This window comes from Agromyces sp. GXS1127, from assembly GCF_050565425.1.
GTDB lineage: Bacteria > Actinomycetota > Actinomycetes > Actinomycetales > Microbacteriaceae > Agromyces.
In genome coordinates this window covers 1-97158 of the sequence record NZ_JBOCIG010000008.1, presented here as the reverse complement: position 1 = coordinate 97158, position 97158 = coordinate 1, and the positions used below count along the sequence as shown (strand labels likewise).

The following is a 97158-nucleotide window of genomic DNA, read 5'->3' as shown; positions in this document are numbered from 1 at the left end:
CGACCGGCGCACGACGGTCGCACTCGGCGACCGCGACGACCGGGTCGTGCGGGTGTCGTCGACGTTCTCGCCCGAGACGATCGAGGTGCGCCTCGACGAGCTCACGCCCGACGCCGTGAGCGGATGGGCCGCCTATCCCCTCGGCGTGGTCTGGGCGCTCGGCGAGTTCGGCGCCGACCTCGCGCACGTGCGCGGCGTCGACCTGCACATCTCCTCCGACGTCCCGGTCGGAGCCGGCCTGTCGTCATCGGCCGCGATCGAGTGCGCCGTCGCGCTCGCGCTCGACGAGCACTGGGGGCTCGGCTTCGACCGCCCGACGCTCGCGAAGATCGGTCGACTCGCCGAGAACCGCGTCGTCGGTGCGCCGACGGGCATCATGGACCAGTCCGCGTCGCTCCTCGGCGAGGCCGACTCCGGGGTGTTCCTCGACTGCCGCAGCCTCGACGCCGACGTGATCCCGCTCGGCTTCGCCGAGGCCGGCCTGTCGCTCCTCGTGATCGACACGCGCGTGTCGCACGCGCACGCGACCGGCGGCTACGCCGCGCGACGCGCGTCGTGCGAGGCGGGCGCCGCCGCGCTCGGTGCGGAGTCGCTCCGCGAGGTGCGCGTCGACGACCTCGACCGGGCGCGCGACCTGCTCGACGACGAGACGTTCCGCCGGGTGCGGCACGTCGTGACCGAGGACCAGCGCGTGCTCGACACCGTCCGCACGCTCCGCGAGCACGGCCCGGGCGCGATCGGGCCGCTGCTCGATGCGTCGCACGTCTCGATGCGCGACGACTTCGAGATCTCGGTGCCCGAGCTGGACCTCGCGGTCGAGACCGCGCAGGCGATCGGCGCGATCGGCGCCCGGATGACGGGCGGCGGCTTCGGCGGCGCGGCGATCGCGCTCGTGATCGACGACCTCGTGCCCGTCGTCAGGCGCAAGGTGGTCGAGGCGTTCGCCGACCACGGCTACCGCGAGCCGGGCGTGTTCACGGTGCACGCCGCGCAGGGTGCGCGACGCGACGCCTGAGCTTCGGGTCCAGGCGAGCGGCTCAGCCGGCGCTCACACGCGCGCGACCGGCTCGACCGGCGTCGGCGTGCCGCCCGTGATCCGCACGAGCTCGTCGAACGTCGTCGGGAACACCGTCCGGGCGTGCCCCGCCGCCGCCCAGACCTCGTCGTAGCCGGCGAGGTCGACATCCACGAACGTGCGCACCGGTGCGGGGTGTCCGACGGGTGCGACCCCGCCGATGACCTGACCGGTCGCGGCCTTCACGACCTCCTTCGATGCGCGGCCGATGGTGCCGCCGAGCCGGGCGCCGAGCCACTCGGTGTCGACCCGATGCGCGCCCGACGTCAGGACGAGGATCGGCTCGTCGTCGAGCGTGAACACGAGCGAGTTCGCGATCTGGCCCACCTCGATGCCGAGCGCGTCGGCGGCGAGCTTCGCGGTCGTGACGGCGTCGTCGAACCACACGATGCGCGGGTCGACGCCGTCGGCGGCGAGCGCGGCGGTCACGCGGTCGACGGCGGCGTGCGAGGGGGCTGCGGTCGGCTCCGAGGTCATGCCTTCGATCCTAGGAGCGGATGCCGCGGCATCCGCCGCCGGAGCGGCCCGCCCGCGCCCCGCCCGTTCACCGCCCTGCCGTAGGGTTCGAGCGTGACCTCCTCCCCAGCGCCGCACGATCGCCTCGCCCGACGCCTCGGACTCCGCGGCGCGGTGGCGATCGGGCTCGCCGCGATGATCGGTGCGGGGGTGTTCGCGGTGTGGGCCCCCGCCGCGCAGGCCGCCGGCGCCTGGCTGCTCGCGGGCCTCGCGATCGCCGCGCTCGTGGCCTTCGCGAACGCCGGGTCGACCGCGCAGCTCGCGGTCCGATACCCCGAGTCCGGCGGCGCCTACCGCTACGGGCGGGAGCGGCTCGGCGCCTGGCCAGGCTTCCTCGCGGGGTGGGGGTTCGTGATCGGCAAGACGGCGAGCTGCGCGGCGATGGCGCTCACCGCGGCCGCCTACCTCGCGCCGGCGGCGTGGCAGAAGCCGGTCGCGATCGCCGCGGTCGTGGTGCTCGTCGGCGTCAACGTGCTCGGCGTGACCCGCACGGCGCGCGTCGCCTCGATCATCGTGTCGGCGGTGCTCGTCGTGCTCGTCGTGGTCGTCTCGGCCGGGTTCGCGGCGATCGCGGGCGTGGGCTGGGGCGTCGGCGCGACCGGGTCCACGGTCGGGCTGAGCGGGCTCGTCCCGCCGATCGGCCGCCCGCCCGCCGCCGTCGGGGCGCTCACGGGCGCGTACGGCGTGCTGCAGGCCGCGGCACTGATCTTCTTCGCGTTCGCCGGCTACGCGCGCATCGCGACCCTCGGCGAGGAGGTGCGCGAGCCGACGCGGACCATCCCCCGGGCCATCGGCATCGCCTTCGCGATCGTCGTGGTCGTCTACGCGCTCGTCGGCACGGCGGCGGTGGGGGCGCTCGGGAGCGAGGCGCTCGCGGCATCCGTCGCCCCGCTCGTCGACGTGGTCGCGGTGGCCGGATGGCTCTGGGCCGAGCCCGTCGTCCGCATCGCCGCCGGCGTGGCCGCGCTCGGGTCGCTGCTCGCCCTCGTCGCGGGCGTCGGACGCACGAGCCTCGCGATGGCGCGCGACGGCGAGCTGCCCCGGCCCCTGGCCGCGGTGCATCAGCGCTTCGGCGCGCCGCACGTCGCCGAGATCGCGACGGGCGTGGCGGTGATCGTGCTGCTGCTCGTGGCCGACCTGCGCGGCGCGATCGGCTTCTCGTCGTTCGGCGTGCTGCTCTACTACCTCGTCGCGAACGCGTCGGCGATCACGCAGCCCGCGGGCGAGCGGCTGGTGCCGCGGTGGCTCTCGCGGTTCGGGGCGATCGGATGCGTCGTGCTCGTCGTCACGCTTCCGATCCCCTCGATCGTGGCGGGCGTCGCGGTCTTCGCCGTGGGTGCGGCCGTCCGCGGCATCCGTCTCGCCGTCGCCCGACGTTCGGGTCGCCGAAGCCGGGCATAGGCTGGCCGCATGAGCGCCGACCCCTCAGCCCGCATCCTGACCATCGCCGACGTCCCCGCGCCGGAACTCGAGCCGACCGCGTTCGTCGCGCTCGGCGCCGTGATCGTCGGGCAGGTCCGCCTCGCCGCGCAGTCGAGCGTCTGGTACAACGCGGTGCTCCGAGCCGAGGCCGAGCCGATCACCCTCGGCGAGCGCTCCAACCTGCAGGACGGCGTGGTCTGCCACGTCGATGCGGGCTACCCCGTGGTGATCGGCGAGGGCGTCTCGGTCGGGCACCGCGCCGTGCTCCACGGCTGCACCGTCGAGGACGACTGCCTCATCGGGATGGGCGCGACCGTCCTCAACGGCGCCGTGATCGGCCGCGGGTCACTCGTCGCGGCCGGCGCCGTGGTGCTCGAGGGCACCGTCGTGCCGCCCGGTTCGCTGGTCGCCGGCGTGCCCGGCAAGGTCCGTCGCGAGCTCACCGCCGACGAGCAGGCCGGGATCCGCCGCAACGCCGAGGCGTACCTCGCGCACGTCGCGCGGCACACCGCGCCCGTCGACTGAGCCGGCGGCGGCGCCCGACCGCAGCTGCGCGAGGCGGCGCTGCAGACGCCGTACCCGACGCACGACGCCCCGCGCCGGTGCGCCGACCCCCCAGGCCAGGGTGCCCGCGAGGCTGCGGTCGTGCTCGCCGAGCATGCGTCGGCGCTCGAAGGCCGTCCGGAGCGCGCCGCCCGACAGGTTGTGCCGGCGTTCCAGCGGCGGCAGCGGCACGATCTCCCGGGCCTCGACGAGCGCGCCGAGCCTCGCGGCCCAGTCGTCGGCGTCCTCACCGTGGAAGTAGTTGTCGGCGAGCCATCCCGGCTCGGCGAGTCGGAAGCGCCCGTGCGCGAGATCGTCGGTCGAGCCGAAGAGCCCCGCTTCCTCGAACACGGTGTTGATCATCGTCGGCGAGACGCCGAAGTCGTCGAGCAGCAGCGTCGGGATGCCGAGCGCGATCGACTCGAGCGCGGCGGTCGAGCTGACCGTCACGAGCGCGCCCGCGCGTGCGAGGTGCGCGGCCATCGGGCCGTCCTCGACGACGAGGTTGGTCGGGAGCGCCGCGCGTCCGCCGCCATCGCCGCCGCCGTCGCCGCCGCCGCTCGCATCGCCCACGCGCTCGATCAGGTCGGCGTAGTCGTACGCCTCGTCGTGCGTCTGCGCCTCGCCCGCGAGCGCGCGGACCTTCACCACGACGCGACGGCCGGGCTGCCTCCGGGCGAGCTCCGCCAGCGCGGAGAGCACGCGCGTGCGATCGTCGGCTCCGACGGGGACCTTCGCCTGCGCCGCGAAGATCACGTCCGTGCCGCCCGCCCCGGAGGCATCCGTCGCCTCGGCCGGGGTGAGGAACGGCAGCGTCGCCAGCCCGAACCTGCGGTCGATGCCGAGTCCGGCGGCGTTCGCCGAGAACTCGCGCACCTCGCGGCGGCTGTGCAGCACGATGAGGTCGGTCTGCTCGCGGTAGATCACGGCCTTCGGCACGGCCGGGATCGTGAGGCCCGGGAAGCCGCTGACGAGGACCGGGCGGTTGCGGCGTCGCAGCAGGCGCGGCGCGATGACCCGCACGAACGGCCCGCGGAGCGCGAGGAGCACCGCGTGCGGATCGAAGTCGTCGAGTTCGTCGTCGAGGCCAGGAGCTCCCGGCCGCCCGTCGAGCGGCACGAACCGCACGTCGGTCGGCGCGAAGCGCGTCCCGTCGAGCGCGTGCTCGAGCTGGCGCGCACTCGGCTGCACCGGCGAGCCGACGACGACGAGTCGCGACTCCCACTGGCCGGGCAGCGTCGAGGCGAGCGCCGCCCCCCACTTCACGTAGGAATCGGAGTCGCCGACGACGAGCAGGCGCTGCGCCGCGACATCCGTCACCGCCCCGCCCCGCCCATGGGCATCCGTCACGCGAGCACCCGGCGGAGCTTGGCCTTCGGGGCCTCCTCGCCCGGGTAGACCCGCTTGACGCCGTCGCCGAGCGCCTCGCCGATGATGCGGATGTCGCGCACGAGGTGCTCGAGGCCCTGCGGCTCGAGCGAGGCCGAGTGGTCGGAGCCCCACATCGTGCGGTCGAGCGTGATGTGCCGCTCGACGGCGACCGCGCCGAGCGCGACCGCCGCGATCGAGATCTGCAGGCCGCGCTCGTGGCCGGAATAGCCGACGGGCACGCCCGGGTAGCGCCGCTTCAGCGCGGGGATCATGAGGAGGTTCGCCTCGTCGGCCGGCATCGGGTAGCTCGAGGTGGCGTGCAAGATCACGAGGCGCTCGGTGCCGAGCACGGTGACCGCGCGGTCGATCTCCTCGAGCGTCGACATGCCGGTCGAGAGGATGACGGGCTTGCCCGTGTCGCGGACGGCCTCGAGGAGCTCGAGGTCGGTCACCGACGCCGAGGCGATCTTGTGCGCCACGACGCCGTAGGACTCGAGGTCGGCGACCGCGGGCGCGTCCCACGGCGAAGCGAACCAGTCGAGGCCGTGCAGGGAGGCGTGCCGGGCGACCTCGGCGTACTCGTCGCGACCGAACTCGACGCGGTGGCGGTACTCGAGGTACGTCATCGTGCCCCACGGCGTCTCACGCGGCGTGAGCTTCATGTGCTCGGGCGTGGAGATGTCGGGCGTGCGCTTCTGGAACTTCACGGCCTGCGCGCCGGCGTTCGCGGCGACCTCGATGAGGCGCTTGGCGATCTCGACGTCGCCGTTGTGGTTCAGGCCGATCTCGGCGATGACGTAGACGGGGTCGTACTCGCCGATGGCGGCGTGGCCGATGCGCACGGACATGGTGTCTCGCTTTCGTGGGGGGGTCAGGTCGCGGAGGACGCCGCGGCGATGGCCTCGCGCTGCTCGCGAGTCGGGTGGGCGGGGTCGAGTTCGCGCGACTCGCGCACGAGGTCGGATGCCGCGGAGCCGAGCTTCGCCTCGCGCGCGGCGAGCACGAGCTCGGCGAGCTCGCGCACCGCGCCGTGGCCGCCGTGCCGCTCGAGCACGTGGCGCGCACGCTCGAGCGCGTCGGGTGCCGCGTCGGGCACCGCGAGCGGCCAGCCGACGAGGTCGAGCGCGGGGATGTCGCCGCGGTCGTTGCCGAGGTAGGCGATCCGGTCGAGGCGGATGCCGCGTGCGGCCGCCCACTCGCGCAGCGCCGCGCCCTTGTCGGCGAGCCCCTGGATGACGTCGACGCCGAGCTTCTCGGCCCGGCGGCTCACCACCGGGTTCGCCTCGGCCGAGAGGATCAGCACGGGGATGCCGGCGTCGCGCAGCCGCGCCACGCCGTGCCCGTCGGCGCGGCTCACGCGCACGGACTCGCGGCCGAGCTCGTCGACCGCGGCGGTGTCGTCGGTGTGGACGCCGTCGAAGTCCGTCACGACCGCGTCGACGTCGACGAACGGATGGCGCGGGTCGGCCACCCACGCCACGCCCTCGCGCCGCGCGAGCGAGGCGGCGATGCCGCCCGCGAGCCGACGGTCGACGCGCGGGGCGAGCGCCCGCGCCCGGGCCAGGTCGGCGGCGTCGTCGATCTCGATCGCCGTGTCGGCGTGCACGCGCTGGATGCCGATCCGGCCGAAGAAGCGGTGGCGGGCGAGCGCGAACCCGTCGGTGCGCAGCACGTAGAAGGCGCCCGTCTCGAGGAACTCGGGCTCGCGGTCCTGGCGGCGCGGGCGATTCGACGGGTCGTGGTTCACGCCGACCGCGCTCGCGCCGTCGACGTCGTCGGCGCGCTCGCGCCAGAGGAAGCCGTGCGTCGGCGTCGCCGCGAACACCACGTCGCGCTCGCCCTGCTCGACCCGCGCGACGGCGGCGTCGAGGTCGGTCGGGTCGATGAACGGCGAGGTCGCCTGGATGAAGACGGTCACGCCCCCGGGCTCGGGGGCGAGCACCTCGATCGCGTGCAGCAGCGCCGACTCGCTCGACGCGGTCGCGTTCGCGAGTTCGGCCGGGCGCTCGATCACCTCGGCGCCGGCGCCGCGCGCGGCATCCGCGATCTCGTCGTCGTCGGTGGTGACGACCACGCGCCCGATGCGCTCCGCGGCGAGCGCGGCGTGCACGGCCCTGGCGACGAGCGGCACTCCCCCGACGCGTGCCACGTTCTTCCCGGGCAGGCCCCGCGAGCCGCCTCGCGCCGGGATGATCGCGATCGCGCGGGCTCCGCCCGGAGAACCGCCGCCGGTCGCGGCGGGGCCCCCCTTGGGACGGACGGCGCGGTCCCCCGACGTGCCCGCCCTGTCCAGGATCGGTCCCGAACCGGCCGCGCCGGCGGCGGTGGCCCTCGTGGAGTCGCTGCGGCTCATGCCGCGAAGCTAAGCGCGCGACGCGTCCGCGGGGTGCACGCCCGGTGAACGCCGGGCGACGTCCAGACAGACAGCGGATGCCGCGGCATCCGCCCGCCTGCAGTGCAAGATCCGGCAGAATTCTGCCGAACGGCTGGCGGTCGCCGCGCCGGGGCGCATCCATCCGGCGATTCGGCAGAAATCTGCCGAATCATGCTCATCGGATCGTACGATGGATCTCAGGCACAGAGAATCGGCAGATTCCCGCCGGTTCGATTCACGGAGAGGCCCGTTCGATGGACGCACCCACCGAGATCGGCCGCGCGATCCGCACGGCGCGTCGCGCGCACGGTCTCACCCAGCAGCAGCTCGCCGAGCTGGTCGGCACGGCTGAGCGGACCGTGCGGGAGATCGAGAAGGGCACGGGCGCGAGCAGCCTGGACACCGTGGTGGCGGTGGCCGGGGCGGTGGGCGTGGCGATCGGGGTCATTCGGTGACGACCGAGCTCGAAGCCCTGCGGCGGGTCCGATCCGCCGACGTCCTGAAGGCCGGTCGGCTCGCCGCCCGCTTGATGCGGAACACCGGCGGCGGCATCGACTTCCGCTACCTCGACGAGTACCTCGCCTCGGACGATGGCGTGCCGGTCGCGTTCACCCTGCCGCTCGATGACGCGGTCGTGCACGTGCCCGGCGGGGCGCTGCCCGCCTTCTTCGCCGGGCTCCTGCCCGAAGGACATCGGCTCTCGGTGCTGCGACGAGCGACGAAGACGAGTGCCGACGACGAGCTCACCCTGCTGCTGGCGGTCGGCGAGGATGCACCCGGCGACGTGCAGGTCGTTCCGGAAGGGGCGTCGCCGGCTGATCCGCCATCCGTCTTCGACGCCGAGGAGCCGGGGCAGCTCGACTTCGAGTCGCTCATCGACGTGCTCGACCGCCAGGCGATCCCCGGCGTGCAGCGCAAGGCGAGCGCTTCGATGATCAGTACGCCCCTCGCCACGCGATCCGGTCGCTACATCCTCAAGCTGAGCCCGACCGAGTACCCGCATCTCGTCGAGAACGAGGCCGCCCACCTCATCGCCGCGCGCACGATGAAGATCCCGGTCTCGCGGGCCGCGGTCGTGCGCGACCGCGACGATGTCGCGGGCCTGCTCGTCGAGCGCTTCGACCGCGTCGCCGCCGACGACGGCTGGCGACGCCTCGCACTCGAGGACGCCACCCAGGTGCTCGGTCTCCCACCAGCCTCGAAGTACGGGATCGATTCCGAGACGCTCGTCACTGCACTCGCCGGGGTCTGTGCGGCGCCCATGGTGGCGACGAGGAACCTCTACCTGCAGTTCGTCTTCGCCTGGCTCACCGGGAACGGCGACCTCCACGGAAAGAACGTCGCGGTGCTGCGAACGGATGTCGCGGCGCGAGGCTGGGCGATCGCACCGGTCTACGACGTCCCGTGCACGCTGGTCTACGGCGACGACTCGCTCGCGCTGCCCGTCGCCGGTCGCACCCGGAAGCTGCGACACCGGCACTGGCGCGAGTTCGCCGACGCGATCGGCCTGCCCGAGCGGGCGGCCGCGTCGGCCGAGGCCCTGGCACTCCGCGCGGCAACGAAGGTCGATCTGGCGGAGCTGCCCTTCGAGGGCTCGCCGCTCCACCGCGCGGAGCGCGAACTCCGTCTTCGCCGCAGCGAGCTGGAAGGCTAGGGCGGGCTCAGCGCCCGTGCAGCTTGATCTCCGCGGCCTTCACGACGTTGGCGAGGAGCATCGCGCGGGTCATCGGGCCGACGCCGCCGGGGTTCGGCGAGAGGTGGCCGGCGACCTCGGCGACGCCGGGGTCGACGTCGCCCGTGAGCCTTCCCTTGCCGGTCTCCTCGTCGGCGACACGCGTGATGCCCACGTCGAGCACCGCGGCACCGGGCTTGACCCACTCCGGCTTGACCATGTGCGGCACGCCGACGGCCGCGACCACGATGTCGGCGCGGGCGACCTCGGCGGCGAGGTCCTGCGTGCGCGAGTGCGTGAGGGTCACCGTGGCATCCAGGCCCTTGCGGGTGAAGAGCAGGCCGAGCGGACGGCCGACCGTGAGGCCGCGGCCGATCACCGTCACGTGCTGGCCGCGGATCGGCACCTGGTAGCGCTGGAGCATCTCGACGATGCCCGCCGGCGTGCACGGCAGCGGGGAGTGCAGGTCGCCCTCGATGCCGAGCACCAGACGGCCGAGGTTCGTCGGGTGGAGCCCGTCGGCGTCCTTGTCGGGGTCGATGAGCTCGAGCATCGCGTTCTCGTCGTGGCCCGTCGGCAGCGGCAGCTGCACGATGTAGCCGGTCACCTCGCGCGCCGAGTTGAGGTCGCGGATCGCCGCGCGCACGTCGGCGGAGGTCGCCGACGCGGGGAGGTCGACCCGGATGGACTCGATGCCGACCTCGGCGCAGTCCCGGTGCTTGCCGGCGACGTACGAGCGCGAGGCGGGGTCGTCGCCGACGAGCAGGGTGCCGAGGCCCGGCACGATGCCGTTCGCGCGCAGGTCGGTGATGCGCGAGGCGAGCTCGGACTTCACGGCCGATGCGGTCGCGACGCCGTCGAGGGTGATGGCGGTCATGTTCGGTACCTCTTCCGAGCGTGGGCGAGACGAGTTTCGATGCCGGGGCGGTGGGGCGGATGCCACGTCCCGGCGTGTCGCGAGCGGCGTCCTTCGATTCGGGAACGACCGGGTCGGAGGTCCGCGGCAGCCCGCAGCCGGGCTCGGGGGCGGACGACCGCCCGCCCCCGAGCCGAGGGCGCTACTGCTGCAGGCCCGGGTAGAGCGGGAACGCCGCGGTCAGCGCCTCGACGCGCGAGCGGAGGGCCGCGACATCCGGGTTCGCCTGCAGCGCGAGCGCGATGACGTCGGCGACCTCGGTGAACTCGGCGTCGCCGAAGCCGCGGGTCGCGAGTGCGGGCGTGCCGATGCGCAGGCCCGAGGTGACCATCGGCGGGCGCGGGTCGAACGGCACCGCGTTGCGGTTCACGGTGATGCCGACCTCGTGCAGGCGGTCCTCGGCCTGCTGGCCGTCGAGCTCGGAGGTGCGGAGGTCGGCGAGGACGAGGTGCACGTCGGTGCCGCCCGTGAGCACGTCGACGCCCGCAGCGCGCGAGTCGTCGGCGGTCAGGCGCGAGGCGAGGATCCGCGCGCCGCTCAGCGTACGCTGCTGGCGGTCGCGGAACTCCTCGGACGCCGCGATCTTGAACGCGGTCGCCTTCGCGGCGATCACGTGCATGAGCGGACCGCCCTGCTGGCCAGGGAACACGTTCGAGTTGAGCTTCTTCGCCAGCTCCATGTCGCGCGAGAGGATGAAGCCCGAGCGCGGGCCGCCGATCGTCTTGTGCACGGTCGACGACACGACGTCGGCGTGCGGCACGGGGTTCGGGTGCAGGCCCGCGGCGACGAGGCCGGCGAAGTGCGCCATGTCGACCCAGAGCTTCGCGCCGACCTCGTCGGCGATCTGGCGGAACGCGGCGAAGTCGAGCTGGCGCGGGTAGGCCGACCAGCCGGCGATGATGACCTGGGGCTTGTGCTCGATGGCCTTCTCGCGCACCACGTTCATGTCGACCTGGAAGGTCTCGGGATCGACGCCGTACGCGACGGCGTTGTAGAGCTTGCCGGAGAAGTTCAGCTTCATGCCGTGGGTGAGGTGGCCGCCGTGCGCGAGCTCGAGGCCGAGGATGGTGTCGCCCGGCGTCGCGATGGCCGACAGCACGGCCGCGTTCGCCGTCGCGCCGGAGTGGGGCTGCACGTTGGCGTACTCGGCGCCGAACAGGCTCTTCGCGCGCGCGATCGCGAGGTTCTCGGCGACGTCGACGAACTCGCAGCCGCCGTAGTAGCGGCGGCCGGGGTAGCCCTCGGCGTACTTGTTCGTGAGCACCGAGCCCTGGGACTGCAGCACCGAGACGGGCACGAAGTTCTCGCTCGCGATCATCTCGAGCGTCGAGCGCTGGCGGTTCAGCTCGAGCTCGAGGACCTCGGCGATCTCGGGGTCGACCTCGGCGAGGGGCTGGTTGAAGACGGATGCGGCGCCCGCGACGGCGTCGGCGGGGGCGTCGGTGGTGAGTGACTCAGCCAAGGGATGGCTCCTTCGAAGATGACATGCGGACCTGCGGAACTCGCCTCGTGCGCGACTCGCGCCCCGAGGCCTCGCGTACCGGCCCAGGCGTGCGGTCGGTCCGTGCCAGTCGCTCCCCGATGGTCACCCATCTCAACGCCAGTCGCGACGCCGCCAAGCATAGCAACGGATGCCGCGAGCCCACGCCGCGGATGACGTGCTCGGTCGCCCGCCGCTCGGCCGGGCGCGCCGCGGCGATATCGTGTCCCGGTGACCACCGCGCCGACGATCGTCGTCCACTCCGCCCGCATCGTCTCGGGAGGCGACGAGGTCCCCGACGCGTGGGTCCGCTTCGAGGGCGACCGCATCGCGGGGCGCGGACTCGGCGACGCGTGGCGCGATGCGCCCGCCGTGCGGTCGGGCGAGGCCGAGGTGACGGATGCCGCGGGCCGCCGGCTCGCGCCCGGATTCATCGACCTCCACTGCCACGGCGCCGGCGGGGCGGCCTTCGACGACGGCGTCGACGCCATCCGGACGGGCCTCGCGGTGCACCGGGCGCACGGCACGACCCGGAGCGTGTGCTCGCTCGTGACGGCGCCCGTCGACGTGCTCGCGGAGCGGCTCCGCGCGATCGCCTCGGTCGCGGCATCCGACCCGCTCGTGCTGGGCGCCCATCTCGAGGGGCCGTTCCTCGACCAGGAGTTCCGCGGGGCGCACGACCCGTCGATGCTGCGCAGGGCCGACGACGTCGCACTCGATCGGCTGCTGGGGGCCGCCGACGGCGCGCTCCGGCAGATCACGATCGCGCCCGAGCACGAGGGCGCGGCCCGGGCGATCGCCCGCCTCGTCGACGCCGGGGTCGCGGTCGCCGTCGGCCACACCGGCGCCGACTTCGACACGGCGCTGCGCGCCTTCGACGCCGGCGCGTCGATCCTCACGCACGCGTTCAACGGGATGCGGGGCATCCACCATCGCGCACCCGGGCCCGTGGTCGCCGCGATGCGCGCCGACCACGTGACGCTCGAGGTGATCGGCGACGGGGTGCACGTGCACCCGGACGTCGTCCGGCTGGCGTTCTCGGGGGCTCCGGGACGGGTCGCGCTCGTGACCGACGCGATGGCCGCGACGGGGTCGTCGGACGGCACGTATGTGCTCGGCTCGCTCGAGGTCGAGGTGCGCGATGGCGTCGCCCGCCTCGCCGAGGGCGGAGCGATCGCCGGGTCCACGCTCACGCAGGACGAGGCCCTGCGCCGCGCGGTGCTCGATTCGGGCGTCCCGGTGCACGAGGCCGTCGCCGCGTTGACCGTCGCGCCGGCCTCCGCGATCGGCCGGGCGGGCGACCTGGGCCGGCTCGACGTCGGCTTCGCGGCCGATGCGGTGCTGCTCGAGGACGACCTGACGGTCGCGGCGGTGTGGGGCGCGGGCGAGCGCGTCACCTGACGCGCGACACGTCGATCGGCCATCCGCACCGGGCGGAGCGGGGGCCTGTTCCCCTCGCCCCTCGCTCCGTCCCGGTCGCCATGCCGCGCGATCCCCCACGCGGCCCGCTTCGACCAGAGGCACCTCCGGCCCTTCCCCGGTTCGCGGTCCCTCACCATGAGAGACGGTCCGGCGGCCGGATCATGACGCGACTTCGCACGATCCGTCGTCGGGAGCCGCTCGGCGAGGCCTCGTTTCGTCGATCCGCCCGCTCATCTGGTGGAATGAGCGGGACCGCACAGAGACCCGACCGGCGCGGACCGCCGGCACCCGAGGGAACCGCACGTGTTCCGGGCGCGCATGCCCGGACGCGCGCAGCTCGCAGGACGACGAAGGAGGCCCAGGCACGTGACGCCCGCACGCTCAGCGCCCGCCGACGCCGACCTGATCGCGGCGACCCGCAGGGGCGACCGGGCGGCCTACGGCGAACTCTGGCGTCGCCACGAGGCATCCGCCCGCACCGTCGCCCGCTCGCACACGACGCTCGACGCCGACGACCTCGTCGCCGAGGCGTTCACGCGAACCTTCGACGCGATCCGATCGGGCAAGGGACCGACCGGCGCCTTCCGGCCGTACCTGTTCACGACGATCCGCAACACGGCCGCGAGCTGGGGCCGCGCCATCCGCGAGAGCCCGCTCGACCAACTCGATGCGGTCGAGGACCCGGCGACCGGAGACGCGGCCGCGCTCGAGGCGCTCGATCGGACCACGACCGCGAAGGCGTTCCGCGCCCTGCCCGAGCGCTGGCAGGAGGTGCTCTGGTACGCCGAGGTCGAGCGGATGTCCCCGCAGCAGATCGCGCCGCTGCTCGGGATGAGCGCCAACGCGACCGCGGCGCTCGCGTACCGCGCCCGCGAAGGGCTGCGGCAGCAGTGGATCCGCGCGCACCTCGCGGACGCGCACCACGAGCCCGAGTGCGGGTGGACCGTGGATCGGCTCGGCGCCTACATGCGCGGGCGCCTGCGCCGCCGCGACACGGCCAGGGTCGAGGTGCACCTCGACGGGTGCGCGAAGTGCACGGTCGTCGCCGTCGAGGCGCGCGAGGTCGGCATGCGGCTCGCGTTCGTGCTGCTGCCGCTCGCGGCGGGGCCGGCCGCGGCCACCGCCTACTCCGCATGGATCGGCGCGTCGGCGCCCGTCACGACGACCGCCGCCGGCATCGCCGCAGCCGGTGCGGCCGGCCACGGAACCACGGCGTCGGCGGCGGGGTCCACGGCGGTCGGCGCAGGTTCGGCATCGGGCGGGTCGGCGGCGGTCGCCGTCGGCGCAGGCGTCGGCGGGGCCGTGCTCGTCGCCGCCACCGCCGCGGCGCTGCTGGTGCTCCCGCAGGTCGCGCCGACGCCCGCCTCCGAGCCGCGCTCGGCCGCCGTCGCCGCCGAGGCGCCGACCGAACCCGAGACGGCGCCCGTCGAACCGGTCGCGGAGGCGGCACCGGCACCGATGACGGACGACGCACCGGCGATCGATGCTCCCGGGCCCAGCCCGGAGCCCGAGGTCGAGCCGGAGCCCACCCCGGTCGTCGAGCCCGCCCCGGTCGTCGAGCCCGTCCCGGAGCCGGAGCCCGAGCCGTCGCCCGAACCGTCCCCCGCGCCAGAGCCCGAGCCCGCCGCCGAGTTGGAGGTCGTGATCGACGTGCAGGGCTCCGCCCTCACGTTCGAGCTAACGGGTGAGCCGGGCGCCGAAGTCGAGCTGCTCGCCGACGACGAGCCGTTCGCGACGATCGTCCTCGACGAGACGGGCAGCGCGGCCGCCGAGTTCCTCGCGCCCGCGAACCACAAGTGGACGGCGAGCGCGCAGTACGCGTGAGCGGCGCTGCCGGAGGCGGGAGTCGATGCCGGAGTTCGGCGCCTACGCCTCGACGACGCGCGCGCGAGCGCGCTCCGCGCGCGAGGAGCGCACCACGACGAACATCGCGACGACGAGCAGCACGGCGTACGCGACCGGCACTGCGCCGATGCCGACGGCGTCGAACAGCACCGCGCCGACGAGCGCGCCGCCGCCGATGCCGATGTTGAACGCCGTCGTGTAGAGCGCGCTCGCGGCATCCCGCCGGTCGGCCGGCGCGGCCTGGAGCAGGCGCGTCTGGAGCAGCGGCGGGATGGCGCCGAAGGCGAAGCCCCACGCCGTGTACGCGATGATCGCGGGCCAGAGACCGGGCTCGGCGGCGATCACGAGGAGGGCGATCGCGAGGAGCAGCATCGCCCCGACGAGCGCGCGGACGCTGTCGCGCGCGATCGGGCTGCCCGCGACGAGGAGTCCGACGGCACCCGCCAGGCCCGAGGCGAACAGCAGCGGTGCGACCGCTGCGGGTGAGGCGCCGACGACGCCGGTCAGCAACGGCGCCACGTAGGTGAGCGCGGCGTACTGGCCGATCATCACGATCGCGGTGACGATGCTCACGGCGATGACCCCGCGCATGCCTCGTCGTCCTGCGGTCGGGGCGGCGATGCCCACGGCCGACGTCGTCGACGACGGTGCCGCAGCGCCGGCCGCGCCATCCGCCGGGAGCACGAGGCGCACGACCAGCGCGCCGACGAGCGTGAGCAGGGCGACGACGCCGAACGCCCAGCGCCAGCCGACGGCCTGGCCGAGTGCGGTCGCGAGCGGCACGCCCGCGATGAGCGCGAGGGTTCCGCCGCCGAGCACGACCGACACGGCCCGGCCGAGGTGCTGCTCGGCGACGAGGCGGGCGGGGTAGGCGCCGACCAGCGCCCAGAACAGGCCGTGGGCGACGCCGCCCACGATCCGGACCGCGACGAGCTGGCCGTAGTCGGGCACGAGCGCCGAGGCGGCGGTCGAGAGCCCGAGGACGACGAGGACCATCGTGATGAGGGTGCGCCGCGGCATCCGCTTGAGCAGGGCCGTGAGCGGGGTCGAGGTGACCACTACCGTGAAGGCGAACACCGAGACGAGCAGGCCCACGAGCGGGGCACCGACGCCGAGGTCGGCGCTCATCTCGGGCAGCAGCCCGGTCGGCAGCATCTCGATGGTGATGGACAGGAACACGGCCGCGGCGAGCGCGACGAGCGCGCGCCAGGGCATGGTGTCGGTCGCGCCGGCGCGCGACGAGGAGAGGATCGGCATGAGGAAGGTCATCCGACGGCGTTCCCCGCTCGCGGCTGGGCCGGCGGCGGGTCGACTACGCGCTCACGTGCGCGCCCGGGGCCGACGGTGTCCGCACGGCCGCCGACCAGTGTAGCCGCGCGCACCTGCGTATTCGCCGGGCGGTACGCTGTCCCGATGAGCACGGAGGCCGAGCCGCACAGCCCGCACCTGTCCCACTGGGTCGTCACGCTGAGCTGCACCGACGGGCCCGGCATCGTGCATGCGGTGAGCGGCGCGATCGTCGCCGCCCGCGGCAACATCACCGAGAGCCAGCAGTTCGCGAGCCACGACACCGGGCGCTTCTTCATGCGCGTGCAGGTCGAGTCGCCGGCCGACCGCACCGAGTTCGAGGCCGCGCTCGCGCCGGTCATCGAGCGCTGGAGCATGGACCTGCACCTCGACGAGGTCGGGCGTCCGCTCCGCACGCTCGTGCTCGCCTCGACCGCCGGGCACTGCGTCAACGACCTGCTCTTCCGCCAGCGCGGCGGGCAGCTGCCCGTCGAGATCCCGCTCGTGCTCTCCAACCACGGCACGCTCCGCGACCTGGTCGACTTCTACGGCGTGCCGTTCGAGTCGGCGCCGGTGACGTCGCCCGAGACGAAGGCCGAGTTCGAGCGGCGCGTGCTCGAGGCGGTCGACGCGCACGACATCGAGCTCGTCGTGCTGGCCCGCTACATGCAGATCCTCTCCCCCGAGCTGTGCGACGCGCTCGCGGGTCGTTGCATCAACATCCACCACTCGTTCCTGCCGGGCTTCAAGGGTGCGAACCCCTACCGGCAGGCGCACGCGCGCGGCGTGAAGCTCATCGGCGCCACCGCGCACTTCGTCACGAGCGACCTCGACGAGGGGCCGATCATCGAGCAGAACGTGGTCCGGGTCGAGCACTCGCGTTCGGTCGCCGAGCTCGTCGCGATCGGCCAGGACGAGGAGAGCCGCACGCTCTCGCAGGCCGTGAAGTGGTTCGCGGAGCGGCGGGTGCTGCTCGACGGGCAGCGCACGGTCATCTTCCGCTGACGCGGCCACCGGCCGGCGGGGTCAGGCGCCGAACTCGCGCCGCCCGTTGATGACGCCGCTCACCGCGGCGACGACGGCGAAGACCACCGCCACCACGGGCTGGCCCATGATCCACCAGGCGATCGCCGCGGTCGAGAACACCGCGATCTCGACGAGCGCCTTCACGAACGGGTCGACGTGGAAGACCGCCTTCGGCGATCGGAAGAGGCCCCAGAGCAGGATCGCCAGGAGGGGCAGGCCGATGCCGATCAGCAGGCCCGGCCACGGCAGCGCGAACGCGGCGAACCCGAAGATGCCGAGCGTCACGATCGCGAAGATCTCGAGCAGGAAGCGCAGCAGGTCGTTGGCGCCGACCTTCGGGGACGGCTCGGGGGTGGCATCGTTCACGAGGTTCAAGCCTAACCGCGCCCGGTGAACGCCGACGCCGCGGCATCCCTGAGACGGATGCCGCGGCGCGCGGTCGAGCGAGACGCCCGGTGATCTCAGGCGACGGGTGCCGCGTCGCGGCCGGCGCGCACATCGCGCTCGACGTCGGCCGGTGCGTCGGCGGGCGCCTCTGCCGCGGCGAGCTCCTCGTCGGCGTGCGCGGCGTCGGCGTCGGGCTCGGCGCCGCCCGCGGTGCGGAAGTGGCCGATGAGCGAGAGCACGATGCCGGCCGCCGCCCAGGCCGCGAGCACGAGCCACGGGAACGCCATTGGCGCGTCGGGGAAGTACGACAGGTCGCGCAGCAGCGTGCCCGCGGCGCCCGGCGGCATCCACTGGCCGATCGCGCCCCACGGCGTCGGCAGGAACTCGATCGGCACGGTCGCCGCCGAGATGGGGTTGCCGACGAGCACGAACAGCAGGGCGCCGATGCCGATGCCGGCGCGGCCGATGAGCGCGACCAGTCCGGTGATCGGCGCCGCGATGGCCGCCATCGCGAGGGCGATCGCCGACGCGTTCAGCCAGTAGTCGCCCTGAAGGGCGCCGAACCAGCCCTGCAGGATGCCGGCGAGCACGAGCCCGGCCGCGGCCGAGTAGACGACGACGGCGACGACGCGGCGCATGGCGCCGATCACGACGAGCGAGATCGCGATGCCGCCGAGCATGCCGCCGAGCACCAGCGGGAACATCGCGGCGGCGAGGCCCGTGCCGCGCTGGTCGGTGCCGGCGAGCGGCACGACGTCGGTGACCGTCACGGTGACCTGCGGAAGCTCAGGGATCGACGGCGCGGCGGCGGGATCGAGCGGCTGACCGGAGGCCGCCGCCTGCATCGCCGCCTGGACGGCGGCCTGCACGACCTGCTGCAGCCGCTCGGGGAGCGCCGCCTGCACCTGCTCGTCGACGCCGGCCTGGAGCTGCGCGGCGACGCCGTTCAGCAGCTGGGCGACCGCGGGGCTCGCCGCCGTCGCCGTGAGCACCTCGGGCGCGTCGGTCGGTGCGTCGCCGAGGACGATCGCCCCGTAGACCTCGCGCTGCTCGATCGCGGCGACCGCCGCGTCGCGGTCGTCGTACCGCTCGAGCACGACCGCACCGTCGGCCTCGTCGGCGACGCGCTCCTCGACCTGGGTGACGGATGCGTCGGGGCCGACGATGCCGACGGGCAGGTCCTTCGGCTCGGACGTGACCGACGGCCACGCGAACGCCAGCAGGATCACGCCGACGACGAGCGAGAGGACGGCTCCGATGCCGACGGCTCGGCCGACCGGCGTCCGATGCGTGGGGTGGTGGGAGGACATGAGCGGCCTTCTTTCATAAAAAACGAATGCTCGTTCTTTATACTGGACCTGCGACGTAGGATCGTCAAGCGACGGGAGGATGCCGATGCCGAAGGTCAGCGACGAATACCGCGCGGCGCGACGCGAGGAGATCCTCGACGTCGCCCTCCGCTGCTTCGCCGAGCGCGGCTACGCGAAGACCTCGATCGCCGACCTCGTCGAGGCCTCCGGGCTCTCGGCCGGCGCGATCTACGGCAACTTCCCCGACGGCAAGAAGGAGCTCTTCGCCTCGGCGGCCGCCCGCGTGCTCGAGTCGCGTCGGATCGAGCTCGACGCGCGCCGCCGCGACGGCGGTCCGCTCGCCCCGGGCGAGATCATCGCGACCCTGCTCACCGGCATCCGGACGGAGCCGTTCAGCGACGTGCTTCCCCAGCTCTGGGCCGAGGCGATCGTCGATCCGGAGATCCATGGGCTCGTCCAGGTCGTCTTCCTCCGCCTGCGCGGGGCGATCGGCGCGCAGCTCGCCGAGTGGGCGCGCGCGCATCCCGACCGGGTCGGCGGCGACCCGGACGCCTGGGCCGAGCGGGTCGCCCCGGTCGTGCTCAGCGCGGCGCCGGGCTTCATCCTCCAGCGCGCGCTGTTCGACGACTTCGACGAGCAGGCCTACCTCGACGCGCTCGGCGAGGCGCTCGTGCACTGAGCCGCGGCCGGCGGGGCACCGGGACGCGGTCGTGATCCGAGGATGTCGTCACGATCGGCGGGTGCGTGCGCCTCCGGCACCCGCCGATGCTGACGACATCCTCGAAGCGTGACCGGGTCGCCGCGTGGCGCCGACGGCCACGGGGTCAGATGCCCTGCCAGCCGGGCTTGTTCGCCCACGCGTACCGGTAGTACGCGGCGTGCTCGAGTTGCGACGCGGCCGCTTCGTCGACGATGACCGTCGCATGCGGGTGCAGCTGGATCGCCGAACCCGGCTGGCTCGCCGAGACCGGACCCTCGACCGCGGCCGCGAGCGCCTCGCCCTTGGCATCGCCGAAGGCGAGCAGCACGAGGTGCCGCGCCTCGAGGATCGTGCCGATGCCCTGCGTGATGCAGTGCATCGGCACGTCGTGGATCGAGTCGAAGAAGCGCGCGTTGTCGATGCGGGTCTGCTCCGTGAGCGTCTTCACGCGCGTCCGCGAGGCGAGCGACGAGCCGGGCTCGTTGAACCCGATGTGGCCCGTGCGGCCGATGCCGAGGATCTGCAGGTCGACGCCGCCCGCCGCGGCGATGGCCGCGTCGTAGTCCTCCGCGGCCGTCGCGATCGTCGCGGGGTCGCCGTTCGGCACGCGGACGAGCTCCGGCGTGAGGCCGAGCGGTTCCACGACCTCGCGGGTGATCACCTGCCGATAGCCCTCGGGGTGGCCCGCGGGCAGCCCGACGTACTCGTCGAGCGCGAAGCCGCGCACCCGCGAGACGTCGATGCCCTCATCGCCGATGCGCCGCGCGAGCGCCCGGTAGGTCGTGAGCGGGGTGGATCCCGTCGCGAGCCCGAGCACCGCATCCGGCCGCGAACGGACGAGGTCGACGATCGCACCGGCGGCGAGTTCGCCCGCCTCGACGTCGTCGCGAACGATCACGACCTCTGCCATGCGGGCGCCTCCACTTCCTCTCCGATGAGCGCGGCGCCGACGGCGGCCGCGGGGAATCCGCGTGGGATGACCTGGACCCGGCGAGGCAGGTCGAGCGAGTCGAGGAACGCGGAGTCCTCGGCCCAGCCCGCGAGCACGCGGCGCGTCCCCTCGAGCAGCCGATCGCCGAGCGCCGCGAGGCCCCCGCCGATGACGATGTCGTCGACGTCCGTCGTGAGGGCGAGCAGGCGCACCGCGGAGGCGACACCCACGAGGAACCGCTCGCGCACCGCGACGGCGCCGGGCTCACCGGCATCCGCCCGATCGAACAGGTCGATCGCCGGGTACCGGTGCGTGCTCGGCCAGAGCGTCGCGAGCGCCGACCCCGACGCGAACGTCTCGAGGCAGCCCCGCTGGCCGCAGGCGCAGCGGTCGCCGGCGGGATCGACCGGGATGTGCCCGATCTCGCCCGCGACGCCGCGCCCGCCGCGCAGGAGGCGCCCGTCGAGCACGATGCCCGCGGCGAGCCCGGTGCCGAGGTTGAGGTACGCCATCGAGTGGGCCCGGATGCCGTCGGCGACGCCGAGCAGGTGGTGCGCGCCGAGCGCCGCGGCCTTCACGTCGTTCTCGACCCGCACGTCGACGCCGAGCCGGTCCGCGAGCCGCGGTCCGAGGTCGAGCCCCTCGAGCCCGAGGTTCACCGCGTGCGTGACCCGGCCGGTCCCGCTGTCGACCGAGCCCGGAATGCCGATGCCGATCGAGTGGAACGCGTGCGCGTCGACGCCGGCGAGCTCCGACATCCGCTCGACCGTGCGCAGCGCGGTGGCGACCACGGCCTCCGCGCCGAACCCCGTCGGCATGCGCACCTGGTCGCTGAGCTCGCCGTCCTCGCCGATCGCGACGGCCGCGGTCTTCGTGCCGCCGATGTCGATCCCGAGCCTCACGACACCTCCGTCGAGGCGGTCAGCGCGTCCTGGACGAGCTCGGCGAACGTCGCGGCGACGCCGCGGGATGCGCCGAAGGTCGCGATGTCCGCGACGGCCAGGTCGTCGCTCGGCCAGCCCAGGTCGACCGTCACGACGTCGGCGCGGGCCGCGCGCAGGCGGGCGATCGCGTCGACCGCGACGACGTGCCGGTGCAGGTCCTTGCCGACGACGAGCACGGGTCCGGCGAGCGCAGACGGGTCGGGCAGCGGCGTGGCGGCGTCCAGCACGACCTCCGCGGCATCCGTCAGCCAGGCGGGCGCGGGCGCCGCCGGGTCGGGCGCCGACGCGAGCGCGAACGGCCCCCACGGCACGCTGCCGACGGCGATGTTCGCGATCGTCTCCACCCGCACCACGGTGCCGACGGCGCCGGTGGCGCACAACCGGTCGAGCGTTCCCGGGGCGATGTGGAAGGATGCCGCGACGCGGTCGGCGAGCCCTTCGGGCAGGCCGACCGGAAGTCCCGGATCCAGCTGGGGCGCAGCGGATGCGACGGGCTCGCCGGTCGGGCGTGCGTCGGCGGCGAGCGCGCGAACGCGGGCCGCGGCATCCGCCACCCGCTCGGCCGGCAACCGGCCCGACGCGACCGCGTCGGCGACCGCCTGCGCGATCTCCTCCATCTGCTCGCCCGTGTTGTCGGTGCCGATGCACAGCAGGTCGCAGCCGGCGGCGAGCGCGAGCACGGCAGCCTCGGGGATGCCGCGCCCGCCGCTCGCCCCGGCCATGTCGAGGGCGTCGGACACGATGACGCCCTCGAACCCCAGCTCCCCGCGGAGCAGGCCGTGCAGGATGCGGGGAGACAGGGTGGCTGGGTGCTCCGCGTCGAGCTGCGGGAGCAGGATGTGGCTGGTCATGATCGAGCGCGTGCCGGCCGCGATCGCGGCGCGGAACGGTGCGAGCTCGCGCTCGCGCAGCGCCTCGAGCGGCAGGTCGACGACGGGCAGCGCGAGGTGCGAGTCGGTCGCGGTGTCGCCGTGGCCGGGGAAGTGCTTGGCGCTCGCGTCGATGCCGGCCGATTGCACGCCCTCGACCCAGGCCGCCGTGTGGCGCGCCACGAGCCCGGGTTCGGCGCCGAAGCTGCGCACGCCGATGACCGGGTTCGCGGCGTTCGAGTTGATGTCGGCGTCGGGCGCGAACGTCATGGTGCAGCCCACCGCGACGAGCGCCTCGCCCACGGCGCGCCCCACGGCGCGGGTGAGCTCGGGGTCGTCGATCCGGCCGAGCACCGCGTTCCCGGGGTACGGCGCGCCGCGGTCGAAGAACAGGCGCGTGACGTCGCCGCCCTCTTCGTCGATGGCGACGACGGCGAGCGGGTTCGCGGCGCGCAGCTCCGCCGTGAGGCCGGCCAGCTGTGCCGGCGAGACCACGTTCGTGCCGAACACGCACACCCCGCCGAGCCCCTCGCGGAGGAGGTCGAGCAGCCACGCGGGTGCGTCGGGCCCGGCGAAGCCGGGCAGCAGGGTCGTGAGGATGTCGCGGCGCAGGTCCTGCCCCGCGCCGCCGTGGGTCGCCGTGCTCATCCCTTGACCGCTCCGCTCACGAGCCCGCTGGTCATCCGACCCTGCACGAACAGGAAGAACACGATGACCGGGATGGCCATGAGCGTGGACCCGGCCATGATGGCCGCCCAGTTCGTCGTGCCGTTGGCGACGAGGAAGGTGCGCAGCCACACCGGCAGCGTCATCATCTCGGGCCGGGCGTTCAGCACCAGCGCGATGACGAACTCGTTCCACGCCTGGATGAAGCCGAACACGCCGGTGGCGACGAGGCCGGGCGCGAGCAGCGGGAACGTGATCCGCCAGAACGCGCCGGATCGGGAGCATCCGTCGATCATGGCCGCCTCCTCGAGGTCGGCCGGCACGCCGTTCACGAACCCGCGCAGGGTCCAGATCGTGAACGGCAGGACGGTCGCGACGTACACGATCGTGAGGCCGATGAGGGTGTTGAGCAGGTGCCATCCGTCGATGACGCGGAAGATCGAGACGATCATCGCCTCGCCCGGGATCATCTGGATCACGAGGATCATGACGATGAACGCGCGACGGCTCTTGAACCGGAACCGGGTGACCGCGATCGCCGCGAGGAAGGCGAAGATCAGCGCGACGAGCACGGTCGTCAGAGTCACCACGAGCGAGTTCACGGCCGCCGGGGCGAACGGCGTGCGACCTGGATCGAAGAGCACGGTCGCGTAGTTGCGGAGCGTGAAGTTGTCGGGCCAGAAGTGGATCTCGGAGCCGCGGATCTCGTTGTTCGGCTGGAACGACGTGTTCACCATCCAGTAGACGGGGAACGCGAACAGCGCGAACAGGACGACCGACAGGGCGCTCCAGAGCACGGTCGAGAGGCGGGTGCGGCCGCGCCGGCGACCGGGCGCCGGGCGCGCGCTCGAGCCGGTGACGATGGCGGTGGTGGCGCTCACAGCTCCTCCTCCTTGATGGTCTGGCGGACGTAGTAGAGCGAGACGGTCATCAGGATGATCGCCGTGATCACCGCGATCGCGCCGCCCGTGCCGAAGTCGCCGCCGGCGATCGACACCTGGTAGATGTACACGCCCAGCGTGTTGGTGAGGGCCCGGATGCCGCCGATGTCCTGCAGCGCGAAGATCTGCGTGAACACCTTGAGGTCCCAGATGATCTGCAGGATCGTCGTGATGAGGAAGATGGGCTTGAGGTACGGGAAGGTGATGAGGCGGAAGCGCTGGAACGCGCCGGCGCCGTCGAGCTGGGCCGCCTCGAGCACCTCGTCGGGCACCTGGGTGAGGCCGGCGTAGAGCGTGAATGCGACGAACGGCACCGCGCCCCAGACGATGATGATGCCCGCGACGACGAAGAAGCTCAGCGGGTCGAGCAGCCACGGATGCCGATCGAACTGCTCGAGTCCGAACCAGTTCACGAGCACCGAGTTGACGACGCCGTAGTCGGTGTCGAACATCCAGCCCCAGACGATGGTCGCCGAGAGGGGCGGCATCGCCCACGCGAGCAGCATGCCGAGCGAGAGCAGCAGGCGGAAGCCCTTCGGCAGCCGCTGCAGCAGCAGGGCCATGAGTGTGCCGAGGACCATCGTGGTCACGACGCACACGGCGGCGAACACGAGGCTGCGGATGAGGACCTCGTAGAACGTGACGTCCGTGAGCACGTCGACGTAGTTCTCGAACCAGACCCAGGTGGGCGGGGCGCCGAAGACCTGCGCGCGGCCGAACTCCTGCATCGAGGTGACGAGCAGCTGGATGAGCGGCCAGCCGACGATCGCGGCGAGCACGATCGAGGCGGGGACGAGGAGGGCGTAGGGGGTGAGCCCTCCGGCGCGGCGGCTGAAGCGACGGCGCTTCCTGGGCTCGTCGGGTTGCGGCGTGACGATGCGCTCGCCGTCGACCGCGCTGACGGCCGGGGGGAGGCCGGTGTCGGTGGTGGTCATGTGGGGCTCCTGCGTCTGACGGCGAGGTTCGGATGCCGCGGGCGGTGCCCGCTCATGGTTCCGGGCCGGCAGCGTGTGTGGGGCACTGCCGGCCCGGGGCCTGATGGGAGTCGGTGCGACCGCACGTCAAGTGTGCGCGCGGCCGCGCCGCGTGGGAAGGATCAGCCGTTGAGGATGTCCTCGATCTGCTGGTCCGCCTCCTCGGCGAGCTGCGCGACGTCGCCGCCCTGCGCGATGTTGACGAAGAGGTCCTGCAGGATGCCCGCGGCCTCGACGTCGGCCCACTTCGGCGAAGCCGGGGTGAGCTTGGCGTTGCCGGCGGCCGCCGCGATCGCCTGGGCGACCTCGTCGGTGCCGAGCGTGTCGGCGAGCGAGAGCTTCGCCGGGACGAGGCCGTTCTCGCCGTAGATCGTCTGGAACTCGTCCGAGAGGATGATCTTCAGCGCGTCGAGCGCGAGCTCGGGGTGCTGCGAGTTGGCCGAGATGCCGATGTTCGAGCCGCCGGCGAAGACCTGGGCCGCATCGCCGTCAGCGCCCGGGAGGGCGTAGACGCCGAGGTTCTCCTCCTGGTCTGGGCAGCCGGGGGTCTCGGCGTCCTCCGGGGCGAGGATCGACCACTTGACCCAGCTCGGGGCCGACAGCTGCAGCGTGGTGCCGTCGCAGAAGCCGACCTGCGGGTTGGTCTCGTTGCCGTCCTTCGGCGCCAGCGAGGCCTCGGTCATGACCTTCTGGACCTGCTCGAGGCCCTTGATCGACTCGGCGCTCGAGAGCTGCGCGTCCCACGTGTCGCCGTCCGGGACCGCGACCTCGCCGCCGTTCTCCCAGATGTAGGGCAGCGCGTTGTACCAGTCCTGGCCGGGCCACCAGATGCCCGACGTGCCGGGGTTGTCGGTTGCGAGCTGGATGCCCTGGTCGACGTACTCGTCGAGCGTGGTCGGGGCCTCGAGGCCGGATGCCGCGAGCGCGTCCTTCTTGTAGAAGACCAGGCGCGCGCCCGAGTACAGCGGGGCGGCGTAGAACTTCTCGTCGTACGAACCGGCCTCGACGAAGCCGGGGAGGAGGTCGTCGCCGCCGAGCTCGTCGTAGTGGTCGGTGAGGTCCATGAAGGCGCCCGCCGAGGTGAACGCCGACGCCTGCGTGTTGCCGACCTCGACGATGTCGGGGCTGTCCGAGCCGGAGAGGCTCGTGGTCAGGCGGTCGACGAGGCCGTCCCACGACTGCTCCTCGATGACGAGCGTCGAGCCGGGGTGCTCCTCCTCGAAGGTATCGACGAGCAGTTCGCGCGCCGCGTCGGGCGTGTCGGTGCCGACGAGCCAGACGCGGATCTCCGCGTTCTCATCGGAGGCCGCGTCGCCTCCGGTGGTGGCGCACCCGGCGAGGGTCAGCGCAGCCGCGGCGCCGAGCGCCACGATGCCGAGGTTCCTCATTGCGTGGTTTCCTTTCGTAGGGCGAAGGTGGGAGCGGGGGTGCTGCCACCCGTGGTGCAGGGGGTGGGGTCTAGGAGACCCCGAGTTGGCCGGAGAGGACCATGACGGCCGCCCCGCGCAGGACGATGTCCTGCCCGTGCGCGGTCATCCGGAGCCTCAGTTCCCGGTGGTGTTCCGCCATCGTCCGGTTCCGGACCGTCTCGACGGCCGCCTCGAGCAGCGGGCCGTCAAGCAGTTCCGCCGGTCCGCTGAGCACGACCTCGGAGAGGTTCAGCGCACCGACGACGGGGGCGAGCACGATGCCGAGGCGTCGGCCCGCTTCCCGCAGGGTCTCTTCGCGAGCGGATGCCGCGGCATCCGTGTCGCCGAGTCGTTCGAGCTCGGCGGTGAGTCGGGGCACCGCGAGCCAGGCTTCGAGGCAGCCGTGCTTGCCGCACGCGCACCGCGGGCCGCCGTCGGTGCCGACCACGACGTGGCCGATCTCGCCCGCGGCGCTGCCCGCGCCGAGCACGGGGCGGCCGCCGACGATGAGGCCGGCGCCGACGCCGTGGCCGACCTTGACGAGGATGAGGTCGCCGGGCGCGCCGGCGTGCTCCGCGAGCACGGCGACGTTGGCGTCGTTGGCGACGTGCACGGGCAGGTGGAACGCGGCCTGCAGCCGCTCCTGGAGGGGGAGGTCGGTCCAGCCGAGGTTGGGAGCGGAGTGGACGACGCCGTTGGGCTCGACCACACCGGGCGAGCCGACGCCGATGCCGAGCACCGGGGCGGCCGTCAGGGCGAGCAGCCCGTCGAGCAGCTCGGTGACGAGCTCGACCGCGCGCTCCCCCGTCGCGCCGTCGAGCGCGACCTCGGCCCGGGCGACGGTCGCGCCGTCGAGGTCGAGCACGGCGCCGCGGAAGCGCGTGTGCTCGGAGAGGTCGAGGGCGACCACGTGGTGGCCGGTGCGGTCGATGTCGATGAGCGTCGCAGGCTTGCCCGGCCGGGCGTCCTCGCGCTGGCCGAGCTCGACGACGAGGCGCTCGCCGATGAGCTCGGCGACGAGGTCGGAGACGGTGACGCGCGTGAGGCCGGTCTCGCGGGCGACATCCGCCCGGCTCTGCGCACCGAGGCTGTAAAGCGTCTGGAGCACCAGCGAGCGGTTGTGGCTGCGGGCGTGCTCGGGGAGGACCTTGCCCGAGGTGCGGAGCGCGCGGCCCGCGAAGAGCTGGCCTGCAGCCGCGGTGGGCGCCTGCGTCGGGTGGCCCGCCTGGCGCTCGCCGCCGAGTGCGATGCCTGCGGGCGCCTGCCCGGGTGCTGCTTCCGTTGCCGTCACGTTTGTTAGTACACCTTACGAACAAACCCCGCGCAACCCTTGGGAGGATATTCGTTCATGTTCTTTACAAACTCGTGACCTGACGGCCCGGCTCCGGCTCCGGCTCCGGCTCCTCGTGGTCGACGCTCAGCGCCGCGCGACATCCGTCCTGGCGCTGCCCGCCGCAGCCGCGGGCGAGCCGGCGCCCTCGACCGCGCGCGCGTCGCGCCGCCCCCCGATCGCGCGGAGCGCGGCGAGGATCGTGATGAGGTCGACGACCTCCTGCAGGAGCGCGCCGACCGTCGCCGGGATGACCCCGAACGTCGCGACGAGCATGAGCGCGACGCTCACCGCGATGCCGATCCAGATCGACTGGAGCGCGATCCGCACGGTGTCGCGGCCGATCTCGACGGCCTTCGCCGTCCGCGAGATGTCGTCGACGAGGATCACGGCGCTCGCGGACTCGCTCGCCGCCGTCGCGCCGCGCGCGCCCATCGCGATGCCGACGTCGGCCGCGGCGAGCACGGGGGCGTCGTTGACGCCGTCGCCGACCATGATCACCGGGCGCTCGGCGATGCCGGCGACCTCCGAGACCTTGTCGGCGGGCAGGCACTCGGCACGCACCCGTTCGATGCCGAGCTCGGCGGCGATGTGGTCGGCGGTCGCCTGCGCGTCACCCGTGAGCATCATCGTGTGGCGCACGCCGAGTTCGTCGAGGCGGGCGAGCGTCGCTGCGGCATCGTCGCGCAGCTGATCGCGAGCGAGCAGGGCGCCGGCATAGGCGCCGTCGACCGCGACGTACACCGCGAGCTCGCCGGGTGCGATCTCCGTGCGCCGCGCCTGCGGCGCGTGCTCGGCGACGTAGGCGAACTTGCCGACGACGACCTCGCGGCCGCCGATGCGCGCGACGACCCCGTTGGTCGCAGCCTCGCGCGCGGTCGCGGCCTCGTGCAGGCGGATGCCGCGGCCTCGCGCCGCATCGATCATCGACTCCGCGAGCACGTGCGACGAGTACTGCTCGGCGGATGCCACGAGCCCGAGCAGCTCGTCGGCGTCGAAGCCCGCCTCGGGGCGGACGGCCACCAGTTCGGGCGAGCCGTGCGTGAGCGTGCCGGTCTTATCGAAGACCGCGGTGCGGGCACGGGCGAGCTGCTCGAGCACGCCCCCGCCCTTGACGATCACGCCGTTGCGCGCCGCCCGGCTCATGCCGCCGATGAACGCGACCGGCGCAGCGATGAGCAGCGGGCACGGCGTCGCGAGCACGAGCACCTCGGCGAAGCGCACGGGGTCGCCGGAGATCCACCACGCGAACCCCGCGAGCAGCAGCGAGAACACCGTGAACGGCACGGCGTACCGGTCGGCGAGCCGCACGACCGGCGCCTTGCTCGCCGCCGCCTCGGCCACGAGCGCCACGATCTGCTGGTACTGGCTGTCGGCCGCGCGAGCCGTCGCCGTGATCTCGATCGCCGCGGGCCCGTTCACCGAGCCGCTCAGCAGCACGTCACCCGCGTGCTTCTCGACGGGCACGCTCTCACCCGTGATCGACGACTCGTCGACGGATGCCTCGGCGGAGCGCAGCTCCCCGTCGACGGGCACGATCTCGCTCGGGCGCACGAGCAGCACGTCGCCCGGCTCGACCTCGTCGACGGGCACGTCCACGAAGTGGTCGTCGACGACGCGGTGCGCGCGCTGCGGCGCCCGCGTCAGGAGCGCATCGAGTTCGCGCTTCGCGCGGCGGCTCGCGTAGTCCTCGAGCGCCTCGCCGCCCGTGAGCATGAGCACCACGATGAGCGCGGCGACGTACTCCCCCACGGCCACGGTCGCCACGATCGCGGTGACAGCGAGGATGTCGAGCCCCCAGTGCCCGCGCAGGATGTCGCGCACCATCCCGACGGCCTGCCAGGCCGCCACGGCGAGCGCGTAGACGCTGAAGATCCACGCGACGAGCCATCCCTGCCCCGCGAGCGCGAGCACGATCCCGACGGCTCCGATCGCGAGCGTGAGCGCGACGACGGGGTAGCGACGGACGAGACGGATGCCGCGGGCCATTCCCCCATCCTCGCCCACTCCCCCGCCCACGCCGCGACGAAGGTCCGTTGCTGCGGTCGACCGCGATTCCCGCAGCGCCGGAGACGGCGAAGGGCCGGATGCCCCGTGGCATCCGGCCCTTCGAACCGTTCGAGCGAAGCGGGTTACGCGCCGAGGCGTGCCTTGAGGTTCGCGTCGATCGTGTCGAGGAACTGCTCGGTCGTCTGGTACTCCTGCTCGGGTCCGACGAGCAGCGCGAGGTCCTTCGTCATGGCGCCGGACTCGACGGTCTCGATGATGACCTCCTCGAGCGTGTGCGAGAAGTCGATCAGCTCCTGGTTGCCGTCGAGCTTGCCGCGGTGCGCGAGGCCGCGCGTCCAGGCGAAGATCGAGGCGATCGGGTTGGTCGAGGTGGGCTTGCCCTGCTGGTGCTGGCGGTAGTGGCGCGTGACCGTGCCGTGGGCCGCCTCGGCCTCGACGATGCTGCCGTCGGGCGTGGTGAGCACCGAGGTCATGAGGCCGAGCGAGCCGAAGCCCTGCGCGACGGTGTCGGACTGCACGTCGCCGTCGTAGTTCTTGCAGGCCCAGACGTAGCCGCCCTCCCACTTGAGCGACGCCGCGACCATGTCGTCGATGAGGCGGTGCTCGTAGGTGATGCCGGCGGCGTCGAACCTCTCCTTGAACTCGGTGTCGAAGACCTCCTGGAAGATGTCCTTGAAGCGGCCGTCGTAGGCCTTCAGGATCGTGTTCTTCGTGGAGAGGTAGACCGGGTAGTTGCGGTCGAGGCCGTAGTTCAGCGACGCGCGCGCGAAGTCCCGGATCGACGCGTCGAGGTTGTACATGCCCATGGCGATGCCCGAACCGGGCGCCTGGAAGACCTCGAACTGCTGCGGCTCGGAGCCGTCCTGCGGGGTGAAGGTCATCGTGAGCGTGCCGGGGCCCTCGAACTTGAAGTCGGTGGCGCGGTACTGGTCGCCGAACGCGTGGCGGCCGACGATGATCGGCTTGTTCCAGCCGGGCACGAGCCGCGGGATGTTCGAGATGATGATCGGCTCGCGGAAGATGACGCCGCCGAGGATGTTGCGGATGGTGCCGTTGGGCGACCGCCACATCTTCTTCAGGCCGAACTCCTCGACGCGCGCCTCGTCGGGCGTGATCGTCGCGCACTTGACGCCGACGCCGTGCTTCTTGATCGCGTTGGCCGCGTCGACCGTGATCTGGTCGTCGGTCTCGTCGCGCTTCTGGATGGAGAGGTCGTAGTACTCGAGGTTGACGTCGAGGTACGGGTGGATGAGCTGGTCCTTGATGGCCTGCCAGATGATGCGGGTCATCTCGTCGCCGTCGAGTTCGACGACGGTACCTTCGACCTTGATCTTCGACAAGGGGCGGTCTCCTTGGGATCTCGTGGGATTGCTTGGGAAGCGAGGAAGTCTCGGGGGTGTCCGGACACGCCGTCGACCAGCTTACCGCGTCGGCGGAATATCTCGACATCGAGAGATCGACGGCCCCGGAGGGCCCGTCGGCCGGGCGTCGATCCGGCGCGGGCGGTCGTCCCATCCGGTTGCATGGGGGTTACCTGCGCGCCACCGCATGCGGTTAGGCTGCGATGCATGGCTGATCTGCGACTCGAAGAACTGAACGCGACGAACATCGTCGCCGCGAACACCCTGTCGCTGAAGCCCGGCCAGGAGCAGTTCATCGCACCGGTCACCTACGCCGCCGAGGCGTCCGTCGTGAACCCCGCCACCGCGTGGCAGCGCGTCGCGCTCAACGACGACCGGGTCGTCGGGTTCATTCACGGCAACTTCGACCCCGAGAACGAGCACGAGGAGTTCCGGGCCTGCATCTGGCGCATCAACGTCGACGCCGAGGCGCAGGGCAAGGGCGTCGGCCGGTTCCTTGCGCACGCCCTCGCCGAGGAGGCGAAGCGCCGCGGGTTCGACCGCATCACCGTGCTGTGGGAGCCGGGCGAGGGCGGCCCCGGCGAGTTCTTCCACCGCATCGGCTTCCGCGACATCGGCGAGACCCAGTACGGCGACGTCATCGGCGCGCTCCAGCTCGCCGGCTGAGCGGCTGCGCACCGACCGACCCGGCGAAGGGCAGGGACGACGGATGCCGCGGCACGGCGAGGGCTTCGTCGAGGCCGTGCTCGCGGTGGTCGCCGACATCCCGCCCGGCCGGGTCATGACGTACGGCGACGTCGCCGCGACGCTCGGCTCGCGCGGAGCGCGCGCCGTCGGCCAGGTCATGGCCCGCTACGGCGGCGACGTGCCGTGGTGGCGCGTCATCCGCGCGGGCGGGCGCCCGCCGGCCGGGCACGCCGAACGCGCGCGCGAGCACTACCTGGCAGAGGGCACGCCGATCCGGTCCGTCGACGACGAGGACGGCTACCGGATCGACCTCGCGGCGTGCCGCTGGCGCGACTGAGCCCGCGTCAGACGTCGGCCGGCGAGCCGACGACGCCAGGTGCGACGGAGCCCGCCGGGTCCGGCGCGGCCGCGGCATCCGGTGCCTCGATGCCCGGCTCGGCCGCGACGAGCAGGCCCGCACCGGAACCCGGGAGCTCGACGGGGGGCCCGAGGTGCGCCGGCATCCGGATCGTGATCGTGGTGCCCGCGCCGCGCGGGCTGTCGAGCTCGACTGCGCCCCCGACCGCGTCGATGCGGTCGACGATGCCGAGCATGCCCGTGCCGCGGTCGAGCGAGGCGCCGCCGATGCCGTTGTCGCGGATCGTGAGCACCAGTTCGTCGCCCTCGACGTACGCGCGCACCCAGGCCCGCGTCGCCTGCGAGTGCTTCGCGACGTTGGCGAGCGACTCGGCGACCGCGAAGTACGCGGTCGACTCGATGAGCTCGGCGAGGCGTCCCTCCGGCTGCACCGCGATGTCGACGGGCACGGGGCACCTCCCGGCGATCTCGGGGAGCGCCAGCGCGAGGCCGCCCTGCGAGAGCAGGGTCGGGTGGATGCCGTGCGCGAGTTCGCGCAGCTCCTTGAGCCCCTGGTTCAACGTCGCGATCGACTGCTCGAGTTCGGCGGCCAGCGCGTCGTCGCCGACGGCGCGAGCGCCGTTCGCCGCCATCCGGAGCTGCATCCCGACGGCCACGAGCTGCTGCTGCGCGCCGTCGTGCAGGTCGCGCTCGATCCGGCGGCGCGCCTCGTCGCCCGCCTCGACGATGCGCTGGCGCGACTGCCTGACCTGTTCGAGCGTGCGCTCGACCTCGGACCTGAGCCGCCCGTTGTCGACCGAGAGCCGGAGTGCGCTCGAGACGCCGTCGAGCAGGCGCATGTTGTCCGTGAGCACGCGGTCGTGACGGATGAGCGCGATCGGCAGTCCGCTCGGCGAGGCCACCGGCAGGATGCTGTGGCCACGACCCTCCTCGCCCGAGTCGATCGGCCTGCCCGCCGCGTCGACGTACCGGCCGCGCTCCTCCTCCCACCAGTAGACCCGGACCGAGTCGTCGCGGAGCGTGCGCGCGAGCGACTCGGCCCACAGTCCGCGGTCCGCGCCCTCGCGCGTGATGCGCATGAGGTCGGCGACGCGCGCGCGCATGTTCCGCGCGTGGGCGATGCCCGCGACGAAGCACACGGGCACCGATGCCATCGCGATGAGCGAGACCGTCTCGAGGGCGAGGTTCGCCGGGACGCCCGTCGCGTAGCGGACCATCTGCGCCGCGAGCGTGCTCACCCACGACAGCAGCGCGAGCGGCATGAGGAACGCGACGGCGCGCGCCGGCACGCTGCCGCGGACCCAGCGCAGCAGCAGGCGCACGGCGATGGTGACGGCGAGCGCGACGCCGACGAACCGGTAGCCGATGTCGACGATCGCGAACACGGCCGGAGCCTCCGCGATGCGGTAGGGGTTCGGCGCGCAGTCGCACGGCACCGCGTCGGGGCCGGCGAGGGCGAGGACCGTGACGAAGTTGACGACCGTCGCCACGAGCGCGGTCGAGGCGATGAACCGGTCGAAGCGGTCGCCCAGGCCGCCGCGCGGGTACACGAGCACGAGGATGCCCGCGACCACCGCCCAGCCGAGGTCGACGCCGCGCAGGACGGGCCAGAGCCATCCGAGCGATTCGATGACCGGGTAGAACGCCTGCGGGATCCAGAACAGGACGAAGACGATCATCAGCCGGGCCGGCACCGCGTTCGGCCCGATCGCCCACGCCACGCCCGCGCACGCGGCGAAGACGAGCGGTACGATCGCGTGCACGGTCGTCCACGACAGCTCCGGGCGCAGGTCCTCGGGGGTCGCGAGGTACCCCGTGACCTCCATGAACAGGCTGATCGCGACCACCGTCGCGATCACGGCGGTCCGTCGAGCGATGCGCCCGCGGCGGCCCGGGGCCATCATCAGGGCGTCATCACCTCTGGCCGAGGAGCGTCAGCACCGCGAGCACGCGGCGGTGGTGCTCGGGCGACTCCTCGAGGTCGAGCTTCTGCAGGATGCTCCGGACGTGGGTCTCCACGGTCTTCAGGCCGAGGAACAGGGTCTGCGCGATGCCGCCGTTGGAGTAGCCCTGCGCCATGAGCTCGAGCACCGATCGCTCGCGCTCGGTCAGGCGCGCGAGCGGGTCGTCGGCACGCGTGCGCTGGACGAGCTGCTCCACGACCTCGGGGTCGACGACCGAGCCGCCGGATGCCACGGTCTGCACCGCGCGCACGAGGGTCTGCGGCTCGGAGACGCGTTCCTTCAGCAGGTAGCCGGTGCCGCTGCCCGCGCCCATCACGCGGAGGGCGTACTCGGGCGTGGCGTACATCGAGAGCAGGAGGATGCCGATCTCGTTGCCGCCCTGCCGGATGCGCTCGAGTGCGACGATGCCCTCGTCGCGGTGCGTCGGCGGCATGCGGATGTCGAGCACGGCGGCGTCGAGCTCGAGCTCGTCGAGCACGGCCAGCAGCTCGTCGGCGGTGCCGACCGAGGCGACCACCTCGATGCCGCCGCCCTCGAGCACCTTCGCGATCCCCTCGCGCAGCAGCAGCGCGTCGTCCGCGATGGCGACCCTCAGGGGCCGTTCCTCCGTGCGCTCACCCATTCAGGCACCTCCGATCGAAGGCGTGCCTGAGCCCCCGACGTCCATGCGCCGCCTTCTGCCGAGAATACGCCCCCGACGACGGCCGCCGCGGGACCCCATTGTGGGGACAGCCCCGTGCGCCGGAAGCCTCGGCCGTGCCACGCTGGAGCAGGTCGCGCCCCCTGCCCGTCGCGTCGACCCCGAGGCGCCGGCCCGCGCCGCCCACCCGAGGAGCGTCATGGCCCGATCCGGTCCGCCCCCCGCATCCGCCCCGGCCGTCCAGCCGGCCGTCACGACCACCGGCCGGTCCGTCGAACTCGTCGTCGTCACGAGCGGCGAGCGCGTGGCGGACGTGCTGGCGCGGCGGCATCCCGAGGCGATGCCGTCGTTCAATCGCACGCTGCGCGTCGCGCTGGCGATGCGGGGCGGCGTCAGCCTCGCCGTCTGGATCGGCGGCACGGTCGCCGAACTCGACCTGCTGCGCCGCATCCGCCTGTACGACGACGGGGAGCGGACGCTCGCGCTCGTCCCGGAGACCGCGGGACGTCCGCTCACCGCCCCGGTCCGTGCGAGGCTGCTGGCGTACGCCGAGATGCTGGATGCCGCGGGGTACGACCGGGTCGAGTTCGACCTGCTCGCGGGAGCGAGCGCCGGCGGGCTCAACGCGGTCGTCTACGCCGTCGCGCAACGCGCCGGCACGGGCCTCGAACGGCTGCTGCGGACGTGGGGCACCGTCGGCGGCTTCTGGGGGCTGCTGCACCCGCCCGGCGCGCGCGGGATCCTCGCGCTCATGCAGGGCGAGGACTACTTCCGCGCCGAGACCCTGCGGGCGCTCGTCGAGATCTACGAGACCGACGACCGGCATGCGGACCTCGTCTCCGACTACACCGCGGTCGACCTGTCCGCGACCGTCATCGACGCGGGGGACGAGTTCGAGGAGGACGCGAACGAGGGCCGCGGGCACTTCCGGTTCGTCGGCGACGACGCGCACCGCCTCGACAACCGCATCCCGGCACGCCGCCCGGAACTCGACCGCTCCGGCGGGCCGGTCGATCCCGCCGACCGCGAGGACGACCTCACGAACCTCGAACGGCTCGCGCTCGCGGCGCGGTCCACCTCGTCGCTGCCCGGCGGCTTCGAGCCCGCGACGATCGACTCGTTCCACGGCGACGCCGGGGCGGGCGACGAGGCCGGCATCGAGGGCGGCCCCGGCATGCGCTTCGCCTTCGCGGGGCACCGCGCCGAGGCGAAGACGCCCTACCGGGTCGTCGACGGCGCGGTCTTCGACAACGTGCCCATCGAGCGCGCCCTGCGCGCGGCGCGGTCGCGGGTCTCGAAGCGACGCGCCGACCGCGCGATGATCTTCCTCGACCCGGAGCCCGATCCGCCGCTCGGCGGTCGCGTCGACTGGGACCCGAACGCGTCGCGCTTCTTCCGGGCGATCAAGGCGATGTTCGACCGGCAGGTCCGTCGCGAATCGGTCGCCCGCGAGGTCGCCGAACTCGAGCGGTTCAACACGGAGCAGCAGGTCGCCCGGGCCCGCCTCGAGAGCTCCGCGCCGCTGGTCGCGAGCGCCCTCGCGGACCCGGCCGGCGTCACCGCACGACGACGCGCCTACCTCCGGGCGCTCGCGGTCGACCTGGCCGACCACCTCGCCGAGACGATCGCGGCGCCGAGCCTCTGGCAGCTGCACTCCTCGCTCGAGCGCCGGAGGCGGTACCGGCCGATCCCGCTCATCCGCCTGATCGGCCTGACGGATGCCGCGGGCGACCGCGTCGCCGCCCTGTCGCCGTCGCACCGCGACGCGTTCGCGCGCTCACCCCTCGCACTCGCCGACGCCGCGAACTGCGTGCTCGGCTGGACGCGGGCCCTCGAGGCGCTGCCGGCGCGGACGGGAGCCCGGCAGGGCTTCGCGTTCCCCGCGGTGCGCGAGGCGGCGTACGACGCGCTCACGGCGGCGCTCGCGTGGCGCGACCGGGTCACCGTCCGCGTGCTGGAGCAGACGGCCGCGTTCGCGGAGACGGGAGCGCAGCCGACCGCGGCGGACCTCGGCGGTTGGGTCGACGCGTGGCTCGCCGAGAGCCGCCGCTTCCGGGAGCCCGACCTCTGGCAGAACCTCGACAACGCCGTCGCGCGGCTGCGCATCGCGACGGTGAACATCGAGCGCGAGATCGCCGCGGGGTCGCGTGAGCTCACGGCGGACTGGGCGGCCTCGGCATGGCGGCCCCTCGCCGAGGGACCGATGCTGTCGGCCGGCGACCTGCCGCCGCTGTACCACTCGGCGGGGATCCCGCCCGCGCTCTCGAGCGTGCGGTACTGGGCGATCGGCGTCGACGAGCCGCCGGCCGCTCCACAGGAGTTCCGAGCCCTCGTGCAGGACCGGTGGTTCACCATGCTCGGGGCGGTCCTCCGGAGGGGCGACCTCACGCCGCGAGCGGCGGCCGATGCGATCGAGGCGGCATCGTCGGAGGTCGCGCTCGACCGGGGCACCAAGCTCGCCGGCTACGGCATCGGCAACTTCCTCGGCTTCCTCGCGCGGGACTGGCGCGTCAACGACTGGTGGTGGGGGCGGCTCGACGGCGCCGCCGGCATCACGCGCTTCCTCACGACCCTGGCACCGGCGTCGGTGCAGGCGGATGCGGCGGTGCGGCTGCTGCAGGACGCGGTGCTCGAGGAGGCGGACGACCCGCGGCTCGCGACGCAGCGGCTCTCCCCGCTCGAACCGGCGTCGTCATCGGAACGGGCGGCGCGGGCACCGGGCTCGGACGGACCCGAGCCCGGCGGAGCGGGCGAGGACGGGGCCGGTGCGGAGTCGGCCGCCGCCGGGCGCCGCAGCCGGATGCGCGCCGGCACCGACACGATCTTCAACCTCGACCCGTCGTACCGCTTCGCCATCGCGTCGCGGGCCGTGCGCCTCCTCGACCGGGTCGTCGTCCAGCCCGTGCGCGCGGGAACGCGCTGGATCGCATGGGCCGTGCTGTTCCTCGTCCGCCCGCTGCTCGTCCCCGTGCCGACGCTCTTCGACCCGCCCCGGCTCGCCCTCGTCTCCGGGTTCGTCGCCGCGGTCGCCTGGCTCCTCACGTGGGACGACATCCAGTTCGGGTCGCCCTGGTGGTCGGGCGTGGCGGCCGTCTCGGGCATCGCGGCGATCGCGGTCATCGTCGGATCCGTGACCTCGCGACTTCGCCACTGGGCGGCCGTGGCTGCCGAGCTCGACGGCGGCCTCCGCACCGCGGCCGAGCAGGCGAGGTCGCGCGCGCTGCGGCCGACGTGGTTCCTGGCCGGCGTGGCGATGGCGAGCGTCGTCCCGTTCACGATCGCGATCATCGGCAGCAACTTCCTGCTGATGCTGCTCTGCCTGGCCGTCACGGTGACGCTCACGGCGATCGCCGTGCGTTCGGCCTCCGCGGCGAGCCGGGCGCCGATCCCGGGCCGCGACGCCCGCACCGTGGGCATGATCTCGGTGTTCGCCCTCCTCGGCGGCGTGCTGCCCGCCGTCCAGCTCGTCGCCGAGATCCTCACGGACGACCGCACGCCCGCGGCGCTCGAGATCCCGCGACCGCTGAACTGGATCGTGCTCGCCGTCGGCGCGGCGGCGGTCACCATCGCGCTGACGTGCGACTGGCTCCGGATCCGGTACCGACGGCCCGCGGACGATGGGGACGAGGCCGACGGGCTCGCCGGTGCGGCGGCGTCGACGTCCCACTCGTCCCGGCGCCTCGTCCCGATCGACGTCGTGAACTGGGTCACCGTCACGATCGCCTCGGTGGCCGCCGGCCTCGGCGCCTACTGGTTCGCGAAGCTCGTGACGGCCGGCATCGCGTCGCTGCTCGCCGACACGATCGCCGCGACGGCGTTCATCGTGGTCTGGGCGAACGTCGTCTGGTGGATGCCGGACCTGCTCAGGAGGCTGCCGCAGGTCGACGACCGGGTCGAGCGCGCGCCGTTCGCCTGAGCCGGAACGAGCGGATGCCTCGGGGCTCGGCCCCGAGGCATCCGCCCTGCTCGCACCGCTACACGAGCGAGTCGCGCCAGGCCGCGTGCAGCGCCGCGAACCGGCCCGTGCCGTCGATGAGGTCGGCGGGCGCCCCGTCCTCGACGATGCGGCCGTGCTCCATGACGAGCACCCGGTCGGCGATCGCGACCGTCGACAGTCGGTGCGCGATGATCACCGCGGTGCGGTCGGCCAGCAGGGTCTGCAGGCCCTCCTGCACGAGGCGCTCGCTCGGGATGTCGAGCGAACTCGTCGCCTCGTCGAGGATCAGCACCGCGGGGTCGGCGAGGAACGCGCGCGCGAACGAGATCAGCTGGCGCTGGCCGGCCGAGACGCGCCCGCCGCGCTTGTTCACGTCGGTGTCGTACCCGTTCGGCAGCCCCTCGATGAACTCGTGCGCGCCGACCGCCTTCGCGGCCGCCACGATCTCGTCGAACGACGCGTCGGGCTTGCCGAGCGCGATGTTGTCGGCCACCGACCCCGAGAACAGGTACGCCTCCTGCGTGACCATGACGATCGCGCGGCGGAGGTCCTTCGGGTGCAGGCGGCGCAGGTCCACGCCGTCCAGCTCGACCACGCCGTCGGTCGGGTCGTAGAACCGCGAGATCAGCTTCGCGAGCGTCGACTTGCCGGCGCCCGTGGAGCCGACGAGCGCGACGGTCTGCCCGGCGGGCACGTCGAGGTCGAACCTCGGCAGCACCACGCGCTCCGGCGTGTAGGCGAACTCGACGGACTCGAACCGCACCCGGCCGTCGGCCGTCCACAGGTCGACCGGATCCGCCGGGTCGGGCACGCTCGGCTCCTCCTCGAGGACGCCCGAGATCTTCTCGAGCGCCGACGCGGCCGACTGGTAGGAGTTGTAGAACATCGCCAGCTCCTCCATCGGGTCGAAGAAGCGCTTCGTGTAGAGCACGGCGGCGAGCAGCACGCCCACCTCGAGCGCGCCGTCCACCACCCGGAACCCGCCGATGAGCAGGACGCCGGCGACCGCGACGTAGCCCAGGAGGTTGAGCGCCGGGTTGTAGACGGCGAAGAGCCCGAGCGCCCGGGCGTTCACGTCGCGGTAGTCCTCGACGAGGTCGCCGAAGGTGCGCTCGTTGCGCCGCTCGGAGCGGAACGCCTGCACCGCGCGGATGCCCGTCATGGTCTCCACGAACTGCACGATGAGGGAGGCGCTCGCGACGCGCGAACGCCGGAACAGCCGCTGCGAGCGGAGCTGGAACCAGCGCGTCAGCAGGGCGAGCGGGAGCAGCGTGGCGAGGAGCACGAGGCCCGACACCCAGTCGAACCACACGAGCGCGATCGCGGTGAACAGCATGTACAGCAGGCCGCGCACGAGCTGGTTGATGCCCTCGTCCATGAGCTCGCGGATCGCGTCGAGGTCGCTCGTCTGCCGCGAGATGATGCGGCCCGACGTGTACGACTCGTGGAACTCGAGCGAGAGCTTCTGCGTGTGCAGGAACACGCGCGTCCGCAGGTCGATGAGCACCGCCTGGCTGACGCGCGCCGCCATCCGGATGTACCACGCGATGAGGAAGGCGCCCACGACGCCCGTGACGAGGTACGCCAGGCCCGCGAGCCCGACCGGCAGCCAGTCCTGCTGCATGAGGGCGGGCAGGCCCTCGTCGATGCCGTAGGCGATGATCGCAGGCCCGGCGACCTGGGCGGCCGTCGAGACGACGACGACCGCCATCGTCACCCAGAGTTGCGCCCGGAGCGGGTGCAGCAGCGACCCGAGCAGCCGGAGGCTGCGGCGGCGCAGCGAGCGCGACTCCGCCTTCGAGTACTCGTCGCGCTCCTCGCCCTGTACGCCGATCACGGTGCTCATCGGATCGCCTCCTTCGATTCCATCTCCTCCGGTGGTCGAGTGGCGACCGACGCAGTCGGCCGCGCATCCAGACCCTCGCCGCCGATCAGGTCGGATGCCTCCGCCTGCACGCGACGCTCCTCGTCCTCCAGACTGGAGATGACGAAGCGGTAGTGCTCCGATTCGCGCAGGAGCTCGGAGTGGGTGCCGACCGCCGTGATCCGCCCGTCCTCGAGGAGGGCGACGCGGTCGGCGAGCATGACCGTCGACGGACGGTGCGCCACGATGAGCGCGGTCGTCGACGCGAGCACGGTGCGCAGCTCGGCCTCGACGCGCGCCTCGGTCGCCACGTCGAGCGCCGACAACGGGTCGTCGAGCACGAGCACCGCGGGCTTCGCGGCGACGGCGCGCGCGAGCGCGAGCCGCTGCCGCTGCCCGCCGGACAGGCTCATGCCCTCCTCGCCGACCTTCGTGTCGACGCCGTCGGGCAGGCCGTAGGCGAATCCCGCCTGCGCGATGCGCAGGGCCTCGTCGAGCACTCGCTCGGCCTCGGCGGCGACGGCCGGGTCGGCCGTGGCGTCGCCCGTGAGCTCGGGTCGGCCGAGCAGGACGTTGTCCCGCACGGACGCCGAGAACAGCGTGGCATCCTCGAACGCCATCGCGATGTGCCGGCGCAGCTCCTCGCGGCGGAACGCGCGCACGTCCACCCCGTCGAGGGTGACCGACCCGCCGGTGACGTCGTAGAGCCGCGTCGCGAGCGCCGTCATGGTCGTCTTGCCGCACCCGGTGAGGCCGACGAGGGCCATGGTCTCGCCCGGTCGCAGCACGAGGTCGACGCCGTCGAGCAGGTCGCCGAAACGCTCGGGCGAGTCCTGGTAGCGGAAGCGCACGTCGGTGAACGCGAGTTCGCCGCGCGGCGCGGCCAGGGTCGTCGGGTGCTCCGGGTCCCGGACCTCGTTCTCGCTGTCCATGATGTCGAAGTACCGGTCTGTCGCGGTCCGGGCGTCGAGCGAGAACGCCAGCAGGAAGCCGATGGACTCGATCGGCCACGCGAGCACGGCCGCCGTGGCGAAGAATGCCACGAGCTGGCCCACCGAGAGCTGCCCCTGCGCGGCCAGCAGGACGCCGAGCACGAGGCAGATCGCCAGGGCCACCGCCGGCACGATGAGGATCCAGACCCAGATGTTCGCGTCCAGGCGCGCCTTCTCGATCTCGGTCGACCGGAGCTGCTCGGCCTGCGCGCGGAACGAGGTGAGCGCATGCTTGCCGCGACCGAACGCCTTCAGCACGCGGATGCCGTGCACGGACTCCTCGACCGCGGTGGCGAGGTCGCCCGACTGGTCCTGGCTGCGCCGCGAGACCTCGGAGTACCGGCCCTCGAACCGGTAGCCCACGATCCAGAGCGGGATCGAGCACGCGAGGAACACCAGGCCCAGGATCCAGCTCATCGAGATGAGCACCACCGCGCCGACGACGATCACGACCAGGTTCATGACGAGCAGCACGAGGCCGAACGCGAGCCAGCGCCGGATGAGGCCCAGGTCGCTCACGGCGCGCGAGAGCAGCTGGCCGCTCGGCCACCGGTCGTGGAAGCTCACCGGCAGGTCCTGCAGCTTGGCGTAGAGCGCGTCCCGCATGCGCGCCTCGACCCTCGTGGTCGGGCCGATGACGAGCCAGCGGCGGAGCGCGAACATCGCGGCCTCGGCGGCGCCCAGGCCGAGCACGAGCAGCGACAGCGGGACGATGGCCTCCCGATCGCCGTCCGCGAGCGGACCGTCGACGATCGCCTCCAGCACCTGCGGGATGGAGAGGGCGATGAGCTGCGCCACGAGGTAGGCCGCCATGCTCAGGACGATCGCGGTCATCGCGGGTCCGACGTACGTGCGCAGCCGCAGGAGCGCACGCACGGTCCCGGTGCGCTCGTGGTGCGGAGGGTGGAGGGTGGATTCGGTGGCGGTCACGCCGGGGTCCTTCCGGGATGCGCGACGGGTCGCGCGGATGCGGACTCGTCGAAGGGAGACGCGGATGCCGCGCGCATGGTCGCGCGCGAACGGAGCGAGAGCGGAGCAGCGGGCCCCGCACGGGAATCGGCCGGCGTCCCGCCGGCTGGAGGTTGCCCGGGGCTAGCCCAGGACGACCGGGGCGGGAGCGACGTGCGGAGAGACGAGCGCACCGAACGCCGCGACCGTGCGGGCGGGAATGCCGGTGTACTTCATGTCGTCCTCCGTCGTCGTCGTGTTCACGAACCCGTCGCCCGCCTCGGATGGTTCCCCGGGCGGACAGCCCTTCAGATTATGCCCGAGCGGGCGGCGGGCACAAGACCCGATATCCGGAGTACGCTGTCCCGATCCCGCCACGCGACGGAACGGCGCCCTTCCGCGCCCGCGCGTGCGACCCGACGATGAGGAGGTCGCGTGTCCCCCGCACGCCTGCTGACGGCGCGCTCGCGCGCGCGTCTCGGCGTCCTCGCGGGCTCGGCCGCGGTCTCCCTGCTGCTCACGGCGTTCCTCGCCACGGCGCTCGGCGTCCTCGTCGCGGCGCCGGCGGCCGGCGCGCGGACGGCGATCGCCGTCGCCGATGGCTCGGACGGCGCGGTGACGTGGCAGACGCGCCTCGCCTCCGACGAGGATGCGGCCGGTGCGCAGGCCGATGCCGCGGCGCGCGTGCTCGACCGGTTCGTCGTCGCGCACGGCGCCGACGTCCGCCGATCGGTGGCGACCGACCCGGTGGCCGTGCTCGGCGACGACGCCGGGACCGCCCCGGGCGTGGCGCTCCTCGCGGACCCCGGCATGGCGAAACGCGCCGAGCTCGTCGACGGCGCCTGGCCGGACGCGCCCGATGCCCGGGCGGCTGCCGACGAGACCGGTGCGGTCCCGGGTGCGATGCACGCGGGTGCCGCGGATGCCGCGGGGCTCGCGCCGGGCGACGCCGTCGAGCTCGACGGCGTGCGCGTGCTCGTCGTCGGGACGTGGCTCCCGACCGACCCCCGGGCGCCGGAGTGGGCGGGCGATCCGCTCGTCGCGACCGGCACGGGCGACGGCGCGATCGGGCCCCTCCTCGTGGACGAGGCGGCCGCGGTCGACGCGCGCGCCGCCGTCGCGGTGCGCTGGACCGCCACGGTGGAACCGCCGACCGCGACCCCCGGCGAGCTCGCGGCGCTCCGGGCGTCGATCCCGCTCGTGCTGCCGGCCCTCCAGGCCGACGCCGCCGTCGGCTCCGACGGGATCGTGCGCTCGGGCGGCCTCCCGGACACGCTGGACGCGGTGCTCGCCGGGCTCGACGCGGCGCGCGCGCTCGCGCCGCTGCCCGTGCTGCTGCTCGGGGTCGCAGGACTCGTGGCGCTGCTCCGGATGGCCTCGCTGCTCGGGACCGAGCGGCGCGCCGAGACCACGCTCCTCCTCGCTCGCGGCGCGTCGCCGGCGTCGCTCGCGGGCGGCGCCGCGGTGGAGGCGCTCGCGATCGCGCTCCCCACCGCGCTGGTCGGCGCGCTCGCGGCATCCGTCGCCCTCGTCGCGCTCGCGCCCGCGGACGCGACGGCCGTCGCCGTCACCTGGCTGGTCGCCGCCGGCGTGGCCGTCGCGGTCGTCGCGGTGCACGGCGGCGCGGCGTGGGTCGACGCGCGGCGTCCCGTCGTGCGGGGCTCGGGCGACGTGACCGGGCGCGCCCGGCGCGCCGCGGCCGCGGGCGGCGTCGTGCTGCTCGTCGTGCTCGCCGGCGTCTCGCTCTGGCAGTTCCGCCTGTACGGGTCGCCGATCGTCCGCACCGCCGCCGGGGGCACGAGCGTCGACCCGCTCGCATCGCTCGCGCCCGTGCTCGTGCTGCTCGCCCTGGCGGTCGCCGCGCTCGCGGTCGCCGGCGCGGCGCTGCGCGTCTTCGAACGCTGGGCCGGCGGTCGTCCCGGTCTCGTCCCGGCGCTGCCCGCACGGCAGCTCGCGCGACGGACCCCCGTGTACGCCTCCGCGATCCTCGTCCTCTCGTTCGCGGCGGGCGGCCTGGCGCTCGGCGCCGCGGTCGACGGATCCTGGCGCGCGTTCGATCTCGCCGCGTCGGCGGCATCCCTCGGCGGCGAGGCGCGCGTCGAGCTCGCCGGCCGAGACGTCGTGGACGGCGCCGCGCCCGCCGGGATCGACGCCTTCGGCGAGCTGCCCGGCGACGCGGTCGCGATCCCGGTGCACCGCGGCGAGGCCCGCGTCGGCTCCGACCCGGTGGGCATCGTCGCGCTCCCCGTCGATCGCCTCGCCGCCGCGGCGCCCGGCGCCGGCACGCCCCTCAACGCCGACGTCCGCGACGCGCTCCTGCCCGTCCGGGGTCCCGCGGTGGAGCCGGGTGCGACCGTCGCGCTCGACGTGACCGTGCGGTCCGTCGGCGGGACCGCGGCGCCGGCCCCGACGTCGTCGGACGGCATGACGGAGTCGGCGGCCGAGGCGCCGCGCGCCGCGATCTCGGTCTGGCTGCTCGACGCCGACGGCGCCGCCCGGCCCGTCCCGGCGGGAGCGGTCGGCGCCGGGTCGGAGGTGCGCCTCGAGGCGAACGCACCCGAGGTCGACGGGATCACGCTGCTCGGGGTCGAGGCGCGGATGGCCGGCGGCGCCGGCGAGCTCGAGGTCGACGTGATCGGCGCCGACGCGGCATCCGCGGGAGATCTCGCCGGCACCCTCGCCGTGTCGAGCCGCACGCCCGCCGACCGGTTCGTCGCCGGCTCGGTCGACACGGACGCGCCGGTCCCGGTCGTGATCGACCGATCGCTCGCCGGCACGGTGGCCGCCGACCCCGGCGACCCGATCGAGTTCCGGCTCCGCGCGGGCGGCGCGACCGTCCGTGCGGAGGTCGCCGACGTCGTCGCCGTGATCCCCGGCGCCGGTCCCGGCATCCTCGTGGACCTCGGCGCGCTCTCCACCGCCGCCTTCGCCGACGACGCCGGCGTGCCCGAGTTCGGCGAGCTCTGGATCTCGGGACCCGACCCCGCCGGCACGGCCGACGCCCTCGTCGAGGCCGCGGCCGTCGCCGCCGACGTCGACACGCGCGCCGAGGCATCCGCCGCCATCACCGTCGCACCCGCCATCACGGCCCTCTGGATCGGGGCGGTCGGCGCCGCGGGATTCGCGCTCGTCGCGCTCGCCGGCCTCGTGGCGGCGCTCGGCACGGCCCGTGCGGGCGAACTCGCGGTGCTGCGCGCGCTGGGCGCGACGTCGACGCTCCAGGCCTCGGCGCGTCGCGCCGAACTCGTCGGCCTCGTCGTCTCCGCGACGGTCATCGGCCTCGGGATCGGCCTCGCCGTCGCCCTCCTCACCGCACCCGAGCTCGGCATGGCCGCGGTGCCCGGCTCCGCCGCCGGGCTCGCGCCGACCTTCACCGCCTCGTGGCTCCCGCTCGCGATCGCGCTCGCGGCACTCGTCGGCGGCTGCCTCGCGATCGCGTTCGCCGCGGCGCGCTCGGTCGCCGATCGGGCACGCCGCGCGGTCCCGGGGACGGAGGACCGATGACCGGACGGCGCTCGCGCACCTCCGCGGTCGGCCTGGCCCTGCGTCAGCTCGCCGCCGGCCCGCTGCCCTCGATCGCGCTCGCGGTGCTCGTGTGCGCGAGCGCGTTCCTCGCGGTCGCCGCACCCCGTGCGGTCGCCGACGTGCACACCGAGGCGCTCGAGGCGCGCCTCGCGGGCCATCCGGCGTCCGAGATCGATCTCGTCTCCCGCTCGCCGATGGGGCCCGACGTCGGACCCTCCGCCGCGGGCACCGACCTCCCCGCCGACGTCGACGCCGTCTGGGGCGGGCACGAGGAGCGACTCGCCGCGGTCCGCGCCTCGCTGCCCGAGCCGTTGCGGTCGACGACGGGCGACCCGATGACGGTCGCGGTCTCCGGACCCGTCCAGGCCCGCGTCGACGGGGCCGGGCCCGGATCGCCGAAGTACCGGATCCAGCCCGGGTTCGACCCGCGACTGCGCACGCACCTCGTGCTCGTCGACGGCGAGTGGCCGGCTCCGCTCCCCGGGCCGATCCAGGAGCCGCGCGAGGAGCCGATCGAGATCGTGCTCGCCATGCCCGTGGCCGAGGCCATGGCGTGGCCGGTCGGCGAGGTCCGCTCGATCGACTACACGGGCATCGAGGTGCTCGTGCGATTGTCGGGCGTGGTCGAGGCGGCGGACCCGGCCGATGGGCTGTGGACGCACCTGCCGACGGCGCTCAGGGCCTCCGTCGTCGACAACGGGCTCGCGCCGCCCGAGTACACGGCGGTGGCCTGGCTCGACCCCGCATCGTGGCCCGAATTCGCCCCGTTCGCGCTGGCGCTCGAGATGCAGTCGTGGATCCCGACGGACGCCGCGGCCGTCCGTGCGTCCGATGCGCCCGAGCTCGCCGCACAGCTCGGCGAGTTCTCGAGCACCTCGCAGGTGCTCGGCTCGGGACGCTGGATCGAGGTCGACGTGCCCGAGGCGCCGCCGGGCACGTTCGTCCCGTACCTCATGGTCTCCACGGTCGGCACCGTCGGGTTCACGACCGGGCTCCGCGACGTCCTCGTCGACGCCGTCGCCGCGGCCGCGGCGGTCGACGCGGTGCTGGCCATGATCGCCTCGGGCCCGATCGGCGTCGCGATCGCGGTGCTCGTGCTCGGTGCCCGCGTGGTCTTCGAGCGTCGTCGTACCGGGCTCGAGCTCGCCGCCGCACGCGGCGCCGCGCCCGCTCGACTGCATACCGTGCTGCTCGCCGAGGGACTCGCGATCGGCGTGCCCGCCGCCGCGCTCGGTGCGGCGATCGCCGTGGCCGCCACCCCCGGCGTCCCCGGGATCGCCGGCTGGTGGATCGCCGCCGTGTTCGCGCTCACCCCGCCGGCACTGCTCGTCGCGCGAGCCCCGGAGCTCAGCCCGCTGCGACGCGCGCGGGCCGACCTCGGCGCGAGCCGCCCCGGGCGGGCGCGCGTGGTGGTCGAGGCGCTCGTCGTGCTCGTCGCCGCGGTCTCGTGCGTGCTGCTCCTGCAGCGCGGCACGGCCGGCGCGGCCGAGGTCGGCGTCGACCCCCTGCTCGCCGCCGCGCCGCTGCTCCTCGCGCTCGCAGCCTGCGTGCTCGTGCTCCGCGTCTATCCGCTGCCGCTCGGCGCGCTCGTGCGGCGCATGTCGCGCCGCCGCAGCCTCGTGCCCTTCCTCGGCTCGGCGCGCGCCCTGCGCGATCCGAGTGCCGGACTCGTCCCGGTGCTCGCGGTCGTCGTGGGCGTCTCCGTCGCGGTCACGTCGACCGTGGTGCTGTCGACCCTCGACCGCGGCATCGCGACCGCGAGCGAACGGCGCGTCGGCGCCGACGTCGCGATCTCCGGGGTGCCGGTCACCCGGGACCAGCTCGCCGAGATGGCGGACACGTCGCGCGTCGAGGCGATCACCCCCGTCTACTCGACGACGCCGGCCCAGCTCGACATCGACGGCCGCACCCGGTCGACGACGGTGATCGTGCTCGACCGGGAGGAGGTCGAGCGGGTGCAGGCCGGCCGCGCCGACGCGCTCGCGCTGCCCGAGGCGCTCTCCGCCGCCGGCGAGCCGGTGCCGGTGCTCGTGTCGCCCCCGGTCGCCGAGGCCGTGGCCGACGGGGAGGACGTCGACCTCGAGGGGCGCGGGCTCGAGGTCCTCGGCACTCCGTCGGCGGAGAGCCCGTTCACCTCGCGGGACGCCTGGATCATCGTCGACCGCGTCAACGCCGACCCGTTCGCGGCGACTCTCGTGCCGCGACAGGTGCTGGTCCGCGTCGAGTCGGGCGCCGACCCCGCCGCGGTCGGCGACGCCCTCGTCGCGATCGCCGGCGACGGCGCCCGGGCGACGACCGCCGAGGGACTGGCCGACCGCCTGCGCGCGCAGCCCGATGCGGAGGGCCTCCGCGCCGGGCTCATCGCCGCGATCGCCGCGGCCACGCTGCTCACCGCCCTCGCGCTCGCCCTGACCCTGCTCGTCGGACAGCCTGCGCGCGAGCGGTTGCTGCCGCTGCTGGCCACGCTCGGGCTCGGCCGCCGCGGCGAGCGGGCGATCGTGGCGTGGGAGATCGGCCCCGTCACGGCGGTCGCGATCGTCGCCGGCGTCGCGCTCGGCGCGCTGGTGCCGGTCGTCGTGCTGCAGGGCGTCGACCTGCGGGGATTCACCGGGGGTGCGATCGCCCCCGCCGTCACGTTCGACTGGGCCCTCGTGGGCGTCGTCGTCGCGGCATCCGTCATCGTCTCGGCCGCTGCGGCGGCCGTCGCCGCGCACGTCGGCGGGCGCGTGGGCGCCGCGCGGGCGATGCGCAAGGAGGAGGAGGGCTGAGCATGGTGCAGGCCGCCGTGGAACCGCACATCCTGTGCACCGACCTGGTGCGCATCTTCAGCGCCGACGGCGTCGAGGTGCAGGCCCTGCAGGGCCTGAACCTGCGCATCGACCCGGGCGAGCTCGTGGCGCTGATCGGCGCATCGGGGTCGGGCAAGTCGACGCTGCTCACCATCCTGTCGGCCCTCGACACGGCGACCGCGGGCGTCGCGCGAGTGGCCGGTCACGACCTGCTCGCGATGCGCGACCGGGAGCGCGTGGCCTACCGCCGCAGCACGGTCGGGTTCGTCTGGCAGCAGACCTCCCGCAACCTGCTGCCCTACCTGACCGCGGCCGAGAACGTGGCGCTCGCGATGAGCGTCGCCGGGCGCGTCCGCGGCTCCGAACGGGCGGGCCGGATCGCCGAGCTCCTCGACCTCGTCGGGGTGCCCGACGTCGCCGACCGGCGACCCGCCGAGCTCTCGGGCGGCCAGCAGCAGCGCGTGGCCATCGCGGTCGCGCTCGCGAACGGGCCCGAGGTGCTCCTCGCCGACGAGCCGACCGGCGAGCTCGACGAGGCGACCTCGGCGTCGGTGCTCGAGGCCATGCGCTCGGTCAACGAGGAGCTCGGCGTCACCATGCTCATCGTCACGCACGACCCGTCGGTCTCCGAGCACGTGCGCCGCACCGTGCAGATCCGGGACGGCCGCACGTCGACCGAAGTGCTGCGCTCGACGCACGTCGACGAGCACGGCACCGAGCACGCGGTCGCCGAGGAGTTCGCGGTGCTCGACCGCGTCGGCCGCCTGCAGCTGCCGCACGACTTCGTCACGAGCCTCGAACTCCGCGACCGCGTGCGCCTCGCGCTCGAGCCCGACCACGTCGGGGTGTGGCCCGGCCACGAGGGCGCTCGCCGGCTCGACGAGGTGACGGATGCCGCGGGGCCGCCCGCGGACGCACCGGACACCGCGCCACGATCCGACCCCGACCTCGACCCCGAGGGCGCCGACCGCGAGGAGACCCCATGAGCACGCTGCGCGCCGAATCCCTCCGCCGCGTCTTCGCCGCTCGGGCGGGCGACGTCGTCGCCGTCGACGGCGTCTCGCTCGAGGTCTCCCCCGGCGAGCTCGTCGTCGTCACCGGCCGGTCGGGCGCCGGGAAGACGACGCTGCTGAACCTGCTCGGCGGACTCGATCGTCCGACCTCGGGTCGCGTCACCCTCGGCGACGACGACCTCGGCTCGCTCGACGACGACGCGCTCGCGGCGGTGCGCCGGGACCGCGTCGGCTACGTGTTCCAGTCGTTCGGGCTCGTCCCGGTGCTCTCCGCGGCCGAGAACGTCGAGGTGCCGCTCCGCCTCCAGCGCCTGCCGGTGGCCGAGCGCGACGCGCGCGTGGCGCACGCGCTCGAGCTCGTCGGCCTCGCGGCCCACGCCGCGCAGCGCCCGTACGAGCTCTCGGGAGGTCAGCAGCAGCGCGTCGGCATCGCACGCGCTCTGGCGGCTCGGCCGAGCGTGCTCCTCGCCGACGAGCCGACCGGTCAGCTCGACAGCGGTACGGCGGCCACGGTGATGGACCTCATCACGGAGCTCGTCCACGCCGAAGGCGTCGCCGCGGTCGTGACGACGCACGACCCCGCGCTCGTGCGGCGGGCCGACCGCGTCGTCGAGCTCCACGACGGCCGCGCCGTCGCCGCCGGCGCGGCCGGAGCGGCCGGCGCGCCGGGCGGCCCCGACGCGGAGGGCGACCGGGTCAGCGCACCCGCACCGAGAGGCACGTGACGCACCCCTCGAGCTTCTCGAACTCGCTGATGTCGACCGTGACCACCCGGTAGCCGAGCTCGGACAGCAGCGCGGCCGACCGCGGCGCGGACGCCGACATCAGCAGCGTCTCGTCGGAGAGCACGACCACGGCGACGCCCTCGGGCTCGGGCACCGCGAGGAACCGCGGGAACAGCGACGTCGAGTCCAGCAGGTCGGGAGCGCCGATGACCGTGCCGTCGGGCAGTGCCGTGACCGCGCTCTTCAGGTGCAGCGCCCTCGAGATCGGCACCGCGACGACGGTGTACCCGAGCGGCGAGAGGATGCCGCGGAGCTGGCGGATGCCCTCGGCGTTCGTGCGCGAGGACGCGCCGACGTAGACGGTGGAGCCGACCTTCAGGACGTCGCCGCCGTCGAGCGTGCCCGGCGCGGCGATGCGCGCGACGGCCATGCCGGGGAGGGCGCGCACCGTGCGCTCGACGGCCTCGACCTCGGGGCGGCGCGACTCGGCGCCCGGGTTCGCGATCACGGCGAGCCCCTCGAAGAAGACCACCGTGTCCTCGATGAACACCGAGTCGGGCAGGTCGGGCGCCGCGTCGACCTCGACCGTCTCCCAGCCCTCGGCGACGAGCGCCGCGCAGTAGTCGTCCCACTGCTCGTCGGCGAGGGCCTGGTCGACGGGCCGGCGCTCGAGGTGGGTGAGCTCGCCCTCGCCGAGGTTCGACGCCGGGATCCGCACGAGCGCCACGCGGCGGGCCGCACGACGGGGGCGGTGGGCGAGCACCCACTCCGCCACCCGGGGCGCCACGAACACCTCGGCGAGCACCGCGGCGACGATGAAGAGCAGGTTCAGGCCGAGGAGGCTCGACAGCACGAGCGAGAACACCTGGGCGGAGACCTGCACGCCGCTCGAGAGCACGTTGGAGCTCGCGGCGATCAGGGTCGCGAGGACCCCGGAGGTCAGCCCGACGGGGAGGGCGAGGAACCACGCGCGGAGGGCGCCGACCGCGTTGCCGATGCTGAGCAGGCCCCAGAGCACGGCGGCCGCGAGGACGAAGTAGGGCACGACCTGGGCGAGGACGGCCGGGTTCTGGTCGCGCGACACGAGGTTCGCCAGGACGCCTGCGCCGAACGCGATGAGCGCGACCGCCCCGGCCGACGCCAGCGCCGAGGCCGAGCGCCGCGCCACGGTCGCCCTCGCGGGATCGGGGGCGGGCACGGCCGGAGGCTGGGTCGCGGGGGGCGTCATGCGCACGAGCCTATCGGCCGCGCGGGACCCTCCCGCGCACGCCCGGCGACGGCCGGGAGCGCCGTGATCGTCGCGCGACGGGACGACGGAGCGGGGCGACGGCGGCCCGTCGCCCCGCTCCCCCGGGTCGGTTCAGCGCGCGGCGTCGAGGCGTGCCGTCGCAAGCCGCTCGGCGGCCTCGAGCGTGGTGATCCCGGCCGCGTCGGCGTCGCGCAGCACGGCACCGACGACGTCGCCGATGCCGGCGATCCGCCGATCGAGTTCGTCCTGGCCGATCCCCGGCGCCGTGGCGAGGTCGAGGTAGACCACGCCGCCCGCGTTCACGACGAAGTCGGGCGCCCAGGCGATGCCGCGGCCCCGCAGCATCCGGGCCACGTCGCGCTCGGCGAGTTGGTTGTTGGCGGCGCCCACGACGGCACGCACGCGGAGCTCGTCGACGACCTCGGGCGTGAGCACGCCGCCGAGCCCGCACGGCACGAACACGTCGGCCTCGACCCGGTGCGCGTCGGCGGGGGCGACCCAGTCGGCGCCGAGCTCCTCGGCGAGGGCGCGCTTGCCGTCGTGCACGTCGGTGACGGTGAGGCGGGCGCCGCCCGCGGCCAGGGCGCGCGCGAGGCGGCCGCCGACCTGGCCGAGCCCGGCCACGACGAAGTGCCGGCCGGCGACGGCGCGCGTGCCGAACACGTGGTCGAGCGTGGCGAGGATGCCGGCGTGCACGCCGGCCGCCGTGGCATCCGCCGGCTCGCCGACGCCGCCCTGCTCCGCGGGCAGGCCGCACACGTGCTCGGTGCGCTCGTGCACGAGGGCCATGAGCTCCGCGCTCGTGCCGACGTCCTCGGCCGTCATGTAGGCACCGCCGAGCGACTCGACGGCGTCGCCGAGGTCGAGCATCGCGTCGTGGCGACGCGCGTCGTCGAGGGTCTCGCCCGTGGGGATGCAGACGACGGACTTGCCGCCGCCGCGCGCGAGGCCTGCCGCGGCGTTCTTCAGGGTCATGGCCTGCGAGAGGCGCAGGGCGTCGGCGAGCGCGTCGGTCCAGTGCTCGTAGTGCCAGACGCGGGCACCGCCGAGGGCCTGGCCGAGCGCGGTGCTGTGCACCGCGACGATGATGGTGAGCCCCGATCGGGCACCTCGCGTGATGAGCACGCGTTCGTGGTCGGGGGCGTCGAGGGGAAGTGCGGCGTGGACCCCGGCGTCGGGTGAGGGAACCGGGGCATGGGTGATCGTCATCGATCGTTCTCCTTGTTCATCGCCTTGTGGGCGCGGCGGTGCGGGCGCTTCGTGGGCGCCTCACCTCAAGGATACGTCCGTGCGGACGGGGCGGAGCGCCCCCCCGCCGATCAGTGGAAGAAGTGCCGCTCACCCGTGAAGTACATGGTCACCCCGGCGGCCTTCGCGGCGGCGACGACCTCCTCGTCGCGCACGGAACCGCCGGGCTGCACGACCGCGCGCACCCCGGCGTCGAGGAGGATCTGCAGCCCGTCGGCGAAGGGGAAGAACGCGTCGGATGCCGCGACCGAGCCGGCCGCACGCTCGCCCGCGCGCTCCACGGCGAGCTTGCACGAGTCGACGCGGTTGACCTGCCCCATGCCGACGCCGACCGAGGCGCCGTCGGAGGCGAGGAGGATCGCGTTCGACTTCACGGCACGGCACGCGCGCCACGCGAACTCGAGGTCGGCGAGTGTCGCCTCGTCGGCGGGCTCGCCCGCGGCGAGCGTCCACTCGGCGGCGGGCGCGAACGACCGGTCGGCCTGCTGCAGCAGGAGCCCGCCGGACACCTGGCGGATCTCGGTGACCGGCGGCGTGAAGCCCTCGGGCAGCTCGAGCAGCCGCAGGTTCTTCTTCCGCGTGAGGATCTCGACCGCCTCGGGCTCGAAGCCCGGCGCGACGAGCACCTCGGTGAAGATGCCCGAGACGGTCTCGGCCATCTCGCGCGTGACCGTCCGGTTCGCGGCGATGACGCCGCCGAACGCCGACACGGGGTCGCACTCGTGCGCGCGGCGATGCGCGTCGGCGATCGGGTCGGCCGCGCCGGATGCCGCGACGGCGATGCCGCACGGGTTGGCGTGCTTGATGATCGCCACGGCCGGCGCGTCGAAGTCGTAGGCGGCCCGCACCGCGGCATCCGCGTCGACGTAGTTGTTGTACGACATCTCCTTGCCGTGCAGCTGCCGTGCCTGGGCGATGCCCGGGTGGCCGCCGACCGCGGAGTACCGTGCGGCCCGCTGGTGCGAGTTCTCGCCGTAGCGGAGGTCGGCGTCCTTGATCCAGGCCGCGCCGACCCACGCGGGGAACGGCGACTCCTCGGCCGCCTGGTCGGGTGCGACGACGTTGCCGATCCACGAGGCGACGGCGATGTCGTAGGTCGCCGTGTGGCGGAACGCCTCGCGCGCGAGCGCGCGCCGCTGTGCGAGCGTGGTGCCGCCGTCGCGCACGGCAGAGACGACCTCGTCGTAGCGCTCGGGCGAGACGACGACGGCGACGTTCGCGTGGTTCTTGGCCGACGCGCGCACCATCGCCGGCCCGCCGATGTCGATCTGCTCGACGATGTCGTCGGCCTCGGCGCCGGATGCGACGGTCTCGACGAACGGGTAGAGGTTCACGACGACGAGCTCGTACGGCGCGATGGCGAGCTGCGCGAGCTCGCGCTCGTGGTGCTCGAGCCGGAGGTCGGCGAGGAGGCCGGAGTGCACGGCCGGGTGGAGGGTGCGCACGCGTCCGTCGAGGTGCTCGGGGTAGCCCGTGACGTCCGCGACCTGGGTCACCGGGAGCCCCGCGTCGGCGATGGCCTTCGAGGTGCCGCCGGTCGAGACGATCTCGACGCCCGCGTCGACGAGCGCCGATGCGAGCTCGACGAGCCCGGACTTGTCGCTCACGGCGATGAGCGCTCGCCTGACGGGAACGAGGTCCCGCTCGCGGTAGAGGCTCGGGTCGATGCGTGCTCCACTCATGATCGGGCGAGCTCCTTCAGGTCGAGGTGCGAGTTGGCGATGTCGAGCACGGCCTGGATGAGCAGGCGCCGCTCGACGGGCTTGATGCGGTCGTGGAGGGTCGACTCGGTGTCGCCCGGCAGCACCGGGATGCGCTCCTGCGCGATGATCGGTCCGCCGTCGACCGAGTTGTCGACGACGATGAGGCTCGCGCCGGTCTCGGTGACCCCGGCGGCGAGCGCGTCGCGCACGCCGTGCGCGCCCGGGAACTCGGGCAGGTACGCGGGGTGCGTGTTGATGAGGAACGGGCTGAACGCGTCGACCACGGCGGGCGGCACGAGTCGCATGAGCCCCGACAGGATGACGAGGTCGGCGCCCCAGGCGCGGACCTGGGCGATGAGCGCCTCGCCCCACTCCTCGCGCGAGTCGTAGGCGGTGAACGGCACGGTGAAGGCGGGGATCCCGAACTCCTCGCCGAGCGCGAGCCCCTCGCAGTCGCGATCGGCGCCGATGGCGACGACCCTCGCGGGGAACTCGGCGTCCTCCGACGCCTCGAGCAGCGCACGGAGGTTCGAACCCGTGCCCGAGATCAGCACGACGAGCTTCAGCACCCTACGAGGGTACCCGCCGCGCAGGAGAGCGGATGACACGGGGCCTCCCGCGCAGCTGCGCAGGCGACGGGCTCGGCCGGCCCGCGACGACGCGAGCGGATGCCGCGGGCTCGCCACGCGACATCCGCTCGTCGTGTCGGAGCCCGACTACCGGCCCGCGACCTGACGCTCCGCGTCGGCGATGACGAGCTCGTCGTCGTCGGGCACGAGGACCTCGGTCTCCTCGTTCAGCGCCTCGCCGCGGAAGAACGGCTTCGACGCCGGGAAGAGCGCCCACACGACCATGAGCACGGCGCCGAGCGCGAGCGAGCCGACCCCGACGACGAACACCCCGCCGACGCCGAAGAGCACCGTGTAGCCGTAGTCGGGGTCGAGCATGTCGACGACCGAGAACACGAACGCCGCCGAGAGCAGCAGCGCGCCGATGAACGGCAGGATGCCGCGGAACCACAGGTTGCGCGCGCTGTCGCGGAGGGTGCGCCGGAAGTACCAGACGCACGCGAACCCGGTGATCGCGTAGTAGAACGCGATGGCGAGTCCGAGCGAGAGGATCGTGTCCTGCATGAGGTTGTCGCTGATGAGCGACATCCCGACGAAGAACAGGATGGCGACCGCGCCCATGAGCAGGGTCGAGAAGGACGGGGTCTTGAAGCGCGGGTGGACGCTCGCGAACCTCGCGGGCAGGGCCCGGTAGACGGCCATCGCGAGCGTGCCGCGCGCGGTCGGCAGGATCGTCGTCTGCGTCGAGGAGACCGCCGAGATCATGACGGCGACCACGAGCAGCCACGACCACGGACCGAACACGGCGTCCTTCAACGCGAAGAACACGTCGTCGGCGTTCGCCTCGTTGCCGAGCCCGAAGCCCTCGCTGCCGAGGCCCGCGTAGGCCATCGCGGCGACGGTGACGCCGACGTAGGTGACGAGCAGGATGACGGTCGTGAGCACGGCGGCGCGGCCGGGCGTGCGCTTCGGGTCCTTCGTCTCCTCGTTGAGGGCGAGGCAGGTGTCCCAGCCCCAGTAGATGAAGAGCGCGAGCAGGATCGACTCGACGAACGCGGAGAAGTCCGTGAACCCGAACGGGTTGAACCACTCGAGCGTCGGGAGGGTGGCGGTCGCGGGCGCGGTGCCGGTCGCGAACTGCACGACGACGATCACGACGAACGCGGCGAGCGCGACGTACTGGATGGCGAGCAGCACGTTCTGCAGGCGCTCGCCGATCTCGAGGCCGCGCCAGCTGATCCAGGTCATCGCGGCGATGAAGACGACGCCGGTCGCGGTCACGACCACCGGGTCCTCGGCGAGCGACTCGTCGATGAGCAGCCAGAAGTAGATGCCGCCGATCTGGGCGAGGTTCGCCAGCACGACGACGCCGGCGACCGCGACGCCCCAGCCGCCCATCCAGCCGACCCACGGGCCGAACGCCTTGGTGCCCCACGTGAACGTGGTGCCGCAGTCGGGGATCTCGCGGTTGAGCTCGCGGTAGGCGAACGCGATGAGGAGCATGGGCGCGAACGCGAGGATGAACGCGATGGGCGCCTGCGCGCCGACGGCGAGGACGACCCAGCCGAGCGTCGCGGCGAGCGAGTACACGGGTGCCGTGGAGGCGAGGCCGATGACCGTCGAGCCCCAGAGGCCGAGGGTTCCGGTTGCGAGGCCCTTGCCGTCGTGGCGGGCGGAGGCGGTGCCCGGCGCGGACGCCGGGTCGGGGGCGGATGCGGGCCGCGTTCGGGCTGCGGTCTCGGTCATGGGACTCCTCGTCGAGCGTGGTGGTGCGAAAGCCGCGGGGCGCGCCGCAGCGCGTCAGGGGATCCGGGGTTTGTTGTCCGCGAGGATAACACGGTGCCCGGAGGCGCGGAAATCGACCTCAGCGGCCGCGGCCGCCCCGCGTCACGCCCTCGACCTCGACCGTCTCGACCTCGTCGGGCGAGGTCCGGCGATCGGCGCGCGAACCGGTCTCGTCGGCGTCGGGCCGGTCCCCGTCCACGTCGTCGCGGAGCCCGTCCGGCCCGCTGCGCCACCAGGGATCACGGGTCGGCCCCTCGTCGCCGTCGACGTGCCGCGAGCGCGCTCGCGCTCTCGCGCCGAACGCGCCGGCGACGGCACCCACGCCGACGCTCGCCGCCGCGACGCCCGCCACGAGCAGCGGATCCGGCCCCACGACGGCGAGGTTCCCCGGCCCGACGGCGCCGCCGGAGCCCCACGCGAGGACGCCCATGACGAGCCCGGCGACGACGCCGGAGCCGAGCCCGACCGCGAGCGTCGCCCACCAGGGCTCGTCGTCGCGCTCGGGCTTGCTGCGGCCGACGAGCACCGCACCGCCGAACCCGAGGAGCACGGGCAGCGCCAGCCAGAGGACCCCGAGCGGCGCGCCGTCGGAGGGCAGCGCGCCGAGGGCAGGCAGGCCGGGGACCGGGCCGATGAGCGTCACGCTCGGCGACACGATCGTGCCCTCCCCGAGCGCGAAGCCCGGTCCGAGCAGCCACGCGGCGGCCCAGAGCACGAGGTTCGGCAGGAGCGCGAGCTCGACGAGCGTGATCGCGATCCCGCCGTCGACGCCCGCGGCGAGCGCCTGATACAGCCCGATGATCGTCGGATGATCGGCGACGACACGCACGGCGAGGAGCGCCGCGGCGACGCCGACGATGCCGACCGCCGACCCGACGCCGATCCGGATCGCCGAGCGGACCCCCGCCCAGGCGACGAGCGGGAGGGAATCGAGCCGGTCGCGCACGGCGCTCGTCGCGGCATCCGTCGCCCAGCCAGACCTGCCGAAGGCCACCATGACCCCCGCGACCACGCCGCCGCCCATGACGACCCCCGGCAGCACGGCCGCCTGCCACACGACGGGCTGGGCGGCGGGCGCGGAGGCGAACACCGCGAGCGCGGCGCCGAGCAGCGCGGTGACGGCGACGGACGACACCGCGCCGACGATGGGCGTGCCGGTCGCGGTCGCCCGGCGGCCGATGCGCAGGCCGAAGAGGAACGTGACGAGGGCGAAGCCGAGGAGCGCGATGCCGACGGTGAACGGCGCATCGGCGCCGGCGATGCCGACCGAGGCGGCGGTCGCCGGGTCCAGGCGCACGACGAGGTCGACGCCGTGGCCGAGCAGCCACGCATCCGCCGCGGCGCGGAAGAAGGCGTCGACCGGGGCGGCGAGCCCGAAGTGCACGGCCCACAGCAGCATGAGGGGCACGAGCGCGAGGCCGACGCCGACGAGCACCGCCACGGTGGCCTCGAGTGCGGCCAGCAGGGCGATCGTCGTGCGTCTCATCGCACGCGAGCCTAACCCGGGCACGGCGGGCGCCGTGCACGACGTGCTGGGCGAGGCCCGAGCGGATGCCGCGGCCGCGGGTCAGCGGACGGCGGCGTACCGGATCACGGGCTCGCGATCGGCACCGACTCCGGCTCGGACTCGACCGCCGTTCCCGGATCGACGGACGGCGCGGACTCGACCGCCGGCGCCGGCTCGGGCCGCCGCAGGAGTTCGACGAGGAGCACGGCGAGCAGCGCGATCACCACGGTCCACGCGACCGTCGAGACCTCGAGCGGCCTCGAGAACCAGAGGACGAGCGAGGCGACCACGGCGATCACCGCGTACGCCGCGACCCGCCAGCGGTGCAGTCCGGCGCCGAAGCGACCCGTGGAGATGCCGTGGTCCCCGGCGCTCCGGCGGACCGCGCCGAACGCGTCGTCCGAGAAGCCGCGGACGCGTCGCGCCGACGACCACGGACCGGACAGCCACGCGATGATCGCGACGGCGAGCGCGAGCACCGCGAGGGCCGTGAGCGTCGAGACCATCAACTCGGTGAGCCCGCCGAAGATCGCCTCGGCCGCGCCGCTCGGCATGATCGAGGGGCTCACCGTGCCGACGAAGAACAGCTTGCCCGTGCCGAACCCGGCGAGGGTGAGCAGCATCGTGAACGCGAGCCCGCCGGCGGTCCACACGAGCGCGACGCTGCGTCGCTTGGCGACCAGCACGCCGGCGGCGAGCAGCAGCAGGGTGATGAGCGGCAGCCAGGTGCCGACCGCGACGGCGAGCGTGTAGACGGTCTGCACGAGCACGAGCGAGTCCGCCTGCGCGACCTGCACGCTGCGGTCCACGACGGGGATCGCCGAGGCGAAGCCCACGCCCTGTTCGCCCAGGCGCTCCTTCACGGCCTCGATGATCGGTCCGAGCTGCACCGACAGCGTGCCGTCGCCGCCGAGCTCGAGCATCGCGTCCGGGTCGCCCTGGAGCGCGGCGGTGAACTGGGTGTGGCTCGCGCGGAGCGCGGCGTCCCAGACGTTGGCGAACGCGTCCGACGTGACGACCCGGTCGACCGTCGACGACAGCAGCGAGTTCAGGCCCTGCGCCGCAGGCGCCTCGAGCAGGGACAGCGCATCCTCCGCGCGCGGCGGCAGGTCGAGCGCCCGGATGCCGTCGAAGACGTCGGAGGTGAGCTGCGGGATGTCGACCTGCTCCTGGATCGCAGCGGTGACCTCGTCGGCCAGGAACGCCTGCACGTCGGGGTCCGCGGCGAGCGGCCCGAACGTCGCGACGAAGCGGTCGGTGTCGACCAGCTCGGCGCGCGCCCACGCGGTGATCACCGCGATCGGCGCGAGGAGGAGCGCGACGACCACCAGGACGACCGCGGCGACGGTGCGACCGCGCCGACGCTTCGGCCGTTCGGGGTCAGCGGATGTCGCGGCCGCGACCTCCGCCGAGAGGTCGCGGGTCTCGGCCGCATCGGCGCGCAGGCGCGCGTTCTCGGCCTCGAGCGCGGCGATCCGCGCGCGCAGGTCGTCGTCGGAACTCGTCGGATCGCTCATCTGCGCACCACTCCCCCGGTCGGCCACGCTGCCGACGATATCGACCGTCGCGGTCCGGAGGAAGACGATGGTCCCGTGACACGCCGTGCCGCGGCATCCGTGTCAGTGCACGATCGCCTTGAGCAGGATCATCGCGAACCCGAACGCGGCGGTGCCGAGCGCGCCGGCCACCTGGACGAGCAGGCTGGAGCCCCGGCGCCGGAAGGCGATGAAGCCCAGCACGGCGAGCACGATCACGCCGACCCACAGCGCCGTCCAGATCGCCCAGATGTCGGGGACCACGCGAGCGGCACCGAGCAACAGGATCGACGACGGGATCAGCGCCGCGACGAGCATGCCGAACGAGCGACGGAGCGCACCGCGGAACGCCTCGCCGAGGCTCACCATGCGGTGGTCGTCGAAGCCGTGGTGCGCGACCGTGCCCGCGTAGACGTGCGCGGCCCAGAAGACGAGGACCGTCAGCACGACCGTCCAGAACACGCGCCAGGAGCTCTCGCCGTGGCCGCCCGCGACGACGATCATGCCCGAGACGAGGATGACGCCGTAGACGGACTCCTCGGTGACGAAGCTCGTCCGGAGCACCTCGGCGGGCGACGCCGGAGCCGGGACGTCCGACGCCCGCTTCCGCTCCGAACCGCTCGCCTCGGGACCGACCGCACTCATGTCCCCAACTCTGCCACCACGTGCCCCGATCTGGGGTACTGAGCATTCCTCGCGTCGGAGTAGCGTTCCCAGTGGCATTACGACCACTACGGCGCGACGCACGCCCGGCACGACCTACCCACGTCGCCGGACGCGCCGAAGACGAACCACCCGAGATTCGCCCGTTCGCCCGCAGAGGGGAACGTCCGGCCCGCCCGGACCGGACGACACTGCGAAACACGGAGACGATGATGCCTTCAACACCCCGAACCCGAACGCCCGAGGAACGGATGACGTTCCGGCGGCGATGTCTGCGGATCGCCGCGGCGGCCGGCATCGCCGGACTCGTCGGCACGGCGTTCCTCGCCGGTCCGGCGATTGCCGCCGCTCCGCTGAGCCTCCCCGACAGCAACTTCGAGATCGAGGCCGACGCGAACCTGACGCAGGACGCGGCCGCTCCCTCGATTGACTGGAAGACCGCCGGGCTGGACGTCAAGGTCCAGCAGGACGAGCCGACCGGCCAGACCGACAACTCGTTCGGCCAGGGCGCCAAGGAGGACATCTCGAACCCGACTGTGGTCGCCGGCAGCATCCCGAACAACAAGAGCGATCTGAAGTACTTCGGGGTCCTCCGCGAGAAGACCGCCACGAAGGACTTCGTCCACCTGTTCTGGACGCGTGTGCAGGAGCCGAACGGCACCACGAACATGGACTTCGAGTTCAACCAGTCGCCGACCATCGACCAGAACGGTGTCACGCCGGTGCGCACCGAGGGCGACCTGCTCATCCAGTACGACCTGTCGAGGGGTGGCACCTCGCCGACGCTGTGGGTCGCATTCTGGCTGACCGACGCGAACTTCGACCCGCCGTACCGGACCGAAGCCGCCTCGACCGCCGACTGCGTGGCGAGCAACTCGTTCCCGTGCTGGGGCAAGCGGATCAACCTGACCGCCGCCTCGCTCGCGAGCGGCTCGATCAACACGTCGAACATCTCGGCCGCGAACTCCGCGTTCGGCATCGGAGCGCTCTCGCCACGGACGTTCGGTGAGGCGTCGATCGACTTCACCGCCCTGCTCGGCACCGCCGGATGCACGTCGTTCGGCAGCGCCTACCTGAAGTCCCGCTCCTCCGACGCGTTCAACTCGGAGATCAAGGACTTCATCAAGCCCGAGGCAGTGAACATCTCCAACTGCGGCACGGTCATCATCCGCAAGCAGACGGACCCCGACGGCGCCACGACGCTGTTCGACTACACGAAGACCTTCGCGACCGCGCCGGCGACCGGGAACACGTTCCAACTGGCGGACAACGGGACGAAGACCTACAACAACGTGCTCTTCGGAACCGGCCTGAAGGTCACCGAGGGCGCCGTGCCGGCCGGCTGGAAGTTCGACCGCGTCGACTGCAGCGCGAGCACCGGGGTGACGCCGTCGATCTCCGGGAGCGAGGTCACGTTCGCCCTCGACAGCTCCACCGACGTGCTCGACTGCACGTACTACAACGAGACCGGTGGGACGGTCATCATCCACAAGGTGACCGACCCCGACCCCGACACCAGTGACGCGGACTTCGGCTTCACCACCGACCTCGATCGGCTCTCCGGGGCGAACGACCCGTCGTTCAGCCTGAAGAACGGCGGCGAGCAGTCGTACACCGACGTGCTGATCGGCACCGGCTACACGATCGACGAGAGCACCGTCCCGCCGGGATGGGATCTCGAGTCGATCGACTGCTCCGCCAGCAGCGGCGTCACCCCGGTGGTCGACGTCGATGAGGGAACCGTGACGTTCGCGATCGACGACGCCGACGACATCCTCGACTGCACGTACGGCAACGAGACCGGCGGCACGGTGATCATCCACAAGGTGACCCAGCCTGCCTCGGACACGACGACGTCGTTCGACTACTCGACCTCGTTCGATCGCCTGGCGGGCGTGAACGATCCGACGCTCGACGATCCGGCGTTCTCGCTCAAGAACACCGAGCAGCAGACGTACGCCGACGTGCTGTTCGGCACGGGACTGACCGTGACGGAGGACAGCCCGCTGCCCAGCGGCTGGGAGCTCGTGAGCGTGAACTGCGACGCGAGCTCGGGAGTGACACCGCAGATCGTCGGAGCGACGGTGACGTTCGACATCGACGACGCGGATGACAAGCTCGAGTGCACCTACACCAACCGGGCGAGCGGCTCGATCACCATCGAGAAGATCACCGACAGCGGCACCGGGTCGTTCGAGTTCACCTCGGGCACCCTGACGCCGTCGCCGTTCACCCTCACGACCACCGCGGCCGGTGCTGCGGGCGCCGACTCGGAGACCTTCTCCGACCTCGACCCCGGCACCTACGACGCGGCGGAGACGGTTCCCGACTACTGGAACCTCGTGAGCGCGACGTGCGACGACGGCTCGGATCCGGCTTCCATCGGGCTGAGCGCCGGCGAGGAGATCACGTGCACGTTCCACAACGAGCGCGAGGTCGGTGCGATCGAGATCACGAAGCTGCGCAAGCACGCGGCCGACGGCCTGGGTGAGAACCACCCGCACGAGGGCGTCGACTTCGTGATCACGGGCGGTGAGCTGCCCCCCGAGGGCGTCACGGTCACGACCGACGAGAACGGTGTGGCGTGCGCGACCGGGCTCCTGGTGAGCGGACTCGCCGGCCTGTACACGATCACCGAGACGGTCCCCGACGGCTACGCGCCGGTCGGCACGCAGACCGCGAACGTGACCGAGGCGGCCGACTGCGCCGACGCCAACGCCGGCGCAGTCAAGGAGTTCGTGAACACGCCGCTCACGAACATCACGGTGAGCGTCGATTCGCAGGTGCCGGGCGGCACGTACTCGAGCATCGAGTGCGACGTCGACGGCTCCGACACGGTCGCCATCGCCGACGCGATGGACGACGCGAGCATCACGATCGAGGACCTCGAGCCTCGGACCGTGGTGTGCACGATCGTGATCGACCCGTGAGCTGAGGAGGCAGCCACGACCTGATCCACGGGGTCCCGCCGGCATCGCCGGCGGGACCCACTCGTGCCGTTCGTCCCCCGATCTGGGGTAATGAGGACTGCTCAATTCTGCTTCCGGCGGTGACCTCTCGCGAGTAATCTGCGGACTGGCGTGAGAGACCCCTACGGCGCGATGCACGCCCGATGAAGCACCTACCCACCCCGTCGGACGCGCCGTTGCGGACCGCCCGAGTCCGCTCATCGCCCGCAGAGGAGCGTCCGGCCCGGCCGGACCGGACGAACCTGCGACACCGGAGGCGATGATGCCATCCACAACCCGAATCCGTACCTCCCGCGAACGAGCGACGTTCCGGCGGCGATGCCTGCGCGCTGCCGCCGTGACCGGCTTCCTCGCCCTCGGTGCGACCGCCCTGATCGGCGGCCCCGCACTCGCGGCCCACGGTGACGTGAGCCTGCCGGGCAGCAACTTCGAGATCGACACGGACGCCAACCTCAGGGTCGACCATGCGTCCCCGCCGTCCCTCGACTGGGCGAACGTGGCCGAGGCCCGCAAGGCCGATAAGGACAGCGGCACCGGCGACGACTCGTTCGGCCAGGGCTCGAAGGAGGACACGCTCGTACCTTCGGTCGTCTCCGGAAGCATCCCCCCGAACAAGTCCGACCTGAAGACGTTCGGCACCTACCTCGAGGAGACTCCCGGCGGGGACTTCCTGCACATGTTCTGGCACCGCGTCCAAGACCCGACGGGTACGACGAACATGGACTTCGAGTTCAACCAGTCCAAGACCATCTCGGCCAACGGCGTCACCCCGGTCCGCACTGCAAACGACCTGCTCATCCAGTACGACCTCGCCAACGGCGGCACCAACCCCGAGCTGTTCCTGTCGAAGTGGGTCGCCAGCGGACCGAAGTCGCAGTGCGAGGCCGCCAACAGCACGCCGTGCTGGGGCACGCGCGTGAACTTGAGCGCCACGAACGACGCAACGGGTTCGATCAACACATCGGCGATCTCTTCGGCTGAGGCCGACGGACTCGGCGACATCTCGCCGCGCACGTTCGGCGAGGCGACGGTCGACTTCTCGGCAATCGTCGGCGACGGCTGCGTCGCCTTCGGCAGCGCCTACCTGAAGAGCCGTTCGTCCGACTCGTTCACGGCCGCGATGAAGGACTTCATCGCACCGCTCGACACCAACATCAACAACTGCGGTGCCGTGGTGATCGAGAAGACGATGAAGCACGCAGGGCTCGGTCTCGGCGAGGACCACCCGCAGGAGGGCGTCGAGTTCACGATCACGGGCGGTGACCTTCCCGCCGCGGGCGAGGTCGTCACGACTGACGAGAACGGCATCGCCTGCCTGCCCGCAGTCGAGTCCGGCGACTACACCGTCACCGAGACCGTCCCCGAGGGTTACGCCGTGACCAGCGACAACCCGCAGACGGCGACCGTCGTCGAGGACACGGATTGCGACAGCGAGCCGTCCGTCACCTTCACGAACGTCCCGCTCACGAACCTCACCGTGAGCGTCGACTCGCACGTCGACGGCGGCACGTTCTCGAGCATCGAGTGCGACGTGGCCGGCTCAGACGCCGTGAGCCTCGCGGACATGATGGACGACCCGAGCATCACGATCGAGGACCTGGAGCCTCGCACCGTGGTGTGCACGATCGTCATCGACCCGTGAGCTGAGAAGGCAGCCCGATCCTGAAACGAGGGGCCCCGCCGGCATCACCGGCGGGGCCCCTCCCGTGGAACGCGGCCGGGCGTCGAGCGCCCGGCCGCGGCATCCGCGCTCTTACGCGCCGAGCGCCTCGTAGACCTCGCGCAGCAGGCGGGCCGTCTCGGACGGCGTCTTGCCGACCTTGACGCCGGCGGCCTCGAGGGCCTCCTTCTTCGCCTGCGCGGTGCCGGCCGAACCGGACACGATGGCGCCCGCGTGGCCCATGGTCTTGCCCTCGGGCGCGGTGAAGCCCGCGACGTAGCCCACGACGGGCTTCGTGACATTGGCCTTGATGAAGTCGGCGGCGCGCTCCTCGGCGTCGCCGCCGATCTCGCCGATCATCACGATCGCCTTGGTCTCGGGGTCGGCCTCGAACGCCTCGAGCGCGTCGATGTGCGTGGTGCCGATGATCGGGTCGCCGCCGATGCCGATCGCGGTCGAGAAGCCGAGGTCGCGCAGCTCGTACATCATCTGGTAGGTGAGCGTGCCCGACTTCGAGACGAGGCCGATCGGGCCCTTGCCGGTGATGTTCGCCGGCGTGATGCCGACGAGGGCCTCACCGGGGCTGATGATGCCCGGGCAGTTCGGTCCGATGATGCGGGTCTTGCCGCCCTGCTCCTTGGCGTAGGCCCAGAACTCGGCCGAGTCCTGCACGGGCACGCCCTCGGTGATGATGACGAGGAGCGGGATCTCGGCGTCGATCGCCTCGATCACGGCATCCTTCGTGAAGGCCGGCGGGACGAACGCGATCGAGACGTCCGCGCCGGTGGCCTCGATGGCCTCAGTGACCGACGCGAAGACGGGAAGCTCGACGTCGTTGCCGTCCTTGTCCTTGTGGAGCACGGTGGTGCCGGCCTTGCGGGCGTTCACGCCGCCCACGACCTGGGTGCCCGCCGCGAGCATGCGCGCGGTGTGCTTCGAGCCCTCGCCGCCGGTGATGCCCTGGACGATGACCTTGTTGTCCTTGTTCAGGAAGATCGTCATTGCAGTGATCCTGTCCTTCTGCGCTTACGCGGCGTTCGCCAGCTCGGCGGCCTTGTCGGCGCCCTGGTCCATGTTGTCGGCGAGGGTGACGAGCGGGTGCGCCGCCTCCTCGAGGATGCGACGGCCCTCGGCCACGTTGTTGCCGTCGAGGCGCACGACGAGCGGCTTGTTCGCCTCGTGGCCGAGCTCGGCGAGCGCGCCGACGATGCCCTTGGCGACCTGGTCGCACGCGGTGATGCCGCCGAAGACGTTCACGAACACCGACTTGACCTGCGGGTCGCCGAGGATGATCGAGAGGCCGTTGGCCATGACCTCGGCCGACGCGCCGCCGCCGATGTCGAGGAAGTTCGCGGGCTTCACGCCGCCGTGGTTCTCACCGGCGTACGCGACGACGTCGAGCGTCGACATGACGAGCCCCGCGCCGTTGCCGATGATGCCGACCTCGCCGTCGAGCTTGACGTAGTTGAGGTCGAGCTGCTTGGCCTTCGCCTCGAGCGGGTCGGCCGCGTCCTTGTCCTCGAGGAGGGCGTGGCCGGCGTGACGGAACTCGGAGTTCTCGTCGAGCGTGACCTTGCCGTCGAGGGCGATGACGTCGCCGTCCTCCGACAGGATGAGCGGGTTCACCTCGACGAGCGTCGCGTCCTCACCGGTGTAGACGTCGTAGAGCTTGACGAAGACGTCGGCCACCTTGTCGACGAGCTCGGCCGGGAAGTTCGCGGCGACCGCGATCTCGCGGGCCTTCTCGGGGCTGATGCCGGTGCCGGGGTCGACCTCGATGCGGGCGAGGGCCTCGGGCTTCTCGACCGCGAGCTGCTCGATCTCCATGCCGCCCTCGACGCTCGTGAGCGAGAGGTAGGAGCGGTTGGCGCGGTCGAGGAGCACCGAGAAGTAGAACTCCTGCGCGATGCGCGCGCCGCCGGCGACCATGACGCGCTTGACGACGTGGCCCTTGATGTCGAGCCCGAGGATCGCCTTCGCGGCCTCCTCCGCCTCGTCGGCGTTCTTGGCGACCTTGACGCCGCCCGCCTTGCCGCGGCCGCCGGTCTTCACCTGGGCCTTGACCACGACGACGCCGCCGAGCTTCTCCGCTGCGGCGCGCACGTCTTCGGGGGTGTCGGCGACGATGCCCGGGAGCACCGGCACTCCGTACTTCTCGAAGAGGTCTCTGGCCTGGTACTCGTAAAGATCCACGCTCTGCTTCCTATCGTTCCGCGCGGATGGCGCGCAGGGATGGGTGGGTGAGAGGCCCGGCTGTGAGAGTCTCGACGTCAAGATACCTCGATGTCGAGATAAGTCGAGCCGCGACCATGGTACTCCGTCGCCGACGGGCCGCCGAACCGGCGGCCGGCGGACGTCACGCGCGACCGCGGCGCCGGCGGTCCGGGCCGCCCGCCGGTCGCTGAGGTGAGCCTCACCATGCTGGCGGGCGATCCTCCGCTTTGCGAGACTGCCGACATGACGGATGCCACGGCCGAACCGGTGCACCGCACCGATCCCCACGACGGGAAGGTCCACGAGAAGCTCAACTGGCTGCGCGCCGGCGTGCTCGGCGCGAACGACGGCATCGTGTCGGTGGCCGCCCTCGTGGTCGGCGTCGCCGCCGCGACGACGGATGTCGGAGCCATCCTCATCGCGGGCGTCGCCTCGGTGATCGCCGGCGCGATCTCGATGGGACTCGGCGAGTACGTCTCGGTCTCGAGCCAGCGCGACACCGAGCACGCCCTCATCGCGAAGGAGAAGGACGAACTCGAGACCATGCCCGAGCAGGAGCTCGCCGAACTCGCCGAGATCTACCGCGCGAAGGGCCTGTCGGCCGAGACCGCCGACCTCGTCGCCCGCGAGCTCACCGAGCACGATGCGCTCGCGGCGCACCTCGAGGCCGAGCTGCACATCGCGGAGGTCGACGTCGTGAACCCGTGGCACGCCGCCTGGGCGTCGGCTGCGGCGTTCCTCATCGGAGCGGTCCTGCCGATGCTCGCGATCCTGCTCCCGCCGCCCGAGTGGCGCGTCGCGACGACGTTCGTCGCGGTCATCGTGGCCCTCGCGATCACCGGTTGGCTCGCGGCGTGGATCGGCGGCGCTCCCCGCACGCGCGCGATCATGCGCGTCGTCATCGGCGGCGCGCTCGCGCTCGCGGTCACCTGGGCGATCGGCGCCCTGCTCGGCGCGGCGGTCTGACCGGGGCGTCATGGCCGAAGCGCGGGTCGGCATCTCGGGCTGGCGCTACGCGGGTTGGCGCGGCGTCTACTACCCGAAGGGGCTCCGGCAGGCCGACGAGCTCGCCTACGCCGCGGACCGCATGACCTCGATCGAGCTGAACGGCTCGTTCTACGCGCTGCAACGACCGGCGAGCTGGCACCGCTGGCGCGACGGCACCCCCGACCGCTTCGTGTTCTCGGTCAAGGCGCCGCGCATCGTGACGCACGTCAAGCGCCTGCGCGACATCGACGCGCCGCTCGCGAACTTCTTCGCATCGGGTGTGCTCGACCTCGGCGCGAAGCTCGGTCCGATCCTCTGGCAGCTGCCGCCGACGCTCGCGTTCGACCCCGAGCTGCTCGGCGGGTTCCTGACGCGCCTGCCGCGGTCCAGGGCGGATGCCGCGGCGCTCGCGTCCCGGCACGACGAGCGGATGTCGGGGCGCGCGTCCTTCGCGGTGGCAACCGACGCGCCGCTCCGGCACGCGGTCGAGGTGCGCCATCCGTCGTTCGAGGAGTTCGCCGATGACTGGGTCGCGCTGCTCGAGCGCCACGGCGCGGCATCCGTCACCGCGGACACCGCCGGAAGGTACCCGAGGCTGGATCGCACCACCGCCGACTTCGCCTACGCGCGCCTGCACGGCGAGGAGGAGCTGTACGCGTCGGGCTACGACGACGATTCGCTCGACCGGTGGGCCGCGTGGGCGCGGGCGCACCTCGACGCCGGACGCGACGCGTACCTCTACTTCGACAACGACATCAAGGTGCGGGCGCCGTACGACGCGATGGCGCTCATCGCCCGGCTGCCGCGGCCGTCCGGGGTGCCGGAGGTCGACGTCGGCTGAGTCACGCCCCCGCGTCGGACGCCCGCCGCGGCCACCCGGGCGTCGCGAGCAGCCCGCCGTCCCGCATGACCGCGAGCACGTCGATGTCGTGTCGGTCGGCGAGGTCGTCGAGCGAGGTCCGCCCGCCCGCGACGATCGCGGTCGCGATCACGTCGGCGATCACGAGGTCGGCCGCGGCCACGCTCACCTGCAGGAACGGCGACGGGCCCGACCCGGGCAGGGTCCAGATGTGGTCGCCGCGCTCGGCGCTGCCCGACGTCGCGATCGCCCGTCGACGGGGCGGATCGAGGTCGATGCGTGCGAGCAGCGCAGTGCGGTCCGCGGGATCGACGATGCCCACGCTCCGGCCGGGATCGGCCGCGTCACCCGACGTCGCCGACACCAGCACGTCCCCGCCGGCATTGACCGCCCACCCCACGAACCCGGCGCGGTCGAGCGCCTCCCCCGCCTCCTCGACGGCGAGCGCCTTGACCACGCCGTTCAGGTCGACCATTCCGTCACCGCGGTGCGGGGTGAACACGCCGTCGGTCGCGTCACGCCAGTGCAGCGCGAGTGCGTAGGCGTCGCGCACGTCGGCGCTCGCGTCGACGAGCGCCAGCTCACCGCGCCCGATCCGGCTGAGTTCCGAGCGCGGTTCGAACAGGCTGCACCGCGCCTCCCACCTCGCGAAGACCGCCGCCGCGGCGGCCACCGCGGCATCCGCGTCCACGCCCGTCGCCCCGACCCGGATGCTGACCACGGTGCCCATCGCCTCGAACACTCCGGGTGGAAGCCCGTCGCCGGGGACGCGACCCGCGCGAGGCGCTCCGGCGTCCACCGTCAGAACCCCGCCTGGTCGAGCGCCGCCTGGAGCGACTGCAGGTATGCGACGCTCGTGTAGGTCGCCCCGCCGATCATCGAGACCGACGCCGACTGGGCTTGAAGCACCTCGGACCGGAGCATCGGCGCCGCGCGATTGCTGATCTGGACCGAGCGCCCGTCGCTGTCGGTGAGCTGGAGCGCGGTGACCTCGGTGATCGCGCCGCCCGAGATCGTGACCTCGACCTGCACGTTCCCGAACCGGGTCGAGATGCTGGTGCCCGTGTAGGTCCCGTCCGCGGCCCCGGACGATGTCGTGGTCGAGCCCGTGGATGCCGCGACATCCGTCGACTGCGACGTCGTACTGCCGGCCGTCAGCGCCGTGGTCTCGGTGTTGCCGAGCTGCCACCCGCCGAGGATGGCGGCGGCCGAGGCCGCGGAGGCCAGGAGCATCGCACGTCGTCTCACCAGTCGAACCTCTCATGATGGATCTGCTCGTCGGCCAGACCCGCGGCGCGTGCCTCGGAGATGACCCCTTCGGCCCAGCCGCGCGGACCGCAGACGTACAGGTCGCTGTCGGCGACGGCGGGCACGAGCGCGAGCAGGTGCAGTCCCTGCTGCTCGGCGGGCGGCGTCAGCCAGCCGCGGCCGCGACCGCCGGGCACCGTGATCAGCGTGGCGCCGCGTCGGTGGCACAGTTCCCGCACCTCGTCGAGCAGCCAGCCCTCGGCGGGCCCCTGCGTGCGGAGCACGACGGTCGCCTCGCCGGGCCGGAAGCTCGCCGACTCGAGCAGCGACCGGATCGGCGTGACCCCGATGCCCGCGGCGACGAGCGTCAGCCGACGACGGCTGCGGGAGGCCTCGCTGAAGATGCCGTACGGCCCCTCGAGCGCGACCCGGGTCCCCGGGCGGATGCCGGCGAGGCTCGCCGACCCGTCGCCGAGCGCCCGCACGGTGATCCGCAGCCGATCGCCACGCGGTGCCGCCGACAGGGAGTACGGGTGCGCCTGCCACCACTGGCCGGCCGTCAGGAACCGCCAGATGAGGAACTGCCCGCCGGTGGCGCGGAGCGCGGCGAGCCGTCGGCCGCGCATCGTCACCGAGACGACGCCGTCGCGCGGGTCCCCGACCGGGTCGATGCGCTCGACCACGAGCCCGTGCCGGAGCGTGGCGACCACGGGAGCGACGACCCGGTAGCCGACGAGCGCGGCGAACGTCCCGAAGGTGATCACGAGCCAGTACGCCCACTGCCAGCTTCCGACGACGAACAGGCCGCCGACGCTGAACTGGTGCGGCAGGGCGGCGAGCACCGCGACGTAGACGAGCAGGTGGATGACGTGCCAGACCTCGTACCGCAGCTTCCGCCGCACGGCGACGAGCGAGCTCACGACGACCGCGAGGAAGAGCGCGAACCCGAGGATCGCGAGCGGCAGGTCGGGCAGGTTCCAGATCACGAGCGCCTCGGCCCAGAGGTCGATGCCGTCGGCGATCGCGTAGCCGCCGAGCAGGAGCACGCCGTGCGCGAGCAGCAGGTAGAGCACGGGCTTGCCGAGCCTGCCGTGCAGCGCCATCGCGGCGTCGTGCCCGACGGCACGCTCGATGAGCGGCACGCGGGCCGCGAGCAGCAGCATGACGAGCACGAGGTCGGTCGCGGCGAGGCCGGCGACGATGCCGAGCGAGGTGAGCGCCGCACCCGGGTCGGCGAAGCGCGCCGCCCCGCCCTCGGCGAGGAACAGGGCGATGGCGACGGCGACGGATGTCACGGCTGCCGCCTGCAGCAGGTCGACTCGCCACAATCGACGGCCCGCTCGCGAGCGCTCGTCGCCGCCGACCGGGCGCGTGGGCCGCTCGAGGGGTCGAGCGTCATGGACGAGGAATGCCATGTCCTGATGGTGCGCCCGGGGTCTATCCCCTCGCCGTGCGCCGCCTATGGGGTTGCTGGGAGGAGATCAGCGGACGCGTCCGAGCGCGAGCGCCGCGTACATGAGCGCCGCCACGCTCTCGCCGTCGCCGATCTCGCCGTCCCGCACCATCCGCATGACCTCGGCCCACGGCACGGCCCGGACCTCGTGGATGCCCTCCTCGACCTGGCCGTGGGCGTGGCCGGGCGCGGGTCGCAGCCCGGTCGCGAGCCACACCGACTCGGGCGCCCTGCAGATGCCGTTCAGCGCACTCATCGCGCCGATCTCGCGCCATTCGTCGGCCTCGAAGCCGGTCTCCTCGAGCAGTTCGCGCCGGGCGGCGACGAGCGGGTCCTCGCCGTCCGAGCCGCCGGCGGGCACCTCGATCGACCGGCCCACGGTGTGCCGATCGACGGTGACCAGCAGCACCTCGTCGGCGTCGGTCATCGCGACGACGAATACCGCCGGCTGCTGCATCTCGACGACGCCGTAGATGCCCTCGCTGCCGTCGGGACGGATCACGTCGTCCTCGACGACGCGGATCCACGGGTTCTCGTAGACGGTGCGCTGCGAGCGGATCGGCCAGGTCACAGCTTCTCGATCGGCGCGATCTTGATGAGGAGCTTCTTCTGGCCGGCCGTGTCGAACGCGACGTGCGCGATGCGCTTGGTGCCCTCGCCCGTCACCTGGCGCACGGTGCCCTCGCCGAAGTCGGTGTGGCGGATGCGGTCGCCGGCCGCCAGCGTCAAGTCGCCGTTGTCGCGCACGTTCCCGGTGACCCGGTTCGCCCACTCGGTCTTCGGCGCCGCGGCCCTCGTGACGCTGAAGCGCTCGAGGTCGCGGTCGCGCGTGCCCCAGGCGCCGCCGCCGCCCGCGCCGCCGCCGCCGAAGCCACGGCGCGCGTTCAGCGCGCGCGGCTGGTTGCCGCCGCGGCTGTTCGCCATGCCGGGCGACTGCTTCCAGTCGACGAGCTCGTCGGGGATCTCCTGCAGGTAGCGGCTCGGCATCGCGACCGACACCTCGCCGAACTGGGCGCGGCTCATCGCGAGCGAGAGGTAGAGGCGCTTGCGGGCGCGCGTGATGCCGACGTAGAACAGGCGTCGTTCCTCGGCCGGGCCGCCGGGCTCGGACGCCGACATCTGGTGCGGCAGCAGGCCCTCCTCGAGCCCGGTGAGGAACACCGCGTGGTACTCCAGGCCCTTCGCGGTGTGCAGCGTCATGAGCGAGACCGTGCCCGACGCGTCGTCGAGCTCGTCGGCGGCCGCGACGAGCGAGACCTGCGTGAGGAAGTCGACGAGCCCCGCGCCGGGGTTCTCGCGGTCGAAGTCCTTGGTCTGCGCGACGAGCTCCTCGACGTTCTCGGCCCGCGTCTCGTCCTGCGGATCGCGGCTCGTGCGGAGCGTCTCGACGAGCTTCGAGCCCTCCATGAGGAAGCCGAGCACCTCCGAGACCTTCGACGCGCCCTCGTTGGTGCCCTCGTCGATGCCCTTCTGGCTCGGCACGAGCATCGCGGCCGCCGAGTCGAGGAGGTTCGCGAGCTCGAGGATCGCCGTCGTGACCTTCGGGCCGAGCCCGAGGCCGTCGGCCGCCCGCATCGCCTGGCGGAACGACAGGTCGTTCTGCTCGGCGAAGCTCGCGATGGCGGTCTCGGTCGCCGGCCCGATGCCGCGTTTGGGCGTGTTCAGGATGCGACGGATGGCGAGCTCGTCGAGCGGGTTCGCGACGGCGATGAGGTACGCCATCGCGTCCTTGATCTCTGCACGTTCGTAGAACTTCGTGCCGCCGACCACGCGGTACGGCAGCGCCGACCGCACGAAGATCTCCTCCAGCGCACGCGTCTGGGCGTTGGTGCGGTAGAACACCGCGATGTCGCGATACGCGACGCCCGACCGGTGCAGCGCCTCGATCTCGTCGGCGACGAACTGCGCCTCGTCGTGCGCCGAGTACCCCGTGTAGCCGGTGATCTTGTCGCCGTCGCCGTCGGCCGTCCAGAGCTTCTTGTCCTTGCGGTCGAAGTTGTTCGAGATGACGGCGTTCGCGGCCGACAGGATGTTCTGCGTGGACCGGTAGTTCTGCTCGAGCAGCACGACCTTCGCGCCCGGGAAGTCGCGCTCGAACTCCACGATGTTGCGGATGTCGGCGCCGCGGAATGCGTAGATCGACTGGTCGGAGTCGCCGACGACCGTGAGGGATGCGCCGGGGATCGCGCCCGTGGCATCCGTCATGCCCCGCACCAGCACGCCGTGCTGGTCGAGCTCGGCGACGACATCGGGTTCGACCGCCCGCGTGAGCTCGCGGATCAGCGCGTACTGCGCGTGGTTCGTGTCCTGGTACTCATCGACGAGGACGTGCCGGAACCGCCGCTGGTAGAGCGCCGCGACCTTGGGGAACGCCCGGAAGAGGTAGACGGTCTCGCTGATGAGGTCGTCGAAGTCGAGCGCGCTCGCGTCGCGCAGCCGGCGCGTGTACTGCCGGAAGATCTCGAGGAACATCACGTCGTTCGGATCGTTCGTGTTGACGTTCCGCGCGTACGTCTCGACGTCGCTCAGCTCGTTCTTGAGCTTCGAGATCTTCGCCTGCGCGCTCGCGGGCGTGAAGCCGAGCGTGTCGGCGTCGAGCTCCTTGATGATGCGCTTCAGGATGGTGCGCTGGTCGGCCGAGTCGTAGATCGTGAACGTGCTCGACAGCCCGATCGCCTCGGCCTCGCGCCGGAGGATGCGCACGCACGCCGAGTGGAACGTCGAGATCCACATGCCGCCCGCGGCCTCGCCGAGCAGCGCCTCGACGCGCTCGCGCATCTCGGCCGCGGCCTTGTTCGTGAACGTGATCGCGAGGATCTGGCTCGGCCACGCCTCGCGCCCGTCGATCAGGCTCGCGATGCGATGCGTCAGCACGCGCGTCTTGCCCGACCCCGCACCCGCGACTATGAGCAGCGCGGGCCCGCGGTACTCGACCGCCTCGCGCTGCTGCGGGTTCAGGCCGGCCGTCAGGCGATCGGATGCCGCATGGCCGGCGCCCTGCGCCCCGCCCTCACGCGCGTCGGAGGCCGCGACGGGCGCCTCGCGCCAGCCGTCGGGGTCGTCGGGGTCGAGGATCAGCGTCATGTCCCGTCAAGTCTAGGCGCGGCATCCGACAGCGCGGCGCGGCCGTTCGGAGGCCAACGCCCGCGGTGCTGCTCGCTCGACGTCCTCCACGCGACGTCATCCACGACTCCCGTGAAAGCGCGACGTCCACCGCCATTTCGCGGGACTCGGCGCCGGGGGTCAGCCATGCAGGCGAGGACTGTGGAGAACGCGCCCGGACGGACTCCGCGGTCGCGCAGGCTCGGCGCATGCCACGTCCCGCTCCGCTCCCGCTCGACCTGCAGCTCGGGCCGTTCCACGTCCGGACCGCGTCGGAGCGTGGCATCCCGCGGTCCCGCCTGCGGGCGCCCGACCTCGTCGCGCCCTACCACGGCGTCCGGAGCGCCGCAGTGCCGACGAGCGTCCGCGATCGATGCGGCGCCTACGTCGAGCGCATGAGGGTCGACCAGTGGTTCAGCCACACGACGGCGGCACAGCTCTGGGAGCTGCCCCTCCCGAGCCGGCTGGAGCGCGAACATCGCTTGCACGTGAGCTCATCGCGCCGCGAGCCCGAGGCGGCGGGAGTGATCGGTCACCGGATCGTCGAGCGACCTGCGGTGCAGCTCCACCTCGGTCTGCCGGTGCTCGGTCCGGCCGAGACCTGGTGCCAGCTGGGTGCGGTCCTTCCGGTCGACGCGCTCGTCGAGGCTGGCGAGCGCCTTCTCGCGTGGCCCGCACCACTCTGCACGCCCGCGGACATCGAGCGCGCCGTCACCGCCCACCGCGGGCGCCGCGGCGCGGTCGCGATCGCCGCGGCGTACCCGCTGCTCCGAGACCGGGCCGCCTCGCCGCGCGAGACGCGGTTGCGGCTTCGGCTCGTGGCGGCGGGGCTGCCGGAACCGCTTCGGAACCATCCGATCCGTCTGCTCGACGGTCGGACCGTGCACGGCGACCTCGTCTACGACGCCGAGCGCGTCGTGGTCGAGTACGACGGTGAGCAGCATCGGCCCGACGACGCGCAGTTCGCCCGCGACGTCGATCGGCTCAATGCCCTGGCACTCGCGGGGTGGTTGGTGATCCGGATTCGCAAGGACATGGGCAACGACGAAGTCGTCGATCTCGTGCGGTCCGCGCTGATGCGGCGTTCCGTCGAGCGCTGAGGCGACCCCGCGTAATGGCCGCCAACGGCGCCACCTTCCAGGACTCGCCGCGACACGCGCGGCCCGCTGCAGCGCCGCCCTGGCGCGACTCCCGCGTAATGGCCGCCGATGGCGCCGATTCACGGGAGTCGGCCCGGAAGCGCCGCAGCACCGGCCTCAGACCTGCTCCTCGGCCTCGAAGTACGCCCGCCGCGCTTCCAGGCCGAGATCGGGGTGGTCGAGGAACACCCCGTCGACGCCCGTGTCCATGATCCGGGTGAACTCGCCGAGCCAGTCGCCCCACGCGCTCCGCGAGGAGCCACGGCGGAACTCCGGCGCGAGGAATCGGTTCTCCGGGCGCAGGGTCCACGTGTACACCGCGAGCCCGGCCGCGTGCGCGGCGTCGACGAGATCCGACCCGCGGAGGGTGGCGTCGGGGCGCTCGCGGCGCGACGCCCCGGCATCCGTCGCGGACCCGCGTGCGGCGGGACCGCCCACGAGCCGCCCCTTGCCGACGCTCACCCCGTGCACGACGCCGGTCAGCCCCAGCAGCCCGCGCTCGCTCACGAACGCGTCGTAGCGCTTCGCCGCCGAGCCGTCCACCGCGACGAGGTCGTACGGCGCGCCGCGATCCTCCACGAGCAGCACGCGCGTGCCGCGCACGCCCGCCGACACGAGCCGATCGAGCAGCCCCGGCTCGAACGACTCCGACACGAGCCGGTCGTCGCCCCGCCCCCAGCCGGCGGCCGAGAGCTCCGCCGCGAACAGCTCCGCGAGCGGGAGTCCGAGTGCGGCGAAGTGCGTCGCGTGCTTGAACTCGGCCACGAGGCGGATGATGCGGCGCTGCTCGTCCGTCGCGGCATCCAGCAGGTCGAGCAGGTCGCGGAACCGCAGGATCGGGTACCGGCCGTCGAAGCTCGCGCTGTGCGGGCGGATGCCCCCGAGCCGCTCCCTCGCGCGGAGCGTGGCGAGCTCGGCCCACGTGAAGTCCTCGGTGAACCAGCCCGTGAGCGGGCGGCCGTCGACCTCGCGCGTGGTGCGGCGCGACGCGAACTCGGCGCGGGACGCGACATCCGTGGTGCCCGAGATCTCGTTCTCGTGCCGCAGCACCAGCACCCCGTCGCGCGTGGCGACGAGGTCGGGCTCCACGGCGTCGGCGCCGAGCGCGAACGCCATCCGGTACGCGGCCTCGGTGTGCTCCGGGCGGTAGCCGGACGCGCCGCGATGCCCGATGACGAACGGACGCTCGGCGAGATCGCGCAGCATGGGGCAAGCGTAGCGAGCGGCCACGCGGCATCCGCCCCGGAATGCCGGGGCTCTTCACGGCGTTGTCACCGCTGGAACCGGTAGGTTTGGAGGACGGAACCGGACGGTTCCGCACGATTCCCCTCCACACGACGGAAAGCCGAAAGCAGAGGAACCACAGCAATGGCTCTCAACAACCCCGCCTTCTCACGCAATGAGGCGTTCACCTCCGGTCAGGGGGCGGTGGCTGTCGCACAGGACATGTCCGCCCAGCAGCTGCAGGACATGTACAACCAGCCCGCGACGCTCCCCGACCGCGACGTCATGACGATCGAGGACTCGATCGCGAAGTCGGCCGCCGCCTTCGGCGTGCTCCTCGTGGGCGCCGCGATCGGATGGCTCACGGTCGAGTCCGTGCCCTTCCTCTGGATCGGTGCCGGCCTCGTGGGCTTCGTGCTCGCGCTCGTCAACATCTTCAAGAAGGAGCCGTCGCCCGCGCTGATCCTCGCGTACGCGGGCGTCCAGGGCATCTTCGTCGGCGGCATCTCGGCCTGGTATGAGCTGGCCTACGGCGGCGGCATCGTCGCGCAGGCCGTCATCGCCACGCTCGTGGTCGTCGGCGTGACGCTCGCCCTCTTCGCCTCGGGCAAGATCCGCGCGTCGAAGCGCGCGACGAAGGTGTTCCTCGTCGCGATGGTCGGCTACCTGGTGTTCTCGCTCGTGAACATGGGCCTCGTCTTCTTCGGCGCGATCGACAACCCGTGGGGCGTCCGCGGCCTCGAGATCGCCGGCATTCCGCTCGGCGTCATCATCGGCGTCCTCGTCGTCATCATGGGCGCGTACTCGCTCGTGCTCGACTTCGACTTCATCCAGCAGGGCGTGCGCAACCGCGCCCCGCGCAAGTACGGGTGGACCGGCGCCTTCGGCATCATGGTCACCGTCATCTGGCTGTACCTCGAGATCCTGCGCATCCTCGCGATCGCGCGCGACTAGCGTCGCATCGCGCCGTGCTCGTGAACGGGCCGTCCCCTCGGGGGCGGCCCGTTCCGCGTCTCCGTGCCGACGCGTTCAGCGCCCGGTCGCCGCGCGGGCGAGCAGCACGGCGCGCTCGCGCTCGTTCGCCGTGAGGCGCGCTGCCTGCGCGAACGCGGCCTGCGCGGCATCCGTTCGCCCGAGCCGTTCGAGCAGCTCCCCGCGCACGGCGTGCAGCGGGTGGTACCGCGCGAGCCGCCCGTCGGCCGCGAGCTCGTCGACGATCGCGAGCCCCGCCTCGGCTCCGTCGGCCATGGCCACCGCGACGGCGCGGTTGAGCTCGACCACCGGCGAAGGGGCGATCTGCCCGAGCGCCTCGTAGAGCGCCACGATCGTCGCCCAGTCGGTCTCGTCGACGGATGCCGCGACGTCGTGCCGCTCGGCGATCGCCGCCTGCAGCGCGTACGGTCCCCGCCCACGGCCGATGACGTCGGCGCGCACGAGCGCCGCCCGCCCCCGCGTGATCGCCGAGCGATCCCACCGGCGCCGGTCCTGGTCGGGCAGGAGCACCGGGTCGCCGTTCGCGTCGACCCGGGCCGGGAACCGCGCCGCGGTGAGCTCCATGAGCGCGACGAGCCCGTGCGCCTCGGGCTCGCGCGGCACGAGGCCGGCGAGCACGCGCGCGAGGCGCAGCGCCTCGCGGCTGAGCTCCGGGCGCATCAGGTCCGACCCCGCCGACGCCGAATGCCCCTCGTTGAAGATCAGGTACAGCACGCCGAGCACGGTGCCGAGCCGCTCCGGGAACTCGTCCCGGCCCGGCACCTCGAACGGCACGCCCGCCGCGCCCAGCGTCTTCTTCGCCCGCACGATGCGCTGCTGCACGGTCGACACGGGCGTCAGGAACGCACGCCCGATCTCCTCGGTCGTGAGCCCGCCCACGACGCGGAGCGTCAGCGCGACGCGCGCTTCGCGCGAGAGCACCGGATGGCACGACACGAACACGAGCCGGAGCACGTCGTCGTCGATCGCGTCGGGGTCGTACGGCAGGTCGCCCGTGGCATCCGTCGCCGCTGCCTGCTCGCGCTCCAGGTCGTGCGCGATCGCCGCGAGCCGCTCGTCGTAGCGTTCGCGTCGGCGCCACCCGTCGATCGCGCGGCGCTTGGCGACCGCGGTGAGCCAGGCGCCCGGGTTCGAGGGGATGCCGGAGGCCGGCCACTGCGCGAGGGCCTCGGCGAGCGCGTCCTGCGCGAGGTCCTCGGCGAGCGCGAAGTCGCCGACCGTGCGCGTGAGCGTCGCGACGATGCGGGCGGACTCGATGCGCCAGACGGCGGCGACGGCGCGCCGGGCGGACTCGGGGTCCGCCGGGCGCGCCGCCGCGGCATCCGTCTCGTCGGTCACGTGGCCCGTGTCGTCAGGCCCGCGCGGCGCCGCGTCGGGCGTCCTCGGCGAGCCGCTCGGCCTGCTCGGCGCGCCAGCCCTGCTCCTTCTGGATCCACTCGTTGTCCTGCGGGAAGTCCTCGAGGTCGTTCACGCGACGCACCTCGAGCTTGGTGCCGGGCCCGAGGGGGCAGCGACGGGCCCACTCCGCCGCCTCCTCCCTCGAGGCGACGTCGATGATCCAGAAGCCGTTGAACAGCTCCTTCGTCTCGCCGTAGGGACCGTCGGTGACGAGGGGCGGTTCGGCCGCGAAGTCGACCACGAAGCCCTCGCTCGCGTCGGAGAGCCCCTCACCGGCGAGCATGATCCCCGCCTTCATCATCTCCTCGTTGTAGCGGCCCATCGCCGCGATGACCTCGTCGAACGGCATGTCCTGGAAGGCCTCGTTGGCCTCGTCGCTGCCGCGCATGATCATCATGTACTTCGTCATGGTGGATCGCTCCTCGCCTGCTCGGGTCGCTGTTCGACCCTCTCACTGATGGCGTCGAACGGGAAGACCGCCGATCGACACTGCGCTCGCGATTCGCCGGAGGGTGTTCGAGCCGTTCCATTCCGACCAGTCTGCGACTAGTCTGAGCGCATGACCACCGTTGGAGCATACGAGGCGAAGACCCACCTGCCCGCGCTGATCGAGCGTGTCGAGGCGGGCGAGGAGATCACCATCACACGGCACGGCACGGCGGTGGCCCGGCTCGTCCCGGTCGACGCGCCGACCGCCCCCGCGACCGACACCGTCGTCGCGCTCCTGGCGGCGCGAACGGGGTCGCGACTGGGCAGCGAGGTCAGGCGACTGATCGAGGAGGGCCGGGCGTGACGAGCGCGTTCGTCCTCGATGCGTCCGTCGCGCTCAGCTGGTGCTTCGAGGACGAGGCCAGCCCCGAATCCGACGCGCTGCTGCATCGACTCGCCGACGGTGGCGCGATCGTGCCGGTCATCTGGGAGTACGAGGTCGCCAACGTCCTCGCCGTGGCGGAGCGGCGAGGACGCCTGAGCGAGGCCGAGGTGGCTCGACGCTCGACGCTGCTCCGCTCCTTGCCGATCCACGTCGTGCGCGATCTCGATCCCACGTCGCTCCTGCAGACGGCGCGGAGACACTCCCTGAGCGCCTACGACGCGGCCTACCTGATCGTCGCCGAGCGCGAGGGGCTTCCGCTCGCGACTCGCGATGCTGCGCTCCATGCGGCGGCCGTTGCGGCGGGGGTCGCCACGCTCCCGGCGTGAGCATGTCGCGCCCTCAGTGCGCCGGCGGGCTCAGAGCCCGAGCGTCTGCATGGTCGCCCTGATGGCGTCGCCGGATGCCGCGAGCAGCCCGGACTCCTCCTCCGACATCGGTGTCTCCGCGATCGGGAAGGCGCCGTTTCCGCCGACGACCGACGGCACCGACAGCGCGACGCCGTCGAGTCCGAACTCCCCCGAGAGCACGGTCGACACCGGCAGCACGGCCTTCTCGTCGTCGAGCAGCGCCTCGACGATGCGCGCGCCGGAGAGCCCGATCGCGTAGTTCGTCGCCCCCTTGCCCCGGATGACGGTGTAGGCGGCATTGCGCACCTCGTGGGCGATGCCGTCGAGCTCGTCGATCGAGAAGCGTTCGCCGCCCGTCCAATCGAGGATCGGGACCGGACCGATCCGCGCGTTCGACCACAGCGGGAACTCGGTGTCGCCGTGCTCGCCCACGATGTCGGCGTGCACGCTCGAGGTCAGGACGCCCGCGCGCTTGGCGAGCAGCCACCGCAGCCGCGACGTGTCGAGCACGGTGCCCGAACCGATGACCCGCTCGGCGGGCAGCCCGCTGATCTGGCGAGCCGCGACGGTCAGCACGTCGACGGGGTTCGTCACGAGCACGTAGATCGCGTCGGGCGCGCGCTCGATGAGCTGCGGCAGGAGCCGCTCGAGGATCCCGACGTTCGTGCCCGCGAGCTCCATCCGGCTCTGCCCGGGCTGCTGCTTCGCGCCGGCCGTGATCACCACGACATGAGAGTCGGCGACGACGTCGAGGTCGGACCCGCCGACGACGTTGGACCGCGTGAACTGGGTGCCGTGCGCGAGGTCGAGCACCTCGGCCTCGACCTTCTCGGTCGCGATGTCGTACAGCGCGACCTGGTTGGCCGACTCCCGGATGAGCGACGCGTACACGAGGCTCGCGCCGACGCTCCCGGCGCCGATGACGCTGAGCTTGGAGTTCTCGATGACCGCCATGCCGGTCAGGCTAGCGCGTCACTCCCACTCGATGGTCCCCGGCGGCTTCGACGTGACGTCGAGCACGACCCGGTTGACCTCGGGCACCTCGTTGGTGATGCGGTTGGAGATCTTCGCGAGCACCTCGAACGGCACGCGGGTCCAGTCCGCCGTCATCGCGTCCTCCGACGAGACGGGGCGCAGCACGATCGGGTGGCCGTACGTGCGGCCGTCGCCCTGCACGCCGACGGAGCGCACGTCGGCGAGGAGCACCACGGGGCACTGCCAGATCTCCGAGTCGAGGCCGGCCGCAGTGAGCTCGGCGCGTGCGATGGCGTCGGCCTCGCGCAGCACCTCGAGGCGCTCGAGGGTGACCTCGCCGACGATGCGGATGCCGAGGCCGGGGCCGGGGAACGGCTGGCGTCCGACGATGACCTCGGGCAGGCCCAGCTCGCGGCCGATCGCGCGCACCTCGTCCTTGAACAGGGTGCGCAGCGGCTCGACGAGCTCGAACTGCAGGTCCTCCGGCAGGCCGCCCACGTTGTGGTGGCTCTTGATGTTCGCGGTGCCCGTGCCGCCGCCCGACTCGACGACGTCGGGGTAGAGCGTGCCCTGGACGAGGAACTTCACCGGTTCGCCCTCGGCCGCCGCCTCGGCGATCAGGTCGCGCTCGGCCTGCTCGAAGGCCCGGATGAACTCGCGGCCGATGATCTTCCGCTTCTCCTCGGGGTCGGTGACCCCGGCGAGCGCGGCGAGGAACGTGTCCGCGGCGTCGACCGTGACGAGGCGCACGCCGGTCGCGGCGACGTAGTCCTCCTGGACCTGCTCGCGCTCGCCCTTGCGGAGCAGCCCGTGGTCGACGAACACGGCCGTGAGCTGGTCGCCGACGGCCTCGTGGACGAGCGCGGTCGAGACCGCCGAGTCGACGCCGCCCGAGAGCGCCGAGATCACGCGCGCCGAACCGACCTGGGCGCGGATCCGCTCGACCTGCTCGGCGATGACGTTGTCGGGGTTCCAGTCGGCCGGGATGCCGGCGGCGCGGTGCAGGAAGTTCTCGATGACGTCCTGGCCGTACGGCGAGTGCTTGACCTCGGGATGCCACTGCACGCCGTAGAAGCCCTGCTCATCGTTCGCGAACGCGGCGACGGGCGTCGTCGAGGTCGACGCGAGCACCTCGAAGCCCTCGGGTGCGACGGCGACCGAGTCGCCGTGGCTCATCCAGACCGTCTGGTGCTCGGGCTGGCCGCCGAGCAGCGTGTTCCGGTCGTCGACGCGCACGGTCGCGGCGGTCGAGCCGTACTCGCGGTGCCCGGTGTGCGCGACCTCGCCGCCGAGCTGCTGCGCCATGACCTGGAAGCCGTAGCAGATGCCGAGCGTCGGCACGCCGAGCTCGAGGATGCCCGGGTCGAGTGCGGGCGCACCCGGCTCGTAGACCGACGACGGTCCGCCCGAGAGGACGATGCCGACCGGGTCCTTCGCGCGGACCTCCTCGGCCGTGATCGTGTGCGGCACGATCTCGGAGTAGACGGATGCCTCGCGCACGCGCCGCGCGATCAGCTGCGCGTACTGCGCGCCGAAGTCCACGACGAGGACGGGTCGCTGCTGGGTCTCGCTCACTGGGCGGCCTCCACGGGCTCGGAATCGGTGTCGGAGTCGGTATCGGTCGCCGCGGGAGCGGTCCCGGGCGCGCCCGCGCGTGCGGCGTCCGCCGCGGCATCCGCTTCGCGCTTCGCCAGGTAGCCGCGGACCTCGCGCCCGATGCGGGCCTCGAGGATGAACGACAGGAACGGCACGATCCCGCCCGAGGCGAGCACGAGCAGGCGCCAGAACGGCCACCGCATGAGGCTCCACAGGCGGAAGTTGCTGAACAGGTACACGACGTAGAACCAGCCGTGCGCGATGAGGATGCCGGTCGAGAGGTTCACGCCCGTGCCGGTCGACTCGAGCCCCTCGGGCGTCTCGGCGACGGGCTCGAACGAGAGCAGGCCGTTCGGGCCGAATGCGTAGAGCTCGAGGTGCCAGACGTACTTCAGCAGCATCTCCGCGCAGAGCAGGAGGAGCATGACGCCCGTGATGACCGAGGCCACCATGTAGAACTTGAGGGCCCCGCGGATGCGCGGGAATTCAGCCGGTTTGGGCTCGAGGGGCATGGCGTCCAGTCTACGATGCGGCCGGCTGGGCGAAGGCCGTGACGGATGCCGCCCCGCGGCGCCGCACGCTGGCGCCGGAGTTCAGTCGCGGGACGCGTCCGCGGGCTGTCCGGCCGACTCCGCCGACTCCGCGGCCGACGCCTCCAGCTCGGCCTCCTCGCGCTCGCGCTGCACCGCATCCTTCACGAGCCGGTACCAGAGGAAGACCGCGAAGCCCGCGAACACGACCCACTCGACGGCGTAGAACACGTTGAGCCAGTTCAGCTCCGACTCCTGCGACGGCGGGGGCGAGTCGATCGCCTCGAGCTCGGCGATCGGCTCCGTCGTGGTCACATAGCCGAAGTACACCGGCCGGTCGTCGTAGTCGGCCCAGACGTTGATGAGATGCGCCACCGCGACGGTCGTCATCGACTGCGGGTCCTCGCCCTCGTCGGGCGCCACGGGCGCCTCGCTCGGAAGGAACCGCCCGACGAACCCGACCTCGCCGGCCGACCCGGCCGTCCGGTCGACCTCGGCGAGCACCTCGCGCGCCGTCTGCTCGTCATCGGTCCAGCCGAGGGCGACGGGCAGCCCGCCGGCAGCGGCATCCGTCACCTCGACATGGGCGACGACCCACCAGCCGGCGACGCCGTCGTTCAGGCGGCCCTGCACGAGCACCGTGTCGCCCGGCACGATCGTGCCGGTGAGCGAGACGCGCTGGCCGGTCGCCGCCTGCTCGGTCGGGCCGTCGGGTTCGACGACCTCGGCGAGCGGACGGACCTCCTCGGTCGGACGTTCGACGACGGTCGCCTGCTCGACGGCGCGGTCGACCTGCCACTGCGCGAGGAGCGCGAACGCCGCCGCGATGCCGAGCGCAGCGATCAGGGCGAGCACCCAGCGGGGGCGCAGCATCATCCGGAGCATGTCGCCCGAGATTCTAGCCCGGCCGGATGCGCGGTCCCTGCGAGCTCCCCCGGTGGTCGAGTAGGCGCGCAGCGCCCTATCGAGACCCCTCCGGCGGACTCAGTCGACCTTCACGATGTCGGGCGCCTCGAGCCGCGCGCGATCGGCCGCCTCGTCGTCGGGCTGCTCCTGCGACGCGCGCTCGGCGGCGACCCGCTGCAGGTACCGCTCGACCTCGAGCGCCTCCCGGTCGGCGTCCCAGCCGAGCACGCCGGCCATGAGTCGCGCGGCGACCGGTGCGGCCGAGACGCCGCGGTCCCACGCCTCGATCGAGATGCGCGTGCGCCTGGCGAGCACGTCGTCGAGGTGCAGTGCGCCCTCGTGCGAGGCCGCGTACACGACCTCGGCGCCGAGGTAGTCGTCCGCCCCCGGGAGCGGATCCCCGAGCTCGGGGTTCTCGCGGATCAGGTCGAGCAGTTCGTCGGTGAGGGTGCCGTAGCGGTTCAGCAGGTGCTCGATGCGCACCTTGTGCACGCCGAACGCCCGCGCGATCTTGCCGCGCTTGTTCCATGCCGCCTGGTAGCCCTCGGCGCCGAGCAGCGGGATGTCCTGCGTCGTCGACGCCGGGACGCGCCCGTCGAGTGCGTCGGCGGCGGCGTCGATGGCGTCCTTCGCCATGACCCGGTAGGTGGTCCACTTGCCGCCCGCGACGACGACGAGCCCCGGCACGGTGTGCGCGACGACGTGCTCGCGCGAGAGCTTGGAGGTCTGGTCGCTCTCCCCCGCGAGCAGCGGCCGGAGGCCGGCGAAGACGCCCTCGACGTCCTCCCTGGTGAGCGGGATCGCCATCACCGCGTTGACGTGCTCGAGCAGGTAGTCGATGTCGGCCGCCGTCGCCGCCGGGTGCGCCTTGTCGAGGTTCCAGTCGGTGTCGGTCGTGCCGATGAGCCAGTGCCGGCCCCACGGGATGACGAACAGCACGCTCTTCTCGGTGCGGAAGATCATGCCCATCGCCGACTGGATGCGGTCGCGCGGCACGACCAGGTGGATGCCCTTGGACGCGCGCACCTTGAACGTGCCGCGCTCCCCCACCATGCGCTGCGTGTCGTCGGTCCAGACGCCCGTCGCGTTGACGACCTGCTTCGCCCGGATCTCGAAGTGCTCGTCGGTCTGCAGGTCGTGCGCCTTCACGCCGACCACGCGCTCGCCGACCTTGACGAATCCCTCGACCTTGACGCGGCTCGCGACGTGCGCGCCGTAGAACGACGCGGTGCGGGCGAGGGATGCCACGTACCGCGCGTCGTCGACCTGCGCGTCGTAGTAGGTGAGCCCGCCGACCAGCGCATCGCTCGAGAGCGACGGGATCGCGCGCATCACCTGTCGCTTCGACAGGTGCCGGTGGTGGGGCACGCCGGGCGGGCGCCCGCCCGAGTAGCTGAAGATGTCGTAGAGCAGCATGCCGGCGCCGATGTAGAACCGCTCGAACACGCGCTTCTGCAGCGGGTAGAGGAACCGGACGGGCTTGACGAGGTGCGGCGCGATGCGCTGCAGCAGCAGGCCGCGTTCGATGAGCGCCTCGCGCACGAGGCGGAAGTCGAGCTGTTCGAGGTACCGGATGCCGCCGTGCACGAGCTTCGACGACCGGCTCGAGGTTCCCGACGCCCAGTCGCGCGCCTCGAGGAGCCCCGTCGAGAGGCCGCGCGTCACCGAGTCGAGCGCCGCACCGGTTCCGACGATGCCGCCGCCGACGACGAGGACGTCGAGTTCCTTCTCCTTGAGACGGGCGATCGCCGCCTCGCGTTCCTCAGGTCCGAGCTTGTTCGAACGCGTCACCGACTTCAGTCTCGCCATCGTCGCTCCCCATCCCCGGGCGGACCGCGGCGGCCACGCCCGTCGTCACCACGCTACCCGAGCACCGTACGCTCGGCCATGGAATCGGCCGGGGATCGGAGCGGGTTGACAGGCTGCGTCGGCCGGCCCCTACGCCGACTGGTACGGCGCGACGACGACCTCGACCCGCTGGAACTCCTTGAGGTCGGAGTAGCCCGTCGTGGCCATCGACTTGCGAAGGGCGCCCACGAGGTTCGCCGTGCCGTCGGCGGCCGGTGCCGGCCCGTAGAGGATCTCCTCGAGCGGGGCGACCTGCCCGACCTGCACGCGCTGGCCGCGCGGCAGCTTCAAGTGGTGCGCCTCGGGGCCCCAGTGCCATCCGCCGCCCGGTGCGTCGGTCGCGCGAGCGAGCGCCGCACCCAGCATGACCGCGTCGGCACCGCACGCGACGGCCTTCACGATGTCACCGGCCGCACCGACGCCGCCGTCGGCGATGACGTGCACGTACCGGCCGCCGGACTCGTCCAGGTAGTCGCGACGCGCGCCCGCGACATCCGCCACCGCGGTGGCCATGGGCGCGTGGATGCCGAGCGTGGCGCGCGTGGTCGAGGCCGCACCGCCGCCGAAGCCGACGAGCACGCCCGCGGCGCCCGTGCGCATGAGGTGCAGCGCCGCCGTGTACGTGGCGGCACCGCCCACGATGACCGGGACGTCGAGCTCGTAGATGAACTTCTTGAGGTTCAGCGGCTCCTGGTTCTTCGAGACGTGCTCGGCGGAGACGGTGGTGCCGCGGATGACGAAGAGGTCGACGCCCGCGGCGACGACCGTCTCGTAGAGCTCCTGCGTGCGCTGCGGCGAGAGGGCGCCGGCGACCGTGACGCCCGCGGCGCGAACCTCGGCCAGGCGCTCGGTCACGAGGTCGGGCTTGATCGGCTCGGAGTACAGCTCCTGCATGCGGGCCGTCGCCTGATCGTCGCTGAGGTTGCGGATCTCGGCGAGCGCGGGCTCCGGGTCTTCGTACCTGGTCCACAGGCCCTCGAGGTCGAGCACGCCGAGCCCGCCGAGCTGGCCCATCATGATCGCCGTCTGCGGCGACACGACGGAGTCCATGGGCGCCGCGAGGAACGGGATGTCGAACTGGTACGCGTCGATCGACCAGCCGACCGAGACGTCCTCGGGGTCGCGGGTGCGCCGGCTCGGCACGATGGCGATGTCGTCGAACGCGTAGACGCGACGGCCCCGCTTGGAGCGGCCGATCTCGATCTCCTGGGTCACCGTTCAACCCTACCCAAGGGCCTCAGCGGTGCGACACGGATGCCGCGGGCGCACGTTCAGCGCGCCCGCGCCACCCGGGCCTCGTCCCACACGGGAGCGTCGGCCTCGACGACCTCGCCGTCGGAGCGGAACACCACGAACCGGTCGAACGACCGCGTGAACCAGCGGTCGTGCGTGACCGCCAGCACGGTGCCGTCGAAGCGCGAGAGCGCGTCCTCCAGCGCCTCCGCCGACACGAGGTCGAGGTTGTCGGTCGGCTCGTCGAGGAGCAGCAGCGTCGCGCCCGAGAGCTCGAGCAGCAGGATCTGCAGGCGCGCCTGCTGTCCGCCCGAGAGCGCGTCGAACTGCTGCAGCGCCGACCCGGCCAGCCCGTAGCGGTCGAGCGCCGAGCTCGCGGCCTCGCGCGCCATCCCCTCGCGGTTCGCGTCGCCGCGATGGAGGATGTCGAGGAGCGTCCGGCCGCGGAGCCCCGGCAGCTCGTGGCCCTGCGCGAACCAGCCCGGCACGACCCGCGCGCCGAGCGTCGCGGTGCCCGTGTGCGGGACGGCGGCGAGCGTCGCTCCGACATCCGTCACATGCCCCTTCGCGCGGTCGGGGTCGCTGCCGCCGGCCGCGAGCAGACGCAGGAAGTGCGACTTGCCCGACCCGTTCGAGCCGAGCACCGCGACCCGGTCGCCGTACCAGACCTCGAGGTCGAACGGCCGCATGAGCCCCGTGAGCTCGAGCCCCTCGCACACGACGGCGCGCTTGCCCGTGCGCGAGCCGCGCAGGCGCATCGACACCGCCTGTGCCGGTGGCCGCTCCTCGGGCGGGCCGGCCTCCTCGAACTTCCGCAGCCGCGTGACCGCGGCCTGGTAGCGCGAGGCCATGCCGTCGTTGTAGGTCGCCTTGACCTTCAGCGTCTGCACGAGCTGCTTCAGCTGCGCGTGCTGCTCGTCCCAGCGCCGCCGCAGCTCGTCGAGCCGGGCGAAGCGCTCCTCGCGCGCGGCGTGGTATCCGCGGAACGAGCCGCCGTGCACCCATGCCGTGCTGCCCGCGGCGCCCGCCTCGAGCGTCACGATGCGGTCGGCGGCGCGCGCGAGCAGCTCGCGGTCGTGCGAGACGAGCAGCACGGTCTTCGGCGTCGCCCGCAGCTGCCCCTCCAGCCAGCGCTTGCCCGGCACGTCGAGGGAGTTGTCGGGCTCGTCGAGGAGCAGGACCTCCTCCGGTCCGCGCAGCAGCGCCTCGAGCGCGAGGCGCTTCTGCTCGCCGCCGGAGAGCGTCGCGAGCTCGCGCCATTTGGCGCGCTCGAACGGGATTCCGAGCGCCGCGATCGTGCAGTGATCCCACACGACCTCCTGGTCGTAGCCGCCCGCCTCCGCGTACTCGGCGAGCGCCGACGCGTACCGCATCTGCGCGGCCGTGTCATCCGTCTCGATGAGCGCGTTCTCGGCTCGCTCCAGCTCGATCGCCGCCGCCCGCACGCGCGCGGGCGCGACCGACACCAGCAGGCCGTGCACGGTGCGCTCGACGCCCTCGACGACCTCGCCGCGCCCGACGAACTGGTCCATGACCCCGAGGCCGCCGACGACCTGGACGCTGCCCTCATCGGGCCGCAGGTCGCCGCGGACGATGCGCAGCAGGGTCGTCTTGCCCGCGCCGTTCTGCCCGATGAGCGCGGTCGTGCGGCCCTCGGTCACGCGGAAGGCGAGGTCGGCGAGCAGCGGCCGGCCGTCCGGCAGCGAGAAGGAGACGCCGTTGACGTCGATGAAGCCCATGCGAGCGGTTCCGTTCGAGAGACAGCGGCCCCGGCCGCACCGCCCGATGGGCAGCCGTCCAGACTAGCCGAAGACGGATGCCGCGGCACGGCCTCGCGGCATCGTCCCACCCGGCGGCGTCATCGGGCAGGCTGGACCCATGCACCGCGTCGCCGCCGACCCGCTCGATCTCCTCCGAACCCGGACCAGTGCCAAGTGGCGCAGCTACGACCCGGACGTGCTGCCCCTGCCCGTCGCCGAGATGGACTACCCGCTCGCCGAACCGATCGCCGAGGCGCTGCACGCCGCGATCCGTCGCTCGGACACCGGCTACAACTCCGGGAGCCTCCCGGTCGCCGAGGCGTTCGCGGAGTTCGCCGCCGCGCGGCTCGGCTGGGACCCGGATCCCGCGCGGGTGACCTGCACCGCCGACGTGAGCATGGGCATCGTCGAGGTGCTGCGCCAGGTGGTTCGGCCGGGTGACGGGGTGATCGTGAACCCGCCCATCTACCCGCCGTTCTTCGACCTCGTCGCCGAGGCGGGCGCGACCGTGGTGGAGGTTCCCCTCTCGGGCGGCATCGAGGCGGGCTGGTCGCTCGACCTCGCCGGCATCGAGGCCGCCTTCGCCGCGGGCGCCCGTGCCATGGTGCTCTGCAACCCGCACAACCCGGTCGGCGTCGTCCATCCGCGCGACGACCTCGCGGCGCTCGCCGACCTCGCGGCACGGTTCGGCGCGACGATCGTGTCCGACGAGGTGCACGGGCCGCTGTCGCAGCCGGAGACGCCGTACGTGCCGTTCCTGACGGTCTCCGATGCCGCGCGGGAGCACGGCGTCGCGGTGACCGCCGCAACGAAGGCCTTCAACCTCGCGGGGCTGAAGGCCGCGCTCATCGTCACCGCGAGCGAGCGCGGCGACGCCGTCCGCGCGTCGTTCCCGTACGAGGTCGAGTGGCGCATGAGCCAGTTCGGCTCGATCGCCTCCGTCGCCGCGTTCCGGCACGGCGGCCGCTGGCTCGACGGCGTGCTGGCGTCGATCGATGACAACCGACGGCTCCTCGCCGACCTGCTGGCCGACGAGCTGCCGGACGTGCGGTATCGGATGCCGCAGGCCACGTACCTGGCGTGGCTCGACCTCTCCGCGCTCGGCTGGGGCGACGATCCCGCCGACGTGGCGCTCGAGCGCGCGCGCGTCGCGCTCGCCAAGGGGCCCATGTTCGGTGCGCTGGCCGGACGCGGTCACGCCCGGCTCAACCTCGCCTGCTCGCCCGAGGTGCTCGCAGAGGCGATCAGTCGGATCGCCGACGCGCGCACCTCGGCGGTCGAGTAGCACCGGCCGCGGGCCGGAGCGTATCGAGCCCTACCTCGTGTAGTTCGGCGCCTCGACGACGAACTGCACGTCGTGCGGGTGCGACTCCTTGAGCCCGGCCGGCGTGATGCGCACGAAGCGCCCCTTGGCCTTCAGCTCGGCGACGGTCCGCGCCCCGACGTAGAACATCGACTGCCGGAGTCCGCCCACGAGCTGGTACGCGACCGCCGAGACCGGGCCGCGATAGGGCACCTGGCCCTCGATGCCCTCGGGGATGAGCTTGTCGTCGCTCGGGACATCCGCCTGGAAGTAGCGGTCCTTCGAGTACGAGGTCTTCTTGCCGCGCGTCTGCAGTGCGCCGAGCGAACCCATGCCGCGGTACGTCTTGTACTGCTTGCCGTTCTGGAACACGAGGTCGCCCGGGCTCTCGGCGGTTCCCGCGAGCAGGGAGCCGAGCATGACCGTGTCGGCGCCCGCGACGAGCGCCTTGGCGATGTCGCCCGAGTACTGCAGGCCGCCGTCCGCGATGAGCGGCACGCCGGCGGGCTTCGTGGCCTTCGAGGCCTCGTAGACCGCGGTGATCTGCGGGACGCCGACGCCCGCGACGACGCGCGTGGTGCAGATCGAACCCGGACCGACGCCGACCTTGACGGCGTCGGCACCCGCGTCGACGAGCGCCTTGGCACCTTCGTACGTCGCGACGTTGCCGCCGATGACGTCGATGTGCGCGAACGTCGGGTCGGCCTTGAGCCGGCGGATGACATCGAGCACGCCGGCCGACTCGCCGTTCGCGGTGTCGACGACGAGCACGTCGACACCCGCGTCGCGCAGCGCTTCGGCACGCTCCCAGGCGTCGCCGAAGAAGCCCATCGCGGCGCCGACGCGCAGGCGCCCCTCGGCATCCTTGGTCGCGTTCGGGTACTGCTCGGACTTGTCGAAGTCCTTGACCGTGATGAGGCCGGTGAGACGCCCCTGGTCGTCGACGAGCGGGAGCTTCTCGACCTTGTGCTGCGCGAAGATCGCGACGGCCTCGTCGGGGTCCATGCCGACGCGACCCGTGATGAGCGGCGCCTTCGTCATGACGTCGGCGACGCTCGTGGTCGGCTTCTCGAAGTCGGAGACGAACCGCATGTCGCGGTTCGTGATGATGCCGACCAGCACGCCGTCGGCGTCGACCACGGGCAGGCCCGAGACGCGGTACGTCGCGCACAGCTGGTCGACCTCGGCCACCGTGGCATCCGGCGTGGTCGTCACCGGGTTGGAGACCATGCCCGACTCGCTGCGCTTCACGCGGTCGACCATGTCGGCCTGCTCGGCGATCGAGAGGTTGCGGTGCAGGATGCCGATGCCGCCCTGTCGCGCCATGGCGATGGCCATGCGGGCCTCGGTCACGGTGTCCATCGCGGCGGAGAGCAGCGGGGTCGCGACCGTGATGCGCCGCGTCAGGCGCGAGCTCGTGTCGGCCTCGCTCGGGATCACGTCGGTGTGCCCCGGCAGCAGCAGGACGTCGTCGTACGTCAGTCCAGTGAATCCGAACGGATCGGCCTGATCCATGTCGCCCCTTCGTCTCGAGTCGTGCTCGACCGCCCGCGGACCGCGGGTCGCGGGCACGGGCGCATCGTCGCGGTACAGAAGAGTTTAAGCGAGTTTGCGTCGCCGCCATTCCCCGGATAACAATCGAGGGCCGTTTGTGCCCGGGTGCGAAACACCTGGGACATAATCGGCACGTACTGTGACGACGTCGTCGCAGGAAAGGCGAACCCGGTCGACCCCCATACCGGGACCTTTGGAGGTGCAGTGGAATCCACGCAATCAGTCCGCCCACATTCCCGCGGGAGGTGGCTCCTCCTCCTCGGACTCCTACTGTCCGCACTCACTCTGTCCGGCATCGCAGCGTCCCCTGCGATGGCGGACGAAGGGGGTACGGACGGCCAGGCCGAGGAGTTCGAGTACTTCTTCAGCGGGAACGTGAAGTACAACGATGAGCCGCTCGAGGGGGTGTCCATCTCCGTCTCCGGCAACGGGTTCGAAGCGGAGACCGAGACCGATGAGAACGGCCAGTGGACCCTCGGCGTGCCCGAGAAGGAGGCCTACGAGCTCACCCTCGACGAGGACACCCTGCCCGAGGGCGTGGTCGTCGAGGACGGCCAGTCCACGGTCGAGGCCGAGTTCGGCCTGACCAAGCGGAAGGCCGTCAACTTCTTCCTCGGCGAAGGGCAGCGCGTCACGACCGACTACGGCGCGCAGGTGCTCATCCGCGTCGTCAACGGCCTGAACTTCGGCCTGCTCCTCGCGCTCGCCGCGATCGGCCTGTCGCTGATCTTCGGCACGACCGGGCTCTCGAACTTCGCCCACGCCGAGATGATCACGTTCGGCGCGTTGATGATGCTGACCTTCAGCACGACGTTGAACGTGCCGGTGTGGCTGTCGATCATCATCGCGATCGCGTTGTCGGCCGGGCTCGGCTGGACGCTCGACGCGGGGCTGTGGAAGCCGCTCCGCAAGCGCGGCGTGGCCCTCATCCCGCTGATGATCGTGAGCATCGGCCTCTCGCTCGCGCTGCGCTACACGTACCAGTTCTTCTACGGCGGCGGCACCCGCCAGCTGCCCGGCGCGACGCTCCCCCGGGAGATCCAGCTCGGGCCGATCCTGCTGTCGTGGATCGACGTCGCGAGCATGGCCACCTCGGTCGTCGTCCTCCTCGCGGTGGCGTTCTTCCTGCTCCGCACCCGGATCGGCAAGGCGACGCGCGCGGTCTCCGACAACGCACCCCTCGCCGCGGCGAGCGGCATCGACGTCGACCGCGTCATCCGCATCGTCTGGGTGCTCGGCGGCGGTCTGGCGGGCCTCGCGGGCATCCTGTGGGCCTACTTCCGTCCCGGCGTCAGCTGGGACATGGGCTTCCAGATCCTGCTGCTCGTGTTCGCCGCGGTCACTCTCGGTGGTCTCGGCACCGCGTTCGGCGCCCTCGTCGGTTCGCTGATCGTGGGTCTCTTCATCGAGATCTCCACGCTCTGGCTGCCGAGCGACATGAAGTACGTCGGTGCACTGCTGGTGCTGATCCTGGTGCTGCTGTTCCGACCGCAGGGCATCCTGGGTCGCCGAGAGAGAATCGGATAAGGGGCCGACCATGATCGACTGGATTCAGATCTTCTCGAATGCGGCGCAGGAGCTCATCAGTCCGACGACCGCGGCGTACGCCCTGGCCGCACTCGGCCTGGCGATCCACTTCGGGTACACCGGCCTGCTGAACTTCGGCCAGGCGGGCTTCATGGCCCTGGGCGCGTACGGCTACGCGATCTCGACCCTGAGCTTCGGGTTCCCGGTATGGGCCTCGGTGCTCGTCGGCATCGGCGCCTCCATCGTGTTCGCCCTCATCCTCGGCATCCCGACCCTGCGCCTGCGCGCGGACTACCTCGCCATCGTGACGATCGCCGCCGCGGAGATCCTGCGGCTCATCTTCACGACGAACACGTTCGACGACGTGACCGGCTCGGCGAGCGGCCTGCAGGGCTACAAGGGCGGCTTGGCTGCGCTGAACCCGATCCCCGACGGCACGTACGGGTTCGGTCCGTTCACGTACAACGCCTACGACTGGTGGATCCGCATCCTCGGATGGACCGTCGTCATCCTGGCCGCGCTGTTCACGTGGCTGCTGATGCGCAGCCCCTGGGGCCGTGTCATCAAGGGCATCCGCGAGGACGAGGACGCCGTGCGCGCCCTCGGCAAGAACGTCTACTCGTACAAGATGCAGAGCCTGATCCTGGGCGGCGTCTTCGGCACCCTCGCCGGCATGATCTTCATCATGCCGCGCGCGGTGGTGCCGGCGAACTACCAGACGTCGCTCACCTTCTTCATCTACGCGATCCTGCTGCTCGGCGGCGCCGCGACGATCCTCGGCCCGATCGTGGGCTCGATGATCTTCTGGGTGCTGCTGTCGTTCTTCTCGGGCTTCATGGCCCGGGCGGTCGAGGCCGGCTGGTTCCCGTTCATGACGCAGGTCCAGGCCGGCCAGCTGCGGTTCATCCTGGTCGGCATCGCGATCATGCTCCTCGTGGTATTCAGGCCACAGGGCATCTTCGGCAACAAGAAGGAGCTGTCCTTTGTCCGATAACGGCACTCCCACGACGCCGGTCAAGACGACCGGCCTCCACGTCGGCGAGGCGGGTCCAGGGGTCAAGAAGGTCGACCCGATCCTCATCGCCGACGGCGTCAAGCGCACGTTCGGCGGCCTCACCGCCGTCGACGTCGCCCACGTCGAGATCCCGCGGGGCGCCATCACGGCCCTCATCGGTCCGAACGGCGCCGGCAAGACGACGTTCTTCAACCTGCTCACCGGCTTCGACAAGCCGGACGAGGGCAAGTGGGAGTTCGACGGCCGCTCGCTGGCACACGTCCCGGCGTACCGGGTCGCCCGGATGGGCCTCATCCGGACGTTCCAGCTCACCAAGGCGCTCGGCCTGCTCACCGTGCTCGACAACATGAAGCTCGGTGCGAAGCAGCAGACCGGTGAGAACCTCTTCCGGTCCGTCCTGCCCTTCCTCTGGCGCAAGCAGGAGGAGGAGATCGAGGAGAAGGCCAAGGAGATCCTCACCCGCTTCAAGCTCGACACGAAGCAGGAGGACTACGCGGCGAGCCTCTCGGGCGGGCAGCGGAAGCTCCTCGAGATGGCCCGCGCGCTCATGAGCGATCCGACCCTGGTGATGCTCGACGAGCCGATGGCCGGCGTGAACCCCGCGCTCACGCAGTCGCTGCTCGACCACATCCTCGACCTGAAGGCGCAGGGCATGACGGTGCTCTTCGTCGAGCACGACATGCACATGGTCCGCCACATCGCGGACTGGGTGATCGTGATGGCCGAGGGCAAGATCGTCGCCGAAGGCGACCCGCACGAGGTGATGTCCGACCCGGCGGTGATCGACGCCTACCTCGGTGCGCACCACGACACCGACCTCGGGGCGACCGACACCGGTCACGTCGAAGCCATGAAGGAGCTCATCGATGACGAACAGTGAACCCACGCCGGGCGCCGCGTCGACCTCTGGCGCGGCGACCGTGGACACGCGCGACATGGTCGTCGAGGTACGGGATGTCACGGCGGGCTACCTGCCCGGCGTCAACATCCTGAACGGATGCTCGCTGACCGCCCGTCAGGGCGAGCTCGTCGGCATCATCGGCCCGAACGGCGCCGGGAAGTCGACGCTGCTGAAGTCGATCTTCGGCCTCGTGAAGGTGCGCGAGGGCGGGATCTTCCTCCAGGGCGAGGAGATCACGAACCTCAAGGCGAACAAGCTGGTGTCGAAGGGCGTCGGGTTCGTCCCGCAGACGAACAACGTCTTCCCCTCGCTCACCATCCAGGAGAACCTCGAGATGGGCATCTTCCAGAAGCCCAAGGACCTCAAGCACCGCCTCGAGTTCGTGGTCGACATCTTCCCGGAGCTCGGCAAGCGCCTCACCCAGCGCGCCGGTTCGCTCTCGGGCGGTGAGCGCCAGATGGTGGCGATGTCGCGCGCGCTCATGATGGGGCCGCACGTGCTGCTCCTCGACGAGCCGAGCGCCGGTCTCTCCCCCGTCCGGCAGGACGAGGCCTTCCTGCGCGTCAAGGAGATCAACCGCGCCGGCGTGACCACCATCATGGTCGAGCAGAACGCGCGCCGCTGCCTGCAGATCTGCGATCGGGGCTACGTCCTCGACCAGGGCCGCGACGCCTACGAGGGGCCGGGACGCGACCTGCTGAACGACCCGAAGGTGATCGGCCTCTACCTGGGCACGCTCGGCCAGGAGTAGCGACTCCGCACCACACCCCGAAGGGGGCGGATGCCACGGCATCCGCCCCCTTCGTCGTGTGCCCGCGGCGAGCCCGACAGGCGCGCGACTGAGGGGCACCAGCGACCGGCGGAGGGGCGACCGCCGACCGACGGGGTACCCGATGTCGCTCGGCGATGAGCTCTGGCGAACGCCGTGTGCTGGATCCGGGGACGAGCGCGCCCGGGCGATGGCCGGCATCCCGCGTTCGGCGGCTGTCGGCGACGCTTGAAAACTGAACAGTAGCGGCGGTCGAAAAGTGAACACTCAACGATTGGAGAGTGATCACTGTG

Annotated in this window: 76 protein-coding genes, 1 pseudogene and 1 riboswitch; of the genes and pseudogenes, 29 read left to right on the top strand and 48 right to left on the bottom strand. The window is 72.7% G+C overall.

Going from position 1 to position 97158, the window contains the following annotated elements; genetic code table 11:
• On the top strand, window positions 1-1015 hold a 1015-nt coding region (galK, locus tag ACQ393_RS14960; protein ID WP_430647673.1), incomplete at its 5' end, for a galactokinase.
• Window positions 1016-1048: 33 nt separating this feature from the next.
• Here the strand turns inward: galK and ACQ393_RS14955 are convergent.
• Window positions 1049-1552 (bottom strand): YbaK/EbsC family protein, encoded by a 504-nt coding sequence (locus ACQ393_RS14955; protein WP_430647672.1) that lies wholly within the window; start codon window positions 1550-1552, stop codon window positions 1049-1051.
• Between the two features lie 93 nt (window positions 1553-1645).
• Between ACQ393_RS14955 and ACQ393_RS14950 the strand changes: the two genes are divergently transcribed.
• Window positions 1646-2992, top strand: coding sequence for an APC family permease (locus tag ACQ393_RS14950; RefSeq protein WP_430647671.1), 1347 nt, complete (start codon window positions 1646-1648; stop codon window positions 2990-2992).
• Window positions 2993-3001: 9 nt separating this feature from the next.
• The gene (locus ACQ393_RS14945; RefSeq protein ID WP_430647670.1) at window positions 3002-3538 is read left to right on the top strand and encodes a gamma carbonic anhydrase family protein; all 537 of its coding nucleotides are present in this window, start codon (window positions 3002-3004) and stop codon (window positions 3536-3538) included.
• Between the two features lie 243 nt (window positions 3539-3781).
• Here the strand turns inward: ACQ393_RS14945 and ACQ393_RS14940 are convergent.
• The 3 genes and pseudogenes from ACQ393_RS14940 to ACQ393_RS14930 form a co-directional block, all read right to left on the bottom strand.
• Window positions 3782-4876, bottom strand: a pseudogene (locus tag ACQ393_RS14940) (DUF6716 putative glycosyltransferase); the annotation flags it as partial.
• A gap of 26 nt (window positions 4877-4902) precedes the next feature.
• The gene (locus tag ACQ393_RS14935) at window positions 4903-5775 is read right to left on the bottom strand and encodes an N-acetylneuraminate synthase family protein (RefSeq protein ID WP_430647669.1); all 873 of its coding nucleotides are present in this window, start codon (window positions 5773-5775) and stop codon (window positions 4903-4905) included.
• A gap of 23 nt (window positions 5776-5798) precedes the next feature.
• A complete protein-coding gene (locus ACQ393_RS14930) occupies window positions 5799-7280 on the bottom strand; it encodes a cytidylyltransferase domain-containing protein (RefSeq protein WP_430647668.1) in 1482 nt (493 codons plus the stop codon).
• A gap of 275 nt (window positions 7281-7555) precedes the next feature.
• On the opposite strand from ACQ393_RS14930, the gene ACQ393_RS14925 reads away from it, so the two are divergent.
• Both ACQ393_RS14925 and ACQ393_RS14920 read left to right on the top strand, forming a co-directional pair.
• Entirely contained in the window at window positions 7556-7756 is a 201-nt protein-coding gene (locus tag ACQ393_RS14925) for a helix-turn-helix transcriptional regulator (protein ID WP_430647667.1), read from the top strand.
• Window positions 7753-8955, top strand: a complete 1203-nt coding sequence (locus tag ACQ393_RS14920) for a type II toxin-antitoxin system HipA family toxin (protein ID WP_430647666.1) — start codon at window positions 7753-7755, stop codon at window positions 8953-8955. The genes ACQ393_RS14925 and ACQ393_RS14920 overlap by 4 nt, the downstream gene beginning before the upstream one ends.
• A 7-nt stretch (window positions 8956-8962) precedes the next feature.
• Here the strand turns inward: ACQ393_RS14920 and ACQ393_RS14915 are convergent, their stop codons facing one another.
• On the bottom strand, window positions 8963-9850 hold the full coding sequence (locus tag ACQ393_RS14915) for a bifunctional methylenetetrahydrofolate dehydrogenase/methenyltetrahydrofolate cyclohydrolase (RefSeq protein ID WP_430647665.1): 888 nt from the start codon (window positions 9848-9850) through the stop codon (window positions 8963-8965).
• A 181-nt stretch (window positions 9851-10031) separates the two neighbouring features.
• Window positions 10032-11351, bottom strand: coding sequence for a serine hydroxymethyltransferase (gene glyA, locus ACQ393_RS14910; RefSeq protein WP_430647664.1), 1320 nt, complete (start codon window positions 11349-11351; stop codon window positions 10032-10034).
• A 74-nt stretch (window positions 11352-11425) separates the two neighbouring features.
• Window positions 11426-11507: riboswitch (ZMP/ZTP riboswitch) on the bottom strand.
• A gap of 93 nt (window positions 11508-11600) precedes the next feature.
• On the opposite strand from glyA, the gene ACQ393_RS14905 reads away from it, so the two are divergent.
• Window positions 11601-12770: an N-acetylglucosamine-6-phosphate deacetylase gene (locus ACQ393_RS14905; RefSeq protein WP_430647663.1), complete on the top strand. Its 1170-nt coding sequence runs from the start codon at window positions 11601-11603 to the stop codon at window positions 12768-12770.
• 387 nt (window positions 12771-13157) lie between these two features.
• The gene (locus ACQ393_RS14900; protein ID WP_430647662.1) at window positions 13158-14615 is read left to right on the top strand and encodes a sigma-70 family RNA polymerase sigma factor; all 1458 of its coding nucleotides are present in this window, start codon (window positions 13158-13160) and stop codon (window positions 14613-14615) included.
• A 42-nt stretch (window positions 14616-14657) separates the two neighbouring features.
• Here the strand turns inward: ACQ393_RS14900 and ACQ393_RS14895 are convergent, their stop codons facing one another.
• The gene (locus ACQ393_RS14895) at window positions 14658-15905 is read right to left on the bottom strand and encodes an MFS transporter (RefSeq protein ID WP_430647661.1); all 1248 of its coding nucleotides are present in this window, start codon (window positions 15903-15905) and stop codon (window positions 14658-14660) included.
• Between the two features lie 144 nt (window positions 15906-16049).
• Here ACQ393_RS14895 and purU point away from each other — a divergent pair, with 144 nt between their 5' ends.
• Complete coding sequence (gene purU / locus ACQ393_RS14890) at window positions 16050-16928, top strand: formyltetrahydrofolate deformylase (RefSeq protein WP_430647660.1); 879 nt, start codon at window positions 16050-16052, stop codon at window positions 16926-16928.
• A 21-nt stretch (window positions 16929-16949) separates the two neighbouring features.
• On the opposite strand, the gene ACQ393_RS14885 is transcribed toward purU, so the two are convergent.
• Together ACQ393_RS14885 and ACQ393_RS14880 are read right to left on the bottom strand one after the other, a co-directional pair.
• A complete protein-coding gene (locus ACQ393_RS14885) occupies window positions 16950-17315 on the bottom strand; it encodes a YrdB family protein (protein WP_430647659.1) in 366 nt (121 codons plus the stop codon).
• Between the two features lie 95 nt (window positions 17316-17410).
• Window positions 17411-18646, bottom strand: a complete 1236-nt coding sequence (locus ACQ393_RS14880; protein WP_430647658.1) for a hypothetical protein — start codon at window positions 18644-18646, stop codon at window positions 17411-17413.
• An 85-nt stretch (window positions 18647-18731) separates the two neighbouring features.
• On the opposite strand from ACQ393_RS14880, the gene ACQ393_RS14875 reads away from it, so the two are divergent.
• Window positions 18732-19325, top strand: coding sequence for a TetR/AcrR family transcriptional regulator (locus tag ACQ393_RS14875; protein ID WP_430647657.1), 594 nt, complete (start codon window positions 18732-18734; stop codon window positions 19323-19325).
• A 145-nt stretch (window positions 19326-19470) separates the two neighbouring features.
• Here the strand turns inward: ACQ393_RS14875 and nagB are convergent, their stop codons facing one another.
• The 9 genes from nagB to ACQ393_RS14830 all read right to left on the bottom strand — a co-directional run bounded on the left by nagB (window position 19471) and on the right by ACQ393_RS14830 (window position 30760).
• On the bottom strand, window positions 19471-20256 hold the full coding sequence (nagB, locus tag ACQ393_RS14870; protein WP_430647656.1) for a glucosamine-6-phosphate deaminase: 786 nt from the start codon (window positions 20254-20256) through the stop codon (window positions 19471-19473).
• Window positions 20241-21179 carry an ROK family protein gene (locus ACQ393_RS14865; RefSeq protein WP_430647655.1) on the bottom strand — a complete coding sequence of 313 codons (939 nt, stop codon included), beginning with the start codon at window positions 21177-21179 and terminating at the stop codon, window positions 20241-20243. The genes nagB and ACQ393_RS14865 overlap by 16 nt, the downstream gene beginning before the upstream one ends.
• The gene (locus ACQ393_RS14860) at window positions 21176-22738 is read right to left on the bottom strand and encodes a glycoside hydrolase family 3 protein (protein WP_430647654.1); all 1563 of its coding nucleotides are present in this window, start codon (window positions 22736-22738) and stop codon (window positions 21176-21178) included. Before ACQ393_RS14860 ends, ACQ393_RS14865 begins: the two co-directional genes overlap by 4 nt.
• Entirely contained in the window at window positions 22735-23637 is a 903-nt protein-coding gene (locus tag ACQ393_RS14855; protein WP_430647653.1) for a carbohydrate ABC transporter permease, read from the bottom strand. The genes ACQ393_RS14860 and ACQ393_RS14855 overlap by 4 nt, the downstream gene beginning before the upstream one ends.
• Entirely contained in the window at window positions 23634-24632 is a 999-nt protein-coding gene (locus ACQ393_RS14850; protein WP_430647652.1) for a carbohydrate ABC transporter permease, read from the bottom strand. Before ACQ393_RS14850 ends, ACQ393_RS14855 begins: the two co-directional genes overlap by 4 nt.
• Before the next feature lie 161 nt (window positions 24633-24793).
• Window positions 24794-26059 carry an extracellular solute-binding protein gene (locus ACQ393_RS14845; RefSeq protein WP_430647651.1) on the bottom strand — a complete coding sequence of 422 codons (1266 nt, stop codon included), beginning with the start codon at window positions 26057-26059 and terminating at the stop codon, window positions 24794-24796.
• Window positions 26060-26129: 70 nt separating this feature from the next.
• Window positions 26130-27329 (bottom strand): ROK family transcriptional regulator, encoded by a 1200-nt coding sequence (locus tag ACQ393_RS14840; RefSeq protein ID WP_430647766.1) that lies wholly within the window; start codon window positions 27327-27329, stop codon window positions 26130-26132.
• 168 nt (window positions 27330-27497) lie between these two features.
• On the bottom strand, window positions 27498-29399 hold the full coding sequence (locus ACQ393_RS14835) for a heavy metal translocating P-type ATPase (protein WP_430647650.1): 1902 nt from the start codon (window positions 29397-29399) through the stop codon (window positions 27498-27500).
• Between the two features lie 143 nt (window positions 29400-29542).
• The gene (locus ACQ393_RS14830) at window positions 29543-30760 is read right to left on the bottom strand and encodes an NADP-dependent isocitrate dehydrogenase (RefSeq protein WP_430647649.1); all 1218 of its coding nucleotides are present in this window, start codon (window positions 30758-30760) and stop codon (window positions 29543-29545) included.
• Window positions 30761-30988: 228 nt separating this feature from the next.
• Here ACQ393_RS14830 and ACQ393_RS14825 point away from each other — a divergent pair, with 228 nt between their 5' ends.
• Both ACQ393_RS14825 and ACQ393_RS14820 read left to right on the top strand, forming a co-directional pair.
• Complete coding sequence (locus ACQ393_RS14825) at window positions 30989-31447, top strand: GNAT family N-acetyltransferase (protein ID WP_430647648.1); 459 nt, start codon at window positions 30989-30991, stop codon at window positions 31445-31447.
• A gap of 43 nt (window positions 31448-31490) precedes the next feature.
• The gene (locus ACQ393_RS14820) at window positions 31491-31805 is read left to right on the top strand and encodes an MGMT family protein (RefSeq protein WP_430647647.1); all 315 of its coding nucleotides are present in this window, start codon (window positions 31491-31493) and stop codon (window positions 31803-31805) included.
• A 7-nt stretch (window positions 31806-31812) separates the two neighbouring features.
• Here ACQ393_RS14820 and ACQ393_RS14815 read toward each other — a convergent pair whose 3' ends face one another.
• Together ACQ393_RS14815 and ACQ393_RS14810 are read right to left on the bottom strand one after the other, a co-directional pair.
• A complete protein-coding gene (locus ACQ393_RS14815) occupies window positions 31813-33729 on the bottom strand; it encodes a sensor histidine kinase (protein WP_430647646.1) in 1917 nt (638 codons plus the stop codon).
• 10 nt (window positions 33730-33739) lie between these two features.
• Window positions 33740-34411: a LuxR C-terminal-related transcriptional regulator gene (locus tag ACQ393_RS14810; protein WP_430647645.1), complete on the bottom strand. Its 672-nt coding sequence runs from the start codon at window positions 34409-34411 to the stop codon at window positions 33740-33742.
• Between the two features lie 217 nt (window positions 34412-34628).
• On the opposite strand from ACQ393_RS14810, the gene ACQ393_RS14805 reads away from it, so the two are divergent.
• Window positions 34629-38345 carry a DUF3376 domain-containing protein gene (locus ACQ393_RS14805; RefSeq protein ID WP_430647644.1) on the top strand — a complete coding sequence of 1239 codons (3717 nt, stop codon included), beginning with the start codon at window positions 34629-34631 and terminating at the stop codon, window positions 38343-38345.
• A 58-nt stretch (window positions 38346-38403) separates the two neighbouring features.
• On the opposite strand, the gene ACQ393_RS14800 is transcribed toward ACQ393_RS14805, so the two are convergent.
• Window positions 38404-40212, bottom strand: a complete 1809-nt coding sequence (locus ACQ393_RS14800) for an ABC transporter ATP-binding protein (RefSeq protein ID WP_430647643.1) — start codon at window positions 40210-40212, stop codon at window positions 38404-38406.
• Window positions 40209-42152 carry an ABC transporter ATP-binding protein gene (locus tag ACQ393_RS14795; RefSeq protein WP_430647642.1) on the bottom strand — a complete coding sequence of 648 codons (1944 nt, stop codon included), beginning with the start codon at window positions 42150-42152 and terminating at the stop codon, window positions 40209-40211. Before ACQ393_RS14795 ends, ACQ393_RS14800 begins: the two co-directional genes overlap by 4 nt.
• Window positions 42153-42605: 453 nt before the next feature.
• Here ACQ393_RS14795 and ACQ393_RS14790 point away from each other — a divergent pair, with 453 nt between their 5' ends.
• Genes ACQ393_RS14790 through ACQ393_RS14775 form a run of 4 tightly spaced genes read left to right on the top strand, consistent with a single transcriptional unit; the run spans window position 42606 to window position 50222 of the window.
• Window positions 42606-45674 (top strand): hypothetical protein, encoded by a 3069-nt coding sequence (locus tag ACQ393_RS14790; protein WP_430647641.1) that lies wholly within the window; start codon window positions 42606-42608, stop codon window positions 45672-45674.
• Window positions 45671-48463 (top strand): hypothetical protein, encoded by a 2793-nt coding sequence (locus tag ACQ393_RS14785; RefSeq protein ID WP_430647640.1) that lies wholly within the window; start codon window positions 45671-45673, stop codon window positions 48461-48463. The genes ACQ393_RS14790 and ACQ393_RS14785 overlap by 4 nt, the downstream gene beginning before the upstream one ends.
• 2 nt (window positions 48464-48465) lie before the next feature.
• Window positions 48466-49470, top strand: a complete 1005-nt coding sequence (locus tag ACQ393_RS14780; protein WP_430647639.1) for an ABC transporter ATP-binding protein — start codon at window positions 48466-48468, stop codon at window positions 49468-49470.
• On the top strand, window positions 49467-50222 hold the full coding sequence (locus tag ACQ393_RS14775; protein WP_430647638.1) for an ABC transporter ATP-binding protein: 756 nt from the start codon (window positions 49467-49469) through the stop codon (window positions 50220-50222). Before ACQ393_RS14780 ends, ACQ393_RS14775 begins: the two co-directional genes overlap by 4 nt.
• On the opposite strand, the gene ddaH is transcribed toward ACQ393_RS14775, so the two are convergent.
• From ddaH to ACQ393_RS14735, 8 genes are all read right to left on the bottom strand, one after another.
• Window positions 50194-51450, bottom strand: coding sequence for a dimethylargininase (gene ddaH, locus ACQ393_RS14770; RefSeq protein ID WP_430647637.1), 1257 nt, complete (start codon window positions 51448-51450; stop codon window positions 50194-50196). The genes ACQ393_RS14775 and ddaH overlap by 29 nt on opposite strands.
• Window positions 51451-51582: 132 nt before the next feature.
• Window positions 51583-52680 (bottom strand): Glu/Leu/Phe/Val dehydrogenase dimerization domain-containing protein, encoded by a 1098-nt coding sequence (locus tag ACQ393_RS14765; protein WP_430647636.1) that lies wholly within the window; start codon window positions 52678-52680, stop codon window positions 51583-51585.
• A gap of 110 nt (window positions 52681-52790) precedes the next feature.
• Window positions 52791-54401: a bifunctional phosphoribosylaminoimidazolecarboxamide formyltransferase/IMP cyclohydrolase gene (gene purH, locus ACQ393_RS14760; RefSeq protein WP_430647635.1), complete on the bottom strand. Its 1611-nt coding sequence runs from the start codon at window positions 54399-54401 to the stop codon at window positions 52791-52793.
• Window positions 54398-54991, bottom strand: coding sequence for a phosphoribosylglycinamide formyltransferase (gene purN, locus ACQ393_RS14755; protein WP_430647634.1), 594 nt, complete (start codon window positions 54989-54991; stop codon window positions 54398-54400). Before purN ends, purH begins: the two co-directional genes overlap by 4 nt.
• Before the next feature lie 147 nt (window positions 54992-55138).
• Entirely contained in the window at window positions 55139-56737 is a 1599-nt protein-coding gene (locus tag ACQ393_RS14750; RefSeq protein ID WP_430647633.1) for an APC family permease, read from the bottom strand.
• A 118-nt stretch (window positions 56738-56855) separates the two neighbouring features.
• Entirely contained in the window at window positions 56856-58262 is a 1407-nt protein-coding gene (locus ACQ393_RS14745; protein WP_430647632.1) for a cell division protein PerM, read from the bottom strand.
• 104 nt (window positions 58263-58366) lie between these two features.
• Entirely contained in the window at window positions 58367-59800 is a 1434-nt protein-coding gene (locus ACQ393_RS14740) for a hypothetical protein (protein WP_430647631.1), read from the bottom strand.
• Window positions 59801-59902: 102 nt separating this feature from the next.
• Window positions 59903-60463: a hypothetical protein gene (locus ACQ393_RS14735; RefSeq protein ID WP_430647630.1), complete on the bottom strand. Its 561-nt coding sequence runs from the start codon at window positions 60461-60463 to the stop codon at window positions 59903-59905.
• Between the two features lie 269 nt (window positions 60464-60732).
• On the opposite strand from ACQ393_RS14735, the gene ACQ393_RS14730 reads away from it, so the two are divergent.
• On the top strand, window positions 60733-63411 hold the full coding sequence (locus tag ACQ393_RS14730; RefSeq protein ID WP_430647629.1) for a prealbumin-like fold domain-containing protein: 2679 nt from the start codon (window positions 60733-60735) through the stop codon (window positions 63409-63411).
• Between the two features lie 376 nt (window positions 63412-63787).
• On the top strand, window positions 63788-65092 hold the full coding sequence (locus ACQ393_RS14725; RefSeq protein ID WP_430647628.1) for a prealbumin-like fold domain-containing protein: 1305 nt from the start codon (window positions 63788-63790) through the stop codon (window positions 65090-65092).
• Between the two features lie 111 nt (window positions 65093-65203).
• Here the strand turns inward: ACQ393_RS14725 and sucD are convergent, their stop codons facing one another.
• Both sucD and sucC read right to left on the bottom strand, forming a co-directional pair.
• Window positions 65204-66112, bottom strand: a complete 909-nt coding sequence (sucD, locus tag ACQ393_RS14720) for a succinate--CoA ligase subunit alpha (protein ID WP_430647627.1) — start codon at window positions 66110-66112, stop codon at window positions 65204-65206.
• A 24-nt stretch (window positions 66113-66136) separates the two neighbouring features.
• Window positions 66137-67303, bottom strand: coding sequence for an ADP-forming succinate--CoA ligase subunit beta (sucC, locus tag ACQ393_RS14715; RefSeq protein ID WP_430647626.1), 1167 nt, complete (start codon window positions 67301-67303; stop codon window positions 66137-66139).
• Between the two features lie 264 nt (window positions 67304-67567).
• On the opposite strand from sucC, the gene ACQ393_RS14710 reads away from it, so the two are divergent.
• Together ACQ393_RS14710 and ACQ393_RS14705 are read left to right on the top strand one after the other, a co-directional pair.
• Entirely contained in the window at window positions 67568-68290 is a 723-nt protein-coding gene (locus tag ACQ393_RS14710) for a VIT1/CCC1 transporter family protein (protein ID WP_430647625.1), read from the top strand.
• 10 nt (window positions 68291-68300) lie between these two features.
• Entirely contained in the window at window positions 68301-69152 is an 852-nt protein-coding gene (locus tag ACQ393_RS14705; protein WP_430647624.1) for a DUF72 domain-containing protein, read from the top strand.
• A gap of 1 nt (window position 69153) precedes the next feature.
• Here ACQ393_RS14705 and ACQ393_RS14700 read toward each other — a convergent pair whose 3' ends face one another.
• The 5 genes from ACQ393_RS14700 to ACQ393_RS14680 form a co-directional block, all read right to left on the bottom strand.
• A complete protein-coding gene (locus tag ACQ393_RS14700) occupies window positions 69154-69900 on the bottom strand; it encodes an FAD:protein FMN transferase (protein WP_430647623.1) in 747 nt (248 codons plus the stop codon).
• A 71-nt stretch (window positions 69901-69971) separates the two neighbouring features.
• Complete coding sequence (locus tag ACQ393_RS14695; protein WP_430647622.1) at window positions 69972-70418, bottom strand: FMN-binding protein; 447 nt, start codon at window positions 70416-70418, stop codon at window positions 69972-69974.
• On the bottom strand, window positions 70415-71833 hold the full coding sequence (locus ACQ393_RS14690; protein ID WP_430647621.1) for a ferredoxin reductase family protein: 1419 nt from the start codon (window positions 71831-71833) through the stop codon (window positions 70415-70417). The genes ACQ393_RS14695 and ACQ393_RS14690 overlap by 4 nt, the downstream gene beginning before the upstream one ends.
• A gap of 66 nt (window positions 71834-71899) precedes the next feature.
• Window positions 71900-72442, bottom strand: coding sequence for an NUDIX domain-containing protein (locus ACQ393_RS14685; protein ID WP_430647620.1), 543 nt, complete (start codon window positions 72440-72442; stop codon window positions 71900-71902).
• On the bottom strand, window positions 72439-74955 hold the full coding sequence (locus ACQ393_RS14680; RefSeq protein ID WP_430647619.1) for an ATP-dependent helicase: 2517 nt from the start codon (window positions 74953-74955) through the stop codon (window positions 72439-72441). The genes ACQ393_RS14685 and ACQ393_RS14680 overlap by 4 nt, the downstream gene beginning before the upstream one ends.
• A 227-nt stretch (window positions 74956-75182) precedes the next feature.
• On the opposite strand from ACQ393_RS14680, the gene ACQ393_RS14675 reads away from it, so the two are divergent.
• Window positions 75183-76073, top strand: a complete 891-nt coding sequence (locus ACQ393_RS14675) for an endonuclease domain-containing protein (protein WP_430647618.1) — start codon at window positions 75183-75185, stop codon at window positions 76071-76073.
• A 156-nt stretch (window positions 76074-76229) separates the two neighbouring features.
• Here the strand turns inward: ACQ393_RS14675 and ACQ393_RS14670 are convergent, their stop codons facing one another.
• Window positions 76230-77318, bottom strand: coding sequence for a glycerophosphodiester phosphodiesterase family protein (locus tag ACQ393_RS14670; RefSeq protein WP_430647617.1), 1089 nt, complete (start codon window positions 77316-77318; stop codon window positions 76230-76232).
• 162 nt (window positions 77319-77480) lie between these two features.
• Between ACQ393_RS14670 and ACQ393_RS14665 the strand changes: the two genes are divergently transcribed.
• Entirely contained in the window at window positions 77481-78290 is an 810-nt protein-coding gene (locus ACQ393_RS14665) for a Bax inhibitor-1/YccA family protein (protein WP_430647616.1), read from the top strand.
• Between the two features lie 75 nt (window positions 78291-78365).
• Here the strand turns inward: ACQ393_RS14665 and ACQ393_RS14660 are convergent, their stop codons facing one another.
• Window positions 78366-79667, bottom strand: a complete 1302-nt coding sequence (locus tag ACQ393_RS14660) for an RNA polymerase sigma factor (protein WP_430647615.1) — start codon at window positions 79665-79667, stop codon at window positions 78366-78368.
• Between the two features lie 13 nt (window positions 79668-79680).
• Window positions 79681-80136: a YciI family protein gene (locus ACQ393_RS14655; RefSeq protein WP_430647614.1), complete on the bottom strand. Its 456-nt coding sequence runs from the start codon at window positions 80134-80136 to the stop codon at window positions 79681-79683.
• Between the two features lie 150 nt (window positions 80137-80286).
• Here ACQ393_RS14655 and ACQ393_RS14650 point away from each other — a divergent pair, with 150 nt between their 5' ends.
• Both ACQ393_RS14650 and ACQ393_RS14645 read left to right on the top strand, forming a co-directional pair.
• Window positions 80287-80520, top strand: a complete 234-nt coding sequence (locus tag ACQ393_RS14650) for a type II toxin-antitoxin system Phd/YefM family antitoxin (protein ID WP_430647613.1) — start codon at window positions 80287-80289, stop codon at window positions 80518-80520.
• On the top strand, window positions 80517-80927 hold the full coding sequence (locus tag ACQ393_RS14645) for a type II toxin-antitoxin system VapC family toxin (RefSeq protein WP_430647612.1): 411 nt from the start codon (window positions 80517-80519) through the stop codon (window positions 80925-80927). Before ACQ393_RS14650 ends, ACQ393_RS14645 begins: the two co-directional genes overlap by 4 nt.
• Before the next feature lie 30 nt (window positions 80928-80957).
• On the opposite strand, the gene ACQ393_RS14640 is transcribed toward ACQ393_RS14645, so the two are convergent.
• The 7 genes from ACQ393_RS14640 to ACQ393_RS14610 form a co-directional block, all read right to left on the bottom strand.
• The gene (locus ACQ393_RS14640; protein WP_430647611.1) at window positions 80958-81902 is read right to left on the bottom strand and encodes an L-lactate dehydrogenase; all 945 of its coding nucleotides are present in this window, start codon (window positions 81900-81902) and stop codon (window positions 80958-80960) included.
• A gap of 18 nt (window positions 81903-81920) precedes the next feature.
• Window positions 81921-83498 carry a glutamine-hydrolyzing GMP synthase gene (guaA, locus tag ACQ393_RS14635; RefSeq protein WP_430647610.1) on the bottom strand — a complete coding sequence of 526 codons (1578 nt, stop codon included), beginning with the start codon at window positions 83496-83498 and terminating at the stop codon, window positions 81921-81923.
• The gene (locus ACQ393_RS14630) at window positions 83495-84031 is read right to left on the bottom strand and encodes a DUF3817 domain-containing protein (RefSeq protein WP_430647609.1); all 537 of its coding nucleotides are present in this window, start codon (window positions 84029-84031) and stop codon (window positions 83495-83497) included. The genes guaA and ACQ393_RS14630 overlap by 4 nt, the downstream gene beginning before the upstream one ends.
• A gap of 81 nt (window positions 84032-84112) precedes the next feature.
• The gene (locus ACQ393_RS14625) at window positions 84113-84934 is read right to left on the bottom strand and encodes an SURF1 family cytochrome oxidase biogenesis protein (protein WP_430647608.1); all 822 of its coding nucleotides are present in this window, start codon (window positions 84932-84934) and stop codon (window positions 84113-84115) included.
• Window positions 84935-85033: 99 nt separating this feature from the next.
• On the bottom strand, window positions 85034-86764 hold the full coding sequence (locus ACQ393_RS14620; RefSeq protein WP_430647607.1) for a glycerol-3-phosphate dehydrogenase/oxidase: 1731 nt from the start codon (window positions 86762-86764) through the stop codon (window positions 85034-85036).
• A gap of 129 nt (window positions 86765-86893) precedes the next feature.
• Window positions 86894-88018 (bottom strand): GuaB3 family IMP dehydrogenase-related protein, encoded by a 1125-nt coding sequence (locus tag ACQ393_RS14615; RefSeq protein WP_430647606.1) that lies wholly within the window; start codon window positions 88016-88018, stop codon window positions 86894-86896.
• Between the two features lie 56 nt (window positions 88019-88074).
• Complete coding sequence (locus ACQ393_RS14610; RefSeq protein WP_430647605.1) at window positions 88075-89775, bottom strand: ABC-F family ATP-binding cassette domain-containing protein; 1701 nt, start codon at window positions 89773-89775, stop codon at window positions 88075-88077.
• A 139-nt stretch (window positions 89776-89914) separates the two neighbouring features.
• Between ACQ393_RS14610 and ACQ393_RS14605 the strand changes: the two genes are divergently transcribed.
• Window positions 89915-91081: a MalY/PatB family protein gene (locus ACQ393_RS14605; protein WP_430647604.1), complete on the top strand. Its 1167-nt coding sequence runs from the start codon at window positions 89915-89917 to the stop codon at window positions 91079-91081.
• Between the two features lie 30 nt (window positions 91082-91111).
• On the opposite strand, the gene guaB is transcribed toward ACQ393_RS14605, so the two are convergent.
• Entirely contained in the window at window positions 91112-92614 is a 1503-nt protein-coding gene (gene guaB / locus ACQ393_RS14600) for an IMP dehydrogenase (protein ID WP_430647603.1), read from the bottom strand.
• 351 nt (window positions 92615-92965) lie between these two features.
• Between guaB and ACQ393_RS14595 the strand changes: the two genes are divergently transcribed.
• From ACQ393_RS14595 to ACQ393_RS14580, 4 genes are read left to right on the top strand one after another with little or no spacing between them, the layout of a single operon-like run.
• Entirely contained in the window at window positions 92966-94180 is a 1215-nt protein-coding gene (locus tag ACQ393_RS14595; protein ID WP_430647602.1) for an ABC transporter permease subunit, read from the top strand.
• 13 nt (window positions 94181-94193) lie between these two features.
• Window positions 94194-95174: a branched-chain amino acid ABC transporter permease gene (locus tag ACQ393_RS14590; protein WP_430647765.1), complete on the top strand. Its 981-nt coding sequence runs from the start codon at window positions 94194-94196 to the stop codon at window positions 95172-95174.
• A complete protein-coding gene (locus ACQ393_RS14585; protein ID WP_430647601.1) occupies window positions 95164-96075 on the top strand; it encodes an ABC transporter ATP-binding protein in 912 nt (303 codons plus the stop codon). Before ACQ393_RS14590 ends, ACQ393_RS14585 begins: the two co-directional genes overlap by 11 nt.
• A complete protein-coding gene (locus ACQ393_RS14580; RefSeq protein WP_430647600.1) occupies window positions 96062-96847 on the top strand; it encodes an ABC transporter ATP-binding protein in 786 nt (261 codons plus the stop codon). The genes ACQ393_RS14585 and ACQ393_RS14580 overlap by 14 nt, the downstream gene beginning before the upstream one ends.
• Window positions 96848-97158 lie beyond the last annotated feature (311 nt).

Excerpts from the sequence above, each read along its gene's own strand:
- ACQ393_RS14955 (WP_430647672.1), bottom strand. The coding sequence starts at position 1,552 with ATGACCTCGGAGCCGACCGCAGCCCCCTCGCACGCCGCCGTCGACCGC.
- ACQ393_RS14945 (WP_430647670.1), top strand. The coding sequence starts at position 3,002 with ATGAGCGCCGACCCCTCAGCCCGCATCCTGACCATCGCCGACGTCCCC.
- ACQ393_RS14935 (WP_430647669.1), bottom strand. The coding sequence starts at position 5,775 with ATGTCCGTGCGCATCGGCCACGCCGCCATCGGCGAGTACGACCCCGTC.
- ACQ393_RS14930 (WP_430647668.1), bottom strand. The coding sequence starts at position 7,280 with ATGAGCCGCAGCGACTCCACGAGGGCCACCGCCGCCGGCGCGGCCGGT.
- ACQ393_RS14925 (WP_430647667.1), top strand. The coding sequence starts at position 7,556 with ATGGACGCACCCACCGAGATCGGCCGCGCGATCCGCACGGCGCGTCGC.
- ACQ393_RS14915 (WP_430647665.1), bottom strand. The coding sequence starts at position 9,850 with ATGACCGCCATCACCCTCGACGGCGTCGCGACCGCATCGGCCGTGAAG.
- ACQ393_RS14895 (WP_430647661.1), bottom strand. The coding sequence starts at position 15,905 with ATGACCTTCCTCATGCCGATCCTCTCCTCGTCGCGCGCCGGCGCGACC.
- purU (WP_430647660.1), top strand. The coding sequence starts at position 16,050 with ATGAGCACGGAGGCCGAGCCGCACAGCCCGCACCTGTCCCACTGGGTC.
- ACQ393_RS14880 (WP_430647658.1), bottom strand. The coding sequence starts at position 18,646 with ATGTCCTCCCACCACCCCACGCATCGGACGCCGGTCGGCCGAGCCGTC.
- ACQ393_RS14875 (WP_430647657.1), top strand. The coding sequence starts at position 18,732 with ATGCCGAAGGTCAGCGACGAATACCGCGCGGCGCGACGCGAGGAGATC.
- nagB (WP_430647656.1), bottom strand. The coding sequence starts at position 20,256 with ATGGCAGAGGTCGTGATCGTTCGCGACGACGTCGAGGCGGGCGAACTC.
- ACQ393_RS14860 (WP_430647654.1), bottom strand. The coding sequence starts at position 22,738 with ATGAGCACGGCGACCCACGGCGGCGCGGGGCAGGACCTGCGCCGCGAC.
- ACQ393_RS14850 (WP_430647652.1), bottom strand. The coding sequence starts at position 24,632 with ATGACCACCACCGACACCGGCCTCCCCCCGGCCGTCAGCGCGGTCGAC.
- ACQ393_RS14845 (WP_430647651.1), bottom strand. The coding sequence starts at position 26,059 with ATGAGGAACCTCGGCATCGTGGCGCTCGGCGCCGCGGCTGCGCTGACC.
- ACQ393_RS14835 (WP_430647650.1), bottom strand. The coding sequence starts at position 29,399 with ATGGCCCGCGGCATCCGTCTCGTCCGTCGCTACCCCGTCGTCGCGCTC.
- ACQ393_RS14825 (WP_430647648.1), top strand. The coding sequence starts at position 30,989 with ATGGCTGATCTGCGACTCGAAGAACTGAACGCGACGAACATCGTCGCC.
- ACQ393_RS14820 (WP_430647647.1), top strand. The coding sequence starts at position 31,491 with ATGCCGCGGCACGGCGAGGGCTTCGTCGAGGCCGTGCTCGCGGTGGTC.
- ACQ393_RS14815 (WP_430647646.1), bottom strand. The coding sequence starts at position 33,729 with ATGATGGCCCCGGGCCGCCGCGGGCGCATCGCTCGACGGACCGCCGTG.
- ACQ393_RS14810 (WP_430647645.1), bottom strand. The coding sequence starts at position 34,411 with ATGGGTGAGCGCACGGAGGAACGGCCCCTGAGGGTCGCCATCGCGGAC.
- ACQ393_RS14805 (WP_430647644.1), top strand. The coding sequence starts at position 34,629 with ATGGCCCGATCCGGTCCGCCCCCCGCATCCGCCCCGGCCGTCCAGCCG.
- ACQ393_RS14800 (WP_430647643.1), bottom strand. The coding sequence starts at position 40,212 with ATGAGCACCGTGATCGGCGTACAGGGCGAGGAGCGCGACGAGTACTCG.
- ACQ393_RS14785 (WP_430647640.1), top strand. The coding sequence starts at position 45,671 with ATGACCGGACGGCGCTCGCGCACCTCCGCGGTCGGCCTGGCCCTGCGT.
- ACQ393_RS14780 (WP_430647639.1), top strand. The coding sequence starts at position 48,466 with ATGGTGCAGGCCGCCGTGGAACCGCACATCCTGTGCACCGACCTGGTG.
- ACQ393_RS14775 (WP_430647638.1), top strand. The coding sequence starts at position 49,467 with ATGAGCACGCTGCGCGCCGAATCCCTCCGCCGCGTCTTCGCCGCTCGG.
- ddaH (WP_430647637.1), bottom strand. The coding sequence starts at position 51,450 with ATGACGCCCCCCGCGACCCAGCCTCCGGCCGTGCCCGCCCCCGATCCC.
- ACQ393_RS14765 (WP_430647636.1), bottom strand. The coding sequence starts at position 52,680 with ATGACGATCACCCATGCCCCGGTTCCCTCACCCGACGCCGGGGTCCAC.
- purH (WP_430647635.1), bottom strand. The coding sequence starts at position 54,401 with ATGAGTGGAGCACGCATCGACCCGAGCCTCTACCGCGAGCGGGACCTC.
- ACQ393_RS14750 (WP_430647633.1), bottom strand. The coding sequence starts at position 56,737 with ATGACCGAGACCGCAGCCCGAACGCGGCCCGCATCCGCCCCCGACCCG.
- ACQ393_RS14745 (WP_430647632.1), bottom strand. The coding sequence starts at position 58,262 with ATGAGACGCACGACGATCGCCCTGCTGGCCGCACTCGAGGCCACCGTG.
- ACQ393_RS14740 (WP_430647631.1), bottom strand. The coding sequence starts at position 59,800 with ATGAGCGATCCGACGAGTTCCGACGACGACCTGCGCGCGCGGATCGCC.
- ACQ393_RS14735 (WP_430647630.1), bottom strand. The coding sequence starts at position 60,463 with ATGAGTGCGGTCGGTCCCGAGGCGAGCGGTTCGGAGCGGAAGCGGGCG.
- ACQ393_RS14730 (WP_430647629.1), top strand. The coding sequence starts at position 60,733 with ATGACGTTCCGGCGGCGATGTCTGCGGATCGCCGCGGCGGCCGGCATC.
- sucD (WP_430647627.1), bottom strand. The coding sequence starts at position 66,112 with ATGACGATCTTCCTGAACAAGGACAACAAGGTCATCGTCCAGGGCATC.
- ACQ393_RS14710 (WP_430647625.1), top strand. The coding sequence starts at position 67,568 with ATGACGGATGCCACGGCCGAACCGGTGCACCGCACCGATCCCCACGAC.
- ACQ393_RS14705 (WP_430647624.1), top strand. The coding sequence starts at position 68,301 with ATGGCCGAAGCGCGGGTCGGCATCTCGGGCTGGCGCTACGCGGGTTGG.
- ACQ393_RS14700 (WP_430647623.1), bottom strand. The coding sequence starts at position 69,900 with ATGGGCACCGTGGTCAGCATCCGGGTCGGGGCGACGGGCGTGGACGCG.
- ACQ393_RS14690 (WP_430647621.1), bottom strand. The coding sequence starts at position 71,833 with ATGGCATTCCTCGTCCATGACGCTCGACCCCTCGAGCGGCCCACGCGC.
- ACQ393_RS14680 (WP_430647619.1), bottom strand. The coding sequence starts at position 74,955 with ATGACGCTGATCCTCGACCCCGACGACCCCGACGGCTGGCGCGAGGCG.
- ACQ393_RS14675 (WP_430647618.1), top strand. The coding sequence starts at position 75,183 with ATGCCACGTCCCGCTCCGCTCCCGCTCGACCTGCAGCTCGGGCCGTTC.
- ACQ393_RS14670 (WP_430647617.1), bottom strand. The coding sequence starts at position 77,318 with ATGCTGCGCGATCTCGCCGAGCGTCCGTTCGTCATCGGGCATCGCGGC.
- ACQ393_RS14665 (WP_430647616.1), top strand. The coding sequence starts at position 77,481 with ATGGCTCTCAACAACCCCGCCTTCTCACGCAATGAGGCGTTCACCTCC.
- ACQ393_RS14655 (WP_430647614.1), bottom strand. The coding sequence starts at position 80,136 with ATGACGAAGTACATGATGATCATGCGCGGCAGCGACGAGGCCAACGAG.
- ACQ393_RS14650 (WP_430647613.1), top strand. The coding sequence starts at position 80,287 with ATGACCACCGTTGGAGCATACGAGGCGAAGACCCACCTGCCCGCGCTG.
- ACQ393_RS14640 (WP_430647611.1), bottom strand. The coding sequence starts at position 81,902 with ATGGCGGTCATCGAGAACTCCAAGCTCAGCGTCATCGGCGCCGGGAGC.
- ACQ393_RS14630 (WP_430647609.1), bottom strand. The coding sequence starts at position 84,031 with ATGCCCCTCGAGCCCAAACCGGCTGAATTCCCGCGCATCCGCGGGGCC.
- ACQ393_RS14625 (WP_430647608.1), bottom strand. The coding sequence starts at position 84,934 with ATGCTCCGGATGATGCTGCGCCCCCGCTGGGTGCTCGCCCTGATCGCT.
- ACQ393_RS14620 (WP_430647607.1), bottom strand. The coding sequence starts at position 86,764 with ATGGCGAGACTGAAGTCGGTGACGCGTTCGAACAAGCTCGGACCTGAG.
- ACQ393_RS14610 (WP_430647605.1), bottom strand. The coding sequence starts at position 89,775 with ATGGGCTTCATCGACGTCAACGGCGTCTCCTTCTCGCTGCCGGACGGC.
- ACQ393_RS14605 (WP_430647604.1), top strand. The coding sequence starts at position 89,915 with ATGCACCGCGTCGCCGCCGACCCGCTCGATCTCCTCCGAACCCGGACC.
- guaB (WP_430647603.1), bottom strand. The coding sequence starts at position 92,614 with ATGGATCAGGCCGATCCGTTCGGATTCACTGGACTGACGTACGACGAC.
- ACQ393_RS14595 (WP_430647602.1), top strand. The coding sequence starts at position 92,966 with ATGGCGGACGAAGGGGGTACGGACGGCCAGGCCGAGGAGTTCGAGTAC.
- ACQ393_RS14580 (WP_430647600.1), top strand. The coding sequence starts at position 96,062 with ATGACGAACAGTGAACCCACGCCGGGCGCCGCGTCGACCTCTGGCGCG.